Raw genomic sequence first — 112,106 nt, 5'->3', positions numbered from 1 at the left:
GCCGGCGGAGCCCCGTGGCTGCTGATGGAGCACTCGACCGGCGCCGTGAACTGGCAGCCGCACAACGTCGCGAAGGCACCGGGCCAGATGCTGCAGGACACCGTCGCGCACATCGCCCGGGGCGCGGGCGGCGTCTGCTTCTTCCAGTGGCGCGCGTCGGTGCAGGGCTCCGAGAAGTTCCACTCCGCACTGCTGCCGCACGCCGGCACCGATTCGCGCACCTGGCGCGACGTCGTCGCCCTCGGGGCGCTCGTCGAGCGGCTCGGCGAACTGCGCGGATCCCGGGTCGTCGCCGAGGTCGCGCTCGTCTTCAGCTGGGAGAACCAGTGGGCCGCCGACCTGGAGGCCCACCCCACCACTGCGCTCCGGTACCTGCAGCAGGTGCACGCGTTCCACGCCGCGCTCCGAGACCTCGGGGTCACGGTCGACGTCGTCGCGCCGGGCGCCCCGCTCGACGGCTACGCCGCGGTCGTCGTCCCCGAGCTCTACCTGGTGCGCGACGAGCACGCCGCCGTGATCGCCGACCACGTCGCCGCCGGTGGCCACGCGGTCGTCACCTTCTTCAGCGGGATCGTCGACGAACGCGACCGGGTCCGCACCGGCGGCTACCCCGGCGCCTTCCGCGACCTGCTCGGCATCCGGGTCGACGAGTTCCTGCCGCTCGCCGCGGACCAGGCGATCGCGCTGTCCGACGGCACCACCGGCACCGTGTGGTCGGAGCCCGTCGCGCTGCGCGGCGCCACGAGCGTCGTCGAGTACGCCGAGGGCCCGCTCGCCGGCTCCGCCGCGGTCACCCGCAACGACCACGGCGCCGGATCCGCCTGGTACACGTCCACCGTGCTCGAGGCCGACGCGCTGCGCGACCTGCTCCGCCGCGTGCTCGCCGAGGCCGGCGTCTCCCCGGATCCCGCGACCGCACCGGGTGTCGAGGTCGTCCGGCGCCGCGACGACCAGCACGAGTGGGTCTTCCTGCTCAACCACTCCGACCAGCCCGCCTCGCACACCGTCACGGGCCACGAGCTCGTCACCGACCGACCCGTCGACGGCGTCACCGTCCTCGACGCCGGCAGCACCCAGATCATCCGCACCGACAGGAACCGATCATGACCACCACCACCCAGCGGCCCCGCGCCGTCCGTCGTCGGGGCGGGGGCTCCCGCTACCGCCTGGCGATCGCGATCTTCGTGGTCCCGTTCGCCCTGCTGTTCACCGCGTTCTACCTCGTCCCGATCCTGTACGCCGTGTGGCAGTCGCTGCAGAAGATCGAGCGCCAGGGCACGTTCGGCGCCCCGACACAGGTGTTCGGCGGGCTGAGCCAGTACGCGCTCGTGTTCCAGAACAGCGCGTTCTGGGACTCGGTGCTCCGCGTGCTGCTGTTCGGTGTCGTGCAGGTCCCCGTGATGCTCGGGCTCGCGCTCCTGTTCGCGCTGCTGCTCGACTCCCCGCTGCTGCGTGGCAAGCGGTTCTTCCGCCTGGCCTTCTTCGCGCCGTACGCGGTCCCCGGTGTCATCGCCGCGATCATGTGGGGCTACCTCTACGCCCCGGACCTGTCGCCGTTCTCCGCCGTGACCTCGAAGGTCGACTTCCTGGGGTCCGGCACCGTGCTCTGGGCCGTCGCGAACGTCGTGACCTGGGTCTTCGTCGGCTACAACATGCTCATCATCTACTCGTCGTTGTTGGCGATCCCGGCCGAGATCTACGAGGCCGCCAAGCTCGACGGGGCCTCGCAGCTCCGGATCGCGCTGTCGATCAAGATCCCCCTGGTCGTGCCGGCGATCGTGCTGACCGCGGTGTTCTCGGTGATCGGGACGCTGCAGCTGCTGACCGAGCCGACCGTCTTCCGGCAGTTCACCTCGACGATCTCGTCGACGTTCACGCCCAACATGCTCGTCTACTCGACCTCGTCGGTGCCGAACTTCAACCTGGCGGCCGCGTTCTCGGTCGTCCTCGCCCTCGCCACGTTCATCCTGTCGATCGGGTTCCTCCGACTGACCCAGCGGAAGGCCGCCCAGTGACCGTCCACGCACCCACCCCGGGCGACACCGTGCGCGACGCGGGCCGACCGCTCGAGCCGAACCGGGCCTCCCGTCCGCACCAGCACGGTGCACGCGGGCCGCGGGAGAGCGTCATCTCGCGCAGCGCCGCGATGATCGTGATGGGTGTCTTCACCCTGTACTTCCTGCTGCCGATCTTCTGGCTGCTGGTCTCGTCGACCAAGACGGCCGCGAACTTCAACACCACGTTCTCGCTGTGGTTCAGCGCGACCTCGGTGCAGGACTTCTTCGCGAACCTCGCCGAGCTGTTCACCCGGCAGGACGGCATCTACCTGCGCTGGCTGCTCAACAGCATCGCCTACGCCGGTGTCGCCGGGCTGCTCGGCACCGTGCTGTCGGCGATGTGCGGGTACGCCCTGGCCAAGTACCGGTTCCGTGGGCGTGAGGCGCTGTTCAACACGTTCCTCGGCGGCGTCCTCGTGCCGGCCACGGCGCTCGCCCTGCCGCTGTTCCTCATCTTCAGCCAGGTCGACCTGACCGACACGTTCTGGTCGGTGTTCCTGCCGAGCATCGTCAGCCCGTTCGGCGTCTACCTGTCGCGGTTGTTCGCGGCGTCGAGCGTGCCCGACGAGATCATCGAGGCCGCGCGCATCGACGGCTCCGGCGAGGTCCGCACGTTCTTCACCGTCGCCGTCCGGCTCATGTCGCCGGCCCTCGTGACGATCTTCCTGTTCCAGTTCGTCGCCGTCTGGAACAACTTCTTCCTGCCGCTCGTGATGCTCCGCGACTCGTCGCTGTTCCCCGTCACGCTCGGCCTCTACACGTGGAACTCGAGCGTGAACCAGTACCCCGACCTGCGCACCCTCGTGCTCATCGGGTCGTTCGTCTCGATCATCCCGCTGCTCATCGCGTTCCTGAGCCTGCAGCGCTTCTGGCGCTCCGGCCTCGGGTCCGGCGGTCTGAAGTAGCCACCCGACCAGCACTCCCTCCGCACACCAGCCCTCCCCACACCACATCCCGAACGGAAACAGCATGAAGACAACGAAGTTCCTCAGCGTCGCCGCCCTGGCGGTCGCCGCGACCGTCGCCCTCGCCGGTTGCAGCGCCGGCGGCAGCGGCAGCGGCGGCGGTTCCTCCGACACTGCAGCCGCGAGCTGCAAGCCCTCGAGCGGCAAGGTCACGCTCGACTTCACGACCTGGGTGCCGAACATGGACAAGGTCGTCGCCATCTGGAACAAGGCGAACCCGGACATCCAGGTGAAGACCTCGATCGTCGCGAACGGCAACAGCGGGACGTACCAGAACTTCTTCAACCAGCTCAAGGCGAAGCAGGCGCCCGACATCGGCCAGGTCGAGTACGACACCCTGCCGGCCTTCCGGGTGCAGGGCGGCCTCGAGGACATCGGTGCGTGCTCCGGCATCTCGGCGGCGAAGAAGGACTTCTCCGACGGCCTCTGGAACCAGGTCACCTTCGGCGAGTCGAAGTCCGTCTACGCCGTGCCGCAGGACTCCGGTCCGATGGCGCTGTACTACCGCAAGGACCTGTTCGAGAAGGCCGGGCTCGACGCCCCGAAGACGTGGGAGGAGTACGCCGAGGACGCCGTCAAGATCAAGGCGCTCGGCGGCAACATCACGAACTTCGCCAAGGGTGACGTCAACCAGTTCGCCGGGCTCGTGTCACAGGCCGGCGGCCAGTGGTTCGCGAACTCGGGTGACTCGTGGAAGGTCGACCTGACCGACGCGAAGTCGAAGAAGGTCGCCGACTACTGGCAGGACCTGATCGACAAGAAGCTCGTCAACACCCTGCCGAGCTTCACCGACCAGTGGAACGCCGCGTACGACAGCGGCCAGGACTGGACCTGGGTCTCCGCCGTCTGGGGTGCGAACACCATCTCGAGCGGTGCGCCGTCGACCTCCGGCAAGTGGGCCGTCGCGCCGATGCCGCAGTGGAGCGAGGGCGAGTCGAAGTCGGCCGCCTGGGGCGGTTCGTCGAACGTCGTCTTCGCCGGCAGCGAGCACCCCGCCGAGGCGTCGAAGTTCCTGGTCTGGCTGAACACCTCGACCGAGGCGCTGTCCGCACTGAACAAGGAGGCCAACCTCTACCCGGCGTCCTCCACCGGCGCCGAGCTCCCCGCGCTGACCGAGGGACTCCCGTTCTACGGCAACCAGAAGATCTACGAGGAGTTCGCGACCGCAGCGAAGGACATCCAGCCCTTCACCTGGGGTCCGACGATGACGCAGACCTACTCGGACGTCTCCGACGGTTTCGGCTCGGCGGCGTCCGGTGACGGCACGCTGCTCGAGGCACTCGAGTCCGGGCAGTCCAAGACGGTGGCGGCGCTCAAGGCGCAGTCGATCCCGGTCAAGGGCTGACAGCGCTGACGCGCTGACGGCGGACGGGAGGCACGGTGCCAGCTGGCACCGTGCCTCCTGTCCGTTGCTCGGTCACGCTGGCAAGCGCGGCATGTGATGTGTTGCCGTTTGCGATAATCGCAAGTACGCTAGCGACATGGCCGGATCCCTGGAACAACGTGTCGAAGCCGTCATCACATCGGTCGACCTCGGGCGAGCGGACTTCGCAGCCTCCATCGGCATCGACGCGAGCAAACTCTCGAAGTCGCTCTCGGGTCGGCGACGGTTCTCCTCCCTTGAACTGGCCAGGATCGCCGACGTGGGCCGTCGCAGCGTCGATTGGCTGATCACTGGGCGTGAGCCGTTCCGACCGGTGTTCGCCCAGCGCGCCCGGCTCGCTGGTGTCGATGACGAAGCGGGGGCGAGGACGGTCGAACTCCTCGCCACTGGCGTTCGTGGCCTCGCAGCGGTCGACCGCCCGTTGGCCCTGCCTGAGCTCCCGCAGCTCGCCCAACGGTCGAGCTGGTACACGGTCGAGGCGGCTGAGCTCGCGCGTCGCTTCGTCGCGGCGATCGGTCGACCGCTCGGCGGCCTGTCGACGCACGATCTCATCTCGGCCATCGAACGCGTCTTCGGCGTGATGGTCGTCGTCACCGACCTGCCGGAGGGGATCGACGGTCTCTCGTACGAGGACGCGCACTGCCGGGTGATCCTCCTCGCGACCACCGACCGGCCCCTCCGTCAGCGGTTCACGCTCGCGCACGAACTCGCGCACATCGCCTTCGGTGATGCTCGTCAGGGCATGCTCGAGGAACGAATGGGGACGGCGCGCTCGAACGTCGAGCGGCGCGCGAACAGCTTCGCCGCGGCCTTCCTCGCCCCCGCGGACGAACTCAGCGCGGCGATCGGCGGGCGCTCGACGGCAGCGGCGTTCCCGGAGCTGGTCGGGCACTTCCAGCTCTCGCCCGAGTCGATGGCATGGCGGCTCTTCAACGAGAAGCACATCGGCGAGACCGACCGAGCAGGTCTGATCGGCCTGCGCGCTCGCTCGATCTACATGCAGCTCGGGAAAGCGGCCGAGTACGTCGACCTGTCGCACGCTGCGGGGGAGCCACGTCCGAGTTGGCTGCTCGTCAACGCTGCCCTCGATGCCTACCGCGACGGCGACACGACGGTGAAGCCCGTCGCGACGCTCCTTGGGTGGGCACCGCAGGATGCCGAGGAGTTCTTCGCGCTGGACGATGGATCGACACCGGTCCCAGAAGCCGGCATGACCGAGAACTGATCGTGGCGCTCCACTGGTTTCCGGACAACTCGCTGATCTGCAACTTCGCTGCCGTCGACGAACTCGACCTCTTGCGTGCCAGCCTCCACGGTGCAGGGAGGGTTGTGGAAGCCGTTGCGTTCGAGATCGAGCGTTCCACAGCCCATGTTCCGAACCTCGCCCGGCTGGACCTCCACGACTGGTTCGGTCCGGCGATCGAGTTCCGCGATGTAGTCGATCAGCTGCAGATCGAAGCGGTGCGCACGGCTCGCTTCGGCGGTGGCGACGAGAAGCCCCTCGAACACCTCGGTGAGAGTCAGACGCTCCACCTGCTCCGGACCCGCGCGGAGTTCGCGGGAAGCGTCTGGATGAGTGAGGACGGCGGGTCGCTCAGAGTGGCCGGGCGCATGGGCATCGTCACTCGAGACACGCGTGCTGTCCTTGAGGAACTCGTCGCGTTCGGTGAGGTGACGGCGCAGCGGGCTTACACGATCGCCGTCGCGATCGAGCAGGCCGATCGGCCGATCCTCAGGATGCCGACGTCCTCCCGCGACCTGTCGTAGTCGGACCGGAGGCACGGCGCGAGGTGGCTCCGTGCCTACCGTGTGGTCGGTCAATCTCAGAACCCAGCAGTCAGATCTTCTGAGGTAGCGGCACAACTCAGAAGATCTGGCCGAGTTGTTCTGAGGTCGGGAGGGTTCGACGGGCGTCGCGGCTGACGCGGGCTCGGTGTCAGGCGTCGAGGGCGCGTCGGGCGGCCGTCACGACCTCGGCATCGGTGACGAAGTGCGCCGAACCGTCGTCGGCGCCGCCCATCGGGACCCCGGCGTGGGCGCTGTCCGGCGCGGCACGCTTGGCCGACAGATGCACGGCGGCGGCACCGGTCGCGACGAGCGCCGGGATGTCGGCCGGGGTGACACCGGCTCCGGCCATGACCTGCACGGGCCCGGCGGCGTCGACCATCCGGGCGATCGTGGCAGCGCCGGCTCCGGCGGTGGGAGCGCCGCCGGAGGTCAGCACGCGGGTGAACCCGAGGGCGGCGAGCGTGGCTGCTGCGGCGACGGGGTCCACCGCGTGGTCGATCGCCCGGTGCAGGGTGATCTCGGCGGTCGTGCTGACCGAGCGGGCGGCGTCGACGAAGCGGCGCAGGGCGTCCTCGTCGAGGGTCCGGTCCGGGCGCAGCGCACCGACGACGACACCGGCGGCACCGGAGCGCAGGACCGTCCGGACCTCGCGCACCATGAGCTCGACCTCGTCGGGGGTGTGCACGAACCCGCCGGGGCGGCACCGGACCAGCGCGTGCGCCGGGATCCCGGTCTCGTGGGTCGTCTCGACCAGGGCCTGGGACGGGGTCAGCCCGCCGAGCTCGAGCCCGACGCAGAGCTCGACCCGGTCGGCCCCGCCGTCCCGTGCGACGACCGCACCCTGCGGCGAGGTGACCGCGATCTCGAGTGCAACGGGCGAAGGGGTCATGCAGAGGCTCCGAGTGGCTGGTCCGAGGCCGGGATGATCCTGGCGGTCAGGTCCGGGGCCTCGGGGAACACTCGATCGTAGGGGAACATCGGCCGCTCGATCCTGTGGTGCCCGAGGCGGAGCAGGTCCTGGTCGACACCACCCGGGGTGAGCGCGAGCATCCAGTCGGCGGCCATGTCGAACAGCTCCGGCTCGAGGTACCCGATCTTCACCACGACGACGTCGGCCTGCCGCGGTGCCAGGTCGAGGTCGGTGAAGTCGTGCTCGTGGTGGTACGGCTTGCGCAGCTTCGTCAGGATCGCGAAGACGCTGCCGACCTGCAGCACGACCTCGGTCTCGGCGTCGCGGTCGCCGTGCTTGATCGCGTGGACCCGCCCGGTCATGGTGATCGGTCCGGCGTGCACGGCATCGACCGACGCACCGGCGGTCACCGTGACGGTCGCACCCACACCGGCCTCGACCGCGGTCGCCACGGCGGCGGCGCCGGGGACGCTCGCGTAGATCAGGGTGGGGCCGTCGGCGCTCGCGAAGGCCGGGTTCGCGAGCACCTGCGTCAGACCCCAGGTCATGTCGCCGGAGCCGCCCGCGGTGGGGTTGTCGCCGGAGTCGGACACGAAGTAGGGGTGTGCGGCGCCGGGTGCGAGCGCGGCGGCGAGGCACTCGTCGAACGTGCCGGTGGGGGCGACGAAGACGAAGTCCTCGCGGACGTCCCAAAAGGCACGGGCGAGTCGCTCGGCACCGGCGGCCACGGCGGCCTCGTCCCACCCGGTGACGACGGTGACGGCCTGGTCGCGGGGCTGGTCCGCCCAGGCGTAGCCGACCCAGATCGCGGCGTCGAGCACGCCGTCGGTCTGCTCGACGAGCGGCACCTGCGCGTACAGCGAGGCGGCGGGTTCGAGGCGGGTCGAGGTCTGCTCGCCGGGCAGCAGAACGGGGATCGGGATCCAGGCCTTCACGGGGCGCTGCGCTCCGGCAGGACGCGTGGTGAGCACGTCGACCAGGTTCCGGACGGCACGTTCCTTGGTCTCCATGGCGTCCTCGTGCGGGGCCATCCGGTAGCAGGTGACGAGGTCGACCTGGTGGGCGAGCTCGCCCGTGACGTTGCCGTGCAGGTCCATCGACGCCGACACGATGACGTCCGGGCCGATCACCGCACGGATCCGGCCGAGCAGGTCCGCCTCGGCGTCGTCGAGGCCCTCGACGACCATCGCGCCGTGGATGTCGTACCAGAGGCCGTCCACGTGCTCGGCGTCGACGATCGCGCGCAGTCGCGTGACGATCTCGGCCGCGAGCTCCTCGTACGACGCCCGGTCCACGATGCCGCCGGGCAGCGCGTGCCCGATGAGCGCCCCGCGGAAGTCCGCCGCGTCCGACATCGCGGACAGGAACGGGTACCGCGCCACGACCTCGTCGCCACGGTCCGGGTGGAACGCCGGTGCGTGGGTGCGGGTGGGGGTGAAGGTCGACGTCTCGATGGCCAGCCCGGCGATGGCGACGACCGGACGACGGGCACCGGCGGGGACGGCGGGGGTGGCGGACACGGTCTCAGACACGGACGCTCCTGTTCCTGGTGGTGGACTGCGGGATGGGGGTGGACAGCTCCTCGAGCGACGCGGCGAGGCCCCGCTGCAGCGCGAACTGGCCGGCACCGACGAGCCCGGCATCGGCACCGAGCGACACCGGCTCGATGGCCAGGTGCTGCGTCATGAGCGGGTGGCAGCTCTCGTAGAGCTGACTGCGCACGGCCGCGATGAACGGGTCGAGGGTGGAGAGGATGCCGCCCAGGTAGACGGCGTCCGGGTTGAAGAAGTTCACGTTGGCCGCGAGCACCTCGCCGAGGTACCGACCGGCCAGGCGCACGGCACGGGTGGCCTCGGGATGGGCGTCCGAGGCGAGTCGGACGACGTCGGCGGTCGAGGAGACGTCGACCCCGGCGCCCGACAGGATCCGCACCAGGGCAGCTCCGGACGCGACGGTCTCGAGGCACCCGGTGTTCCCGCACGAGCACGGGGTGTCGCCGGCGGCGTCGATCCGCACGTGGGTGATGTCCCCGGCCGAGCCCGTGGACCCGCGGTACAGGCGGCCGTCGATGACGATGCCCGCGCCGATCGCCGATCCGGCCTTGATCGTGATGGTCTGCCGGCGTCCTGGAGGCTGCACGCTCTGCTCGCCGGCGGCCATGCAGTTCGCGTCGTTGTCGACGATCGCCGGCAGGCCGAAGCGGTCGGACAGCCAGGCGGCCACCGGGAACCCGTTCCAGCCCGGCATCCGGCTCGGCAGGTCGACGACACCGGCCTCGACGTCGACGGGTCCGGGCAGGCTGAGCCCGACTCCGCGCAGACCGGCACGGCCACGGTCGTCGGCGAGCCGCTCGAGCAGGCCGGCCAGTCGCTGCAGGCCGGCGGTCGGACCGTCGGAGAGCGCGAACGGGACGTTCGCGACCGACTCGAGCGCGCCTCCCGGCAGCACGATCCCGACCCGCGCGTGCCCGCCGCCGACGTCGGCGGCGACCGCGTACTCGTCGACGCCGCCGATGCGGAGCACCTTGCGAGGACGGCCGCCGGTCGAGACGTCGGTGCCCTCTTCCGCGAGCAGCCCGTGCGACAGCAGCTGGGTGACCACGTGCGACACCGTCGACGGAGCGGCGCCGAGCAGTGTGGCGATCTCGGTGCGACTCGCGGCCTGACCCGACGCGACGAGTTCGAGGACGCGAGCAGAGAGGTCCGTCACGACTTTCTCCAATCCGGGGGAAACGACGGCCGAACCGACCGAACACCCGGAGCCTAACCGGCGGAACGGCCCGTTCACCCTTTCGTCCAAACGGCAGAAACGCAGTTTTTACACGAAGATGTTTGTTTTTCCAACGGCTTTGGCCATTGACTGTGTCCGTGCCGCTCGGCACGCGTGCTCCACCTCCCCAGAACTCCCACGCACCAGGAGACACACATGACCAAGCCCCGCCGCTGGGCGCTCCTCACCGGAGCAGCGATCGCCGTGAGCGCCCTGCTCGCCGGATGTTCCGGGGGCGGTTCCGCCACCTCGAACGCGAACCCGGACGAGATCAACTACGCCCTCCCCGCGAACTTCACGCCCAACTGGATCCTGCCGATCGGCACCGCCGCGCACCTCAACACGAACAACGGCTCCATCGCGCAGTCGCTGTACGAGCCGCTCGTCGCGTACGACGGCTCCACCGGCAAGATCGCGTGGAACAAGGACGGGTCCGTCGCCACGGACGCGGAGTTCGCCGACGACGGCAAGAGCGTCGAGATCACCCTCGGTGACCGGCACTGGTCCGACGGCGAGGCGATCACCAGCCGCGACGTCGAGTTCTGGTTCAACCTGATCAAGGCGAACAAGGACCAGTGGGGCTCGTACTCGAAGGGCAAGGCGCCGGACAACTGGACCTCGTTCAAGACCGTCGACGACACCCACTTCACGATCACGTTCGACAAGGCGTACAACTCCGACTGGATGCTCGCCAACCAGCTGAGCCACATCATCCCGCTGCCGCAGCACGCCTGGGACAAGACGAGCGCGAGCGCCAAGGTCACCGACGCCGACGAGACCACCGCCGGCGCGAAGCAGGTCTGGAAGTACCTGAACACCGCGGCCGGCAAGATCTCCGACTACGCCACCGACAACCTGTGGAAGACCATCTCCGGTCCGTACGGCGTGAAGGCGTTCACCACCGCCGGCAAGGTCACCCTCACCGCGAACACGAAGTACGACGGTGGCGAGAAGCCCTCGATCGCGACGGTCAACCTGCTGCCGTTCACGACGGCCGACGCCGAGGTGAACGCGGTCCGCTCCGGCGAGGTCGACTACGGCTACATCAACGCCACGGACATGGACCAGGAGTCCTCGTTCACGGCGAAGGGCTACGAGGTCGAGCCGTGGACCGGCTGGGCCATCACCTACATGCCGTACAACTTCAACAACCCGGACATGGGCGCGGTCTTCAAGCAGCTGTACGCCCGCCAGGCCGTGCAGATGTCGATCGACCAGAAGTCCCTGTCGAAGGTCGTCTTCAACGGCACCGCCACCTCGACCTACGGCCCGATCCCGCAGGCGCAGGAGTCCGACTACGTCTCCGACGTGCAGAAGGACAACCCGTACCCGTTCAGCACGTCGAAGGCCAAGGACCTGCTGACCAGCCACGGCTGGGAGGAGCAGGGCGGCACGATGGTCTGCACCGACCCCGGCACGTCCGACAGCCAGTGCGGTGAGGGCGTGAAGAACGGCACGAAGTTCACCATGGGTGTCCTGTCGCAGTCCGGCTCGACCGTGACCGACAACATGATGAGCGCGATCCAGTCCTCGCTCGCGAAGACCGGCATCGGCTTCACCATCAAGACCGCGCCGGTGTCGAGCGTGCTCTCGCAGACCCCGACCTGCACGAGCGACGAGGCCAGCTGCGACTGGGACCTGTCGTTCTTCGGCACCGCGGGCAGCTGGTACTTCCCGGCCTACCCGACCGGTGAGTCGCTCTTCTCGACCGGTGGTTCGGCGAACTTCGGCAGCTACTCGAACAAGCAGGTCGACGACCTCATCGATGCGACCACCACCTCGACCGACGCCACCGCCGTGCAGGACTACAGCGCCGCGGTCGCGAAGGACCTGCCGGTGATCTGGCTGCCGAGCCCCGACTACCAGATCTCGGTCGTCAAGAAGGGCCTGTCCGGGTTCGACCAGGACTCGCTCGCCAACTTCCACCCGGCCCAGTGGAAGTGGAACAAGTAGGACCGTGACCACGGACGGAAGGCGCGGTGTGCGCCCGACGCACACCGCGCCTCCCGTCCGCTCCGACGCAACAACCCAGACGACGGAAGCCGCATGACCACAGCTCTCTACCTCACCAGGCGCGTCCTGCAGGCGCTCGCGGTGATCCTCATCGTCACGATCGTGGTGTTCTGCCTGCTGCACGCGCTGCCCGGCGGACCCGCCCGCGGTGTCCTCGGCGTCTCCGCGACGCCCGCGCAGATCACCGCGTTCAACCAGGCGCAGGGACTCGACCAGGCGCTGCCGGTGCAGTACCTGCGGTTCCTCGGCCGCCTGCTCACCGGTGACCTCGGCACCTCGTACACGCTCAACGAACCGGTGTCGCAGCTCATCGCCGAACGCCTGCCGAAGACCCTCGTCCTCACCGGCATCTCCGCCGTCCTCGGCCTCGTCGTCGCGATCCCGGTCGGCATGCTCCAGGCCGCCCGCCGCAACGGCGCGGTCGACTACGCCGCCACCGCGCTGGCCTTCGTCTTCTACTCGACGCCGGCCTTCTTCCTCGGCCTCATCCTGATCATCGTGTTCAGCCAGCAGCTGCCGTGGCTGCCGTCGCAGGCGCCGAGCGGCACCACGCTCGCCGAGGTGTTCCAGGACCCCGCCGGGCTCGTCCTGCCCGTCGTCACCGGAGCGCTCGCGATGATCGCCGTGTTCAGCCGGTACATGCGGGCCTCGACCCTCGAGAACCTGCAGGAGGACTACGTCCGCACCGCCCGCGCCGGTGGTGCCTCGACGATGACGATCCTGCGCCGGCACGTGTTCCGGAACTCGCTGACGCCCGTCGTCGCGATGCTCGGCTACTACCTGCCCGTGCTGTTCGGCGGCGCCCTGGTCACGGAGCAGCTGTTCAACTACCCCGGCATGGGGCTCCTGTTCTGGAACGCGGCGCAGTCGTCGGACTACCCGACGCTGCTCGGCTGCGTCCTCGTCATCTCCATCGCGACCGTCATCGGCACCTTGCTCGCCGACGTCGCGCAGTCCCTCATCGACCCGCGAGTGAAGGCGAGCCGCGCATGACCGCCGCGTCAATCATCGACACTGCGTCCACCCATGACGTGAAGGCGAGCCGCGCATGAGCGCCGTACAACTGGCACCCGAAGCACCGGGCGCTCCCGTCACCGTCGCGGCCACCGGGTTCCGGCTCGCCGCCCGCCGGTTCCGCGGCAACACGCTCGCCGTGATCGGCCTGGCCGTGATCGTCGTCATCGTCCTGTTCTGCTTCGTCGGGCCGTTCCTGTACCCGACCGACCAGACCCACACCCTGCTCGAGCAGGCGAACCAGGGTCCGAGCGCGGCGCACTGGCTCGGCACCGATGCCGTCGGCCACGACGTGCTCGGCCGGCTGATGTACGGCGGCAAGGTCTCGCTCATGGTCGGCATCGCCGCCGGGGTCCTGGCCACGGTCGTCGGCACCCTGTGGGGTTCGGTCGCCGGCTACGTCGGCGGCTGGGTCGACGCGCTGATGATGCGCGTCGTCGACGCGGGCATCGCGATCCCGGCGCTGTTCATCCTGCTCGTCATCTCGGCCATCACGACCCCCGGTGTCGCCGGGCTCATCCTGATCCTCGGGCTGGTGTCGTGGCTGGTGCCGTCCCGCCTGATCCGCGCGGAGACCCTGACGCTGAAGAACCGCGACTACGTGCTCACCCTGCGCGCGATCGGCGGCTCGCACGCCCGCGCCATCGGCAAGCACCTGCTGCCGAACTCGGTGTCCACCATCGTCGTCGCCGCGACCTTCCAGGTCGCCGACGCGATCCTGCTCGTCGCCTACGTCTCGTACCTCGGGCTCGGCGTGCAGCCGCCCGCGACGGACTGGGGCGGCATGCTCTCGGCGGGACTCACCGCCGCGTACTCCGGACGCTGGTGGCTCATCGTGCCCCCGGGTCTGGCCGTGATCCTGATCGTCTGCGCGTTCAACGCCGTGGGCGACGGACTCCGGGACGCCTTCGACGTGAGGGGCCGCTGATGACCACCGAACCGATCCTGCGGACGACCGACCTCGGCGTCTCGTTCAGCACCGAGTCCGGCACCGTGTCAGCCGTGCGGGGCGTGTCCCTGACGGTCGCGCCCGGCGAGACGCTCGCCCTGGTCGGCGAGTCCGGCTCCGGCAAGTCCACGGTGGCGCTCGCCGCGATGGGGCTGCTCTCCGGCAACGCGACGGCGACGGGCAGCGCGCTCGTCGCCGGTCACGAGGTCGTCGGTGCTCCCGAACCGTCGCTCCGTGCCCTGCGGGGCTCGACGGTGTCGATGGTCTTCCAGGAGCCGGCGACGGCCCTCGACCCGCTCACCCGGGTCGGCGCGCAGATCGCCGAGGTGATCCGGAACCACCGAACGGTCACCGCCGCGCAGGCCGCGGCCGAGGCCGTCGACCTGCTCCGCCGCGTCGGCATCCCCGACCCCGAGTCGCGCACGCGGTCGTTCCCGTTCCAGCTGTCGGGTGGGCAACGCCAGCGCGTGGTGATCGCGATGGCGATCGCGAACTCGCCGAAGCTGCTCATCGCGGACGAGCCGACGACCGCCCTCGACGTGACCGTGCAGGCCGAGATCCTCGAACTGCTCCGCAAGCTCGCCGTCGACACCGGCACGGGCGTGCTGCTCGTGACGCACAACATGGGCGTCGTCGCGGACTTCGCAGACCGCGTCGCGGTCATGCTGCAGGGCGAGATCGTCGAGACCGGCAGCGTCGAGGACGTCCTGCTCCGTCCGGAGCACGAGTACACGAAGCGGCTGCTCGCCGCGGTGCCGCGGCTCGACGTGGCGGGCGACCGTCCTGCCGCCCCGGTCGACGCGGGGTCCGCTGACGCGGCGGCCGGGAGGCCCGGTGTGGCCCCGGTGGTCGACCTGCGGGACGTCACGGTGACGTTCGGGCGCGGGGCGCGCGCCGTCCACGCGTTGCAGGGGATCGACATCGCCGTGCACGCGGGCGAGACGGTCGGCCTGGTCGGCGAGTCCGGCTCCGGCAAGTCCACCGCGGCCCGGGTGGCGCTCGGGCTCATCACGCCGACGTCCGGCACGGTGTCGCTGTTCGGGCAGGACCTGCGCAGCGCCCGAGGTCGTGACCGCCGTGCACTCCGCGCCGGCATCGGCGTCGTGCTGCAGGACCCGGTGGCCTCGCTCGACGCCCGGATGTCCGTCGCGGAGTGCATCGCCGAACCGCTCGCCGTGCACCGCCGTGGGATGTCGTCGGCGGACCGTCGTCGGCGGATCGACGAGGTGCTCGACGCCGTCCGGTTGCCGCGGTCGCTCGCCTCGCGTGCACCCCGCGAGCTCTCGGGTGGCCAGCGCCAGCGGGTCTCGCTCGCCCGCGCCCTGGTGCTCGAGCCGCGGTTGCTCGTCGCCGACGAACCGACCTCGGCGCTCGACGTCAGCGTGCAGGAGACCGTGCTCGAGGTCCTCGGTGAACTGCAGGACGACCTGGGGTTCGCGTGCCTGTTCGTCTCGCACGACCTGGCCGTCGTGCAACACTTCGCCGAACGCGTCGTGGTGATGCGCCAGGGCGTCGTCGAGGAGCAGGGCACCACCGGCACGACCCTGCTCCACCCCACCACCGACTACACCAGGCGCCTGCTCGCCGCCGTACCCGTGCCGGACCCCGTCCTGCAACGGCAGCGCCGGACGGAGCGTCTCGCCTCGCTCGCGGCGGTGACCGCGTGACCCGGGTGATCGCCGGCGTCGACGTCGGCGGCACGAACACCAAGGTCGTCCTGACGACCCCCGACCTCGAGGTCATCGACCGCGTCGACCTGCCGACGCCCGCCCACGCGGGTGGGGCGGCGATCGTGACGGCCGCCGTCGGGGCGGTGACGGGCCTGCTCGTCCGGCACCGGGCCTCCTTGACGGGTGTCGGGGTGGGCGCGGCCGGCGTGGTCGACGCGGCCACGGGCACCGTCCTGGTGACGGGCAACTCGTTCACCGGCTGGGCCGGTTACGGCGTGACCCGCGCGGTCAACGACGCCCTCGGCGTGCCGGCGACGCTCGACAACGACGTGAACGCGTTCCTGCTCGGCGAGATCGCCACGGGTGCCGTCGCGGGGGAGTCCGACGTGCTCGGGATGACCCTCGGCACCGGGGTCGGCGGTGCGTTCGTGCTCGGCGGACGGCTGTTCGCGGGGCCGCGCGGCGCCGCCGGTGAGATCGGCCACGTGCCGGGCTTCGGTGACGCGCTGTGCACCTGCGGACAGATCGGACACCTCGAGACGATCGCGGGCGCGCGTGGCATCGCCGACCGGTACGCCGAGCGATCCGGCCGGCGGCTGTCGGCGCGCGACGTCGCGGTCGCAGCACGCGCCGGTGACACGGACGCCGCTGCCGTCTTCCAGGCCGCGGGGTGGGGCCTGGCGCGCGCCGCCCTGCTCACCGCGGGGATCCTCGACGTCACGACGATCGTGATCGGCGGCGGCATCGCGCGGTCGTGGGACCTGCTCGAACCGGCCATCACCGCGGCGATCGCGGCCGAGCCCCCGGTGAGCGGCGCGACGATCCGGCTGGCGCAGTCGACCCTCGGGTCGGACGCCGTGGCGCTCGGTGCCGCGTCGCAGGTGCGCGCGCTCGTGCTCGAGGCCGAGCCGGCGTAGCGACGGACCCGCGGCCGGCTCCGGTCAGCGCACCCAGACGACGATGCCGCGCAGGTCGTGCAGCACGGCCGCCAGACCCGCACGCAGTGCGCGGTCGGCGCGCTCCTCGGTGAAGGTGGACGGGTCGTAGTGGCTCGACGGTCCGAGCCCCTCGCCGCGGAAGCCGCCGCCGGTCCAGTCCGCGGCCGTCACGTTCGAGGTCGGCTCGGCGATCTCGGCACCCACGACCAGGAACTGCTGGTGCAGCGCCGTCGGCGACACCGCGGCGAGCGGATCGACCATGTGGTTGCCGACGCTGATCACCAGGTCGGACCGCTCGTCGATCGCCCGGGTGACCGCCGCGATCCGGTCGTCGGCGTCCGTCGCCGACACCCTCGTGACGGTGACGTCCTCGTCCGCCGCCCACGACGCGACGGCGTCGAGCAGGGTCCGGGTCGGGGCGTCGTCGGCGTCACCGGCGTCCGACAGCAGCACGACGTCGTAGTCGTCGGGGGCGTGGACCCCGGACCACGAACCCGGCTCCGGGTGGATGGTGGCCTCGGGTGCCGGCGGCTGCGTCGGGTCGGAGAAGCCCGCGCCGAGGGCACCGGCCGTGGCGTGCGCCGTCGCCGACGTGCCGGTGCCGGCGTCGGTTCCGGATCCTGCGTCGGTCCCGCCGGGTGTCGCCGAGCACCCGGCCAGCAGGGCGACGCCGGTGCTGACGAGGGCGACGGTGGTCAGCAGGACGGTCGTCCGGGCAGCGAGGCGAGTCACTGCATCATCGAAACACGTCGGTGTGCCGCACCGGGCCGGCTCCGGCGGCTGTCCGGCACCTGTCCCACTGCTGGTCACCACCTGTTCACCTGCCGGTCGTCCGAGGGCCGGATCGTCTGCGCGTGCCTTCCGGAACCCCCGTCGCGCTGCTGCGCGCCCGCCCTGCCCGTCCGTCCCGCCCGTCCGCGCTGATCGCACGGGTCGTCGCCGCGCTCCTGCTGGTCGGGATGGTCGTCGTCGGCGTGCTGGCCGGGGCGTCGCCGGCATCGGCGCACGGCTTCAGCTCGGTCGTCTACGCGAAGGTGACGTCGACGGAACCGACCGTCGTGCACGCGGAGCTCGGGCTCGAGTACGACCTGATGCTCGTGTCGGTCGCCACGAGCGAGCACGACGACGCGTTCCACACGCAGGGGCAGGCGGCCTGGGACGACGGCGACTTCCCCGGCATGGTGTCGGCGGCCGAGGCGCACACCGACGCGCTCGGGAAGTACGTGTTCGACCGGTTCTCGGTGACCGGCGCGGGTGGGCAGGCCTGCACGGGCGTGCTCGGCGACAGCGTCACGGTCGACCTGCAGGACGAGGTGCCGTACGCCCACGTGACGGCGGACTTCACCTGCCCGCCGCAGTCGGAGACGCAGACCGGACACGTCGTGACGTCGACACTGTTCCCGGACAGTGAGACCTTCGTGCGCGACACCAAGACGATCGTCACCTACGACGTCGACGCGAAGCAGGGGTCGGCGACGCTCGACGCCTCGCAGCCGTCGTTCTCGACCGAGCAGTCGGCCGGGCAGCGCTTCTGGGAGTTCTTCCGCCTCGGTGCCGAGCACCTGCTGACCGGGATCGACCACATCCTGTTCCTCGTCGCGCTCATCGCCGGGTCACGGCGCCTGCGCGAGGTGGTCTACACCGCGTCGGCGTTCACCATCGCGCACTCGATCACGTTCATCCTCGCCGCGCTCGGGGTGGTCAGCCCGCCCGCGATCGTCGTCGAGCCGCTCATCGCCCTGTCCATCGCCGCCGTGGCCGGTTGGTACCTGTGGCGGCTCTGGCGGCGCCGGTCGCGCGCCGACGAACTCGTGGTCGGTGAACACGGGCACTTCTCGCTCGACCGGGCGGGCTGGACACGCCTGGCCGTCGTGTTCGCGTTCGGGCTCATCCACGGGCTCGGGTTCGCCGGGGCGCTGGGCATCCACGAGGCGTTCTCGTGGCAGCTGCTCGTGTCGCTCCTCATCTTCAACGTCGGGATCGAGGCGGTGCAGCTCGCGATCATCGTCATCGTCTTCCCGCCGCTGTCCCTCCTGCGTCGGAAGGCCCACCGGGTCTCGCTCTGGGTCACCGGAGTCGTGACCGCCGGGGTGTTCGTGATGGGGATGATCTGGTTCGTCGAGCGCCTGGCAGCGGGATGACGGTGGTCCGTTCCTGAACAGCGACGACTTGTCACTCAGCGTTTACCAAGACGTTTCGCAGTGCATGCAGAGTCTTCCGTGCTGCACCATCCCACGTCTGAGAAACGGACCACCATGAGTCTCCTGTCCGGCGCCACGTCACGGCGCAGAACCACCACCCTCCGCGTGTGCGGAGCCGTCCTCGGGGCCGCGCTCATCGCCGGCGCCTCGATGGTCGGCACGAACGTCGCCTCCGCCGCGACGAACACCCCCACCACCAACATCTCCACCGGCGGCCCGCTCCACATCCTGCTGGGCGTCGGTGCCACCGAGAGCCAGCGCATCGCCTCGTGGTACTTCCCGACGAACGTCGCGCAGTCGCTCGAGATCCAGAAGACCGCGTCGATGACCGATGGGGTCTTCACCGACGCCAAGTCGACGATCGCCGCGTCGAAGGCCGCCAACACCGCAGTCGACACGAGCACGACGGACTCGAACACGAAGAGCATCGACGGCATCGCCGCCGAGTCGGGCTACATCAATGCCCACGCCACGATCTCGGACCTCGAGCCGAACACCTCGTACACGTACCACGTCGGTGCGGCGGACGGGTCGGCCTGGTCGGCGTCGTACACGTTCACCACGAAGAGCTTCTCCGGCGACTTCGACTTCCTGTTCTTCGGTGACCCGCAGATCGGTTCGTCGGGCTACGTCGACGACGACGGCGCCGGCTGGGCGGACACGCTGCGGTACGCCACGACGACCGAGCCGGACGCCGAGCTCCTGGTCTCCGGTGGCGACCAGATCGAGCACGCCAACAACGAGTACGAGTGGGGTGCGTTCGCCGACAGCAGCGACGTCCTCAAGCGCTACCCGTGGGCCTCGACCATCGGCAACCACGACGTCGGCGGCAAGGCGTACGAGCAGCACAACCAGGTGCCGAACTCGCTCAAGGTGCCGGACTTCTACCCGGGCGGCAACACCACCGCGAACTCGGGTGGCGACTACTGGTACATGTACAAGGGCGTCCTGTTCATCGACATCAACTCGAACGCCTACGCGGCCGGATCAGACGCTGCCCACGTGAACTACGTGCGCGACGTCATCAACCGCTACGGCGACGACGCGAAGTGGACCACGCTGGTCTACCACCACTCGATCTACTCGCCGGCCGACCACGCGAACGACAAGGACAACCAGCAGCGCCGGTTCGACTTCACGCGTGCGTTCTCCGACATGGGCGTCGACCTCGTCCTGCAGGGCCACGACCACTCCTACTCGCGCAGCTACGCGATCAAGAACGGCAAGAAGGCCAACGTCAACGAGCAGCCCGCTGCTCCCGAGGTCTTCTCCGGCCCCGGCGGCGTCATCTACATGACGGCGAACTCGGCCTCCGGCTCGAAGTACTACGACCTGACCGCTCCGGACGCCACCCAGAGCGGCTACGGCGCAGACCCGCTCGACCCGACCGGCAAGCGCCACTGGGCCAACTCGGTCGAGAACCAGGAGCACGTCCGCTCCTTCGTCAAGGTCTCGGTCACCGACGAGAAGCTCTCCGTGCAGGACATCCGCGCCGGCGACTGCACCACGCTCAACTCGGCGGTCCAGCACGGCAACGTCGACAGCTGCGGCGTGACGCTCCAGCCGACCGCCACCGCCGACCCGGCCGCGATCGGATCGACCGTCGACCAGTTCGACCTGCACGCCACGCTGCCCGCGACGACCACGACGCTCGCCGTCTCCGCCGCGTCGCAGACCTTCAACGCGGCGAAGCCGGCCACGGTCACCGCGACCATCGCCGGTGGCATCGGCAAGCAGCAGGGCACGCTGACGGTCTCGGACGGCAAGAAGGTCCTCGGCACCGTCCCCGTCAAGAACAGCACCGCGACCATGACGCTCCCGAGCGCCCTGGCCATCGGCACGCACTCGCTCACCGCCAAATTCGTCAACGCGGACTCGACCTTCTCGGGCACCGACTCGGCGACCGCGAAGGCCGCCACCGTCACCGTCACGAAGGCCCCGTCCCGGACGGCGCTCAAGTACAGCGGCGGCAAGGCGACCGTGCAGGTCAAGGCCACGGGCTTCACCGTGAACGGCACCGCGCGGATCTACCAGGGCACGAAGCGCCTGGCGACCGTCACCGTCAAGAACGGCAAGGTCACCTCGGCGCTCGCGCTGAAGAAGGGCACGCACAAGCTGCACGCCGTCTTCGCCGGCACCGACACCCTGACGACGAGCACCAGCCCGGTGCAGTCGATCGTCATCAAGTAAGACCAGCGCACCAGCGCACCAGCGCACCAGCGCACCAGCGCACCAGCGCACCAGCGCACCAGCGCACCAGCGAGGGCCCCGCGACTCCGGTCGCGGGGCCCTCGTGCGTCGTTCAGGACTGCGCGATCGTGAACGCCCAGCCCGCGATCGGTGCTGCGACGAGGGCGACGCCGACGGCGATCAGCCACACGCGGTGCTCGCGGGCGTATGCACCGCAGGCAGCGAGGACGACGATCGCCACGGGCGTGCCGAGCACGGCGACCACCGCTGCCCGCGCACCCCGATCCGTGCCGTCGTGTCAGCGATCGTTTCCAGACTTCGTGTAATCGATCAATCACAACGGACGCTTGTCAGCGATCGGTGACAGCAGAATTCTGTGACCGGACGATCAAAGCGGAGGTGCTTATGCGAGTCGACACTGCCCTTGCACTGGGCGATCTCGTCCACGAGCGCCGCACGCATCTCGGTTGGTCCCAGGCTGAGCTCGCCGAGCGGATGGGTGTCAGCCGCCGATGGGTCAACGAATTCGCGGGCGGGAAGGCACCGCACAGCTCCGTCTTGCCTTCGAGCGCTGACCGTCCTGGGCCTGGTTCTCGAGGCGCACGAGCGCGACCGATGAGCGAGCTGCGCACGTTCCTCGACGACGAGCCGGTCGGCGCCTTCGCGATGAACGCCGGTGGGAACACCACCTTCACCTACGACGAGGCGTACCGGAACCTGCCCGACGCGACCCCGGTGTCGTTGTCGATGCGAACCGGCCGCGCCAGATGGAAGGCAAAGGCGGCCGGACCGTTCCTCGCGGGGCGGCTTCCCGACAGCCCGGAGCGGCACGAGGAACGCCGGACGGTGGTCGCTCGCCGCTCGATCTCGTTCTGGAGCACTCGCTGACGCCCGGCGTCGGCGTCAGTTCACAGCCAGCACGTGGTCATCCTCCAGGACGATTCGCCGCGATCCGCTGCGTCCCTACTGTTGGCTCCGGAGCGTGCGGTGGCGCACGCCCGCAGCCTCCGGGGGAGAACCACCGTGAACCGTTCGCCGAGACGTCGTTCCGCCGTCGCACTGCACGTCGCCTGTTCGGCGCTGATCGCCGGAGCGCTCGCCGTCGGCGGTGCCGTCGTCGCCCTGCCGGCGAGTGCCGCTCCGGGCAACCCGGGCGCCACCGGCACGACCCCGGCCGGCGCGACCCCGGGTACGGCTCCCGTGGCGGCGGGCGACGACTGGACGGTCACGCCGACCGACGGCGGGTACACCGTGACGCTCGACCTCGACGAGCCGCTGCCCCTCCGTGCCGCGGCACCGGTGCTCGTGGTCGACGGCGAGGACATCGGTGTCGCCCAGACGAGCCTCGACCAGCGGCAGCTCACGGTCACGACGACCGACCCCGCCGTGGCCGATGCCGACTCCGTCGAGCAGGGGTGGACCGGCGACGCGGAGCGGCAGTCGACCGGCCAGGCGCCCACCGCACCGCAGGCCGCTCCCGGTGCCGCACCCGCGCCGCTCACCGACGACCCCTCGGCTCCCGGGCAGTACGCGGTGGTCCGGGCCGACTACGACCTGGGCAACGAGGCTGTGACCCTCGCCGGCTTCGGTGGCCGCAAGGGCGAGATGCGCGCGGCGGTCTTCCTGCCGAAGGACGCCCCCGGCAAGCGTCCGGTGGCGGTGTTGCTGCACGGCCGCCACGAGGCCTGCTTCGGCGGGGCCCCGAACCGCCGAGCCTGGCCGTGCGGCCCGGGGCAGACCGACATCCCGAGCTACCTCGGCTACAACGCCGCCGCGACGGCGCTCGCCAGCCACGGCACGGTCGTCGTCTCGATCTCCGCGAACGCGATCAACGCGCTCGACGGCGCCCTGGCGGACGACGGCGGGGCAACGGCCCGCGGACAGCTCGTCCTCGACCACCTCAGCCTGCTGCAACGTGCGGACGCGGGGCAGGAACCCCGGCTGTCGCCACTGCTCACCGGCAAGCTCGACCTGACCGACGTCGGGCTCATGGGTCACTCTCGTGGCGGCGACGGTGTCGTCCGTGCGGCGCTGCTCAACACGCAGCGCACGAGCCCGTTCGGGATCAGGGCCGTCCTGCCGCTCGCACCCACGGACTTCGGGCGGATGACCCTCCCCGACACGAACCTGGCGGTCGTGCTGCCCTACTGCGACGGCGACGTCTCCGACCTGCAGGGTCAGCACTTCTTCGACGACTCCCGCACGGCCTTCGGCGACGACGTCCTGCGCTCGTCGGTCCTGGTGATGGGCGCCGACCACAACTTCTTCAACACCACGTGGACCCCGGGGAAGTACCCGAAGGCGTCGTCCGACGACTGGTGGGACGAGTCGGACGCCGTGTGCGGTTCGAAGGCGAAGAAGACCACGCGGCTGTCGTCCGACGCGCAGTACGCGGTCGGCACCAGCCTGATCAGCGGCTTCTTCCGCCTGACGCTCGGTGGCGAGCAGCAGTTCCTGCCGATGTTCGACGGCAGCAACCGCCAGCCCGCCGCGCTCGGCAAGGCCGACCTCCGGGTCAGCGCATCCTTCCCCGGCTCGAGCCGTCGTGACCTCGCCGTGTTCGACCACAAGGACCCTGCGATCACCACGACGGGGTCGATCACCTCGGCGACGTGCGCGAGCACGGACTCACTCACGACGAAGCAGGGGCTGCCGGCCTGCGTGTCGATCTCGTCGAACGTGCCCGACTACACGCCCGCGTGGCTGGCAGCCTCGGTCCCGTCGACGCCGTCCTTGCACCTCACGCCGATCGGCGCGAAGTCCGGTGGGCAGCTCCACATCCCGGTGGCCGCCGCAGCCGCGGACTTCTCCGGCTTCCGAGCCCTGTCGCTCCGCGTCTCGCCCGATGACACCACGGCGACGAACGCCGACCTCTCGGTGAGCATCCGTGATGCGGCCGGTGCGGTCGCCACCCGGAAGCTGTCCGACGTCAGCCGCGCCGGTCAGCTGCTCCCGGGCACGCGGAACTCGCCGCGGAAGACCCTGCTGCAGCAGGCGCAGATCCCGCTCGCGTCCTTCACCGGAGTCGACCTGACCACGGTGCGCGAGGTGACCGTCGACGTCCCGAAGCAGAACGGCGGCGTCCTGCTGAGCGACGTGGCGCTGCTCCCCGCCGCGACGCTGGGCACGCCCGCCGTCACGGACCGGCCCACAGCACGGATCGCCGACCGGTTCGTCGACGAGGGCAGTCGCCGCGCCTGGGTCTCCGCCGCCGTCGTCCTCTCCCGACCGGCGGAGGCGGCCACCACGGTGTTCTTCGACCTCGACCAGAGCTACGACAGCCGCATCCGACCGACCGTGCAGCCGGTGACCTTCCAGCCGGGCGAGGTCTGCAAGGCCGTCCGGGTCGCCGTGACCGGTGATCGGCAGCCGTCCGAGACCCGCACGTCCGCCTACCCGATGACGCTCAGCAACACCCAGGGCGGGTCGGTGATCGGCGACTCGATCGGGGCGCTGACGATCCGCGAGGACGACGGCGTGCGCACGGGGAACGATCGTCCCGCGGCGTCGGCCCCCGCCGTCGGGACTCCCGGCGATGCCTGCACCGAGGCCCAGGCGACGACCGCCGCCGCCACCGCCACGCTCGGCAGCGCCAGTCGCCCCGGGACAATCGCCGTCTCCGCGAGTGGGTTCCGCGCCGGTGAGTCGGTCGCGGTGAGCATCGACCGCACCAGCCTCGGACGTGCGACCGCCGACGCGAACGGCAAGCTCCGCTTCAAGACCACGCAGGCCGGTTCGTTCGCTGCGGGGTCGCACGTCGTGCACGCCCTCGGCTACGGCTCCGGTCAGCGCGGGCGGGGGACGTTCACGACCCGGTAGGCCGTCGCCCGTCGCCGGACCCTTACCGGACTCCCAGCCCGCGGCGGGGTGCGCTCCATGCCCGACCGCGACGGTGGACCCATGTCAGGCACGTCGACCGTCACCCCCGTCCGTTCCACCCGGCTGTCCGCGCGACTGCGATCGGTCGGCCGTAGGCGGACGGACCGGGCGCGGTGGGAGCGACCAGCGTTCCTCGGGCTGCTCGTGGCGACCGGGGTGCTGTACCTCGTCGGTCTCGGCGTGAACGGGTGGGCGAACTCGTTCTACTCGGCCGCGATCCAGGCCGGCAGCCAGAGCTGGGAGGCGTTCTTCTACGGTTCCTCCGACGCCGCGAACGCGATCACGGTCGACAAGCCGCCGGCGTTCCTCTGGGTGATCGGGATGTCGGTCCGCCTGTTCGGGCTGAACTCGTGGTCGATCCTCGTCCCCCAGGCGCTGATGGGCGTGGCCTCGGTGGCGATCCTGTACCGGATCGTCCGTAGCCGGTTCACGGCAGGCGCCGCGCTGGTCGCCGGAGCCGCCCTCGCCGTGACCCCGGTGGCGACACTGATGTTCCGCTACAACAACCCGGACGCGCTCCTGACGCTCCTGGTGGTCGGGGCGATCGCGCTGACCCTGCGAGGTGTCGAGTCCGGACGGATGCGCTGGGTGGTCTGGGCCGGCGTGCTCGTCGGACTCGGGTTCCTGACGAAGCAGCTGCAGGCGTTCCTCGTGCTGCCGCCGCTGGTCGGGGTGTACCTGTACGCGTCGCCGCGGCCGGTGCTGCGACGCGTCGGCCACCTGCTGGCGGCAGCCGTCGCCGTCGTCGTGTCGGCGGGGTGGTGGGTCGCCATCGTCGAGCTCGTACCCGCGTCGTCCCGGCCGTACATCGGCGGCTCGCAGACGAACAGCTTCCTCGAGCTCACCTTCGGGTACAACGGTCTCGGCCGGGTCACCGGCGACGAGGACGGCAGCGTGGTGCCGGGCGGGGGTACCACGGGGGCCGGGTCGTGGGGTTCGACCGGCCTGACCCGGCTGTTCGGCTCGGAGTTCGCGACGCAGATCACCTGGCTGCTGCCGACCGCCCTGGTGCTCCTCGTCGTCGCGGTGGTCGCGGTCGGCGTCCGGAAGCACACCGACCCGAGGCTCGCCACGGTCCTGGTCCTCGGGGCATCGCTGCTGACGACCGGCCTGGTGTTCAGCTTCATGGGTGGGATCTTCCACCCGTACTACACGGTCGCGCTCGCACCGTACATCGCCGGACTGGTGGGCATCGGGGCCGGGGTGCTCTGGCAGCGTCGTGCGGTCCTCGCCTGGCGGATCACGGCCGCCGTCACGGTCGCGGTGACGGGAGCATGGTCGTTCCGGCTGCTCGACGACACGGCCTCGTGGCAGCCCTGGATCCGGTGGGTGGTGCTGGCGTCCGCGGCTGTCGGTACCGTCCTCGTGCTCCTGCCGCCCCGCCGACGGAGCATCGGCGCAGCGACCGTGGCGGCGGTGCTCGTCACGGCGCTGCTCGGACCCACGGCGTCCTCGGTGCAGACGGCGTCCGTCGCGCACAGCGGCGCGATCCCCTCGGCCGGCCCGGCCGTCGCCCGCGGCACGGTTGGCGGCGGAGCCGCCCCCGGTGGCACCGCCCCCGGCGGTGGCACCGCCCCCGGCGGCGGAACCGCACCCGGTAGCACACCGCCCGGCGCGAGCACGGGTGGCGCGACCCGGGCCGCCCCGACCGGAGGCGCCGCGAACCTGCTCGGCGGCTCGACGGAGGTCTCGAGCGAGCTCGTCGCCGTCCTGTCCGCCGATGCCGGTGACGCCACATGGGTCGCCGCGACCGTCGGCTCCAACAGCGCCGCGAGCTACCAGCTGGCGACGGGCGACCCGGTGATGGCGATCGGCGGCTACAACGGCACGGACCCCGCCCCGACGCTCGCACAGTTCCGGTCCGAGGTAGCAGCCGGGGCGATCCACTGGTTCATCGCCGGCTCATCCTCCGGGTCCGGCTCGACCACCACCTCGGACAGCACGACTGCCGACCAGATCACGGCGTGGGTCGCGGCGAACTTCACGTCGACGACCGTGGACGGTGTGACCCTCTACGACCTCACGGCCGCCGCGTGACCGACCCGCTCCGCTCCGGAGCGGGTCGGGAGGCTCGGCGTCCGCCGAAGTGCGGACTGGCGCGGCCCCCGAACGAGGGTCAGGATGCTGACCAGTTGCACAACGCAACGGGTCAGGTGCTTCCCCCGACAGAGGAGTCGTCATGAAGAAGTCCATCGCAGCCGCGTTCGCCGCCGCGGCCGTCATCACCGCGGGCGTGTTCGCCGCGTCACCCGCCTCGGCACTGCCGGCCAGCACGAAGGTCGTCGGCGGCGAGAAGGCCCCCACCACCTCGTGGGCGGTCCAGCTCGAAGCGTCGGGCGGCTCCATCCCGTCGGGCTACGTCAGCAACTGCACCGGCGAGCAGATCAACGCCTCGTGGATCCTCACCGCCCGTCACTGCATCGACGGCATCGGTGCGATGAACGTCTACCACTCGAACTCCACGACCAACCGGGGCACCGCCGTCGCCGTCGACCGAGTCAGCGCCTCGCCCGCGGGTGACATCGCGCTCGTGCACCTGCGGACCGCCTACTCGCTGTCCACCTACGCGCCCCTCGACCTCACCGCGACCGCCAAGTCGAGCGGCACCGGCACCATCCAGGGTTACGGCCTGCGCGCGAACGCGACCCAGTCCGACGGCCTCTACCAGGCCACCGTCTCGCTCACCGGTGCGAGCACCGACGCCTACAGCGGTCGTGCGCAGCACCTCACCGGCGTGACCGGTGCTTCGAACCACGGCGACTCCGGCGGCCCGCTGCTCGTGAACGGCAAGGTCGTCGCCGTCTGCTCCACCGGTGACAGCGCCGACCCCGGCGCCGACACCAAGGCTGGCTCGAACTACGCCCTGCTGTCGCAGGCCTCGTCCTGGATCCGGACCACGGCCGGCGTCTGAACCACGTGGCGGACGGGAGGCCCGTGGCGACGCCGCCACGGGCCTCCCGTCCGTCATCAGCCGTGTCCCAGGACCGCAGCGGCTGAACGCGCGTCCACGCGCGACGACGACAGTGGATCGCATGAGCCAGTACGACAAGCGCGACCCGAACACCCTCTACCCGGCACCGCCGTACCCGAAGCAGGAGCAGTCGCTGCCGGGTGCCGCGTGGAAGATGGACCCGAAGCCCGACCACGGCGAGGAGAGCTACGTCGGCCGGGAGCGGCTGACCGGCTACCGCGGCATCATCACCGGCGCGGACTCCGGCATCGGTCGCGCCGCCGCCATCGCCATGTCGCGTGAGGGCGCCGACCTGGTGCTGTCCTACCTGCCGGACGAGCAGGAGGACGCCGAACAGGTCCGCGACCTACTCGAGTCCGAGGGGCGTCGCGCCGTCCTGTTCCCCGGGGACATCTCCGACGAGCAGTACTGCAAGGACCTGGTGCAGAAGGGCGTCGACGAGTTCGGCGGTCTCGACACCCTGGTCATGGTCGCCGGCCGGATGGACAGCAACGAGGACATCCTGACCCTCGACACGTCGATGTTCGACTCGACGTTCAAGACCAACATCTACTCGCTGTTCTGGCTGACCAAGGCAGCGGTGCCGCACCTCGAGCCGGGCTCCACCATCGTGACGACCGGTTCGATCCAGGCGTCGACGCCCTCGGCCGACAAGATCGACTACGCCGTGTCGAAGGGTGCGATCAAGCTCTTCACCGAGGCCGTCGCCCAGCAGCTCGCGCCGAAGGGCATCCGTGTGAACTCCGTCGCCCCCGGACCGGTGTGGACGCCGCTGCAGCCGGGCTCCGACGACGCCGAGACGGTGTCGCACTTCGGCGAGACCTCGCCGTTCGGCCGGCCCGGACAGCCCGCCGAGCTCGGTGCCGCGTACGTGCACCTGGTGAGCCCGGAGTCGAGCTACCAGTCCGGGTCCACGATCACGATCGCCGGCGGAACGCCCGCGTTCTGATCGGCGTGGAGACAGACGAGGAGACCACGTGTCAGGAGTGACGCACACCGTGCTGGTCGAGTGGGACGGAGCGGACCGGTCGTCCGAGGCTGACGCCCTGTCGCGAGAGCAGCTGCCCCGTATCGACGGTGTCGAGTCGGTGCAGTCGGGGACGAGCGTGAGCACCGAGGGGCTGGAGGGCGGGTTCCACTGGATGCTTGTGGTCCGATTCCGCGATCGGGCGGCGCTCGCCCGGTACCTGCCGCATCCGGAGCACCGGCCGGTGGCCGAGTTCATCGGTGGTGCGAGTGCCCGGGTCGTGGTGTTCGACGTCGAGGACGCCGCGTAGCCGGACGCGCTCACTCCACCAAGGACTGCGTCCCCAGCACGATCGCCAGCGCCAACCGCTCGGCGTCCACCGACCCCGGCACCGCCGTGTACGCCAGGATCCGCAGGTCCTCCGGCCCGACGACCAGGGTGTCGCAGTCGAGCGTGATGAGCCCGACGTCGGGGTGGTCGATCACCTTGCGGCGGGCCGTCTCGCCCAGGGTCGTCGCACCCGAGTCCCAGAGCTCGACGAACCGCGGGCTCGCCGCCCGCAGGTCCCGCACGAGCTGCTGCAACTGCCGATCGAGCGGGTAGCGGGCCGCGGTCATCCGGAGTCCGGCGACCAGGTTCTCCTCGAACGCCGCCTGTTCCGCGGGCGTGTGCACGGCGCGGCTGCCGGAGCCGACCAGGTGTCGCCAGGCCGTGTTGCGTTCGTTCCCGCGCATCCCGCCGATCGGCCCCATCAGGGCTTCGTGCGGAGCGTTGGTCACGAGCAGGTTCCCGGCGGCGTCGAGCACCGCGACCGGGGTGTCCGCCAGCCGGTCGAGCAGCCGCTGCACGCTCGGCGGGATCCGCGACGGCACGACGTCCGCGCCCGGGGCCGCGTGCCCGGCGAGCCGGTAGAGCAGCTCGCGCTCGGCGTCCGACACCCGGAGGGCACGGGTCAGTGCCTCGACCACCTGGGCGGACGGCGACGTCGCGCGACCCTGCTCCAGGCGGGTCAGGTAGTCGGCGGAGATCCCCGCGAGGCCCGCGAGTTCCTCACGCCGCAGTCCCGCCGCGCGACGTCGCGGCCCGACGACCATGCCGGCAGCTGCGGGGGTGACGTGGTCGCGGAGCCGTCGCAGGGTGTGCCCGAAGTCCGTGTCCGCCATGTCACCAGTCTGCGCGCACGTCGCGGCCGCGTCCTGGCCCCAGCAGTCCTACGACAACCGGGCGACTCCCTGCCGACCTCGTCGAGCGTGACGCTGGACCCATGACAACGACACTCATCACCGGCGCCACCCGTGGCCTCGGCAAGGAAACCGCCCGCCAACTCGTCGCAGCCGGCCACGCCGTCTGGATCGGCGCTCGCGACGCCCACCAGGGAGCGGCCGTCGCCGCCGAGATCGGCGCACGCTCCGTCCAGCTCGACGTCCGCGACGATGACTCGGTCGCCGCGGCCTTCGCGCACATCGACGCGAACGGCGGCCTGGACGTCCTGGTCAACAACGCCGGCATCGCGATGTGGGGTCTGAACGGTCCGGACGCGCTCGCCGTCTTCGACACGAACGCCGTCGGGATCGTCCGCACGACCGAGGCCGCGTTGCCGATCCTGCGCAGATCGGCCAGCCCCCTCGTCGTCAACGTCGGGAGCGCACTCGGCTCGTTCACGGCGGTCCACGACCCGGACAGTGCGGCGTCGACCGTGCAGGCCGCGGTCTACGGCGCGAGCAAGTCGGCCGTCTCGATGCTCACGGTGCAGTACGCCCGCATCGCACCCGAGGTGCGCTTCGTCGTCCTCGAGCCCGGCTACACGGCGACCGAGCTCGGTGGGGTGCCGAACCCGCACGGTCGCCCCGTCGAGGTGAGCGCGGCGACCGTCGCTGCCGCCGCGAGCGTGGGCCCGGAGGGCCCGACCGGCGTGTTCCTGGAGGACGGCCAGCCGCTCGGGTGGTGACGTCGTGACGGACTGGAGGCACGGTGCCAGCTGGCACCGTGCCTCCAGTCCGCCGTGCGGTCGCGTCTACAGCAGCTGACGCGCGTTGGTCGACGCGAGGTCCAGCAGCTCGTCGCCGCGACCGGACAGCACCGTGCGGATGGCGTAGAGCGTGAAGCCCTTCGCCTGCTCGAGCGTGACCGCCGGGGGCATCGACAGCTCCTGCCGGTTTGCGCGGACGGACACGAGCGCGGGGCCGTCGTGCGCGAGTGCGGCGGCCATCGCTTCCTCGAAGTCGTCGGACACGTCGACCTTGAAGCCCTTGATGCCGATCGCCTCGGCGACCGCGGCGAAGTCCGGGTTCTGCAGCTCGGTGCCGTAGTTCACGAACCCGGCGGCCTTCATCTCGAGCTCGACGAAGTTCAGCGACGAGTTGTCGAACACGACGATCTTCACGGGAAGCTTGTTCTGCACGATCGTGATGAGCTCGCCGAGCAGCATCGTCAGCCCGCCGTCACCCGCGAGCGCGATCACCTGGCGGTCCGGGAACGCCGTCTGTGCACCGATCGCCTGCGGGACAGCGTTCGCCATCGTGCCGTGCACGAACGAGCCGATCAGGCGACGCTTGCCGTTCATCGTGAGGTAGCGCGATGCCCACACGACGGGGGAGCCGACGTCCGGGATGAACACCGCGTCGTCGGCGGCGATCCGGTCGAGCACCCGCGCGACGTACTGCGGGTGCAGGGGCTTCTTCCGGCCCGCGGGGACGGCCAGGTCGTCGAGCTTCTCGCGGGTCTTCCGGTAGCGCTTCAGCGATTCCTCGAGGTGCTTCGTCGGGTGCGAACCGGTCAGCAGCGGGATGAGGGCGAGCGCGGTGTCCTTGATGGTGCCGACCAGGCCGATGTCGACGGGGTGTCGTCGGCCGAGCTGCGACCCGCGGATGTCGACCTGCACGTGCTTCGCCTTGGCGGGGAAGAACTGCTGGTACGGGAAGTCGGTGCCGAGCATGAGCACGACGTCGGCGTCCTCCATCGCGCGGTACCCGGACGCGAAGCCGAGCAGGCCCGTCATGCCGACGTCGTAGGGGTTGTCCCACTCGATGTGCTCCTTGCCGCGCAGGGCGTGCACGATCGGGGCCTGCAGGCGCTCGGCCAGCGCGATGACCTCGTCGTGCGCCCCGGCGACACCGGCACCGGCCAGGATCGTGACCTTGTCGGCGCCGTTCAGCAGCTCGGCGGTGCGGAGCAGCTCGGCCTCGCTCGGCACGATGCGCGGCGTCGTGCGCTCGATGCGGGTGGTGCGGTCGTCCTTCGCCTCGGCGAGCAGGACGTCGCCGGGGATCACGAGCACCGCGACCCCGCGCTTCTCGACGGCCTCGCGCATCGCGATCTCGAGCAGGCGGGGCATCTGCGTCGGGTCGGCGACGTACTCGACGTAGACCGAGCACTCGCGGAACAGCTCCTGCGGGTGGGTCTCCTGGAAGTAGCCGGAGCCGATCTCGGCGGTGGGGATGTGCGCGGCGATCGCGAGGACCGGGACGCGCGACCGGTTGGCGTCGAACAGGCCGTTGATCAGGTGCAGGTTGCCCGGGCCGCAGCTGCCGGCGCAGACCGCGAGCTCGCCGGTCAGTTCGGCCTCGGCGCTCGCGGCGAACGCAGCGGCCTCCTCGTGGCGGACGTGCTCCCACCGGATCGTGCCGTCCTTGCGCAGGGCGTCGGTGAAGCCGTTGAGGGAGTCCCCCGGCAGGCCGTAGACGCGGGCGACGTCGTTCTTGCGGAGGGTGGCGACGATGTTCTCGGCAACGGTTGGCATGCCTCCTGTCTACTCGCGGGCGGCTGCGCTGAGTGCTTTCAGAGGCTCGCCGGGCCCGTGGTCGGAGTCCGGGCTGGGACGATGGTCGGATGACCGACGCGCCGCTGCTCCGCCCCCGCCGACCGGAGTCCGACGGCACCGGGATCCTCGAGCCGTCGCCCTACCCGCTCGTCTCCGTCGCGATCGCGGTCATCGCCGTGGTCGTCATCACGCTCGTCGGGTTCGCCCTCGGCACCGTCGACCTCGGACTGTCGAAGGCCCTGAACGCCCTGCACACCGGCGCGATCGGGGCGTTCACCACGGCGGTCTACCACGTCATCAGTCCGGGTCCGGCGATCGGGATCACCGTCGTCGTCGTGGCCGTGATCTGGTGGCGCACCCGGAGTCTCCGTCCGGCCCTGGCCTTCGGCGGCACGATCGCCATCACGTGGGTGCCGTCCGCGGTCGTGAAGGAGATCGTCCACCGCGCCAGGCCCGACGTCGCCGTGCTGCCGCACCCGTTCCCGGTGCAGCCCGACCCCGGGTACCCGAGCGGGCACACCGTCTACATCACGGCCTTCGTGATCGCGCTGATCTGGCTGCTGCGCGAGACCCGGTGGCACCGACTCGCGCTGACGCTCGGGGTCGTCGCGATCGTGGTGGTGTTCTTCTCGGTGTCGATCGACGCGGTGCACTACCCGACCGACGCGGTGGCCTCGATCCTGTGGGCGCTTGCCGTGGCCCCGGGGGTGCGGGTGGTGTGGGTCGACTGGCTCATGCCGCGGATCCCGTTCCTGCGGGGGCGGTAGTCGACGGGCCTGCCGACCCGGAACGACGTCCTGGTTGTCGTGCGACGTCGATGATGTCGTTCCGAGTCGGCCCCGACCGGGTCAGGCCAGGCGGGTGCGACCCCGGGCGACGAGCAGCGCCAAGAGGGCGACCACGGCGGACGCGAGCATCACGATCGCCAGCGGTGCCGCCGTCACCGAGCCGCCGATGCTGACGAGCGGGGACACCAATGCCGCGAGCCCGAACTGCAGCGCCCCGAGCACGGCCGACGCGCTGCCGGCAGCGGCGGGCACTGCACCGAGTGCCAGCGCCGTGGCGTTGCCGAGCACCAGGCCGAGCGAGCCGACCGCGGTGAACAGCGGGACCGCGAGCCAGAACACCGGCGCCGCGAAGACGACGAGCAGCGCGAACGCGACCGTCGAGGCGAACACCAGCGCGATGCCGAGCGACAGCACGCCGGTGACCGAACGCGTCTCGGTGAGCTTGGCGGACACGATGCTCACACCCATCAGGGCCAGCGCGTTCAGCCCGAACGCCAGGCCGTAGCCGACGGTGCCGAGCCCGATCATGTCCTGGTACAGAAACGGCGAGGCGGAGATGTACGCCATCATCACGGCGAACGCGAAGCCGAACACGGCGATGTACCCGAGGAAGGTGCGGGAGCGCAGCGCACGGAGCGGCGAACCGGAGCCCTTCCGCTCCTCGCGCAGCACGTCGCGGTGCGCTTTCAGGTGGGTCTCACGGATGACGGCGAGCACCGCGACGAGCATGACCACGGACAGACCGAGGACGATCGACAGCAGGCCGCGCCAGCCGATCGGACCGGTGAGCAGGCCACCGAGCAGCGGAGCGACGACGGGGGCGACCCCGCCGACGATCATCATGAGCGAGAACGCGCGGGCTGCGGGCTTGCCGGTCGCCAGGTCGGAGATGACCGCACGGCTGATCACCATGCCGGCTGCACCGCCCAGGCCCTGCAGGAGTCGAGCCGCGATGAGCACGCCGATGTTCGGTGCGAACACGGCGGCGACGCTCGCGAGGACGCACAGTGCCGCGCCGGCGATGAGCGGCGGCACGCGGCCGAACCGGTCGGACAGCGGGCCGAAGACGAGCTGGCCGGCCGTGACGCCGACCAGGAACGCGGTCAGGGTGAGCTGCACGGTGGTGGCGCTCGCACCGAGCTCGGTGGTCATCTGCGGGAACGCCGGCAGGTACAGGTCGGTGGCGAAGGGGGCGACGGCGCTGAGCAGGCCGAGCACCAGCAGCAGCGGTGTCGTGATGCCCTGCTGCCTGGTCGTGGGTGTCGCGACGTGCGCGCGGATGGTTCCGGTGTCCGTGGTCATTGTTATGAAAGCATAACTCATTGCCGATCCTCGGTACAGTACGGACATGCACTCCGCCGTGTCCGACCACGTCCTCGCCGACCTCGCCGACGTCGTGCTGCGGATCTCGCGGGAGATCGACCCGCACGGTGCCGGGGCGCTCGAGATCGTGCCGCTCACCGGGACCGAGGCGCTCGTGATGCGCTGGGTCGACCGCAACCCCGGCACCTCACCGAGCGCGACGGCCGAGGCGACGGCACTCAAGCGCAGCAACCTCAGCGTCGCGCTGCGGTCCCTGGTGGAGAAGGGGATGGTCGAACGTCGGCAGGACCCGGACGATGCGCGGACCGTGCAGCTGCACTCGACCGACGTGGCACGGGAGAGCATCGGGCGCCTCCGCGCGCACTGGGCCGGCAAGCTCCGCGACGCGCTCGGCGACGACGACGCCGGGTTGCCCGGGGCGCTCGCTCTGCTCGACCGGATCGACGAGGGGCTGCGCGGGGTCTAGTCCTGCGGGGCGTCGTCCTCGATCGGCAGCAGCCGCCGAGCGCCGTGGCCTTCGTCGCCGAGCGTGTCGCCCGGGTTCACGACCGAGCACGCCCCGAGCGAGACGCAGCCGCACCCGATGCACTGCGTCATCTCCTGCTGCAGCCGCTCGAGTTCGAGCTGACGGGCCCGCAGCCGTGCGCGCCACCGCTCGTTCAGCCGGTTCCAGTCGCGCAGGGACGGCATCCGGTCGGCCGGCAGCGTGCCGAACTGCTCGGCGACCTCGCTGAGCGGGATGCCGAGGCGCTTCGCCACCTGGATGATCGCGATCCGCCGTTCGACGTGTCGCGGGTACATCCGGGTGCCGCCGTCGGTGCGCTCGGGCCGGATCAGGCCCTTGCGCTCGTAGAAGTGCAGGGCCGACGCGGCGACGCCGGTGCGTCGGACGATCTCGCCGATCGGGAGCAGGTCGGTCGGGCGGGGTGGCTGGATCTCGACCATGGTCGAGATCCTACGGTGGATCTCGACGCGACGAACGGGCGGACGGGAGGCCCGTGGCGGGCCCGCCACGGGCCTCCCGTCCGTCCGCTGGCCACGTCTACCGCTGCTGGAACGACTCCCAGAGCAGGAACGCGGTGAACATGACGAACGGCGTGCACGCCACCACGTTGAGCCAGCGGTGTTCGACGACCACCGCGACGAACTCGCGCAGGAACGCGCTCGGCACGTAGTACGGCGCCGTCCGCGAACCGACCACCTGCGCCGGCAGGTCGAGCCGGCGGGCCAGGGTGGCGGCGCGGAGCACGTGGTAGTTGTTCGTGACCACGACGACCGGACCGTCGCGCCCGGCCTCGGCCTGCACGGCGCGCGAGAACCGCAGGTTCTCGCGGGTGTTGCGGGACTCGGTCTCGGGCCGCACGTCGTCGGGGTCCGCACCGTTCGCCAGTAGGTACTCCGCCATCGCGAAGCCCTCGGCGCGCGGTTCGTCGTCGCCCTGCCCGCCGGAGGGGATCAGCAGCGGCCGACGCCCGGCGGCCCGTTGGGCACGGTACACGACGAGTGCGCGGTCGAGGCGGCTGCGGAGCAGGGGCGGCACCTCACCGCGGATCAGCCCGGAACCGAGGACGACGATCGTGTCCGGCACGGTGCCGTGACGCATCCGGCCGTAGACGACGGAGTACACGGCGAACGCGACGAGGGACACGGCGAAGTACCCGCAGACGAACACCATCAGCACGGCGACCGCGATCCGCGTGCCGTCCCAGAGCGTGAACCCCTCGCCGCTCGCGGACACGAACAGCGCGATCGCCACCGCCGGCAGCACGAACACCAGCACCCCCGCGACCAACGACAGGGTGTTGCCGAGACTGCGCCCCTCGGAGCGGAGCATCCGGAACCCGTTCGCGATGAGGGCCACACCGAGGACGGCCACCGCGAGCGGGACGAGCAGCAGCACGGTGCCGACGACCAGGCTGAACCCGGGGACCACGAGCGTCAGTGCGGTCACGGCCGTCGCGAGCGCGAAGAACGCGGCGGCCGTCAGGAACACGCCGTTCCGGAGCATCCGCGGATCGCGGCGCCGTCCCAGGGCGTACAGCAGCAGGAAGACCAGCGCGAAGCAGGCCGGCACCCCCACGGAGGTCATCGGTCGGCCGAACGGAGCGCGGTCATGCGCTCACGGTACCGGCCGCGGGGTCAGGCGACCGCGCGGCGGATCAGGTCGGCGACGGTCGCCTCGTCCGCCTCGGAGAACTCCGGCGTGATCGCCCACGACGTCGGCCAGAACGTCCCGTCGTCGAGTGCGGCAGAGTCCTGGAACCCGAGCGTCGCGTACCGGGCCTTGAACTTCGCGGCGTCCTGGAAGAAGAACGCCGCCTTGCCGTCCTGGTAGTACGCGGGCATGCCGTACCAGAGCTTCGGCGCGAGGTCGGGCGCGACGTCGAGCGCGATGCGGTGGATGCGTTCCGCGAGACCGCGGTCTGGCTGGGGCATCTCGGTGATCTTCGCCTCGACCGCGGCGGCGTCCGCTGCCGCCTTCTCCGCCTTGGTGCCCTTCGTGCCTCGGGTGCGTTTGACCTCGGCGGCGTGCTCCTGCATCGCCGCGCGTTCCTCGTCGGTGAAGGTGCCCTCGGTCTTCGTCGTCCGTGCCATGGTGGTGCCCTTCCGTGTCGGTGCGTCGATCATGCACCCGATCACGCTCGTGGCGCTCGTGGCGCTCGTCCGATCGCGCTCGTTGCGCTCGTTGCGCTCGTCCGATGGCGCTGGTGGCAGGCTCGGGCCATGACCTACATCGCCAGCGACGACCGCTACGACTCGATGACGTACCGCCGCACCGGCCGCTCCGGGTTCGACCTGCCGCTGCTCTCCCTGGGGTACTGGCACAACTTCGGTGACGACGTGCCGTTCGAGACGCAGCGCGCGATCAGCCGTCGAGCCTTCGACCTCGGCATCACGCACCACGACCTCGCGAACAACTACGGCCCGCCGTACGGAGCCGCCGAGGTGAACTTCGGGCGCCTGATGCGTGAGGACTTCCGGCCGTACCGCGACGAGATGGTCGTGTCGACCAAGGCCGGGTGGGACATGTGGCCGGGGCCGTACGGGCAGGGCGGCGGTTCGCGGAAGTACGTGCTCGCCTCGCTCGACCAGTCCCTGCAGCGGACCGGCCTGGACTACGTCGACGTCTTCTACTCGCACCGACTCGACGCCTCGACCCCGCTCGAGGAGACGATGGGCGCACTGCACACGGCGGTCCAGCAGGGCAAGGCGCTCTACGTCGGCATCTCGTCGTACGACGCGGAACGCAGCCGCCAGGCCGCCGCGATCCTGCGCGACCTCGGTACCCCGCTCCTCATCCACCAGCCGTCGTACTCGATGCTCAACCGCTGGATCGAGACCGAGGGGCTGCTCGACGCCGCCGGCGAGCTGGGCTTCGGCGTGATCGGGTTCACCGCGCTGGCGCAGGGCCTGCTCACCGGCAAGTACCTGGACGGGGTGCCGTCTGATTCCCGAGCCGCCGCCGGCAAGTCGCTCGACGCGTCGAGCATCACCCCGGAGGTCGTCGGGCACCTCCGGGCACTGAACGACGTCGCCGCGGCTCGTGGACAGTCCCTGGCGCAGCTCGCCCTGGCCTGGGCGCTCCGTGACGAGCGGGTGACCTCACTCGTGATCGGGGCGTCGAAGGTGTCGCAGCTCGAGGACAACGTCGCGGCGCTGGCGAACACCTCGTTCACCGACGAGGAGCTCCGCACCATCGACGAGCACTCGGTCGGCATCACCGACGTCGACCTGTGGGCGGGAGCGCGTGCCGGCGAGGTCTCCTGACCGCGGACCTACGAGCGGTTCGGTCCCGCGCCCACCGGGGTGCGACCGCGCAGTCGCTCGCGGCTGAGCGCCGGCAGCGCGAACCCGGTGTCCCGCTCGAGCACGTGGGTGCCCGGCGCGACGATCGCGTCGATCGCGTCGAGCAGCCCATCGTCGAGGACGATCTCGGACGCCTGCACGTAGGCATCGACGTGCGACACGGTGCGCGGCCCGATCACCACCGAGGACACGTCCGGGTGGGTCAGGGCGAAGGCGACCGCGAGCTCCGACACCGTGAAGCCGGAGTCGTCGGCCAGGCGTCCGAGCCGGTCGGCGACCTCGAGCTTCCGACGGTTCCGCGGGGCGCCGATGTCGTACGCGTCCGGGTGCTCGTCGACGTGCGGTGAGCGTGGTTGGACGGTGCCGTTGCGGTAGGTGCCCGCGAGCCAGCCGCCCGCGAGGGGTGCTCCGGCCAGGACCCCGAGACCGAAACGACGGGCGACCGGGAACACCGTGCGCTCCGCCGTGCGGGTGAGGATCGAGTAGGGCACGTGCGTCGCGGTGGCGCTCTTCGACCCGGACCGGAGCCACTGCGCCTCGACGAGCTCCTCGGCCGGGAACCCGGGGAGGCCGAAGGCTCGGATCTTGCCCTGTGCCACCAGGTCGGCGAGGGCGTCGAGCGTCTCGTCGAGCGACGTCGCCGGGTCCGGCAGCGCCGGCTGGTACAGGTCGATGACGTCGGTGCCGAGTCGCTGCAGGCTCCGCTCCACGGCACGGAACATCCACCGCCTCCCGTTGCCGCGGTGCGCCGGGTCCTGGTCGACCGGGGCGCCGAACCGCACCGACAGGAACACGTCCTCGCGCCGTCCGGCGATCGCCGCGCCCACCGCGGTCTCGGCCAGGCCCGCGCCGTCGGCGTCCGAGACGTCGACCGACGTCACGCCGCGGGTGAGCGCCTCGAGCACGAGGGTCACACCGGCCGACGGGTCGTGGGCCGCGACGCCGGCGACGGCACGCGTCCCCAGCGTCAGCGAGCTGACGGGCGCCCCCGTGCGCCCCATGCGTCGCTGTTCCATGCGCGCCACGATATGGGCCGTGCGGGCCGCAGGACGGTCCGGTGACGAAGCATTACCCCTGGCCCTGACCGGAACGGTTGGTACGATGGGCGCAGTTCTGAAACACGCAGTGTGTATCTACCGGCCGCCGGCTCCCCGGCGGACAACGGCGGCACCCGATGGGTCCGCCCCCACCGAACCGGGCCGGGCCGAGAAGGCACACCCCCATGCTCCACACCAGTCCCACCCCGTCCGCGCCCGCCCCGGAGCGCACGGACACCGCGACCGCCGGAGACGCCTCGCTCGTCTCCCTCGCCGGACGCTGGTACTTCCCGGTGGCGTTCATCGCCCGCCTGCCGTTCGCCATGATGGTCGTCGGGGTCCTCACCCTCGTCGTGGCCGCGCGTGACTCCGTCGCCCTCGGTGGCGTCAACTCCGCCTCGGTCGGCATCGGTGCCGCGGTGTTCGGACCGATGGTCGGCGCCGCCGCGGACCGGTTCGGCCAGCGTGCCGTGCTCGTCCCCGTCGGCCTCGTCAACGCGGCGCTGCTCGGCGCGTTCCCCTTCGTCGTCAGCGGCAGCGCGCCGGACCTCGCCGTGCTCGCGATGGCGTTCTGCATCGGGGCGTCCGCGCCGCAGGTCGCGCCGATGTCCCGGACCCGGCTCGTCGCCATCATCGCGCAGCGCATGCGACCGGCCCGCCGCGAGAAGACCCTCAGCGGCACGATGGCGTACGAGTCCGCCGCCGACGAGACCGTCTTCATCATCGGCCCGTTCCTCGTCGGCATCCTCGCCAGCGCGATCGCACCGTGGGTCGCCGTGGCGGGCGCCTCGGCCCTGACCTTCGTGTTCGTGACCGCCTTCGCGCTGCACCCCACCGGCAAGCTCGTGCTCGGGCAGCACGAGGAACTGACCCAGGCCCCGGCGCGCCAGCTCCTGCGTCCGCGGCTCGTCGTCGTGGTCGTCGGGATCCTCGGCATCGGCCTGTTCTTCGGCTCGACGCTGACGTCGCTGACGGCGTTCATGGAGACCCACGGCGAGGCGTCCCAGGCCGGCCTGCTCTACGGCCTGATGGGCATCGGTTCGGCCGGACTCGCCCTCGGGTCCGCAGCGTTCCCGCGGTCGTTCGGCCTCGGCTGGCGCTGGCTCGTGTTCGGTGTCGTCCTGCTCGGCGGCGCGATCGCGTTCTCGCAGGCCGACTCCGTCGTGGCGGCCGGCATCGTCCTGGCGATCATGGGCGTCGGCATCGGCCCGACCCTCGTCGCCCAGTACAGCCTCGGGTCGGACCGTTCACCGGTCGGCCGGTCCGCGACCACGATGACGATCCTCGGATCCGCCGTGATCGTCGGGCAGTCGATCGCCTCCGCCATCACCGGCGACCTGGCGGAGCAGCACGGCACGTCCGTCGCGATGGTGCTCCCCGCGGCCTCGGCAGCGGTCGTCGTGCTCGCGGCCGTCGTCAACCTGCTGCTGCGGCGCCGCACCGCCGCCTGACGATCAGGACTCGGTGTCGTCGACCAACAGGTCCTCGTGCCGGTAGTCGTCGGCACGCAGCCCGGCGCGGGCGATCATGTGCGTCGAGACGGGCACCAGGAACAGCTGGAACACCATGATGGGCAGGACGACCCAGAACGCCGTCCAGGTCCCCACCGCGACGACGATCGCGGCCAGCCCGAACGCCAGCCCGAGCACCTGCGGCTTCGCCATGGCGTGCAGGCGGACGAGCGGGTCCGGGAAGCGCACGATGCCGACGCCGGCGCCGAGGGACAGCAGCGAACCGATGAGCAGGAGGGCGAGCGCGATCCACGCCCGCACGCCGGCGCCGTCGAGGAACGCCTGGATCATCTCGGTCACGACTGCTCCTCTTCTTCGGCGGCGTGCTCGGGGGTGGTGACGCTCAGGCCTTCGTCCGACGGGTCCGACGACGGCGTGACCGCTCGGGCCACGGCGACGGTGGCGAACACGCTCGTCGCCGCGATCACCACGAGCACGGGGATCCCGGTCAGGTCGCGCCGGACCACCATCGACGCCGCGATCACCACGAGCACGGTCGTCAGGACCATGTCCGATCCGATCATCCGGTCGAGGATCGTCGGGCCGCGCACGATCCGGAACACCGCGAGCGCGAGGGTGGCGCCGAGCAGGGCCAGGACCAGGGCGATGCCGATCCCCATGACGACGACGGCGGCGCTCATCGGGTGACCTCCGGCAGCGGTTCGGACAGTTCGGAGACGTCCTGCTTCGAACCGAGGGCACGGATGACCATGGCCTCGATGCTGAGGGCCTCGCGACGGGCGGCCTCGACCTGTTCGACCCGCTCGGTGTCGAGCACGTGCAGCAGCAGGCGCCGACGGCGGAGGTCGACGTCGGCGACGTACGAGCCGGGCACCAGCGAGATCGCGAGGGTCGCCAGCGTGAAGGTCATCTCGGCGGTGGAGTGCAGCTGCACGAGCGTGATGGAGCTCCGGCGGACACCTCGCGGGCGGAACGCGACCCAGGCGACCCGGAACGACGCCGTGATGACGAGTCCGGACCACACCACGAGGAACCGGACGGCGTGCACGATCGAGAACCGGGCCGACAGCGGGACCGGCGGGAGCGGCAGCGCCTGGGTGACCAGGAGCGCCACCACGATGCCGCAGAGCAGGGTCAGTGGTGTCCACGAGCCCCAGAGCAGGGCCCACAGGACGGTCAGTCCGGCGACGAGCGGGACGTCGTACCGCCACGCCACCGCGATGCGGCGGGCGTTCGCGACGTGTCGGGTGTCGGTGTTCACCGGTCACCCCCGAGGACGGCCTGCACGTACCGGTCCGGCGACTCGAGCGACTCCGCTGCGCGGCTCGCGTACCCGTAGAGCGGGCCGGCGACCACGGTGAGGGCGACGGATCCGAGGACCGCGACCGTCGTCACACCGACGAGCATGCGCGGCAGCCGGACCTTGGTCGGCGCTTCGCCGACCGTCTCGGTCGACCCGGTGGCCGGACGGGAGGCACTGCTCGCGTGGGGTGCGTCGGTGACCGTCACCGAGCCTCCTGGGTGGAAGGCCTCACCCGTCTCCTCGGAGACGGTCAAGGGGGCGGGTTCCGGCGACCGCAGGGCTGCGTGCGGTTCGGCGGTCGTCGCGTGCGGCGCCGCGGCCTCGGCCGCGGGCTTCGGCCGCCAGAAGGCGGCGTCCCACACGCGCATCAGCGCGTACAGCGTGAGGAGCGACGTGACCACGCCGGCGGCGATCGTGACGTACGCCAGCGGGGAGCCGTCCTCGGCGGCGGCGCGGAACAGCCCGAGCTTGCCGATGAAGCCGGAGAACGGGGGGATGCCGCCCAGGTTGAACGCCGGGATCAGGTACAGCGCGGCCAGCAGCGGCGCGGCCTTCAACAACCCGCCGAGCGACCGGGTCGACGTGGTCCCACCGACGCGTTCCATCAGGCCGGACACCAGGAACAACGTGGTCTGCACGACGATGTGGTGCACCGTGTAGAACACCGCGGCCGCCGTCCCCGCGACCGTCCCGAGCCCGACACCCATCACCATGAAGCCGATGTGGCTGATGAGCGTGAAGGACAGCAGGCGCTTGACGTCGGTCTGCGACACCGCGCCGAGCACCCCGACGACCATCGTCAACACCGCCACCACGAGCAGCACGTTGTTCAACTGCGGCCCGGGGAAGATCACCGTCTCGAGGCGGATGATCGCGTAGATGCCGACCTTCGTCAGCAGGCCGGCGAAGACGGCCGTGACCGGGGCAGGGGCGGTCGGGTACGAGTCCGGCAGCCAGAACGCCAGCGGGAAGACCGCCGCCTTGATGCCGAAGCCGATGAGCAGCATCGTGTGCAGGAGCAGCTGCACGTGCTCGGGCAGATCGGCGACGCGCTCGCTGATCTGGGCGATGTTGACCGTGCCGGTCGCGCCGTACACCAGGCCGATCGCGGCGAGGAAGATCGCCGACGCGATCAGGCTCGTGACGATGTACGTGGTGCCGGCCCGGACCCGCTGCTCGCTGCCGCCCAGGGTGATGAGCACGTAGCTCGCCACGAGCAGCATCTCGAACGCCACGTACAGGTTGAACAGGTCGCCGGCGATGAACGAGTCGAGCACGCCCGCGGCCAGCACGAGGTAGGTCGGGTAGAAGATCGTGACCGGGGCTTCACCGTCGTCGGCTGCGAGCCCCTGGCCGATCGAGAACAGCAGGACGATGAGCAGCACGCTGGCGCTCACCGTGAGGAGCAGGGCGCTCAGGCGGTCGACCACCAGCGAGATGCCGTACGGGGCGTCCCACCCGCCGACCTGCACGACGATGGTGCCGTGGTGGTCGACGAGCACCATGAGGGTCGCGGCGACGGCGAGTGCGACGACGAGCACCACGACGGTGATCGCTCGCTGGAGCTTCTGGTGCCGCAGGAGGCCGAGTGCGACGGCTGCGCCGAGCAGCGGGACGAGGACGAGGAGCGGGACGAGCCAGGTCATCGGTTCACTCCGTCCTGGTGCGGTTGGTGTTCGTGCGGATCGTCGGCGTCCTCGGGGGACTTCGGGTCGAAGTCGGCTTCCGGGTCGTCGTCGGGGTCGTCGCGCGTGCGGCCGATGGCGACGTCCGCTTCGTCGACCTCGACCTCGTCGGCACGGGACAGCTGCCACGAGCGGTGGATGAGGGCGAGCAGGAACGCGCTGACGGCGAAGGTGATGACGATCGCGGTCAGGGCGAAGGCCTGGGGGAGCGGGTCGGTGATGCCCTCGGCGGACTTGCCGATCGGCGGGTTACCGGCGGCACCGGACATCACCAGCAGGAGCAGGTTCAGGGCGTTGCCGAGCAGCAGGAAGCCGAGCAGCATCCGGGTCAGGGACCGTTCGAGCAGCAGGTAGACGCCGCAGGAGAACAGCACGGCCATCGCGATCACGAGGACGAGGGTGACGGTCATGTGGCGCTCCCTTCCGGGGTGGGGGCCTCGAGGGTGTCGCGGACGGACCCCTCGGTGGTGTCGCGGGTGGGCGCCCCGGCATCCTCGAGGCGCTGCCGGTCCACCTCGGCGCCGAGGCTGCGGAGCACGTCGAGCACCAGGCCGACGACGACCAGGTACACGCCGATGTCGAAGAACGTCGCGGTGACGAACTCGACGTGGCCGAGGATCGGGACGGTCGCCTCGAAGAACTCGGAGTACAGCGCTTCGCGGCCGAAGAACAGCGGCACGATCGCGGTGATCGCTGCCGTCGCGACACCGAGTCCGAGCAGTCGACCGGCACGGACCGGGGCGGCGGCGCCGAGTTCGGCCGGGCCGCCCGCCAGGTAGCGGGCCGCCAGCGCGATGCCGGCGACGAGGCCACCGGCGAAGCCGCCGCCGGCCGCGTTGTGCCCGGCGAACAGCAGGTAGACCGACAGGACGATGAGCCCGTGGAACAGCAGTCGGACCACGACGTCGAGGAGTGCCGAGCGGCCGGTCGGGATGGCGGCGCTCGTCGGCAGCCAGGCGCGCGGCTCGCCGTCGGTGCGCTGACCGTCGGCCGTCAGCTTCTCCGGCAGGTCACGGAGCCGGGGCAGCGTGTCCTCGCGGGAGTTCACGAAGATGAGGCTCGCGACGCCCGTTGCCGCGGCGACGACGACGGTGAGCTCACCGAGGGTGTCCCAGCCGCGCAGGTCGACGAGGGCGACGTTCACGACGTTGAGGCCGTGCCCGAACGAGCTCGTGAGCGCCGGCAGGTCCGGCCAGATCGGGTCGGCGGTGCGCGCCGAGGCGGCGACGATGACAACGATCGCCAGCGTGAGGCCGGCGAGCCCCGCGAAGAGCGCACGAACGATGCGGAACCGGCTCGGGTTCGTCGTCGCGATGCGCGGGGGGAGCCGCCGGAGCACCAGGACGAACGCGATGAGGGTGACGGTCTCGACCACGAGCTGCGTGAGCGCGAGGTCGACCGCGCCGTGCAGGACGAACAGGACGGACATGCCGTAGCCGGTCACGCCCACCAGGACGGCGGCGGCGAACCGGGTCTTCGCGGTGAGGACGGCGATGGCGCCGACGGACATCACGATGACGACCGGGATCTGCCCCCACGAGTCGGAGAACCGGACGTGGAACTCCCACGGCCCGCCGAGCACGAGGTTCGCGAGCGCACCCGCCACGAACACCGACAGGATCACCGTCAGGTAGTAGGGGAGCGACCCCCGCTGCACACCGGCGGTCAGGCCCGTCGCGAACCGGTCGAGGCCGCGCATGAGGTGCCGGTAGGTGCCCGAGGCACTCGGGAACCCGGCGAGCTGGTGCTGCAGCGCCTCGACCGGACGTCGGAGGGCGAACAGTGCGAGACCGCCGACCAGGGTGACGGCCGAGATGCCGAGCGCCGGTTCGAGGCCGTGCCAGAGCGCGAGGTGGGGGACTTCCTCGCCGGGGAGCGAGGCCGCCGTCGCGGCGGGCTCGATGCCGTGCGCGACGACCGGGGTCAGCAGGCCGAGGGCGAGACCGGTCAGCGCCAGGATCGACGGCACCACACCCAGGCCGTGCAGGGCGTGCGGTTCCGTCTGGGCGACGTCGGGCTTGCGGGCGAACGCTCCCCAGAAGAAGCGGAGCGAGTACGCCACGGTGAGCACCGAGCCGAGCGTCACACCGACGAGGGCGAACCAGGCCCAACCGGCGTCGGGGCCGTGCAGCGACTCGGTGAACCCGGTCAGCACGGCTTCCTTGGCGACGAAGCCGATCGTCGGCGGGATGCCGGCCATGGACACGAGCGCGAGGGCGGCCACGACGGCCAGCCACGGCGCCTTCCGGCCCAGGCCGCTCAGGCGCCCGAGGTCGCGGGTGCCGGTGGTGTGGTCGATCGCCCCGACGACGAGGAAGAGTGTGGACTTGAACGCGGCGTGCGCCACGAGCAGGGCGACCCCGCCGAGCGCCACCGCGGGCGCGCCCCACCCGGCGGCGAGCACGAGGAACCCGAGCTGCGCGACGGTGCCGTAGGCGAGCAGGAGCTTGAGGTCGGTCTGGCGGAGCGCTCGGTAGCCACCGATGAGCATGCCGAGGACACCGAGCACGGTGATCGTCTCGCGCCAGCCGTCGAGCAGTGCGAACGCCGGAGCGAGCCGGGCCACGAGGTAGATGCCGGCCTTCACCATCGCTGCGGCGTGCAGGTACGCGCTGACCGGGGTCGGAGCTGCCATGGCCGCGGGCAACCAGAAGTGGAACGGCACGATCGCCGACTTCGTCAGCGCGCCGAGCAGGACGAGGACCACCGAGACGGTGACGATCGGTCCGGTCGGCGGGGCGGCGATGATGCCGGAGAGCGAGGTCGTGCCCGCCGTGACCGACAGCATGACCAGACCGGCGAGCATCGCCAGACCGCCGGCGGTGGTGACGACGAGGGCCTGCATCGCGGCCGCACGGCTCGCACGCTTGTCGGCGTCGTGTCCGATGAGCAGGTAGGAGAAGACCGTGGTGGCTTCCCACAGGACGAAGAGCACGATGACGTCGTCGGCGAGGACGAGCCCGAACATCGACCCGGCGAAGGCGGTCAGCACGCCCGCGAACCGGCCGATCCCCGGTTCGTCGTGCCCGAAGTACGAGGCGCAGTAGACGAGCACGAGGGCCCCGACGATCGACACCACGAGCGCGAGCACCCACGACAGGGCGTCCATCCGCAGCGTGATCTCGAGGTCGAGCTGCGGGACCCACCGGTGCCGTTCGACGACGCTGCCGTGCAGGGCCGCGTCCGTCTGCAGCACCGTCAGCACGGCGGCGGCTGCGGGCGCGAGGGCGGCCACGGTGAACACGCGGCGGCCGAGGACGGGGGTCAGGGCGGGGACGATCAGGGCGACGATCGCGAACGCGACGAGGACGAGGACCATCGGGCACCTCCTCGGGGTCGGGCTGCAGTCCGGCTCACTGGGCCCTCACAGCCTACGAAGAGTGGGATGTGGAGAACCTGTGCGACCGGACAGCCTGCTCGCGCTCGGTTCACACTGTGAACACCACTCTGCCCGTGCTCCCGGCGGGCTGTCCGGCCCACGTCGCCTCGACGTCCGCCAACCGCACGGCCGTCGCGTCCACCCGGACGGTGCCGTCCGCGATCGCACTGACGATGCCCGAGAGCTCGGCGACGAAACCGGCACGCCCGACCGACCCCTGCCCGCTGCCGACGATCGTCAGGCCCGAGGCGCGCAGTGCCGCGGACGGGATCGTCGCCTCGTGGCCCGCGGTGGAACCGATCGCGATCCAGTCGAGTCGGCGACCCGGTTCGGTGCGGGCGGTGACGACGGCGCGCATCACGTCGGCCGCGGGCTGGCCCCAGACGTAGTCGATGACCACGTCGACGTCGGCTGCCGCTGCGCCGAGGGCGTCGACGTCGGCCAACGGCAGCACGACGTCGGCGCCGAGGGCGGTGAGCGCCGCCAACCGCTCCGGGTTGCGCCCGCTCGCGACGACGTGTGCGGCACCGAGGTGCTTCGCCACCTGCACCGCCGCGGTGCCCGAGGCCCCGGTAGCGCCGAGCACGAGGACGCGGCTGCCCGGGGCGAAGTCGATCCGCCGGCGCAGGGCCACCCACGACGACAGCACCGGGTTCACGCCGGCGGCCACGGTGACCGGGTCGGCACCGTCGGGCAGGACGACGCTCGCCCGCGGGTCGACCGCGACGCGCTCGGCCATGGTGCCGCGGGTGTCGCTCGCGACGGCGACGTAGCGGAGCGTGCCGTCGGGGAACCGGGCGACGCCGTCGACGCCGGGGACCAGGGGGAGCGCGCCCTCGCTGGTGTAGTGCGAACCGTCGGCCTGCGAGCGGACCCGCGGGTGGAGACCGGCCGCGACGACGTCGACGACGACCTCGCCGGGTCCGGGAGTCGGTTCGTCGAACTCCTGCCAGGTCGGGGCGTGGCCGAACTCGGTGACGACTGCTGCGTGCATGGTGTCCTCCATTTGCTTCGTGTTACGAACAAAGTAGTTCGCATCACGAAGCTCGTCAACTAGGCTGGAGTGGTGCAGGAGATGACCGAGGACGAGCAGCTCGTCGATGCCCTGGGCGAGGCCGCGTTCCGGACGATGGGGCCGCTGACCGGGCTCGCGGCCGATGCCGGGCTGTCGCTGACGCAGCTGCGGGTCCTCGCGATCCTGCGTGACCGTCGTCTGCGGATCGGTGACCTGGCGCAGTACCTGGGGCTCGAGAAGTCGACGATGACCGGGTTGGTGGCGCGCGCGGAGAAGAAGGGACTGCTCGCACGGCAGCCGAACGCGGACGACGCCCGCGCGGTGGACGTCGTGATCACCGACGCCGGTCTCGAGGTGGCGCGCTCGCTCGAGGGCGCGATCCGCGATGCACTGCTGCCGCTCACCGCCCGGTTGCCGGAGCGGGACCGGCGGCAGCTGCGCGCACTCCTGGAGCGGATGCTGCGCTGAACCCTCAGCGGCCGTGCGCGCGTGCCGGGATCTGTGTCGCGAGCTTGCCGCCGGAGACGTCGAGCAGGGTGCCGGTGACGTAGCCCGAGGCGTCGCTCGCCATGAAGACGAGCAGGTCGGCGACGTCGTCCGCGGTCTCCCACCGGCGCAGCGACAGGGTGTCGAGCAGGCGGTCCTGGGCCTCGGCCGGCATGGTCGCGAACCCGTTCATCGCCGTCGGGACCATGCCCGGCGCGTACGCGTTGACGGTGATGCCCCACGGGCCGAGCTCCGACGCCAGCACCCGGGTGAACGAGACGACCGCGGCCTTGGACGCCGCGTAGGCAGCGCTGCCGACACTCGGGACGATCGCGGCGAACGAGGCGGCGTTGATGATCCGCCCCCGCCCCGCGGCCTGCATCACCGGCGCGACGGCCTGGCTCATCAGGAAGGTGCCGCCGAGGTTGACGTCCATGCACCGGCGCCAGGCGTCCCACTGCAGTTCGGCGACGGTGCCCTCGACGTTGATGCCGGCGTTGTTCACGAGCACGTCGATCGTGCCGTGCCGGGTGACGACCTCGTCGACGGCGGCCCGGACCGAATCCGGGTCGGCGACGTTGCACACGACGTGGTCGAGCGGGAAGTCGGGTTCGAAGGCCAGGTCGAGGGCGACGACGCGGCACCCCTCGGCGACGAAGCGATCGGCGAGCGTGCGTCCGATCCCGCGTGCTGCGCCGGTCACGACCACCACGCGGTCGGTCAGGTCGAGGTGCATCGTTGCTCCTGTCGTCGGTTGCTGCAATAGGCATACTATTGCAGCATGGCGAAGCAACGGGTGCTCTGGGTCACCGGCGGCGGCAGCGGCATGGGGGCCGCGAGTGCCGAGGCCGCTGCGCGCGACGGGTGGACGGTGGTCCTGAGCGGGCGGCGCGTGGACCGGCTCGAGCAGGTCGCGGCGACGATCACGGCCTCCGGCGGCACGGCGGCGGTCCTGCCCCTCGACGCTGCCGATCCCGCTGCCGTCGCGTCTGCGCGGGACACCGTGCTCGAGCGGTTCGGACGACTCGACGCGGTCGTGCTCGCCGCCGGGCTGAACGCGCCGCGGCGCCGGTGGGACGACCAGTCGTTGCCGGACTTCCGCGCGATCGTCGACACGAACCTCACCGCGGTGGTCGCGGTCGTCGACGCCGCACTGCCTGCGCTCCGCGAGTCCGGCGGCGTGGTCGTCGTGGTGTCGTCCTACGCCGGGTGGTCCTTCCAGCCCGGCGCCGGCGTCGCGTACTCCGCCTCGAAGACCGCGCTCGGTTCGGTCGTCCGGAGCCTCAACCAGCAGGAGGCAGACCACGGGGTCCGGGCGACGCACCTGTGCCCCGGTGACGTCGCGACCGACTTCCTCGACCAGCGGCCGTCGGTGCCCGACGCCGCCGCACGATCGGTGATGCTGCAGCCGGAGGACATCGCCCGCGCGGTGTCGTTCGTGCTCGAGGCGCCGTCGTACATGCGCGTCGACGAACTCGTGGTCAGCCCGGTGTCCCAGCGGTGACCAGCACGTTCGACCGCGTCCTCGACCAGATCGGTGCCGCCGTCGTCGCCGGCGCCATCGCCGTGGGTAGCCGCCGGAGCATCGACGACCTGGTGGCGTCGACCGGGGCCAGTCGCAGCATCGTCCGCGAGGCCGTCCGCGTCCTCGTCGCCCTCGGCCTGGTCACCGCGCGGCGCCGGGTCGGCGTGACCGTCCTCGGCGTGCTGGAGTGGGACGTCCTGGATCCGCGGGTCGTGCGGTGGCGCCTCCGGGGCCCGGACGGTGACCGCGTGGCGGTCGAGCTCCGCGAACTCCGCGCGGCGGTCGAACCCGCCGCAGCCGCCGCAGCAGCCCGGCGGGCGCCCCTCGACGAGTGCGCGGACCGACGGGAGGCGCTTCGCACCACCGCGGACGAGCTCGCGGCCGCAGCGGCCCGCGACGACCGCCTCGACTTCGTGGCCGCGGACGTGCGGCTCCACGCGCTCGTGCTCGACCTGTCCGACAACACGCTGTACCGACGCCTGCACCGCGTCGTGGGCCAGGTGTTGCGCGAACGCGGGAGCATCCGCCCGGACCGGCACGACGTCGGCCTCCACCTCGCGCTCGCCGCTGCCGTCGTCGACGGCCACCCGGACGACGCGGCCGCGGCGATGCGGGCGATCGTCGAGCGCACGTGAGCGGTGCCCCGCCGACCTGGGAAGATGGAGTCCGGTGCGCTCCTCCGGCGCCCGTGGAGGGTGAGCGTGGACGCAGCACAGGACCTGGTCGTCCAGCTCCTCGGCACCCCGTGGACGTTCGTCGTGGTCGGCCTCGTGCTCGCCGTCGGCAGTGTCGCGGTCTTCCTCCCCAGCCAGGCGCTCGTCGTCGCGGTCGGCACGCTCCTGGTGGGCGGTGACGGCGGCCTCCTGCCGGTCCTCGTCCTCGTCGTCGCGGCCTCGATCGGCATGGTCCTCGGCGACCTCGGGTTGTACCACCTGGCGCGCTCGGTCGACCTCGGCTCGAGGTCGTGGTTCGCGCGTCCGAAGGTCCGTAAGGCCCGGGACGCCATCGACGGCCGCTACCGTGCCGCTCCCGGGCGCATCGCGGTCCTCGGACGCTTCATCCCGATGGGCCGGCTGACGACGAACCTGGTCGGCGCGGACAGCGGGCTCGACGTTCGGCGGTTCCTGGTCAGCTGCGTGCTCGCCGACGTCGTGTGGGCCGCGTACTGCGTCGGCATCGCGGCGGCCACCGGGCGCTGGAGCCGCGAGCAGCCCTTCCTCGTCACGACCCTCGCGGTCGTGGCGTCGATCCTGCTCGGCCTCGCGATCTCGGCGATCGAGAAGGCCGTGCGACGACGCAGCGAGGCGGCGGCTGCGGCCTGACGAACGTAGGGTGGGGACACCGTTCGAAGGAGAACCCGTGCTGCTCGACGACCTCGTGCCGGACCCTGACGCGCTCGAGCGCATCGCCACCGGCAGCACCTGGGCCGAGGGGCCCTGCTGGATCCCGTCGTCCCGCACCCTGCGCTGGTCGGACATCCCCGGCGACCGGATCCTGCAGTGGCACGCCGACTCCGGCGATACCTCCACGTACGCCGCGGGCGTCGAGTTCACCAACGGCCGGACGATTGACCGCGACGGCAGCGTCGTCCAGTGCTCGCACGGACTCCGGCGGGTGGAGCGCGACCGCGACAGCGTCGTCACGCCGATCGTCGACGCCTGGGCCGGCGTGCGGTTCAACTCGCCGAACGACGTCGTCGTCGCCCGGGACGGCAGTGTGTGGTTCACCGACCCGGCCTACGGCATCACCCAGCCGCGCGAGGGTCACCCCGGCGTGCGCGAGTACGGCGACCACTGGACGTTCCGGTGCGGACCGTCCGGTGAGGACCTGCGCCCCGTCGCGACCGACGTCGACGAGCCGAACGGACTCGCCTTCGACCCGTCCGAGCGGGTCCTCTACATCGCGAGCTCGTCGGGGGACGAACCGGTCATCCGCGCCTACGACCGCGTCGGTGACGGCGGCGACCTGCTCAAGAACGGCCGGGTGTTCGCGCGACTCGAGCCGGGCGAGGGCGCACCGGACGGCATTCGGGTCGACGAGCACGGCAACGTGTGGTCGTCGTCGCACCGCGGCGTCGTGGTGTTCGACCCCTCCGGCGAGCGGATCGGCGAGGTGGCCGTCCCCGAGGTGACGTCGAACCTGTGCTTCGGCGGCGACGACGGCACGACGCTGTTCCTGACGGCGACGACGTCGGTCTACCGGATCGCCACGACGACGCGGGACGCTGCCGTATCCTGACTCGGCCATGCAGTGCGACTACTTCGACCGCGGGGTGTGCCGGTCGTGCACGCTCATGGGGCAGCCCTACGCCGACCAGGTCCTCGACAAGGAGCTCCGCACCCGCGAACTCCTGCACGACGCCGTCGAGGCGGCTGGTGGCCCCGGAGCCGTCACGTGGTCACCGGCGATCACCAGCCCCGAGTCCGGGTACCGGAACAAGGCGAAGATGGTGGTCGGCGGCTCGACCGAGCACCCGACCGTCGGCATCCTCGACCACCGGCAGCGCGGCGTCGACCTGCGGCACTGCGGCATCTGCACGCCCGGCATCCGACACGCGCTGCCCCTGCTCGCCGACTTCGTCCAGACCGCGGGGTTGATCCCGTACGACGTCGCTGCCCGACGCGGCGAGCTGAAGTACGTCCTGGTCACCGAGTCGCCCGACGGCGAACTGATGGTGCGGTTCGTCCTGCGGTCCGAGGGGCAGGTGGCTCGGATCCGGCAGTACCTCGATGTGCTGCGTGACGCCCTGCCGAACGTGGTGGTCGTCACGGCGAACCTGCTTCCCGAGCACAAGGCCGTGACCGAGGGCGACCGGGAGATCATCCTCACCGAGCAGGAGACGCTGCCGATGCGCCTCGGCGGGATCACGATGCACCTGCGGCCGCAGAGCTTCTTCCAGACCAACACCGCCGTCGCCACCGAGCTGTACGCGCAGGCCTCGGCGTGGATCGACGAGCTCGACCCGGCGTCGATGTGGGACCTGTACTGCGGCGTGGGCGGGTTCGCCCTGCACGCTGCGCGACCGGGACGAGCGGTGACCGGCATCGAGACGAGTGCCGAGGCGATCCGTTCGGCGAAGCAGTCCGCGCGCGAGGCCGGGCTCGAGGGGCTCCGGTTCGCCGCCGACGACGCCACCGAGCACGCACTCCGCGCCCGACCCGACGCGGTGCCCGAGCTCGTCCTGGTGAACCCGCCACGACGCGGGATCGGCGAGGCGCTGTCGACCTGGCTCGAAGAGTCCGACGTGCAGCACGTCGTCTACTCGAGCTGCAACCCGGTGACCCTGGCGAAGGACCTCGCGCGCATGCCCTCGTTCCGGCTGCGCCGCGCTCGTGTGCTCGACATGTTCCCCCAGACCGGCCATCTCGAGGCCGTCACGCTGCTGTCGCGGGCGTGATCCGGGCCTCCTGGCCGGCATTGCCAGGGAATTGCCAAGGTGACGTACCCGGGTACGGGTCGATGACCATGGCCATGGGCATCGAGGCGTACAGGTTCGAGTGCGGGGTACATAGCACCAACGGGTAGAACCGTTTGTCTCGGTTTGATAACGGTGAAGAGTTTCCTATGGTTGCCGACCGAGGTGCCGCCGGCCCGATGACCACTGCCCCCGGTGGCGCACCCCACAACTGACCGCGATCGGTCGGGGTGGGCAGTGGATTCCGCGTTCGAAGCGGCTCGTGACCCCGGTGGAGCAATCACATGAAGAAGCTTTCCCGTACCCGCACCATCGTCGGCGGCCTCGCGTTCGCCGGCATCGCCGCGACCGGTGTCGGCCTCGCGGCAACCCCCGCGAACGCTGCGTCCGGCTCGACCTGGGACGCCCTCGCGCAGTGCGAGTCCGGCGGCAACTGGGCCATCAACACCGGCAACGGCTACTACGGCGGCCTGCAGTTCAACCTCGGCACCTGGCAGGCGAACGGTGGCGTCGGCAGCCCCGCCGGCGCGAGCCGCGAGGCCCAGATCGCCGTCGCCGAGCGTGTCCTCGCCACGCAGGGCTGGGGCGCCTGGCCGGCCTGCTCGGCCCAGCTCGGACTGAGCGGCACGAGCGGTGCCGCACCGGCCGCCGCTGCTCCGGCTCCGGCAGCCCCCGCTGCTCCGGCCCCGACGCAGCAGGCCGCACCGGCTCCCGCTGCCCCGGAGCAGGCCGCACCGAGCACCCCGGCTCCGGCACCCGCGCAGGAGGCCGCCCCGGCAGCCACCACGCCGAGCAAGCCCGCCGCCGTGAAGACGAGCGGCAAGACGTACACGATCGCCTCGGGCGACACGCTCGACACCATCGCCACCAAGCTCAAGATCGACGGTGGCTGGAACAAGCTGTGGGCCGCGAACACGTCGACCATCGACGACGCGAACCTCATCTACTCGGGCCAGGAGCTGCAGCTCCCCGCCTGATCGTTCCGCCGGACGAACACGACGACGCCCCGCGACCTCGGTCGCGGGGCGTCGTCGTGCGTGACCGGTGGTGGGAGCCTGCGGGCGCTACTGCCGGTTGTCGGCCAGCCAACCGGCGACGTCGTCGGACCGCAGCGCCTGTGACAGCGAGCCGACCGCCAGGTCGTTGAGCGTGACGTAGGACTGCCCGTCCGGCGAGGTTCCGGAGCCCGCAGTCGGCACCGTGAACGTCTCGAGGTCGTCGGTCCGGACGTCGCGCAGCGACCACCCGAGGCCGATCAGGGTCGGGAAGGTCAGTCCGGCATCCACTGCGAGGTGCTCGCTCGTCGCGGTGACGAAGTCCTGGATGCGCCCGGGGTCGGTGAGCGTGCCGCGGGAGAGCAGCCCGCCGACGACCCCGCGCATGAACGCCTGCTGGTTCAGCACGCGGGTGTGGTCGGCATCGGCGAACGAGTACCGCTCGCGCACGAAGGCGAGTGCGGCGTCACCGTCGAGCCGGTTCGCGCCGGCGACGAACTCGTGCTTGCCTGCGGCGAACGCCTGCCCGGAGTCGACCGTGACACCGCCGAGGGCGTCGGTCATGTCCTTGAACCCGGTGAAGTCGATCTCGGCGACGTGGTCGATGCGGACGTCGAGCAGCTGCTCGACGGTCTGCACGGTGAGCGGGACGCCGCCCCACGCGTACGCGGCGTTGATCTTGGCGCTCCCGTGACCCGGCACGTCGACCCACGAGTCACGCATGATCGACATCAGGTACACGGCCTGCCGGTCGGCCGGGACGTGCGCGAGCATCAGGGTGTCCGAACGGCCACCGGCCTCGGATGGCTTGCCGTCCGGTCCGCGTGCAGCTCGTGAGTCGGACCCGATGAGCAGGATGTTCTCGCCGCCGGACGCAGCGGGTCGGGTCCCGCTCGGGAACGGGTTCGCGATCGTGTCGTGGCGGGCGTCGAAGCTGCGCGCCAGGCCGCCGACGAAGATGCTCGCGACGACGGCGATCACGGTGGCGATGCCGACCAGCGAGCCGACCGTCGCGAGCAGTGCGACGAGGAGCGGGCGTCGGCGCCGCGGGTGGCGTCCGCTTCGGGTGGCGGTGTCGGCGGCCAGGCGGGCCGCCCGTCGTTCGGACATGCGGGACTCCAACGGGTTCGCGTCGGCGTGCCACCGACCGACCCATCGTACCGCATCTGGTATTTCAGGTACAGCGTGTCAGTTGTTCGGTTGCCGTGACTTCCCGAGCAGTTCCGTGAGTGCCGTCCGCAGTGCCGGGTCGTCCGGCAGGACCTCGCGCTCGATGTGTCGAGCGGTCTCCCACGCTCGGCGTCCGTGATCGGTCACGGTCACGAGGCGCCGGCGTCGGTCGTCGGGGTGCGGGGTGCGCTCGACCAGGCCGTCCCGCTCCATGCGCTCGAGGGTCCGTGACATCGTCTGCGGTTGCACCCGTGCCGTGCGGGCGATCGTGTCGGCACCGGTGGGGCCCGTGCGGATCAGGATGTCGACCGCGATGAGGGCTGCGTGCGGCAGCCCGATGGCGCGGAGGCGTTCATCCCAGTCCCGCTCGACCGAGCGTGCCGCGGCCGACAACAGCCGGCCGAGGGGCCACTGCTCGGTCGTGTCGTCCATGGGCGCAGTCTACGGTCGCCAGCTGTCGCGGTCGGCGTCGCAGTCGGCGTCGCAACCGGCGTCGCAGCCGTCTAGTAATCAGCATGCTGATGACCGGTGTACGCTCACCGTCGTGTCCCGCTTCCTCCGCATCGTCCTCCCCGCGCTCGTCATCGTGGTCTGGCTCGCGATCGCCTCCGTCGGCGGTCCGTACTTCGGCAAGATCTCCGAGGTGTCGACGAACGACCAGACCTCGTTCCTGCCGGCGTCAGCCGACGCCACGAAGGTGCAGGAGCGGTCGTCGGATTTCCGGCAGGAGTCGGGCGCACCCGCGATCATCGTGCTCGAGCGCGACGGCGGCATGGCGTCGTCCGACCTGACCGCGGCGAAGGACCTCGCGACGCAGCTCGGTGACCGCGACGACGTCGAAGCCGTCAGCCCGGTGATCCCGAGCGAGGACGGCGACGCGGTGGAGATCGTCGCGACCCTCACCACGGCAGCCGACACCGGTGACGCGGTCGAGGCGATCCGCGCCGACGTCGACGACGCCCTGCCCCGCGGAGTCAGCGGGTACGTCACCGGACCGGCCGGGTTCACCGCCGACCTGACCGAGGCGTTCGCCGGCATCGACGGCCTGCTGCTCGGGGTGGCGCTCGCCGCGGTCTTCGTGATCCTGATCATCGTCTACCGGTCACCGCTGCTGCCGATCCTCGTGCTCGGCACCGCGACGTTCGCCCTGTGCGCCTCGATCCTGGTGGTGTGGTGGCTCGCGAAGGCCGGGATCGTCACCGTGAACGGCCAGGTGCAGGGGATCCTGTCGATCCTGGTGATCGGTGCGGCGACGGACTACGCCCTGCTCTACACGGCGCGCTTCCGCGAGGCGCTGCGCGACCACCGCACCGGCTGGGGTGCGACGAAGGCGGCCCTGCGGGGGAGCCTCGAACCGATCCTGGCCTCCGGCGGCACCGTCATCGTGGGCGTGCTCTGCCTGCTGCTCTCCGACCTCAACTCGAACAAGGCGCTCGGTCCGGTCGCGGCGATCGGCATCGCGTTCAGCCTGCTCGCCGCCCTGTCGCTCCTGCCCGCACTGCTGCTCGCGTTCCGTCGAGCGGCGTTCTGGCCGCTGCGTCCCGCCTACGGCAGCGCCCACCCGGTGCTCACCGGTCCGGAGGCCCGCGGCGTCTGGGCCCGGGTCGGTCGGCTCGTCGCCAAGCGCTCCCGGATCGTGTGGATCGTCTGCACGGTGGGCCTGGTCGCGATGGGCACGGGCCTGGTCGGGCTCAAGGCCGACGGGGTCCCGCAGAGCGACCTCGTCATCGGTGCCTCGCAGGCACGTGACGGGCAGGACGTCCTTGCCGACCACTTCACGGGCGGCTCCGGCAGCCCGGCGCAGGTCATCGGGTCGGAGCGTGACCTCGCCGCCCTCGTCGACGCCGTCACGGCGGTCGACGGCGTCGACGGGGTCGTCGCCGCCGCGAAGGACGCCCCGTCCGGCACCGTGCCCGTGACGAGCGACACGAGTTCCGCCGGCGGCGCCGCCGCCGCCGAGCCCACCGTCTCGCGCGGGGACGTGCTGCTCGAGGCCACGTTGTCCGACCCGGCCGACTCCGACGCGGCCGAGCAGACGGTCCGTGACCTCCGCACCGCCGTCGAACGGGTCGATCCCGACGCGGTCGTCGGTGGCGTCACCGCGACCGCCGTCGACACGAACGACACCGGGATCCGTGACCGCACGCTGATCATCCCCGTGGTGCTGGTCGTGATCCTGCTCATCCTGATGCTCCTGCTCCGCAGCATCGTCGCCCCGCTCGTGCTCATCGGCAGCGTGATCGTGTCGTTCGCCGCGGCCCTCGGCGTCGGGGCGCTCGTGTTCGACCACGTGTTCCACTTCCCCGGTGCGGACCCGAGCGTGCCGCTCTACTCGTTCGTGTTCCTCGTCGCGCTCGGGGTGGACTACAACATCTTCCTCATGACGCGGGTGCGGGAAGAGGCACTGCAGCACGGCCCGCACGAGGGGGTCCTGCGCGGACTCGGGGTCACCGGCGGGGTGATCACCTCGGCGGGCGTGGTGCTCGCGGCGACGTTCGCGGCCCTCGGCGTCATCCCGATCCTGTTCCTCGTGCAGATCGCGTTCGTCGTGGCGTTCGGCGTCCTGCTCGACACGATCGTCGTCCGTTCGCTGCTCGTGCCGGCGATCGCGTACGACCTCGGTCGGCGGGCGTGGTGGCCGTCGCGCCTCTCGCGCGCGAACCATCACATGTGACACGCTGGGTGCATGCCAGTTCCTTCGACGCAGCCCGCCGCCGAGCGCAAGCTCCTCCGTGACACCGTGCAGGACAAGATCCGCGACGCGATCATGGACGGCACGCTGGAGCCCGGCGAACGGCTCAACGACGACGATCTGATCTCGTGGCTCGGGGTCTCCCGCACCCCGATCCGCGAGGCACTGGCGGAACTCGCCCGCGCCGGCCTGATCGAGATGGCACCGAACCGCTACACCCGCGTGGCGGCCCCGACGAAGGACGAGCTCCTCGACGCCTACCGCACGCTCGGCGTCATCTACGGGGGCGTCGTGCGCCTCGCGGTGCCCAACTTCACCGAGCCGCAGCGCAAGAAGATCGTGAAGATGCTCGACGACGTCATCGCGCGGGTCGGCGCCGACGAGCAGGACCAGGTCGCCCGCAACGGCGCCGACATCTACTCGCAGTGGGCGGACGCCTGCGGCAACCCGTCGCTCGTGCAGCTCTGCCGGTCGACCACCGACGGGCTGTCCTTCAAGCTCCGGGTCCCGGAGCTCGCTGAGCTGATCCCGGCCGCGGTGATCCTGCCCGAGCTCGACAAGCTCAAGGCTGCCGTCCTGGCGAAGGACCCGATCGCGGCAGAGCTCGCGATGGAGGCCATCCACCTGCTGCCGTCGCGCGCGTAGCGCCCCGTCGCCCAGCGCGACCAGGAGACGGACAGGAGGCCCGTGGCGATCCCGCCACGGGCCTCCCGTCCGCCGTCGCGCGCGTCTCGAGCGCGAAAGCGACAGATGTCCGCGAACATTCCGCGGCAGACTGTCGCTTTCGCGGGAATCTCGGCGGGCGGCGGGCGGCGGGCGGCGGGCGGCGGGCAGCGAGCGGCGCGCCGCGACCAGCGCGTCAGTGCGCGACGGCGCTGATCATCCCGAGGCCGACGCTGATGCGGTCGGCGACCTCGATGAGGTCCTCGGCGAGGGAGTCCAGGTCACGGTCGCGCAGCTGCGTCAGGCGCCCCGAGATCGACAGCGCCGCCGCGATCCGCCCCGAGGCGTTGCGGATCGGTGCCGCGATGCAGAACCGGCCGAGCGCCAGCTCCTGGTTCTCCTCGCACCAGCCGCGCTTCGCCGAGGCGGCGAGATCGGCCGTCAGGGCGTCGTGCGTCGTGATCGTGTGGTCGGTGTACCGGGCCAGGTCGTCCCCGAGCAGCGAGCGCCGTTCGTCCGGAGACAGGTCGAGCATCAGCGCCTTGCCGAGTGCGGACGCGTGCATCGGCTGCCGCATCCCGATCATCGTGTGCGACTTCGGCGCGAGCGACCCCTCGAAGTGGCAGAGGTAGATGCACGACGCGGCGTCCTGCACGCCGACGTTGGCGGTCAGCCCGACGCGGTGCGCGAGTTCCTGCGCCGCCGAGCGGCTCTCGCGGTGCACCGGGTTGTGGTTGAGCCCCTGGCTGGCGAGCTCGAGCACGGCCCGACCGACCGAGTACGCCTGGGTCTCCGGGTCGCGTCGGACGTACTCGAGCGACTCGAGCGTCGCCAGGAGCCGCCCGGTGGTCGAGGTCCCCAGCCCGATCGCCCGCGCGATGTCGGAGGCGCGCACCGCGCCGTCGGACGCGCCGAGCGCACCGAGGACCGCTGCGGCTCGCTCGATGCTCTGGTTCGGAGGGGTGGTCGCCATCCCCTCATTCTGGCCCGTCCCGGCGGCCGTCAGGAGACCTTCACGGCGCTCGCGGTGACGAACGGGGACCCGTTCGTGGCGGTGACGACGACCCGCAGGGCGGCCGTGCGCACCGGATCGACGTCGTGGATGCGATGGCGGTGTCGGTTCGCGTCGACCGCGGCGAGCGTCCGCCAGGTCCCGTCGACGCACGCCTCGATCCGGTAGTCGCGGGCGAGTGTGGGCACGGCGTCCCAGGGGGTGCGGTGGTGGTGCAGGTTGATGAGGTCGGCGTCGACGTCGTCGTTCCAGACGATGCGCACCTGGCGGACGTCGACGGGCTCCGCCCAGTCGAGCGAGAGCACGGCTGCGCCGGCACCCGCGTCGGACGACCACATGTGCGGTCCGCCGAACGGGCGCTGGTGGCCGTCGCTGACCCGGGAGGCCCGCCACGCGTCCGTCTCGCCGGCTGCGGTGAACGCGAACGCGTGTCCGCGCAGGGCGCGCGCCTCCCAGTCCGTCACGGGCTGTCCGGACTCCTCGGGGATGTGGTCGTCGAACTGCTCGTCGTCGGCGGCCCGGGCGCGCAGGGCCATCACGCCGTAGGGGTGGCCGTCGGTCAGGACCAGTCGGACGCCGGGCTGCCGACGGACCACGACGACCGCGTTGCACGGTGCGTCCGGGTGGAAGTCCAGGTCGACCACTGCTTCGCCCGGTCCGGCGGCGACGTGTGCGGTGTGCGTGCGGACGTGGTCGATCGGGGCGTAGTTCTGGGGCTTGCCGGTGGTCCAGAGCTCGATGGTGAGGTCGGTGTCGTCGTCCGCCTCGGTGCGGAGCCGGAACTCGCCGAGCGCGGGGTCGGCGGGCAGGAGGATCGCGACGTGGCGGTCCAGGTCGAAGCGGTCGGCGGTCGCGAACGGCGTCGTGTCGATCGTGGTCAGCTCGCTGCTCGCGGTGATGCGGGCGGTGCGGGCCAGGTCGGCGGGGTCGTCGGCGCGGACCCCGATGACCGGTGCGTCCTCGCGCAGCAGGGTCTGCTGCAGCAGGGCGATCTGCTCGGTGCCGAGGGACCGTGGCGTCGTGCCGTGCCGGGCGACCAGGTGCGCGGCGGTGCCGGCTGCCTGCCCCTGGGCCGCGCAGGTGGCCATCACCCGGGTGGACCCGAACGCGACGTGCGACGCGGAGATGTCGCGGCCGGCGAACAGCAGGTTCGACACGTTCGCCGAGTACAGCGACCCGAACGGGATGTCGTAGGTGCCGTCGGTGTACCGCTGCTGGGCGCCGGCGGTCTCGGCGTAGACGCCCTCGACGGGGTGCAGGTCGATCGACCAGCCGCCGAACGCCACCGTGTCGGGGAACGAGCGCTGCTCGAGCAGGTCCTGCTGCGTCAGGGTGTGGTCGCCGACGAACCGGCGGTACTCGCGCTTGCCGGGGATCGCGCCCACCCAGTCGAGCGTCAGGGTGTCCGCGTCGAACGCCCCCGAGTTCTTGATGTGGTCCCAGATGCCGTAGACGACGCCCCAGAGCTCGTCGCGGATGCGTTCGTTCTCGGCGACGGTGTCGAGTTCGCCGCCCCACTCGATCCACCAGTAGTTGCAGCCGTTGTCGCCGGTCCGGATCGCCCGGTTCGCCAGGATCGGTGTCGTGCCGAGGTCCTTCGCGATCGACGGCGGCACGAACTTCTCGGGGCGGCCGGTGTCGTGCGTGGAGAAGAAGATCGAACTGCCGAGCAGTTCGTCGTCGGCCGTTTCCGGCGCCCACTCCTCTCCGTGCTCGTCGCGGCCCTCGCGCCCGATGCGGTACTCGGCGCCGGCGAGGGCCCCGACGAGGCCGTCGCCCGTGCAGTCGAGGAACACCGGTGCCGTGAACGTCGTCTCGATCTCGGATCCCATGGTCCAGCCCGTGACGGCGGTGATGCGCGGTGCGCCGCCGGCGTCGTCCGTCGTCTGCACGGTCCGGACGTCGGTGCTGAGGTGGAGGTGCACGTTCGGCTCGGCCCGGACCAGGTCGAGCACCACCTGGTCCCAGTAGACCGCGTTGCCCTGCGGGTTCCGGTACTGGTTCTCGAGGAAGAGCTCGCCCATGATCCCGGTCTCGCGGGCGAACCGCTGCGTGCCGTGCGCCGTCGCGCCGACCACCCACACCCGGATCTCGCTCGAGGCGTTGCCGCCGAGGACCGGCCGGTTGGTGACGAGGGCGACGCTCGAGCCGAGGCGGGCGGCGGCGACGGCCGCGCTGACACCGGCGAGACCGCCGCCGACGACCACGACGTCGTGGTGCTGTTCACGGGATTGCATGGTCGGAACGGTATCACTCGGTGGCGTGTCTTTCCCACTGTGTGGCAATGTGTGCCCGGCGAGTGCTATCGTCAACGAATTCTCGACAACGAAGTGTGAGGCCCCACCCATGAGCGACGGAACCCGGACGCAACCCAGCGTCGATGCCGCCACCGCCCCCGACGTCCAGGTGGCCCTGGGCGACGACGCACGCCGCCAGGGCATGCGGAAGGTGATCGTCGCCGCGGGCGTCGGACACTTCGTCGAGTGGTTCGACTTCGGCCTCTACGGCACGTTGGCGACCGTCATCTCGCTGTACTTCTTCAAGCAGGGCGACCCGCAGGTCGCACTGCTGTCGGCCTTCGCCGTGTTCGGTGCCGGCTTCGTGATGCGTCCGCTCGGCGGGCTGTTCTGGGGGTCGCTCGGTGACCGGGTCGGCCGGAAGACCACGCTGGCCACGGTCATCCTGATCACGAGCGGCGCGACCGCCGTGATGGGCATCCTGCCGACGTACCAGAGCGTCGGGATGCTCGCACCGATCCTGCTCGTCGTGGTGCGGCTGGTGCAGGGCTTCGCCGCCGGTGGCGAGGGGGCCGGGGCGACGACGCTCCTGGCCGAGTACGCCCCGTCGAACCGGCGCGGCTTCGTGACGAGCTTCATCGACGTCTTCGGCTTCGCGGCGTTCATCGTCGGTGGTGGCCTGGTCTTCCTGTTCACGGCGATCGCCGGGGACGGAGCGCTCGAGTCGTGGGGGTGGCGTGTCCTGTTCCTCGTCGCGGTGCCGCTCGGTCTGGTCGGGTTGTACTTGCGCACGAAGCTCGAGGACACCCCGGAGTTCCGCGCGCTCAAGGCCAAGGGGGAACTCGCGAAGAACCCGCTCCGCCGCTCGCTCCGGACCGGGTGGAAGGCCCTGCTCTTCTGCGTCGGGTTCGTCGTCCTCAAGGCCGTCGGTCACTGGATCCTGCAGACGTTCATGCCCTCGTACCTGCAGGCGGACCTCGGGTACTCGCCGCTCGTCTCGTACGGGGTCGTCGTCATCGGCTTCCTGGTGATCGCCGGCCTCGTCCCGTTCTTCGGGCTGTTGTCGGACAAGATCGGCCGGAAACCCGTGATGCTCGCCGGGTGCGCGGGGTTCCTGGTGCTGACCTACCCGACGCTCATGCTCATGGACGCCGGCAACTTCTGGGCCGCCGCAGCCGCGATGGTGCTGCTCGGGCTGTTCATGGCCGCGTTCGACGGGGCGGTGAGCGCCGCGATGGCCGAACTGTTCCCGACCGCCATCCGCTACGGGTCGATGGGCATCGCCTACAACATCAGCGTGGCGCTCTTCGGTGGCATCACCCCGTACTTCGCCACGTGGCTGATCAGCGCGACGGGCAACACGTTCGCGCCGGCCTTCTACGTGATGGCCGCCGCCGCGATCACCGGCGTGACGGTGCTCCGGGCGCGCGAGACGAACAAGCAGGGACTCGTCGCCGAGTGAGTCGAGCGCGGGCCGGTCGCAGGGGCTGTGGAGTGACCTTCCAGGCGGATTCCATGTCCCCTGCGCGCGCTCCGGTTATGGTTTCCCGGTGAGCAACGAACCCGAGCAGACGACGGAGCCCGCGCGCCGCGGTGCCGTGACGCCGCGCCACGGGCGCCAGAAGCGACGAGCGGGTGTGGTGTTCCCGGCGATCGCGGGCGTGCTCACCATGGCCGTCGTGCTGAGCGGTGGCTACGCGGCGTACGCGTACAACCAGCTGTCCGGCGGGGTCACGATCGTCAACGCGATCACCGGCAAGAAGGACACGAAGGACGACGTCGACGGCAAGGCGCAGAACATCCTGCTCGTCGGCGACGACCACCGGCCGGACAACGCCACCCCCGAGCAGATGGCGGAACTCAGCACGACGTCGGACGGCGGTGCGACGAACACCGACACGATGATCGTCCTGCACATCAACGCCGACGGCACGCAGGCGACGATGATCTCGTTCCCTCGTGACTCGTACGTCGACATCCCGGACGTGGGCAAGGGCAAGCTCAACAGCGCCTTCTACTACGGCACGCTCAACGGTGGCGGCGACACCGGTGGTGCGAAGATGCTCATCAAGACCATCGAGAACCTGAGTGGCCTGCAGATCGACCACTACGTGCGCGTCTCGCTGCTCGGCTTCTACCAGGTGGTCAAGGAGCTCGGCCCGGTCGAGGTCTGCCTGAACCAGGCGACCAACGACCCGTACTCCGGCGTCGACCTGCCGGCCGGCAAGTCCTCGCTGAACGCGAAGGAGGCGCTGTCCTTCGTGCGGCAGCGCCACGGCCTGCCGAACGGTGACCTGGACCGCAACGTCCGCCAGCAGTACTTCCTGTCGCAGGAGGCCCGGAAGGTCACCTCCGCTGGCACGCTGCTGAACCCGGTCAAGATGGGCAACATCCTCAAGGCCGTCGGCGGATCGATCCAGACCGACACCAACCTGATCGACCTCGCCTCGCAGATGCGGAACCTGCGCCCCGCGAACATCCAGTCCGCCACGATCCCGACCCTCGGCACGCCGACCATCTACGTGAACGGTTCGGCGCTGTCCATCGTCGAGGTCGACACCGTCGGGCTGCCCGCCTTCGTGCAGGGCCTGGTCGGCGAACCGGAGGCCTACGCCAAGGCCGGTCGCGCCCAGCCGGCCAACACCTCGGTCACCGTGCTGAACGGCAGCGGCGTCGAGGGTGCCGCGACCGCGGCAGGGCAGGTCCTGACGAGCCGCGGGTTCCAGGTCGCACCGGCCGGTTCCTCGGACACCACCAAGGCCACGCAGGTGCAGTACCCCGCCGGCCAGGAGTCCCAGGCGAAGGCGATCGCGGCAGCCGTGCCCGGTGCCGTCCCCGTGCGCACCAGCGCGGTCACCGGCGTCACGCTCGTGCTCGGCACCGACGGTAAGACCGCGAAGGCCGCCAGCGAGCCGAGCGCGACCGCGTCGAAGCCCGCGAGCACCGGTTCCGGGTCGAAGCCGAGCAAGCAGGCGTCCAAGGAACCCGCGCCGAAGTCCACCGACGTGCACAACTACGGCACCGAGGGCACCTGCATCAACTGAGGCCGTGGCCGGACCGGGTCGCTAGGTTCGAGGGGTGAGCAGCGCAACGCGTCCGATCGTCCTGATGACCTACAACATCAAGAACCCGGATCCGGAGCACGACTGGCCGGCCCGGCTCCCCGTGCTCCTCGACGTCATCCGCCGGCACGACCCCGACCTGGTGTGCGTGCAGGAGGCCTTCGCGCACCAGCTCGACGACCTGCGCGCCGGGCTGCCGGACCATGCCGACGTCGGACAGGGGCGTGAGGGCGGCACCGCGGGGGAGCACCCGGCGGTGTTCTACCGACGCGACCGGTTCCGACCGACGGACGAGGGGTCGTTCTGGCTGTCGGACACCCCGGACGAACCGGTCTCGAACACGTGGGGCAGCCTGTTCCCCCGCATCGCGAACCACGCCGTGTTCCTGGACACCGACGGGCCGGCGGTCACGGTGCTCACCACGCACCTGGACCACGAACTCGGCGAGCACGGCGACGAGGTGCGCGGGAAGAGCGCGGCGCTCATCGTCGAACGGCTCGCGCGGGAGACCGGTCCGGTCATCGTCGCCGGGGACTGCAACGAGCCGGCCGGCGCCGGAACCGCATCACGGGTCTTCGCCGACGCCGGGTTCGACGACACCTGGCTGCTCGCGGGCGACCCGGGGGACCGGACGGCGACGTTCAACGACTGGCAGCCGCCGGTGGACACCGGGGAGCGCATCGACTGGGTGCTGACCCGCGGGGTCGCCGGCGTCGAAAAGGTCGTCATCGACCACGACGGGCCGGAGACGTGGTTCGCGAGCGATCACTTCCCGGTGATCGCGACGATCCGCGTGTGAGTCAGCAGCTCCGCTGGGCGTGCACGGGCATCGGGGAGCCGAGCACCGTGACCGTGGTGTCGTCCGTCAGGGCCGAGACGCCGTTCGTGCCGGAGGAGTCGTGGTCGTCGGAGGAGCCCCAGCCTGCACGCAGCAGCAACTGCCACGCGCGGAAGTCGTCGGAGCCGAAGGACACCCGTTCGGAGCGCGGGGCGTCCGCGATCTCGTCGGCGATGTCGTCGCCGACCTGGACGCCGCCGGGGCCGGTCAGCTCGATCCGTGCACCGAGCCGGCTGCGGACCTGGTCGCGCAGCACACGGACCTCGACGGCGTTGCCCGCCTGCGCATCGGTGGTCAGGGCCGCGACCCGGATGGCGCCGCCCCACGTGTAGGTGGTGCCGGCCGGGAAGCACGCGCCGCCGTCGCCCTCGGCGGTCTGCGTGCGCGACGGGGTGCCGAGCAGGCGGTCGAGCAGGCTCACGGTCAACCGGGAGTCGCGCATCGACGACTCGACGACGGTCTTCCCGCCGTTGCGGAGCACCAGGGACTCGGCGTCGAGCTCGATGGAGTCGACCCGCCGGAGCTTCGCGTTGGACACGTGCACCGGAGCGGCGTCGTGCGACGTCTCCGCCGCCACGGCGGTGTCCGCACCGAGCCCGGTGGTGCCGTCGAGCGCCAGCGCACCGGCCGAGAAGGCGAGCACGGCAGCGCCGAGCGCCAGCAGGGTCCGAGGGGTCACCGTTCGACGGTACGACCCTGATCCGTCCAGAACGACAGGTGTTACCGAATCGGGTCCTGGCCGTCACCGGACCGTGACAAACGAGGAAGACGCAATTGCGGCCCTGGACCGGTGCGGCCGGCGGACGCTGGCCGCACCGCGCGCCGGGGGACAGCCTCCTGGACGGCCCGTGGTGCGCCCCTGCGTACCGTCGGCGGCATGACGGACCAGCAGAACGACCAGGCAGGGCTCGACCAATACGCCATGCAGGACCCGACGAAGATGTACGCCGACAAGAAGCCCGACGAGCAGTACCTCGAGGGCGCCGGCACCGACGCCGAGATGGCGGAGAACGTCCCCGCCGACCACGGCGAGGACACCTACCGCGGCTCCGGACGGCTGACGGGCCGCAAGGCCCTCGTCACCGGCGGCGACTCCGGCATCGGCGCAGCGGTCGCCATCGCCTACGCACGCGAGGGCGCCGACGTCGCGATCTCGTACCTGCCCGAGGAGCAAGAGGACGCCGACCGCATCGTCGCGCTCATCGAGGCAGCCGGCCGCAAGGCCGTCGCGCTGCCCGGCGACATCACCTCGCTCGCGGTCTGCGAGCAGATCGTCGCCGACACCGTCGCGCAGCTCGGCGGGATCGACATCCTGGTGAACAACGCGGGCAAGCAGCAGAACGTCTCCTCGATCGAGGACATCTCGGACGAGGAGTTCGACGAGACCTTCAAGACGAACGCCTACGCGACCTTCCGGATCACGAAGGCCGCCGTGCCGCACCTGCAGCCGGGCTCCACGATCATCAACACGACGTCGATCCAGGCCTACGCGCCGTCGCCGCACCTGGTGCACTACGCGGCCACGAAGGCCACCGTGAACAACCTGGCGAAGGGCCTGGCTGCGCAGCTCGCACCGAAGGGCATCCGCGTCAACGCCGTCGCACCGGGGCCGATCTGGACGCCGCTGCAGCCGGCCGGCGGGCAGCCGCCCGAGGCGCTGCCGTCCGCGGGCGAGCAGACCTACCTGGGCCGCTGGGGCCAGCCGGCCGAGCTCGCGCCGGCCTACGTGTTCCTGGCGAGCGGTGAGTCGTCGTACGTCGTGGGCGAGACGCTGCACGTCGACGGCGGGATGCCGACGCCGTAGGGCGCCGCTGCGGGCTGACGGGAGGCGCGGTGCCGGTGGGTACCGCGCCTCCCGTCGTCCGGGTGGTCCCGTCTGCGGGCCGTGGCGACGTCAGCAGGTGACCGCGCGCGCCATCCGCTCGAGGAGCTCCCGCGCCGACAGTGCTGCCGCGAGCTCGACCTCGACCGGGTTGATGCCGATCGCGTGCTCGAACGCGCGGCGGCGGGCCTGGTCGGCGATCGGCACCTCGGGGCGCTGGGGCAGCACGGCGATCGCCTGGGCCGCCGCCCCGAACGCGCCCGCGGGCCGCCCGAGCTGTTCCCACATCGCGCGGACGTCGTGCGCGACCTGCTCCGGGTCACCGCCGAACTCGAAGCCGGCCGAGGCCATCGTCGCGAGTCCCTGTGCGGTGGGGTCGTTCGGGGTCATGCCCGGCATCGTCACACGGATCCGTGCGAACGCGCTGGGCGTGGTGCCGGTGTCCGTGTCCCCCCATGTGCTGACACCCGTACCGGGGATTCTGTTGTCCCCCGATCTGCGTTTGGATGGACGTGCCCCGGGTCGGGGCGACCTCGGACAGGACGTCCGTGGAACGACGGAGGGCACGATGCTCGAGAACACCAGCGCCGACACGCAGGCCGCAGCGGCCGCGGCGGCCACCCTGCACCTCCGGATCACGATCGTGGGGGCCACCGTCGACCTGCTCCGTGACGTCCCCTTCCACGAAGCACGCGCCGTGCACGTGGCCGAGCGGATGGGCATCTCCGTCGAGGAGCTCGAACAGCACTTCCCGTCCTGGGATGGCCTGGTGCTCGCAGCCGTCGACCGCTGGAACGGCGGTCGGATGGACGAGGTCACCCGCGAGGTCGGCGACGGCTCGACCGTCGAGCTCCTGCGCGCGATCGTCGCGTCGAACGCCGAGGACCCCGCGCTCATGCGCCTGCTCGTCGCACTGCTGTCCGTCGCGGGCAACCCCGAGCACCCGATGGCGACGTACCTGCGGTCGCGCTACCAGCTCTTCTACGCCCAGGTGAAGCGCGGCCTCGAGCACGACATCGCCGTCGGCCGCGCCCCGCACACCATGGAACCCCGTCGCGGCGCGGAGCAGCTCATCGCGCTGTACGAGGGGCTGCAGCTCCAGGCCCTGCTCCGCTCGGATCTCGACCTGGTGCCGGCGTTCGACCGTGCGGTGGCCCGACTCGAGCGCGGCTGGATGGAGCGCTACGAGCCGCAGGCCGCCCGTCGCCACGCGACGTGGAGCGACGGCGACGACGGCAGCTGGGACATCTGAGCCCGGACCGTCAGCGCCCGTCCGGAGCGCCGGACCGGCAGCGCCCGTCCGGGGCGCCGCACCGTCAGCGTCCGTCCGGCGCCGACCGTGACCCGCGCGGCACCGACCCGTCGCCGGGGTCGTACCCGGTGTCGCGGATGACCCGGAGCGCGGTGGTGTCGTTGTGGACCGAGTGCACGACGACCCGACGAGTCCGCCGAAGCGCCCGGCGCGCACCAGGTGTCGCGAACAGGCCGCCGAGCACGAGCCCGGCGCCGATCCCGAGCGCCACGGAGACCGCGGCCACGAAGTCGAGGGCCGCACTCGACGAGCCCGACATGAAGTTCAGCAGTGCGTTCGACACGGCGACACCGGGCAGCAGCGCTCCGCAGAACGCCGGGACCGCGATCGCCGCGACCGCGGTCCGCATCCGCGCCGCTGCGTAGGTGGACAGCACACCGAGCAGGACCGCGGCCAGGAACGTCGCGCCGAGCAGCGGCAGGCCGAGCTGCCGCAGTCCCCACAGCGAGGCCCCCGCGGCCACCGAGAACACCACGGCGACGGGGATCACCCGCGCACTGGCCTGCTGCACGAAGCAGTTCGCCCCGGCCGACACCACCGTGAGCGAGAGTGACACCCACAACGGCAGCGCCTGGGTGACGATGCCCGACGGGTCGACCTCGAGGTGCAGCCACTTCGTCATCGCGATCCCCGCGGGCACCCCCACGACGATGGCGGCGATGACCAAGCCGATGTAGAACGCCCGGGCGACCGCCATCGCACGGAAGCCGGAGATCGCGTCCTGGGCCCACGTCACGAGTGAGACGTGCGGCAGGAGCAGCACCACCAGCGCCGCCACCATCGTGGCGGCACCCGCCGGGTGCAGGACGCCCACTCCGATGGCCAGGGTGCCGATCACCGACGCGACCGCTCCCTGCGCCCCGGACACGAAGAACTGCGGGTAGCCACGACCGGTCAGCCAGCGCCCGGACAGGATGATCCCGAACATCAGCACGAAGGCACCGATGCCCGCTCGCCACCCGCCACCGGCCTGCATCGCGATCGAGGTGCCCAGGATCGAGAGCCCGACGTCGGCGAGCCACGTGGGCCAGCGCGGTGGCATCCGCAGCACCGCCACGAGGGCGCTCACGCCCGAGGTCATGTCCCGCTCGTCGTGGATCAGGTCGTCCACGATCTGGTTCGCGCGCGCGAGCCGGTCGAGGTCGGAGCCGTCGGAACTCACCGTCCGGACCTTCACGAGCGGCGGGATGTCGGCCGGCGCGTACTGGAGCGTCACCGAGCTGCCGGAGAAGTCGAGGTCGAGCGGGGCCAGGTTCCACTTCGTCGACACCGCGACGACGGCGGTCTCGACGCTGCGGGTGTCGGCGCCGGAGGCGAGCATCACCTCGGCCAGGTCGAGGCAGAAGTCGACGATCTGGGCGGCGGTGTACTGGTCGCGACCCTTGGCGTCGGGTTCGACGTGCTCGTAGATCGTGCCGCGCAGTCGGGCACGGGCGTCGCGCAGGTCGTGCTGCGCCAGGCTGCGGCGTCGGGGGCGGGGTGGCCGGTGTGGGCGCCCCGGCTTGGGCTCGCCGGGGAAGTGCTGCTCGGCCATCCGACCATGGTGCCAGTCGCGATCTGGACGCGACCAGAGCGGACGGGAGGCCCGGTGCCAGCTGGCACCGGGCCTCCCGTCAGGTGGTCGGTCGCGTCTCGGACGCGACCTGACTACTGCTCGAACGTCGCGTCGAGCGTGATCTCGACGCCGGTGAGCGCCTTGCTGACCGGGCAGGTCGCCTTGGCGTCCTCGGCGGCCTTCAGGAAGGTCGCCTCGTCGATGCCGGTGACCTCGCCGTGCACGGTCAGGGCGATGCCGGTGAGCTTGAAGCCGCCGGCCGAGTCCGGGCCGAGCGAGACGTCGGCCTTGACGTCGAGGGCCTCGACCGTGCCGCCGGCCTCGCCGAGGACGGCGGAGAACTGCATGGCGTAGCAGGCCGAGTGGGCGGCGGCGATGAGCTCCTCGGGGCTGGTGCTGCCACCGGCCTCGTCAGCGGCGCGCTTCGGGAACGAGACGTCGTAGGTGCCGACCTTCGAGCTGGAGAGTTCGACCTGGCCGGAACCGTCGTTGAGGCCGCCGTTCCAGGCGGTGCGTGCGGTGCGCGTGGGCATGGCCGCTCCTTTCGTGTGGGGGATCGGACCCGAACGGGACCGTCGCAGCCGAGTCAAGCGGAGAACGCTCGTTCTCGCAACCGGCTCACGGCGAAGACGCAGGCTTCGCGGTTCTGAGCGACAGGTGTTGCCCACAACAACAGGTGTAGCGTGATGGTGTTCAAAGGAGACCCATCATGCGCGCCGTCGTGTTCGAGCAGTACCAGACCTTCCCGTCCCTGACGGAGGTCCCGAAGCCCACCCCGGGTCCGGGGGAGGTGCTCCTCAAGGTCGCAGGTGCCGGCGCGTGCCACTCGGACGTCGCGGTGTACCGCGAGTTCGCCGCCGGTGCTCCGGGGTCGCAGCAGCCCCCGTTCGTCCTCGGGCACGAGAACTCCGGCTGGGTCGAGTCCGTCGGTGACGGCGTGACCGGGTTCACCGAGGGCGACGCCTACCTGGTCTACGGGCCGGTCGGCTGCGGGCACTGCTCGTACTGCTCGAAGGGGCAGGACACCTACTGCGAGAACGCCGCGACGAACCCGTACATGGGCATCGGTCTCGGGCGCGACGGCGGCATGGCGGAGTACGTCAGCGTTCCCGCTCGCAACCTCGTGCCGCTCGGCGATGCCGATCCGATCGCTGCCGCACCGCTCAGCGACGCCGCACTCACGCCGTACCACGCGATCAAGAACGCGCTGCCGAACCTGGCAGGCGGGGGCAAGTACGCGCTGGTCGTCGGGCTGGGCGGCCTCGGGCAGATCGCCGTGCAGATCCTCACCGCGCTCACCGGCGCCACGGTGATCGCGACCGACATGAAGCAGGACGCCATGGACCGCGCTGCCGCCCGTGGCGCGATCACGGTGCCCGGCGGGCCGGACCAGGCCGCTGCGATCCGCGAGATCACCGGCGGCCGCGGGGTCGATGCCGCGTTCGACTTCGTCGGAGCGACGCCCACCATCAAGGTCGCTCAGGCGTCCATGGCCGTCGGTGGTCGGTTCACCGTCGTCGGGATCGCCGGCGGTACCACCGAGTGGAACTTCTTCGCGACGCCGTACGAGTCGACGATCACGAACACCTACTGGGGCACGATCGAGGACCTGCACGAGGTCGTCGCGATGTACCGCGCCGGGCAGATCGTCCCCGACGTGGAGCGGTACGCGCTGTCCGACGCACTCGAGGCCTACCGGAAGCTCGAGGCCGGCGAGCTGTCGGGCCGCGCGGTCGTCGTCCCGACGCTCTGACGCTCTGACGCGGGGCGCCTCGCGGCGTAGCTGGTCGAATCGGGCGTACCTGGTCGGAAGTTCTGACCAGGTACGCCCGATTCCGCTTTCCAGCGCGGGTGTCCTGGGAAGGAACCAGCGCGGGTCAGCGGCCGGCGGCGTAGCCCTGGGCACCGCGTGGGTTCGCGGCGGCGCCGAGCACGCCCGTCGCCGGGTCCCGCGTCACGCAGGACAACCGTCCGAGGCTCCAGTCGCCGGCGCGGGTCACGACGTGACCGCGTGCCTCGAGTTCCGCGATGACGTCGTCGCCGAGGCGGTCCTCGACCACGAGCCCCGCCGGCTCCCACGTGCGCGGCCAGAACGACCCCGGGAACGACGTCGTGTGCAGCGCCGGGGCGTCGATCGCCTGCTGCGGGGTGTACCCGCCGACGATCCACCGCAGCAGGAACAGCAGCTGCCACTGGTCCTGCTGGTCGCCGCCGGGTGAGCCGACCGCGGCCACGGGGACGCCGTCACGGAGCACCAGGGTCGGCGTCAGGGTCGTTCGCGGGCGCTCGCCGGGGCGGAGCGTCGACGCCGTGCCCGGTTCGAGCCAGGTCATCTGCAGCCGGGTGCCCAGGCAGAACCCGAGCTCCGGGATCGTCGGCGACGACTGCAGCCAGCCGCCGGACGGCGTCGCGCTGACGATGTTGCCCCAGCGGTCCACGACGTCGATGTGGCAGGTGTCGCCCCGGGTCTCGCCGTCCGGGGCCACGAACGGCTCGCCGCGGTCCTCGACCGGGGCAACGGGAGCGACCGGCGCGCGCTCGGCGACCGGCGCGCGCTCGGCGTCCCGCGCGACCTGCACCGTGGGTTCACCGAGACCAGCGCCGTCGCCGGCGGAGTACGCCGTCCGGGCCGGCGGCATCGTCCGCTCGACGCCCGCGATCGTGCCCGGTCGCAGCTCGGCCGAGGCCCGTTCGCCGATCAGCGCACGCCGCTCGTCCGTGTACGCGTCGGACAGCAGCACGTCGAGCGGGACGTCGCCGTCGCCGTAGAACGCCTCGCGGTCGGCCATGGCGAGCTTCTGCGCCTCGACGATGGTGTGTGCGCCGACCGACGTGGACGGGTCGAGCAGTGCGTCGTCGAACGGTTCGAGCAGTCGCAGGGTCTGCAGGAGCGCCGGACCCTGGCCCCACGGCCCGGTCTTCGCGATCGTGCAGCCGCGGAACTCCGCCGTCGCCGCCGGCTCGTACGACGCCCGGAACGCAGCCAGGTCCGACGCACGGATGACCCCGGCGTGGTCGCTACCCGACGCGTGTCGGTGGGGCTCCCGCACGAAGCGGTCGATCGCCCCGGCGACGAAGCCCTCGGCCCACTCGCTCCGTGCGGCGTCGATGCGGGCGGTCCGGCTGCCGGAGCCGTCACCGGCGTCGAGGAGCCGGTCGAGCACTGTGGCCAGCGCCTCGTTGCGCACCAGGTCCCCGGCGACCGGCGCCGTGCCTCCTGGCAGCCACTGCGTGGCGGACGTGGGCCAGTGGTCACGGAACAGGCCCTGCACGGCGGTGATCGTGCGGACCACCCCGGCTGCGACCGGGTGGCCGTCACGGGCGTAGCCGATCGCCGGGGCGAGGACGTCGGCGAGCTCCCACGTGCCGTGGTCGCGGAGCAGCAGCAGCCACGCGTCGACGGCACCCGGGACGGTGGCGGCGAGCGCGCCGGAGCCGGGGACGAGGTCGAGGCCCTCGGCGCGGTAGTGCTCGGGCGTCGCACCGGCCGGTGCCGGCCCCTGGCCGACGAGCACGACCGGTGTCGGGTCCGACGCCGTCGCGAACACCGCCGTCAGGTCGCCGCCCGGGCCGTTCAGGTGCGGTTCGACCACGTGCAGGACGAACGCGCCCGCGACGGCTGCGTCGAAGGCGTTGCCGCCGCGCTCGAGCACCGACTGCGCGGTGGCGGTCGCGATCCAGTGCGTCGCAGCCGCCATGCCGAACGTGCCCTGCAGGTCCGGGCGCGAGGTCTGCGTGGCGGGCGGGACGAAGGCGGGGTTCGGCGTCGGCATGCACCCATCCTCTCCCCGGGGTTCCCTGCTCAGCCCAGGGCCACGACGATCCCCGCTGCGACGAGCAGTGCGACGTACCCCCAGGCGTGCACGACCTCGGGCAGGTGCGGCGGGCGACGTCGGAGCAGCACGATGACCGGCATCGCGCCGACCAGCAGGGCCACGGCTGCCCGGACGTCGACGGCGCCGACGAGTCCGGCGGCGTGCGGGACGACCGCTGGCAGCAGCATGGTCACCGCGGCTGCGGGCAGCGTGATCGCCAGCGTGAGGGGGTTCGCCAGCGTGGTCGCCGCCGTCATGGTGGCACCGGACCGGCGCAGCATCGGGACCGTCACCACGCTGCCGCCGACGCCGAGGAACGCCGCGACCGCACCGATCGGGAGGCCCGTGGCGGTCGGTACGCCGGTACGGGTCGGTCCGTGGTCGCGTCCACGGCCGCGGGTCGCGACCGCGCGATCCGTCGCCGAGCTGCGCAGGAAGCCCGGGCGCAGGAGCAGGTCGGCGACCGTGACCCCGAGGTAGACGACGAAGCCCCAGCGCAGGAGCGCGTCCGGTGCCTCTCGTGCGGCGAGCACCCCGACCGTGCCGCCGACCCCGAGCAGGACGAACAGCGACGAACGGCCCCGGAGCGGCGCGAGTGCGCCGCGCCGGGCCGAGGCGGTGGCCACGGCGGCGTTCACCAGCATCACGAGGGCCGAGGTCGCCGTGGCCACCCGGACGGCGTCGCCACCGAGGGCTGCGTCGGCGACGGTGATGATCGGCACGGTGACGAACCCACCGCCGAACCCGAACAGGACGGTGGTGACCCCGACCAGGACCCCGATGACCACGAGCACGATGAACGACATGCCTCCATCCCAGCGGGGATCACCACGGCGGACGATCGGGTGTGCGGCAGGTTCCTTCGAGACCTAGCCTCGTCGTGTGCGCAACGTCCCGGTCTCCGAGTTCGACCACCAGCCGTTCGACGTCCTGCCGATCGGCACCGACTACCCGCCGGACCACCTGCTCGCCCGGCACGAGCACCGACGGGCGCAGCTGCTCTACGGAGCGAGCGGCGTCATGCTCGTCGAGACCGACGACGGCTCGTGGACCGTGCCGACCGACCGGGCCGTGCTCATCCCGCCCGGGGTGCCCCACGAGGTCCGGATGCTCGACGTCAGCACCTGGAGCCTGTACGTCGAGCCGGACGCCGTGCCCTGGTGGCCGACACGGTGCACCGTCGTCGAGGTCGGGCCCCTGCTGCGCGAGGTGCTGCGCGCCGCCAACGCGCTCGACGTGCCGTACGACGACGGCGGCCGGGACGGCACCCTCGTCCGGCTCGCCCTGCACGAGCTGCAGCGCGTCGCACCGATCCCGCTGAGCGTCTCGCTGCCGCCACGGGGTGTCCTGCGCGACCTGTGTCGGGCGTACCTGGCCGAGCCCGACGTCCACGTGACGAACGCCGACTGGGCGCGTGCGGCGGCCGTCTCGGAACGCACCCTCGACCGCCACTTCCGTGCGGCCACGGGGGTGGGGTCCGCGAGCTGGCGGGTGCGTGCGCGACTGTTGTCGAGCCTCCCGGCCCTGCGACGCGCCACCGTGACGGAGGTGGCGGGCCGACTCGGCTACGCGACCCCCGCGGCGTTCACCGCCGCCTTCTCGAAGGCGTTCGGGGCCCCGCCGTCCCGGTTCCGGTGAGGCCTTGCGCCCCCGCGGAAGGGCGCGCATACTGAACGCATCGGTTAATTAACCGGTTGGTTCACCGAGGAGGCGACGATGGAACCCGACCACACCGACGTCGTCCTGTCGGCGCTCGCCGACCCGATCCGACGGCGCATCGTCGAACGGCTCGGCAAGGGTGAGGCGACCGTCTCCGAGTTGTCGGAGCCGTTCGACGTCAGCGCCCCGGCGATCTCGCGGCACCTCGGCGTCCTCGAACGCGCCGGCCTCATCACGCGCGAGCGGCACGGCACGTGGCGCACGTGTCGTCTCCGGCCCGAGGCCGTCGACGAGCTCGGCGCCTGGCTGGGCCGGTTGCGTCCCGACTGGGACCGCCGGTTCGACCGCCTGGAGGCCCTGCTCGCCGCCCAGCGCACGCCTGCCCCGGTGGGCAGCCCGTCCACCGCCCCACCCGCCAGTTCCGCCAGTTCCGCCAGTTCCGCCAGTTCCGCCAGTTCCGCCTTCACCGTCGATCCGCAGGAGCAGTCATGACCGAACAGTTCACCGCCCACGCCACCCACCGCTTCGCCCACCCCGTCGCCGACGTCTACCGAGCGTTCGTCGACCCGGCCCTGCTCGCGCTCTGGTTCGGGCCCCTCGGCTTCCACGTCCCCGTCGCCACCGTCGAGGTCGACGCGCGAGTCGGTGGCGCCTGGAACCTCACGATGGTCAGCAACGACAACGCCGAGTGGTCGTCGCCCGTCACCTCGACCCTCGAGCAGATCGAGGAGAACCGGATCATCGTCGGCACCTCCACCGCGCACGGCATCCCGGGGGTCGAGGACGGCACCGCGCTGTCCCTGACGCTCGAGTTCGCCGAGGACGGCGACGGCACGATCGTCACCCTGACGCAGGGACCCTTCCCCGAGTTCATGCGCGACATGAACATCGCCGGCTGGACGCAGTCGTTCCACAAGCTCGAAGCACTGCTGGCGACACCGAAGGAGTTCCTCCAGCAGCCGTAGCCGCACCCCCCTGTCAAGGGGTTGTGCGCCCCGCGCAGAAAAGCGAACATCGTTCGGTGACTCGTACAGGGCGAGCGCCGAACGACCGCGCAGGGGCGTGGTCGGTTCCGAGTCAGGGGATCCATGACCACCACTCCGTCGACCGTCGCACGTGCGCGCCGACTCCCACGCTTCGCCGGCGCGCTCACGGTGCTGGCCCTGGCCGCCGGTGCCCTCGTCGCGACCGCTGAACCCGCCGCAGCGTCGGCGGTGTGGGTCGGATCGGCACCCGCCGGCACCAAGATCAACCCCGGCGACCAGGTGACGTCGCCGAACGGCCAGTTCAAACTCATCATGCAGGGCGACGGCAACCTGGTCGAGTACGGCATCGGGAACCGCGTGCTGTGGGCCTCGAACACCGCCGGTTCCCCCGGTGCGATCGCGGTCGTCGGCAAGAACCGTGCCCTCGACATCACCAAGAACGGCAAGCGTCTGGCCCGCTGGGCCTCGGCCGGCACCGTGAACTCGACGGCGCTGAAGATCCGCGCCGACGGCACCATGGCGCTGCTCGCCGGCAAGTCCGTCGTCGTGAACTGGACCACCTACCAGGACCGGGTCGCCTCGGGGAACACGCTCCTCGGCGGCACCGTGCTGCGCTCCGACACCACGAACACACGCATCCTCAACATGCGCACCGACGGCAACCTGGTGCAGAAGGTCAGCGGCCGCGTCGTCTGGCAGTCGCGGACCGGCGGGCACCCCGGCGCCTGGGCCGAACTGCAGTCCAAGGGCAACTTCGTCATCTGGACCCGTGACGCATCGCGCAAGAAGGTCGCGCTCTGGACCTCGCGCACCGGCACGGCCGGCTCCGGCAACCTGCTCGTGCAGGTCGACGGCAACGTCGTGCTCTACGGGGCCAAGGACACCCGCGTCTGGTCGAGCCGACCCGTCACCGGACTGGCATGGCCCGTCAACGGGACGAAGATCACCGGCAAGTACGGCGACGACCGTGGCGCCGGACACGTCCCGCGCTACCACCAGGGCACCGACGCGCCCGTGCCCGTCGGCACCCCGGTGTACGGCTCCGGCACCGGCGAGGTGACCAAGACCGTGGCGAACGACGCCTCGTACGGCAACTACATCGTCGTGACCTACGGCATGACCGCGGTGCTCACCGCCCACCTCAGCAAGATCGAGGTGAAGAAGGGCCAGATCGTGAAGCTCGGTTCCGAGATCGCGAAGTCCGGCAACACCGGGCAGTCGACCGGCCCGCACGTGCACGTCGAGACGCGGCGTAACGGCACGCTCGTCGACCCGTTGAAGAACATGCACTTCCGCTGATCCGGGAGCGCTGGCGGCGTACCGCTTCGTGAGCAGAAATGGTCGGGCCGCCTTCGGGCACCCGACCATTGCTGCTCACGAAGTGCGGGCGCCCCGCACCCGGCGAACGCTCACTCCATCGAGTGGAACATCACATGACAGACTGTCCCGATGGGTGTGGAAGAGGTCGGCCGCAAACCGCGGGCTGCTGTGTACATCGACGGCTTCAATCTCTACCGCCGCGCCCTGGAACACCGGCCGGATTGCCGGTGGCTGGACGTCCGCAAGCTGAGCGAGACGCTCCTCCCGGATTTCGAGGTCGTCCTCGTGCGGTACTTCACTGCGCGCGTGCGTTTCGTCGAAGGGGAAGATCCGGCGGCGCCCTCCAGGCAGAGCGCTTACCTGCGCGCCCTCGCGACACTCCCCGCGGTCACCACGCACTTCGGCACGTTCCGTTCCGATCGGCGATGGATGGCGAAGAGTCCGCTCGAACTGGACGACGACGGTTCCCCGCGCACTGTGCGGGTCCGGAAGATCGAGGAGAAGGGGTCGGACGTGAGTCTGGCTGCGCACTTGGTCTGCGATGCGATGGACGGGTTGGTCGACGCGGCCTTCGTCCTGTCGAACGACTCCGACTTCGTCGACGCACTGCGAATCGTCCGCGAAAGGGGTGGCGTCGAGATCGGGCTCATGTGCCCGAGCCCTTCCCCTGCGCGGAGTCTCCTCGCACTGGAGCCCGACCATGTACGTCACGTTCGGGCGGCCGTCATGCGCGACTCGCAGCTGCCCGACAGGATCGCGGACGTTCACGGTGTCATCACGCGACCGAAGAGTTGGCGTGCCAGAAGTACAGAAGCCCCGCCAGAGGCGGGGCTTCGCGCCCGGTAGTCGAGACATCCGGGGGTGTACGGCCAATGTACTGCGTATCACCACGGGGTGCAACCGGGCTGCGCAGGACCTGCTCCCCGCCACGAAACGAGGACCCATGACCACGACGTTCACATCGCACGCGCATCGAGAGGGGAGGTGGTGGGTCGTCCAGAACGATCAGGTGCCAGGAGCGATCTCGCAGGTCAGTCGAATCGAGCTGGCCGCCGGAGCGCAGCGGGAAGCGATCGCCTTCGTTGCCGAGGCCGTCGTCGACGATGTCGCGGTGGTGATCCGGATGGAGCGACCTTCGTGAGCAGGAATGGTCGGGTCGCCTTCGGGCACCCGACCATTGCTGCTCACGAAGTGCGGGCGGGGCGGCGCGGATACCCTTGACCGGATGACATCGCGCGGCGGGACCGGGGCTGGGAACGGGGCCGACGCGGAGGCCGTGCTCGTCGCCTTCGCGCGCACCAGCGGGGACGTGGCGGCAGCGCGCCGAGTCGCACGGCGGTTCGAGGGCCTCGACGACGGCGAGCGCTCGGCGCTGCTCTGGAGCGAGGACGACGGCGCGAAGCTCATCGCCGTGCTGCTGCTGGTGCAAGCGATGCGCGAGCGCCCCGATCCGGAGCTGACCGACGAGTACCTGTCGGCAGCGAAGGCCGAGCGCTTCGACGACCCGGCGCTGGTCGACCTGGCGGCCGAGGAGCTCGTCGGTGCGCCGCTCGTGGGCGGCTCGACTGGCCCACTGTTCGCGCTCGTGAAGTCGGACGTGGCGATGGTGCGCCGGATCGCGGTCGTGGCGACGCTGGCGTTCGCGAAGCAGGGTGACGCCGAGGTACCACTCGGGATCGCTGGACGCCTGGTGCGGGAGCGGAGCGACACCGTGCAGTCGGCGCTGGGGTGGGTCCTGCGCGAGGCGGGCAAGCGCGCGTCGGAGCCGGCGCTCGTGGCGTTCCTCGAGAAGAGCGGACGGTTCCTGGCGCCTGCGGCGCGCCACACGGCGACCGAGCACCTGCCGCCGGCGGATCGCGACCGCCTGCGGGGTTGAGGACGAACGACGCTGGCAACCAACTGTGCAGTCGGCTCTACCGACCATGTGGTCGGTTAAAGTCTCCGGGTGACCGAGACCACGCCGAGCACCAGCACCGCCCCGATCCACCGCGCCTCCGTCCGTGAATGGGCGTCCCTCGGTGTCCTCACCCTGGCCGTGGTGCTGCTGGCGATCGACGGCACCGTGCTGGCCCTCGCCGTCCCGTCGCTGACCGCCGACCTCGACCCGACCGCGACGCAGGTGCTCTGGATCGGCGACGTGTACTCGTTCGCGCTCGCGGGGCTGCTCGTCACGATGGGCAACGTCGCCGACCGGATCGGCCGGAAGCGCCTGCTGCTCATCGGCGCGGTCGCGTTCGGCCTGGCCTCGGCCGCCGCAGCGTTCGCGCAGACGCCCGAGCTCCTCATCGCCGCGCGGGCACTGCTCGGCATCGCCGGAGCGACCCTGATGCCGTCGACCCTGTCGCTGGTGCGCACGATCTTCCGCGACGCCCGGCAGCGCACCACCGCGATCGCCGTGTGGTCGGCGGGTGCGACGGGTGGTGCCGCCGCCGGTCCGCTCGTCGGCGGTGCGCTGCTCGAGCACTTCTGGTGGGGCTCGGTCTTCCTCATCAACATCCCCGTCATCGTCGTGATCGTCATCGCCGGAGCGATCCTGCTGCCCGAGTCGAAGGGCGGCTCGCGCACCCCGATCGACCTGCTCTCCGCCGTCCTCTCGGTGCTGGCGATCGTGCCGCTCGTGTACGCCGTGAAGCACGTCGCCGGGCACGGGTTCGACTGGACGGTGCCCCTGACGGCACTCCTCGGCATCGGCGCCGGCTGGTGGTTCGTCCGCCGCCAGAAGCGCCTCACGACGCCGCTCATCGACCTGCAGCTGTTCCGGATCCCGGCGTTCTCGGGCGCCGTCGTCGCGAACTCGCTGTCGGTCTTCGCGCTGAGCGGCCTGCTGTTCTTCTTCTCGCAGTACCTGCAGCTGGTCCGCGGGTTCACGCCGCTGCTCGCCGGAGCGGCCGAGCTGCCGGCGACCCTGGCCTCGATCGCGGTGATCGCGATCATCGGGCTGCTGTCCCGGCGGGTCGGACCCGGCCGGTCGATCGGTCTCGGCCTGGCGGTCGCCGCCGTGGGCATGGCCGGCCTCGCGTTCGCCGAGGGGCTGCCGACGTACTGGGGGATCGCGATCGCCCTCGCCGTGGTCGGCCTGGGCGTCGGGGTCTCGATGACCCTGGCCACCGACGCAGTCGTCGCCGCGGCACCGCGGGAGCGTGCTGGTGCGGCCTCGGCCATCTCCGAGACCGGCTACGAACTGGGTGTCGCGCTCGGCATCGCGGTGCTCGGTTCGTTGCAGACCGCGTTCTACCGGTCGAACCTCGACGTCACGAGCGGCGCGGTCAGCGGCGGTGTCGGCGACCGGATCCGTGAGTCCTTGGCGTCGGCGTCCCAGGTCCTGCAGGACGGCGACCCGATCCTCGAGCACGCTCGGCACGCCTTCACCGGTGGCATGCAGCTCGCCTCGATCTGCGCGGCCGTGGCGCTCGCCGTCGCCGCCGCGGTCGCACTCCGGGTGATCCCGAACCGGCAGGATGGACCGCATGAGCACTGACGGCACTCGCGATCGTGAACGCACCCGTCAGGCGGTCCTCGAGGCCGCCGAGCGGCTGCTCGCCGAGCGCGGCACCCGGGTGAGCGTCGCCGAGATCGCGGCGGACGCCGGCGTCTCCAAGAGCGGCCTGCTCCACCACTTCCCGTCGAAGGACGAGCTGCTCCTCGCCGTCGCCGCGCACGGTCTCGCGACGTTCAAGGACGAGGTGCTGCGGCACGTCGACCTGGCCGAGAACCGCCCCGGCAAGGTCCTCCGCGCCTACGTGCGGACCCTGTGCGGCGGCAGCCAACGCGCCATGGAGGTCTTCTCGCCGACGGCGCACTGGACCGGCCTGATGGCGGTGCCGGGGGTCGAGGCGGTCGTCGCCGCGGACGCCGACGACTGGCGCGCGGTGTTCGCGCGCGACGGCCTGCCCGAGGACCGCACGCTGGTCGTCCGGCACGCGGCCGAGGGGCTCGCAGCAGCTGTCGCCATGCCGCCGTACCTGGACGCACGCGAGCTGGCGGTCACCCGTGACGCGCTGCTCGCCCTGGCAGAACCCGCCTGACGACCCGGCCAGGAGGCCCGGTGCGCGGCCGCCCCGCTGGTCACCAGTGCAGGCGGCCGGCCCGACCCCCGTGGTCCGGTCGGCGGCGTCGGCCTACCCTGGGGCCATGCACACCGAAGTGCCCCGGATCGACGCCGCACTCGTGGAACGGCTCGTCGCAGCGCAGTTCCCCGAGTGGCGCGACCTGCCCGTGCGCGAGGTCGACCACCAGGGCTGGGACAACCGCACGTACCGACTCGGCGACGCGCTGTCCGTCCGGCTGCCGAGTGCCGCCGGCTACGTGCCCGGGGTCGAGAAGGAGCAGGACGTCCTGCCGTACCTGGCACGCCGGCTGGACGTCGCGGTCCCCGAGCCGGTCGGGCTGGGCGAACCGGGCGAGGGGTACCCGTTCCCGTGGTCGGTCCGGCGGTGGCTCGACGGGACGGTGGCCGCGCGTGCGGTCGACCTCGACCACGAGCGCTTCGCCGCAGAGGTGGGTGCGGTGCTCCGGCAGCTCCGGAGTCTCCCCGCCACCGGGGGCCCGACCGCCGGCGTGCACTCGTTCCACCGTGGCGAGCACCCCTCGGTGTACGGCGCCGAGGTCGTCGCGGCGCTCGACACCCTGGGCGCGCAGGTCGACCGTGCCGCGTGCGAACGCATCTGGGACGACGCGGTCGCCACCGCGTGGGACCGTCCGGGGGTCTGGTTCCACGGGGACGTCGCGCCGGGCAACCTGCTCGTCGACGGCGGGGGACGGCTCAGCGCACTGATCGACTTCGGCACGTGCGGGGTCGGCGACCCGGCCTGCGACCTCGTGCTCGCGTGGACGTTCCTCGAGCCGGCGGCGCGCCCGGTGTTCCACGAAGCCGTGGGGCTCGACGCCGACGCGTGGGCCCGGGCGCGCGGCTGGGCGCTGTGGAAGGCGCTCATCATGCTCGCGGGCAGTGCCGGCCCGGGCGACCGTGCGGAGCACGAGCGCGTGCTCGCCACGGTGCTCGCGGATCCCGTCGTCTGACCGGGCGGCGGAGCCCCGAACCCAGGCGGGGCTGTGAACGCACCACGGGGCGGGCGCGTACCGAGGAGGGAGAAGCGAGCCGCGCCTCCCGGCCGGCCCGAAGCGACCACGAGAGGAACGCGACGTGCGCGCACTGACCTGGCAGGGCACCGAGAAGGTGTCCGTCGAGACCGTCCCCGACCCGACCATCCAGGAACCGACCGACGCGATCGTGCGGATCACGTCCACGGCGATCTGCGGCTCCGACCTGCACCTGTACCGGGTCCTCGGCCCGTACATCGACAAGGGCGACGTCCTCGGCCACGAGCCCATGGGCATCGTGGAAGAGGTCGGCAGCGCTGTCACGAACCTCAAGGTCGGCGACCGCGTCGTCGTCCCCTTCAACATCTCGTGCGGCCACTGCTGGATGTGCAAGAACGGCCTGCAGTCGCAGTGCGAGACCACCCAGGTCACCGAGTACGGCTCAGGAGCGGCGCTCTTCGGCTACACGAAGATGTACGGCCAGGTCCCCGGCGGCCAGGCCGAGTACCTCCGGGTCCCGCACGCGGACTACGGGCCCATCGTGATCCCGGACGACGGCACGCCCGACGACCGCTGGCTGTTCCTCAGCGACATCCTGCCCACCGCGTGGCAGGCCGTGCAGTACGCGAACGTGCCGGAGGGTGGCACGCTCGCGGTGCTCGGACTCGGCCCCGTCGGCCAGTTCGCCGCCCGCATCGGCAAGCACCTGGGCTACCGGGTGCTCGCCGTCGACCCCGAACAGGTCCGCCGCGACCTGGGGGCGAAGCACGGCGCCGAGGTGTTCGACCTGACCAAGGACACCGTGCCGGAGCTCGTCGACCTGACCGACGGCCGCGGCCCCGACGGGGTCGTCGACGCCGTCGGCATGGAGGCGCACGGCAACCCCGTCGCCGGCTTCGCGCAGCGTGCGGCCGGGTTGCTGCCCGACGCACTGGCGCAGAAGGCGATCGAGGTCGCCGGCATCGACCGGCTCGCAGCCGTGCACGCCGCGATCGACCTGGTCCGCCGCGGTGGCACCGTCTCCCTGAGCGGCGTCTACGGCGGCATGGCCGACCCGATGCCGATGATGACGCTCTTCGACAAGCAGATCACCATCCGCGAGGGCCAGTGCAACGTGAAGCACTGGATCGACGACATCATGCCGCTCGTGCAGGACCCGTCGGACCCGCTCGGGACGCTCGACCTGACCACGCACCGGGTGTCGCTCGAGGACGCCCCGCACATGTACGAGGTGTTCCAGAAGAAGCAGGACGGCTGCGTGAAGGTCGTGCTCGACCCCGCCCTGGCCGCCGCCTGATGCGGATCGTCGTCGTCGGCGGGACCGGCAACGTCGGGACGGCGGTGCTCCGTCGCCTCGCGCAGGCGCGGGTCGCCGCGCGGGCGGACGGGGCTTCGCCCGGTGCCTCCGACGGCGACGGGCGCGGCGGCAGCGTCGAGATCGTCGGGGTCGCGCGGCGGCTGCCGGACGTGCACGCGGAGCCGTACGGTTCCGCGGTCTGGCACGCCGTGGACATCGGCGCGTCCGTCGCGGTCGGCCAGCTCACCGCGGTCTTCACCGGCGCCGACGCCGTGATCCACCTGGCGTGGGCGCTGCAGCCGACGCACGACATCCCGCTGCAGTACCGGACGAACGTCACCGGCACCGCGAACGTGCTGTCGGCCGTGGCGCGAGCAGGGGTGCCGCAGGTCGTCGTCGCGTCGTCGGTCGGGACCTACCGGGGCGTCGACGCCGCAGGCAAGCGGACCCCGGTCGACGAGAGCTGGCCGACCGACGGCATCCCCACCGCGACGTACTCGATCCACAAGGCCGCGAACGAAGCGGCGATGGACGCGTTCGAGGCAGACCATCCGTCCGTGGTCGTCACGCGGCTGCGCCCGGGGCTGATCTTCCAGCGGGACGCCGCCGCCGAGATCCGCGGGCTGTTCCTCGGACGCCTCGTGCCGATGTCGATCGTGCGGTGGATCCGGTGGCTCGTGCTGCCCCTGCCGTACCCGTTCGTGTTCCAGGCGGTGCACGCCGACGACGTCGCCGACGCCTACTGGCGGACCGTCGATCAGCGGGCCGGCGGAGCGTTCAACATCGCTGCGTCGCCCGTGCTCAACCCGCCGCGGTTGGCCAGGGCCTTCGGCATGCTCGGTGCCGTCCGGATCCCGCTCGGACTGCTGCGCGGGATCGTGACGCTGACGTGGCGGCTGCGGTTGCAGCCGACGGATGCCGGCTGGATCGACATCGCGGTCGGCGTGCCGATCATGCGGACCGACCGTGCCCGGTCGGTGCTCGGATGGGAGGCCCGGCACACCTCCGAAGACGCGTTGCGTGCGCTCGTGGCCGGGTTCGCGGACGGTGCGCACGTGGCCGCGTCGGATCCGCTGCGGGGGTAGCTGGGCTGGGCGGGGGCTGGGCTGGGCGGGGGCTGCCGGCGCGTACCGGGTGCTTTCGGGCGTACCTGGTCGGAAGTTTCGGCCAGGTACGCCCGATTCCGCTTTCCATCGCGGGTGTTCTGGGAAGGAACGGGCGCTCGGGTCGCGCTACGATTCGCTCGTCGTTGTGAGAAGGGGGAGCGCGATGGTGCTCAGTTGGTCGGCGTTCAGCGAACTCGAGGGACCGGGCGGCTCGGGGATGCCCGACCTGTTCGGCGGTTGGTTCGGCATCGCGTTCGGAGTCGTCGCAGCCCTGACGATCCTCACCACCCTGACGATCGTCGTCCTGACGCTCTACCGCGGCAAGCGGATGGCCGATCGCGGTCAGAACCCGCTCACCATGCAGGAGGACATCGCGTACCAGGCGATGCAGAGCCGGACGCTCGCGCCCGAGAAGCCGCTCGAACAGCGGCTCGCCGAACTCGACGACCTGCACGCTCGCGGTGTGATCTCCGACGAGGAGCACCGGGCGGCGCGAGCCGAGGCCCTGCGCGGATGATCGCCTCCGAGGAGCTGCACAACCCGCTCATCCCGCCGCTGTACGACATCGTGTGGAGCGTGGCGATGGGGCTCATCGTGGTCGCCGTCGTCGTCACCGTGTGGATCGCGGTCGTCCGGAGCCGTCGCTCGAACGGTGCGCCCCGGACGCTCCGCGAGCAGCGGTTGGCGGAACTCGACGACCTGCACGCTCGCGGTGTGATCTCCGACGACGAGCACCGGGCGGCGCGAGCCGAGGCCCTGCGCGGTTAGCCTGGGGCGGTGCTGCTGCCGACGGACCTGCTGGGGGAGTGGGTGCTCCGCCGGACCCTGGACGACCGGCGTGCCGGCGTGCAGGGCATCGTCACCGGCACCACGACGCTGACCGCGGTCGGCACGGACGAGGTGCGCTGGGACGAAGCGGGCGTGATGACCTTCGGCGGCCGGACCACCCCGGTGTCGCGCACGCTGACCGTCCGGCGCGACGATGACCACGCGTGGACCGTGCACTTCGCCGACGGCCGGGTGTTCCACGACTGGGTGTGGGGCGCGAGCGTCGCCCACGCCTGTGCACCGGACGACTACACCGGGGCACTGGACGGCGACGAGCAGCGGTGGACCGTGCGCTGGGAAGCCCGGGGCCCGGCGAAGGACTACCGGCTCGACAGCGTGCTGGAGCGTCACCGGCACGCGCCAGACTGAGTCCATGGCACGTTCCTCCGGCACCGAAGCCCCGCGCATCACCCTGACCGAGCCCGTCGACCTGCAGGACTGGGTCCCCGGACCCGGCGACGTCCTGACCGGCGACCGCATCGAGGGGAAGCGCATCGGCGTGCTCGACCTGGCCGGTGAGCGGCTGCCCGATCTCGAGATCGAGGAGTGCGTCATCGACACGCTCCGGGGCGACGGCGCCGACTTCCGTGGTCTGCGGGTGCACGACTCGATCATCGACACGCTCGACGCCCCCGTGCTGCGGGCGTCGAGCAGTTCGTGGCGCGAGGTCCGGGTGTCCGGCGGTCGCATCGGCTCGGGTGAGCTGTACGACTCCGGGTTGAACGGCGTCGAGTTCGTCGGGATGAAGTTCGGGTTCGTGAACTTGCGCGGGTCGACGCTCACCGACGTGGTGTTCCGCGACTGCGTCATCGACGAGCTCGACATCGCGGACGCCAAGCTGCTGCGGGTGTCGTTCGAGGGCAGCAGCATCCGCGACGCCGAGGGCTCCAACACCCGGATCGACCACGTGGACCTGCGGGGTGCTGACCTCGACCGGGTCGAGCGCCTCGAGGGGTTCCGCGGTGCGACGATCGGCGCCGACCAGCTGTACACGCTCGCCCCGCTGCTGGCGGCGCAGGCGGGCTACCGCGTCGACTGACGGCTGCCCCGAGTCTCGGGCCGTCTGCCCCGAGTCTCGGGGTGGACGACACTCCTCGCTGCTCCGAGCGCGAGGACTGTCGCTCAGGCCGAGACTCGCCCGGAGCCCGCCGCGGCGGCCAGCGCTGCCGCGAGGTCGGCCTGCACCAGGTCGCCGTGGGCCGCAGCCCCGGCCTGGACCCCGGCGGCAGCGGACGCGATGACCGTCGCCATCGGGGCCGCCACGTTGCCGGCCGCGTACACACCGCGCACCGAGGTCTGCCCGGCCGGGTCGACCGTCAGCGCGCTCGCGTACCGGAAGTCACCCATGAACTGGTCGGTGGCGACCAGGCCGAGCCCGGTCAGGAAGTCCACGCGCGCCTCAGCGGTGCTCGCCGCGGCCAGGGCGTCGAGTTCGACGACCTCGCCGGAGCCGAGCGTGACCCCGGTCAGCGTGCCCTCCGACGAGCGGACCTGCGTGACCGTGTCATCCACGACCTCGATCCCGCGGGCCTGCAAACCGGCCAGGGCGGTGTCGTCGACGAGTGCCGGATCGGTGACGAACGCCGTCACGTGCTCGCTCAACGCCCGGAACATCAGCGCGTGGTGCACGCCGTTCGGTGTCGTCACGAGCACGCCGATGCGCTGGTCGCGGATCTCCCACCCGTGGCAGAACGGGCAGTGCACGACCCCGCGCCCCCACTGTTCGGCCAGGCCGGGTACCTGCGGCAGGACGTCCACGGCGCCGGAGGCGACGACGAGCCTGCGGGCGGTGACGACCGTGCCGGAGTCCAGCGTGACCGAGAAGCCGACCGGGTCGGTGCCGTCGCCCGTCGTCGCGGACGCGGCCACGATCCTCCCGGCCGTCACCTCGACTCCGTAGGCGGCGACCTCGTCGCGACCGATCGCGGACAGCTCGGCGGGGGCGATGCCCTCGCGCCCGAGGTAGTTGTGGGCGCCGGCCGACGGCGCGTTGCGGGGCTCGCCCGCGTCGACGACGAGGACGGAGCGGCGGGAGCGCCCGAGGACGAGGGCGGCGGAGAGGCCGGCGGCTGCTCCGCCGATGACGATGACGTCGTAGTGATCACGCATGCAAGGAGCATGCGGCCGATCGGTCGCGGACAGCAAGGAACCTTGCTGATGTGGCAAACTGGGCAGCATGTGCCACGGCCTGCAGGAACCAGTCGCCCCCCGCACGACCGCCCAGGTCGTCGACGGCGTGGGGCCGCGGTTGCGCGCGCTCCGTGCCCACCGGGACGTCACGCTCGCCGCCCTGTCGGAGGAGACCGGGGTGTCGGTGAGTACGCTCTCGCGGCTCGAGTCGGGGCAGCGCAAGCCGACGCTCGAGCTGCTGCTCCCACTGGCGCGGGCGTACCAGGTGCCGCTCGACGACCTGGTCGGAGCACCGCAGACCGGCGACCCCCGGGTGCACATGAAGCCCGAGGTGCACGGCGGCCGGGTCGTCGTGCCGTTGACGAAGCGCACCGGCGGCGTGCGGTCGTTCAAGCAGCTGTTCCCACCGAACACACCGGGCGGCGAACCGTCGCTCAAGACGCACGAGGGCTACGAGTGGCTCTACGTCCTGTCCGGCCGCCTGCGCCTGGTACTCGGCGAACACGACCTCGACCTGGGGCCGGGTGAGGTCGCCGAGTTCGACACCCACACCCCGCACTGGATGGGCAACGTCACCGACTCGGTGACCGAGGTGCTGTGCCTGTACGGGCCGCAGGGGGAGCGAGCGCACGTGCGGTCGCGACCGACACGCTGACCCGCTGACCCGCTCGGTCTACGACGTGAAGACGTGGTCCATGACGTCGTCGAGGAGCCCCGAGGTCTCGATGTTCGACTGCTGGATGTGGATGCCGATGTCACCCCGCGTGAAGTAGGTGTCCCCGTCGGTCACGGGGTACTGCTCGTTCTTCGACACCTTCTGGCACTGGTAGCCCTCCGCCTCGTTGCCGCAGTCGTAGCCGTCGTCCGGCAGCTTCTGCAGCGCTGCGCTCGCGGTTGCCGAGTCCACGACGTCGACCGCGATCGACAGGTAGGAGATGTCGGCCTGCGGTTCCCGCCACACGCAGTACAGACGCTTGCCGTCGGCCTGGAGGACGGGGGTGAAGGCACTCTTCGGGATCGCGATCGGGTCGCCGACGACCGAGGGGTCGTTCAGCGGAGTGGAGGCGAACGCGTCGTCCCACTTGCCGGGGGTGATGAGATCGGTGCAGCTCGCCGGCACCGCGCCGCCGTCGTAGTCGACCCCGGGGACCTGCGTGATCGTCGATGTCGGCTCCGGAGTGCTGCTCGGGCTGGCGCTCGGTGTGCCGGTGCTCGCTGTGCCGGTGCTCTCCGCCGTCGTCGCGGACGGCGTGCCCGGCCCCGCTGGAGCGCTCTGGGCGCAGCCCGACAGGGCGAGTCCGATCGCCAGTGCCGCCGTCAGCGTCGCCGTGATCCCGGATGTCGTCGTGCGCGCCGATCGCCGCATCGTTCCCCCTCGTTCGTCGTGCGGACGTGCCCGCACCATCGAACGTAGGCGGCCGTGCGGACGGCGTCCGCAAGCGTCACCGTTCCGTGACCCCGTCAGCGCGTGCGCCACCCGCGGCGTACCCGCAACCCCGCGCGCACCCGCCGCGCCCACCGACGCACCGGGTTCGCCCGCCGGCCGTTCACGCGGAACGTGTGGAAGGCGCGTCGCGTCCGCAACAGTGCGGACGGGAGGCCCGACAACGGTCGCGCGGACACCTGCACCGTGAGCACGGGGTCGGCCACCACCCGCCAGGCCGGGTCGAGCTGCATGCTCAGGTCGACGTCGTCGTGCACCTCGGGGTCCTCGCGGTGCGCTCGGCTGCGGACCGCGTCCCAGGTCCACCGCCGCATCGCCATCGCGGAACCGAACAGCGGTGGGCGGCCGAGCGCGGCCCACATGAGCGCGAAGTACGGCCGCATGTAGACGGCGTCCCACAGCCGGCCGATCAGCGGTCCGCCGTCGTGTGGACACCCGGGTCCGGTCACTGCGACGACCGTCGGGTCGGCCAACAGCCGCACCGCGTCGGCGATCCACTCCGGCGGCGGCACGGAGTCGGCGTCGAGTCGGACGAGGACGTCGCCGGAGGCCCGGTCGTAGCCGCGCGCCGATGCCCGGGCGATGCCACGGATCCGTTCGGTCAGCACGACCGCCCCTGCTGCCTGGGCGACCTCGGCACTGTCGTCCCGGCTGCCGTTGTCGACCACGACGACCTCGTCCGCGAGCAGCGTCTGGCCTGCGAGGGCGTCGAGGCAGCGCCGCAGGTGCGCAGCGTCGTCCCGCACGGGGATGACGACGGAGACGCGGACCATCCTCCGATCCAACCGGAGGTCCGCTGTGCGGCCACGCGGTAGCGTTCCGGGCATGGACCGGACCGACGAACTCGCCGTGGAGCTCCGGCACGCGATCGGCCGCGTCGTGCGCGCCGCGAAGCGCGAGTCGGACTCGTTGCCGACCGCCCACGCGACGACCCTCGGGGTCCTCGAGCGAGAGGGCCCGATGCCGATCGCGGAGCTGGCCCGTCGCCGTGCGGTGAAGCACCAGGGGCAGTCGCGCACGGTCGGGGAGCTCGCCGACCTTGGGTACGTCGAGCGGACGGCATCGGACACCGACCGCCGCGTCTCGGTCATCCGCATCTCCGACACCGGCAGCGAGGTCCTCCGCCACGACATGACGGCGCGGGCCGACTGGTTGGCGACGGCGATCCGCGAGGAACTCGACGACGAGGAACGTGCGGCCCTCGAACGCCTGCCCGGCATCTTCGAACGGTTGGCCCGGCGCGCCGACTGAGTGCTCCCTCACCCGGATCGGCCACCAGAAGTACAACACAGTTGTAGTGTTGTCGCATGGAGCTGACGAAGTACAACCACGCCACCGTCGTCCTCGAGCAGGACGGCACCACCCTCGTCATCGACCCGGGTACCTTCACGCCCGAGGCTGCTGATCTTGCCGGCGCTGCCGCCGCGGTCCTCATCACCCACGAGCACGCCGACCACTTCGACGTCGACGCCGTCCGTGCCGGGCTCGACGCGAACCCGTCGCTCGTGGTCCGCGGGCCGGCGGCGATCGTCGAGCAGCTGGGTGACCACGACGGCCGCGTCGCTGCGGTCCGTGCCGGTGACGCGTTCGAGGTCGGGCCGTTCTCCGTGCAGGTCTTCGGCGAGGAGCACGCCGTCATCCACCGCGACATCCCGACGATCGCGAACGTCGGGTACCTGATCAACGGTGCCGTCTTCCACCCGGGTGACGCATACCTCGAGCCGGGTGTCCCCGTGCAGACGCTGCTCCTGCCGACCAGCGGTCCGTGGACGAGCACCGCCGCTGCGGTCGACTACGTCCGATCGGTGGCGCCGGAGCGTGCCGTGCAGATCCACGAGGCGATGCTGAGCGACCTCGGCCAGCAGTCCACCGCGCGGTTCCTCGGCTCCGATGGTCTCGGACCGGTGCCGGTCCTGATCCTGCCTGCGGGGGGATCGATCACCGTCTGACGGACGCGACCGTGCTCCTGGGAGGCGATCCGCGCCTCCCGGGCAGCATGGAGGGATGTCCGACGCTCCCTCGACCGCAGTCCTCTTCGACATCGACGGCACGCTCGTCGACTCGAACTACGCCCACATCGACGCCTGGTGGCGAGCTGCCCGCGCAGCGGGCGAGTCCGTCGACGCTTGGCGGATCCACCGCGCGATCGGCATGGACTCCGCGAAGCTGCTCGAGACGCTGCTGCCGGACGCGTCCGACGAGACGCGCGACACCATCAAGCAGTTCCACACCGCCTACTTCGCCGAGCACATGCCGCAGCTTCGGCTGCTGCCGGGCGCCCGTGACCTGCTCCGTGCGGTCGCTGAGGCCGGGCACGCCGTCGTCCTGGCGACGAGTGCTCCGGAGCACGAACTGACGCGGCTGCGCGAACTGCTCGACGCCGAGGAGTGGCTCACCGCGGTGACGAGCTCCGAGGACGTCGAACAGGCGAAGCCGGACCCCGGGATCATCCAGGTGGCGCTCGACCGGGCCGGTGTGCGTGCGGACGCTGCCGTGATGGTCGGTGACGCGATGTGGGACGTCGAATCGGCCGGACGCGTCGGCGTGACCTGCGTCGCGGTGATGACCGGCGGCATCGGCGGCGACGAACTCCGCGGAGCCGGCGCCGCCGAGGTCCACGACGACGCTGCTGCCGTGCTCGCCGCGCTGCGGTCCGGGGACGGCGCGATCGCCGCGCTGGGTGGGCGCGCGTGAGCGTGCACCGCCGCCGGCATCCGTGACAGGATCGTCGACCGTGATCACGATCGAACGCGTGTCCTGGGACGACCCCCGATCCGTGGTGCTCCGCGCCCGCATGGACGACGAGATGCACGAACGCTACGGTTCGTCGAACGGCGACGAGGACCCGGCGATCACGGCTGAGCGGAGCCGCGCGCTGTCCGTCGATCCGTCGACCGTCGTCGCCTCGGTCCTGGCGCTCGACGAGTCCGGTGACGCCGTCGGGCACATCGCGATCCGCCGTCTCGGCGACGAGGTCGAGCTGAAGCGGCTGATCGTGCTGACGTCGGCTCGCGGCAAGGGCGCCGCCACCGCACTGCTCGACGAGTGCGAGCGCATCGGCCGCGAGCTCGGCGCACCCCGGCTCATCCTGCAGACCGGTGACAAGCAGCCCGACGCGGTCGCCCTGTACGAGAAGACCGGGTGGAGCCCGATCCCGGTCTACGCGCCGTACGCGGCGACGATGCCGTGGTCGTTCTGCTTCGAGAAGGCGCTCTGAGGCTTCCCGCCCGTATTGCACTCTCAGGGAGATAGTGCAATTCTTGCTCGGTGAGCACCACCGAACGCACCCGCGCACTGCGCCGACGCATGATCGTCGAAGCGCGTCGGGCGACCGTCGAGCACGGGTTGAGCGGTTTCACGATCGAGCAGCTCTGCGAGACCGTCGGGGTGTCACGGCGCACGTTCTTCAACCACTTCGCGTCGAAGGACGACGCCGTGCTCGGCATCGAGCTGCACGCCGATGTCGAGGCGATCGACCGGTACGCCGAGGGCGGGATCGTCCCCGGCGGACTCGACCCGCTCGACTCGATCGTCGCGCTGGCGATCGACCAGTTCCACCGCGTCGGCATCGATCGTGCGGACGAGGTCCTGGTGCGCCGGGTCTTCGAGCGGGAACCGGCGCTCGTCGCGCGGTTCCTGTCGGCCACCGATGTGCAGCTCGCCCGCATCACCGCGGCGCTGCGACAGCGGTTCGGCTGGCCGGATCCGTCCGACCGCCGTGCGCGCCTGGTCACCGAAGCGGCCGCGGCGCTGGCGAAGGTCACCGCCGAGACCTACTTCGACGACGCCTTCGACGAGGCCACCGGCCCGCCGTTCGACGAGCTGCTCACCCAGAACCTCCGCCTGATGAGGGCGGCCATCACCACCGGACAGGACTCCACACCATGAGCGCAACCGCGCCGGGCACCACCAAGCGTGCCCGCCCCGGCACCGACGGACCGCTGCTGCTGACACAGCGCCGGATCTGGATCATCTTCTCCGCGCTCATCGCAGGGATGCTGCTCTCCAGCCTCGACCAGACCATCGTCTCGACGGCGATGCCCACCATCGTCGGCGAGCTCGGCGGCGTCGCGCACCAGGCGTGGCTGACGACCGGGTACCTGCTCGCCTCGACCATCGTGATGCCCGTCTACGGCAAGTTCGGTGACGTCCTCGGCCGCCGCAACCTGTTCCTCATCGCGATCGCCCTGTTCACCATCGCCTCGGCCGGGTGCGCCTTCGCCGGCGACTTCACGCAGCTCGTGGTGTTCCGAGCCATGCAGGGGCTCGGCGGCGGCGGTCTGATGATCCTGTCGCAGGCGATCATCGCCGACATCGTGCCCGCCTCGCAGCGCGGCAAGTACCTCGGCCCGCTCGGTGCGATCTTCGGCCTGTCCGCGATCGGCGGCCCGCTGCTCGGTGGCTTCTTCGTCGACCACCTCACCTGGAACTGGGCGTTCTACATCAACATCCCGGTCGGCATCGCGGCGTTCTTCGTGGCGTGGTTCGCGCTGACCCTGCCGAACAAGAAGGCGACGAAGCGCATCGACGTGCTCGGCGTGCTCTTCATGTCCGCCGCGACCACGTGCCTGGTGTTCTTCTCGGAGTTCGGCGGGAGCAAGGACCACGGCTGGGACGCCCCCGAGACCTGGGCGTGGTTCGCCGGGCTCGTCGTCTCCGCCGCGCTCCTCGTGCTCGTCGAGTCGCGTGCGCAGGACCCGGTCCTGCCGCTGTCGTTCTTCAAGAACCGCACCTTCCTGCTCGCGACCGGCATCGGCCTGGTGCTCGGCATCGGCATGTTCGCGGCGATCGGCTTCGTCCCGACGTTCCTGCAGATGGCATCAGGCACCTCGGCCGCGGTGTCGGGTCTGCTGATGCTGCCGATGATGGTCGGCCTGATCGGCACCTCGATCGCGTCCGGAAACCTGATCACCAAGACCGGCCGCTACCGGATGTTCCCGATCATCGGCACGGTCCTGGTCGCCATCGCGATGCTCGCGATGACCCAGCTCGCCGCGGCCACCCCGATCTGGCTGATCTGCGCGTACCTGTTCGTCTTCGGCGCCGGGCTCGGACTGATCATGCAGGTGGTCGTCCTGGTCGCGCAGAACGCCGTGCCGGCCGAGCAGGTGGGCACCGCGACCTCGACGAACAACTACTTCCGCGAGGTCGGCGCCTCCCTCGGGACCGCCGTGTTCGGTGCCCTGTTCACGGCCCGGCTCACGACGTCGCTCACCGACGTGTTCACCGGTGCCGGCGGCTCGGCGACCGATGCGGCGTCGTCGGCGGGCAGCATCGACCCCGCGACCGTGGCGAAGCTGCCCGCTGCAGTGCAGGACGGCATCGTGAACGCGTACGCCGACTCGCTGGCGCCCGTGTTCTGGTATCTGCTGCCCTTCATCGCGGTGGCGTTCCTGCTCGCCCTGTTCCTGCCGCAGATCACGCTCTCCGACACGGCCGGCATGGTCGCCCGTGGTGAGGCCGTCGGTGGCGACGAGGCCGACGAGCTCGAGCGTGCGCAGCGCGCGGGCCGGGCGGAGTCCGTTTCGGCGGAACCCGGGTCGTCCGGTGGTGAGACGCCGGACCGCGCGCAGCAGTAGTCCGGTCCCGGCAAAGCGACAGATCTCCGTGGAACATCCGTGGAGATCTGTCGCTTTCGCGGGATGGACGGTGGCGCGTCGGCGCGGTCTGACGCTTTCGCGGGGTGGTCGCGACCGCGTGCTGACGGGAGGCGCGGTGCCAGCTGGTGCCGCGCCTCCCGTCCGTCGTCCGGTCGCGTCCACTGCCGCTGCCCGCACTCGACGCGACCCTGCTCGCGAAAGCGACTGTGTGCCGCCGACCATCGGCGCCACACTGTCGCTTTCGCGGGGGTGCGGGGGCTGCCTCAGCGAGGAATGTCGCTTCCGCGGGAAGGAGCGGCGCTACGCGCCGGTGCTCGCGCGCCGGACCAGGCGGGTGGGGAGCGCTACCGGCTCGGCCGCGGTGCCGTCGAGCGTCGCGAGCAGCCGTTCTGCGGCCGCGCGCCCGAGGTCGGCACCGGGCAGGGCAACGCTCGTCAGGGCGGGGGCCGTGACCGACGACGACGGCAGGTCGTCGAAGCCGGCGACCGCGAGCTCCCCGGGAACCGCGATGCCCAGTGACCCGGCGACGCGCAGGACGCCGTAGGCCAGGGTGTCCGCCGCGGCGACGACCGCGGTGACGTCGTCGTCCTGCCAGGCCTCGATGACGTGCTCGGTGGCCGAGGCTGCAGCGTCCACGGTGAGGTCGGCGCGGGCGGTGACCTCGGACACGGTGATGCCGGCGGCGGCGCACTCCTGCTCGAAGAGTTCGCGCCGGACCCCGAACGTCGTCGCGCGGGAGGTCCCGTCGAGGTACCCGACGCGGCGGTGCCCCTGTTCGTGCAGGTGTGCGACGAGGTCGTGGACGCCGGGGGAGAGGTCGTAGTTGACGGCCTCGGTGCCACCAGGGGCGTCGAGGAGCACCACGGGCACGCTCGCCGACATCGCCTCGCCCGCGGCCGGGGCGTCGACGAGGATGCCCGCCGGCCGGAGGCGTTCGAAGCGGCGGACGTCGGCTGCCAGGGGCTGCGCGCCGCGCTCGGTGACCGACAGCACGAGCTGGAACCGGTCACCGATGGTGTCGCGCACGCCGCGGATGACCTCGGCGAAGAAGGGGTTCGACAGGTCAGGGGCGATGAGGACGACCAGGTCGCCGCTGCCCCGCGCCAGGGAGCTCGCGGCGTGGTCGACGACGTAGCCGAGCTCGTCGACGGCATCGCGCACCCGCGTGGCGATGGGGACGGACACCCGGCCGCGGTCCTTGCCGTTGACGACCAGGGAGACCGTGGCGATGCTCGTTCCGGCGCGCTCGGCCACCATGGCAGCGGTCACACGGCGGCCCGGGGCGACGGATGAAGGCACGGGTCGATGCTACCGAGGACGCCTCGACGACTTGACGTCAAACGCTTGACGTGTTTCGATGTCAAACGCTTGACGCGCTGCGCGACGACGCTCTGTCGGACCGCGGACCCCCACCGCGTCGAGCACAGACCCCTCGATTCCCCGAAGAAGTGGAGCGCCCAGCGTGCCCAGTGTGACCCAGACCGCTGCGACCCAGCCCGCGAAGATCATCCTCGACTGCGACCCCGGCCACGACGACGCCGTCGCGATCCTGCTCGCCCACGGCAACCCAGACATCGAGCTCCTGGCCGTCACCACCGTCGTCGGCAACCAGACGCTGCCGAAGGTCACCCGCAACGCCCTCGCCGTCGCGCGCATCGCCGGCATCACCGGGGTGCCGTTCGCCGCGGGCGCCGATCGTCCGCTCCTGCGCCAGATCGAGGTCGCCCCGGACATCCACGGCGAGAGCGGCCTCGACGGGCCGATGCTGCCCGAGCCCTCGTTCGAGCTCGACCAGCGGCACGCCGTCGACCTGATCATCGAGACGGTCATGGCGCACGAGCCCGGCACCGTCACGCTGGTGCCGACCGGCGGCCTGACGAACATCGCCCTCGCGGCCCGCAAGGAACCCCGCATCGTCGAGCGCGTCAAGCAGGTCGTGCTCATGGGCGGCGGCGTGCACGTCGGCAACTGGAGCCCCGTCGCCGAGTTCAACATCGTCATCGACCCCGAGGCCGCGTCGATCGTCTTCGACGCCGGCTGGGACGTCGTCATGGTCGGACTCGACCTGACGCACCAGGCTCTCGCCACCCCGGAGGTCGCCGCACGCATCGCCGCCGTCGGCACCGCCCCCGCCGCGTTCGTCGGCGAGCTGCTCGATTTCTTCGGCCAGACCTACAAGGACGCGCAGGGCTTCGACTCCCCGCCGGTGCACGACCCCTGCGCCGTCGCCTACGTCATCGACCCGACCATCGTCCGCGCCGTGAAGGTCCCGATCCACATCGAGACCCAGGGCACCCTGACGCTGGGCATGACCGTCGCCGACTTCCGTGCGCCCGCGCCGGAGGACTGCCGGACGAGCGCGGCCATGGAGCTCGACCACGAACGGTTCTGGGACCTGGTCGTCGACGCCCTCGAGTGCATCGGCGAGACCCCTGACACCGGCTGGACCCCGCGTGCCGCCACGACCACCACCACGACCTCGGAGATCTGAGCACCATGACCACCACATCGACGAAGAAGTCGATCGGCGCCCTCACGGCGGCGCTCCTCGCAGCGTGCATCGCGTTCCAGCTCAACGCGAGCATGCTCAGCCCTGCGCTGGTCACCATGGCGCGCGAGCTCAAGACCGACGACGCCACGATCGGGCTCTCGCAGACCCTGTACTTCACGCTCGCGGCACTGTTCTCGCTGTTCCTGCCGCGCCTGTCCGACATCGTCGGCCGCAAGCGCGTCCTGATCGGCATGCTCGCCGTGATGCTCGTCGGCAGCATCGTCGCCGCACTCGCCGTGAACGTGCCGATGCTGTTCGCCGGCCGGATCATCCAGGGTGTCTCCGGTCCGGTCGTCCCGATCTGCCTGCTCGTCCTGCGCAACGAGATCGCCGACCCGAAGCGCTACGGCGCCGCGCTCGGTCTGCTCACCGCCGTGAACGGCGGCATCGCCGGGGTCGATGCCCTGGCCGGTGGCTGGATCGCCACGAACTTCGGGTTCCGCGGGATCTTCTGGGTCATCGCCGTCGTCACCGTCATCGCGCTGGCGCTCGTCGCCGTGTGGGGTGTGGAGTCGAAGCCGTCCGCCGGTACCCGGATGGACTGGATCGGTGTCGTGCCCCTCGTCGTCTCGGTCGGGGCCCTGCTCACCGCGTTCAACGAGGCCGGCAAGCTCGGTGCCGCCAACCCGGCACTGGTGATCGGCGGTGTCGTCGTCGCGCTCGCCGCCTTCGCGGTGTTCTGGGCGGTCGAGTCCCGCGTGAAGGAGCCGCTCGTCGAGACCCGGTTCCTGAAGCGCCGTGCCACGTGGGCGCTCCTCGCGACGACGTTCCTGACCATGACGGGCGTCTTCGCGGTCGTGAACGGCCTGGTCACGTCGCTCGCGCAGAACGGCGACGCCGGCTTCGGCATGGAACCCGACCTCGCCTCGCTGGTGTTCCTCACCCCGTACGCGCTGGTCGGCTGGATCGTCGGTCCGTTCGCCGGACGCCTCGCGCCGACCATCGGCTACCGCGCCGTGCTCCGCTTCGGCCTGATCGGCAGCATCGTCTCGACGGTCCTGATGGCACTGGTGGGCGTGCACTCGCTGCCGGTCCTGGTCACCGCGACCGTCCTGATCGGCATCACGTACGCGGGCATCGCGAACATCATCCTGAACGGCCTGGGCATCGTGCTCTCGCCGGAGTCGAACCCCGGATTCCTGCCCGGTCTGAACGCCGGTGCATTCAACCTCGGTGCCGGGGTCAGCTTCGCCGTCCTGCCGGCGCTCCAGATCGCGCTTGGGGTCGGCGGGTCCGCGGGCACCGCCGGGTACTCCGGTGGCATGCTGCTCGGTGCCGTGATCACGACCGCCGCGCTCGCGATCTCGTTCCTCATCCCCCGCCCGGAGAGCGCCGAGACCACGTCCGTCGCGCCGCAGAAGGAGACCGTCCGTTGACCCAGACCATCGTGATCGTCGGATCGCTCAACGCGGACCTGGTGGTCCGGACCGAGCGGTTCCCGAAGCCCGGTGAGACCCTGCACGGGTCCGACCTGGCGATCCTGCCGGGTGGCAAGTCCGCCAACCAGGCGGTGGCTGCCGGGAGGCTCGGGGGCACGGTCCGCATGATCGGCGCGGTCGGCGACGACGGGAACGGTGCGCTGCTCCGCGACTCCGTCGCGGCTGCGGGTGCGGACACGACGCACGTCGCCGTCCGGGAGGGCGTGGCCACCGGCACCGCCGTCATCACGGTCGACGCCGCGGGGGAGAACACCATCGTGATCTCCGCCGGCGCCAACGGCACGCTGACGCCGGACGACGTGTCCGCCGACGCCTTCGACGACGCCGGCGTGCTCGGCCTCTGCCTCGAGGTCTCGATCGACGTCGTCCTCGCCGCAGCCCGGGCAGCGCACGCCGCCGGGGTCACGGTGCTGACGAACCTGTCGCCGTTCGGGGACGTCCCCGCCGAGCTGCTCGAGCTCACCGACGTCCTGCTCGTCAACGAGCACGAGGCCGAGTCGCTCGGCGAGCACGGTGTCGCGCGCTCGATCGTCACCCGCGGCGGCTCGGGCTGCCTCGTGCACGACGGTGAGGCGGACCCGGTGTCGATCGACGCCGTCCGGGTCGAGCCGGTGGACACGACGGGCTGCGGCGACGCCTTCATGGGTTCGGTGGCCCTGCGGCTGGCGGTGGGAGACTCCCTCGTCGACGCCGCACGGTTCGCGGTGGGGGTCGGGGCGTACGCCGCGACCAAGGCGGGCGCGCAGGCCTCGTACCCGACCACGGCGGAACTCGAGGCGTTCCTGCGGGCGTAGGGCGGGCCTCCAGGCAGCTAGCGTTGTGGCATGCGCGTGGGAGTCCTCGACATCGGGTCCAACACCGGCCACCTGCTCGTGGTGGACGCCCACGGCGGCGCCGCGCCGCTGCCGGCGTCCTCGTTCAAGCAGCCGCTCCGACTGGCCGAGCACCTCGACGACGCCGGCGCGGTGACGCCCGAGGGCGTCGACGCGCTGACGCGGTTCGTCGCGGACGCCGTCCGCGTCGCCGAGGAACGCGGCTGCGAGGACATGCTCGCGTTCGCGACCTCGGCCGTGCGCGACGCGGTGAACTCCGACGAGGTGCTCGCCCACGTCGAGGCCTCGACCGGGGTCGAACTGGCCGTGCTGTCCGGTGGGGACGAGGCGCGACTGACGTTCCTGGCGGTCCGGCGGTGGTTCGGGTGGTCCGCCGGACGGCTCGCGGTGTTCGACATCGGCGGCGGCTCGCTCGAGATCGCCGGGGGCGCCGACGAGGCTCCGGACGTCGCGTGGTCGATGCCGATCGGTGCTGCACGGCTCGCCCGCTCGTACTTCGCCGCGGGCACCCCGACGGAGGACGACGTCCGCCGCATCCGGCACGAGATCCGCGTGGAGATCGCCCGCGACGCCGGCAAGTTGCTCCGCGCCGGTCGGCCGGACCGTGCCGTGGCGACCTCGAAGACCTTCCGGTCGATCGCGCGGATCTGCGGGGCGGCGCCCTCGGGTGCCGGTCCGCTCGTGCCGCGGGTGCTCGACGGCGACGTGCTCCGCTCGAAGCTGCCGGCGCTCCTGACCATGTCGGTCGCCGAACTCGCGACGCTGCCCGGGGTCTCGGCGAGCCGGGCACACCAGGTGGTGCCGGGAGCGCTGGTGGCCGAGGCCTGCCTCGACATCTTCGACCTGCCGGCGCTGGAGATCTGCCCGTGGGCGCTCCGCGAGGGCGTGATCCTCGAGCGGCTCGACCAGCTGTCGGTGCTGGGCAACTCCCAGTAGTGACCGTTATGGTCAGTACATGACCAAAACGGACACACCCCGTGCGCTCGTCCCCGGCGCACTCTGGGCGGTCGCAGGAGTCGGATGGCTCGTCGGCGAAGCCGTCTCGGCGTCGGCGTTCCCCGGCTACAGCTACGCGACGAACTACATCTCCGACCTCGGGGTCCCCGACGTCGGCGCGTTCGAGGGGCGGTCCATCGACTCACCGCTGCACGTGCTCATGAACACGACGTTCATCGGGCAGGGCGTCCTGTTCGGGATCGCAGCGGTGCTCGCCGTCGTGGTGTTCCGTGCCGCGTCCCGCCGTGCGCGGGTGGCGACCGCGGTCCTCGCCGTGGTCCACCTGGTCGGGATGGTCCTGGTCGGCTCGTTCCACGGCAGCCAGACGAGCACCGACGGCGGCACCATCGTGTTCCACGTGCTCGGCGCGGCGGCAGCGATCACGACCGGCAACCTCGTGGCGATCACCGCCGGCATCGGGTCCCGGGCGCTGCGGGCACCGGCGGCCTACCGGATCGCGAGCGTCGTGCTCGGGATCCTCGGCCTCGTCTCCCTCGTGATGCTCGTCGTGGACTCGTCGTCGACGGTGATCGACGTGCTCCCCGACGGCGTGTGGGAGCGTGCGTCCGTGTACACGATCGTCGCGTGGGAGCTCATGACCGGGATCACCCTGCTGGTCGCGGGGACCCGGCGGCGGGCGGCACGAGCCGCGGCGGTCCGCGCATGACCCGCCCCGCGCGCCGTGCTCGGCCCTCTGCCGAGGAGATCAACGGGGACGTCCTGGACATCACCGCCGGACTCATCGCCCGCCGCGGCATCAAGGACACCGCCGTGCAGGCCGTCGCCGACCAGGCCGGCTACTCGAAGGCGGGCATCCTCGCCCGGTTCACGAGCAAGGAGCTGCTCGTCGAGGCCGCGCTCGCGCAGTGCGCCGTGCAGACCGAGGCGATCCGGGCAGCTGCCGCCGCCGCCCCCGCGGGGGAGTCCCGCGACGCCGCGGCGCTCGCGGGGATCGCCGACCTCGCACTCGCCCGGCCGGGGTGGGCGGAACTCGCCCTCGCGGCGTTCACCCTGCGGCGCGGGGACGACGTCGGCGTCCGGCTCGAACCGGTCGCCGCGACGCTCCTCGACGTGTTCGGCATCGACATGGCCGACGCCACGGCCACCCCGCTCGATCGGCGGGCGCGGGTCTCCGGCGCGTTCGGTGCGGTCGTGATGCTCGCGCTGACGTACGAGACCGAGGCCTCAGCCGCCGAGGCCCGGCCGCACATGCTGCAGATCGGATGGGACGCCCTCGGCCACGGTGAGCCCGTGCCGCTCGGGGTCGTTGGTTAAGCCCGCTCGGACCTCGGCGGAGCGAGCAGCCACGGACGGATCAGCTTCGTCACGAAGGGCAGCACCCAGAACGTCATGATCGGTGTGAGCACGAGCGTCGTGATGAGCACCCGCGGCAGCGCTGCGAGTCCCGCGAACGACGGCACGAGCAGCCCGACGACGATCGTGAACGCCAGGTTCACCGGGAAGAAGCCGAGCCAGATGCTCACCGCCTGCTTCCACCGCGGGGGAGCGCTCGATGCCGGGGCGTCCTGCGGGACGTCGAACCAGCCCTCGATGCCGGTGCGCTTCTCGACGCGGGACTCCACGACCAGGTCGCGACCGAGGTCGAGCCAGCGCAGCCGGTCGTCGGAGTTCTCCCACGTGGCCAGCGAGTCGTGGTCGGCGAAGCGGTAGAGCATGTGCCACTCGCGGGACTGCGCCCGGGACCGCACCCACCCGGAGCCGAGGAACCCCGGGTAGCGGTTGGCGAGGTTCACGCCGGACTGCACCCAGTGGGTGACCTCGGGGATGCGGTCGGGTTCGACCAGGCGGGTGATGGACACGGTGACGGGCGGGCCGGCGGTCTCGGGTGACGACTGCAGGCTCCCTGGCTCTTGTGGAGTCATCCGACCAGTGTCGCGGACGCGTGTTACCGGCTCGTGTCGTCGAGGAGGTCAGTCCTCGGCTGACAGGCCGTGGAGCTGCATCGCCGCGATCACTGCAGGATCGTGCGTTCGGAGCGGTTCCGCTGTGACGTCGTGGAGCAACCGGCTCCGGTCCCCGTCGTCCGATCGTTCGAACACCGTCCAGAGCTCGAGGTCGGACCCGTGCCGGGAAAGGAACCGCACTCCGTCGAACACCGGGTTCATCGCCTCGTCGGTGAGTGAGTAGATCGCCAGGCCAACTCGTTGCGTCAGCGCCCGGTGCTTCGCCTGCTGGACGGCGGAGACGTCGAAGTCCGCGAGCCCCAGCCGCTGCGCGGACTCGAGGAACTCCGGACGGAGCTGTGCCACGGTCGCAGCTGCGCCGACGTCGCAGAACACTCCGGAAAGCGCCGCGCGGGCGAGGAGCCGCTCTCGGAACCACGTCGACGGTACGACACCGGCTTGGCCCGTCGGGTAGAGCTCATCCCCGTCTGCCCACTTCCAATCGGACCAACCCCACGGCGTCGGCTTCCGACCGACGCGCCACACCGGTCCGTCGGGGCGGCAGGCGACGAGGTCGCCCTCGAGCTTCATCAGCCGTTCGCCACGAACGCTCGGGCCGCGTCCAAGACCCTCGGGCCGACTTCGTCCAGGTCGCCCTCGCGCAGGGTCCGCGCCGGGGAAGCGTCGTCGAGTCGCGGATTGAGTCCCTGGAACCAGGCTTGGGCAACGCGTTCTCCGTCGACCCCGGCGATGAACTCGGCCACGCGGAACGTGAGCTTCAGCCGCTGCTCGACGACGCTTGATGGCCGTCGGCCCCCGGCTTCGGACCATTGCTGCACCGCTCGGGTCTCGTTCACACCCGCGATGTACGCGACCAGCTTGGAGCCGAGAACCGAGCGGAGGTCACCCACGATCTCCGGGAGGTCAGCGCGGATCGAGCGTTCGAATGCCTGGAGCTCTGTGGTGCGCATGCTTGCAACTTACCACTCACACCCCAGATCACACCCCGGATCACATCACACTGCGCAGCAGTGAAGACGCCTAGCTCGCCTGCTTCTTCTCGGCGGGCGCCTTCTTGGCCGCGGGCTTCTTCGCCGGGGTCTTCTTCGCCGGGGTCTTCTTCGCGGGGGCCTTCTCGGTGGCCTTCGCGGGCGCAGTCTTCTTGGCGGCCGGTGCCTTCTTCGTCGAGCCGGACGTGCTCGAGTCGGAACCCGACGACGAACGCGAGCTGGACGACGAACGCGACCCCGAGCCTCCTGTCCGCTTCTTGTCCACGGACGCACGCAGTGCGGCCATCAGGTCGAGGACGTCACCGCCCTCGCCCTCGTCGTCCTCGTCGTCCTTCGCGCCGAACGTCTTCTCGGTGTCGATGTCGTCACCGGCGTCGAGCTTGGCGTCGATGAGCTGCTGCAGTTCCTCTTGGTAGGAGTCGGTGTAGCGGTCGGGATCGAAGTCCGTCGACATGCTCTCGACGAGCGACGAGGACATCTTCAGTTCGTTCGCGCTGACCTTCACCGACGAGTCCAGCGCCGTGAAGTCGGCGGCTCGGACCTCGTCGCCCCACAGCAGCCCCTGCAGCAGGATCACGTCGTCGTGGACGCGCAGCACGCCGAGCCGGGTCTTCTGGCGCAGCGTGAACTGCACGATCGCGAGCCGGTCGGTCTTCGCCAGGGTCTCGCGCAGCAGCACGTAGGCCTTCGGCGAGCGCGAGTCGGGCTCCAGGTAGTACGTCTTCTCGAACATCATCGGGTCGACCTGATCGACGGGGACGAACTCGAGCACCTCGACCTCGTGCGACTGCTCCTCGGGGAGCTGCTTGAAGTCGTCCGCGGTCAGCACCACGGTCTTGTCACCGTCGTCGTAGGCACGCTGGATGTCGGCGTACTCGACCTCGTGGCCGAACTCGCAGACGCGCTTGTAGCGGATGCGGCCCTTGTCCTCGTCGTGGACCTGGTGCAGGGACACGTCGTGGGTCTCGGTGGCCGCGTACACCTTGATGGGCACGTTGACGAGCCCGAACGCGATGGAGCCCTTCCAGATCGACCTCATGCGCACATGATGCCCGTGTCCGCACGGGAGCGCCCGCAGCCGACGGGTTCTCCACAGGTCCGGGTTCGCTGGACCGTCGACCGGTCGACGCGAGCACGATGGGCGCATGAGCCAGCTCGACAAGCAGGACCCGCGCTCGCAGTTCGCCAGGCCGCCGTTTCCCGCGCAGACGCAGCAGGGGTCCGGGCTGGCCAGTGCGATGGACCCGCCGCCCGACCACGGCGAGGTCTCCTACCTCGGCACGGGGCGCATGCGGGGGTACCGCGTGCTCGTCACGGGTGCCGACTCCGGCATCGGCCGAGCCGCGGCGATCGCGATGGCGAAGGAAGGGGCTGACGTCGCACTGAACTCCCTGCCCGAGGAGATCGACGACCTGACCGAGGTCCGTGACGTCATCGCCGACCTCGGTCGCAACACCGTGATGCTGCCCGGTGACCTGACGGACGAGGGCTTCTGCGACGAACTCGTCCGGACGGCGGTACGCGACCTCGGCGGGCTGGACGCCCTCGTCCTGGTCGCCGGACACCAGCTGGTGCACGAGGACGTCACCGAGCAGTCGACCGAGGACTTCGACCGCACGATGAAGGTCAACCTGTACTCGCTGTTCTGGCTGGTCCGGGCAGCCGTGCCGCACATGGCGCCGGGCAGCGCGATCGTGACGACGAGTTCGGTGTCCGCGTACCAACCGCAGGACCGCATGATCGACTACGCGGCGACGAAGGCCGCGATCACCACCTACACCAACGGCCTCGCGCGGCAGCTCGCGGCGAAGGGCATCCGGGCGAACACCGTGGTGCCCGGGCCCGTGTGGACGCCGCTGCAGCCGATCAGCTACCCGGGCGACGAGATCGCACGGTACGGCCAGGACACCCCCTTCGGCCGGCCGGCGCAGCCCGTCGAGCTCGGCAGCGCCTACGTGTACCTGGCGGGGCCGGAGTCGTCGTACACCTCGGGCACGACCCTGACGGTGGCGGGAGCGACCGGGGTGGCGCTGTGAGTCCGGCGGCCCGCAAGACCGTCGTCCTGGTCGGCGATCGGCGACTGGCGCTGACGAACACGGACAAGGTGCTCTACCCCGAGACCGGCACGACCAAGGGGCGGGTGATCGAGTACTACGAGCGTGTGGCGCCGTGGATGATCCCGCACGTCAAGGACCGTCCAGTGACCCGGAAGCGGTGGGCGAACGGCGTCGACGGCAAGGTCTTCTTCGAGAAGAACCTGCCGGACTCCGCGCCCGACTGGGTCCGCCACCACACCATCCACCACTCCGAGCACGACAACGAGTACCCGATCGTCGACGACCTGCCGACCCTCGTGTGGATGGCGCAGCAGGCCGCGCTGGAGCTGCACGTGCCGCAGTGGCGGTTCGGCCCGCGCGGTGGGCAGCAGAACCCGGACCGGCTCGTGCTCGACCTGGACCCCGGCGAGGGCGTCGGCCTGCCCGAGTGCGTCGAGGTGGCGGTCGCGGCACGCGAGATCCTGCACGGCATGGGGCTCGACCCGTACCCGGTGACCTCCGGTTCGAAGGGGATCCACCTCTACGCCGCCCTCGACGGCCGGTCGACCACGGCGAACGTCTCCGACGTCGCGCACGAACTCGCGAAGGCGCTCGAGCACGACCTGCCCGACCTGGTGCTGTCGTCGATGAGCCGGGCCGAGCGGACGGGCAAGGTGTTCGTCGACTGGTCGCAGAACAACGGCAACAAGACGACGATCGCGCCGTACTCGCTGCGCGGCCGCGAGCGGCCGACGGTCGCAGCACCCCGCACCTGGAAGGAACTCGAGGAACGCGGGCTCGCGCAGCTCACGTTGGACGAGGTCCTCGAACGCCTGCAGGCGCACGGGGACCACCTGCACCCGGTCGCCTCCGCCTCGCTTGCCGTCGGGCGCGACGACCACGGTCACTGGGACAGCGACCGGACCGAGCGTGCGAACGAGGCCGAGCAGCCGGCTCGCGACCGGCTCACCGCCTACCGCGCGAAGCGCGACGCCTCGAAGACGCCGGAGCCGGTGCCCGAAGGAGCCCCCACGGTCCGGAAGGACGGCACCCCGACGTTCGTGATCCAAGAGCACCACGCCACCCGCGACCACTACGACTTCCGGCTGGAGCACGACGGTGTGCTGGTGAGCTGGGCATTTCCCAAGGGCGAACCGACCGACCCGGGCAAGAACCACCTGGCCGTGCAGACCGAGGATCACCCGCTCGAGTACGGCGCGTTCGAGGGCACGATCCCGAAGGACGAGTACGGCGGCGGCACGGTCACGCTCTGGGACGACGGCACCTACGAGCTCGAGAAGTGGCGCGAGAGCGAAGAGGTCATCGTCACCCTGCACGGTCGGACCGGCGGCGCTCGCCGACTGGCGCTCCTGCACACCCGCGGCCGGGGCGGAGCGGGCGACGAGAAGAACTGGCTCATCCACCGCACGAAGGAGCAACCCGACAAGCTGGCGGACGCCGGCGGCGCGACGGACGCGGGGCGGGCCTCCCGTCCCTCTGCCGCGCACCGAGACGGACAGCGGCGCATCAGCGGAGCCAGCCCCGCGGACACCGCTCCGGGGGACCGACGGACCATGCAGGCCACCCTGGCGAAGGACGCACCCCGGCTGGACCCGGCCGACTGGGCGTTCGAGATGAAGTGGGACGGCGTCCGCGCGCTCGCCACCGTCCGGGACGGCTCGGTCACACTGCGGAGCCGGAACGACAACGACCTGACGGAGCAGTACCCGGAACTGCAGGAACTCGGCGACCGTGCCGGGGTCGACGGCGTCTTCGACGGCGAGATCGTCGCGTTCGACGACCGGGGGCGCCCGAGCTTCCAGCTCCTGCAGAACCGGATGGGCCTGACGAAGGCGCGCGAGGTGCGGGCGGCGCAGCAGACGACTCCCGTGCGGTTCCTGCTCTTCGACGTGCTCGAGGCCGACGGGCACGAACTCACCCGCCTGGCGTACGACGCCCGGCGGCAAGCGCTCGAGACGGTCGTCGAGCCCGGCGGGGCGATCGACGTGCCGCCGGCCTCGCAGGGTGACCTCGACGGCGTGATGGCGTCGTCGCAGGAGCAGGGCCTCGAAGGGGTCGTCGCGAAGAAGCGCAGCTCGAAGTACGCCGAGGGCAGGCGGTCCGAGGCCTGGCTGAAGCTGAAGCACCACGCCACGCAGGAAGTCGTGGTCGGTGGGTGGAAGCCTGGCAGTGGTCGTCGAGCGGGCGGGATCGGCTCGTTGTTGCTCGGCGTGCCCGGTCCGGACGGTCTCGAGTACGTCGGCAAGGTCGGCACCGGGTTCCGTGACCGCGACCTCGACGAGATCGCCGCAGCGCTGCGACCGCTCGACCGGAAGACCTCGCCGTTCGTCGACGTGCCCCGGATCGACGCACGGGACGCGCACTGGGTGACGCCGAAGCGGGTGGGCGAGGTCGAGTTCGCCGAGTGGACCGGTGACGGACGCCTGCGGCAGCCGTCCTGGCGGGGCTGGCGGCCGGACAAGGACCCCGAGGACGTGGTGCGCGAGCACTGACCTGCTCGCCGGACCGGCCGCCCTGTGCCAGCTCGCGAACGCGCTGATGCGTGCGCATGGGGTCCGCCCGTGGCGAAATTCCGTCCCCCGTCCGGCGCCCGGGCGGGGGACGTTTCCACCCGTCCGGCCGCCGGTCCGCCGCCGACTGTTACGTTCGCCGGGACGAAAGGGCCTGGGGATGAGCTCGAGCAAGTACCTGCCGCCGTACACGGCCGAGGAACGCGTCGCGATCAACGGGGATCGTGCCGCACGGATCCCGGTCGATCCGGGGGCCGTGGTGACCGACACCGAAGCGACCTACGCGGACTTCCTCGCCGACGAGACCGACGAGTAGCCGCCGGGGCGGGGGAGAAGACGGCCCGTGCACCGGATCAGGGAGCGCACGGGCCGCCGTCGAAGCACCGTGACCGACCCTTCAGGGATGGCCGGCCACGGCGCGCTCGCACCAGGCGCGCGGAGGCGTACCTGGTAGGCACGTACTAAGGACGTGACGAACACCCGATTCGTCACACGAGAATCCGAGATCCGCGAAGAGGAGCTGCTCCTGTCCAGCGACGAAGCCCTCGCGGCGTTGTCCGACGCCTCGCTCGTCGAGCGCAGCGCCGACGGCGACACGGCCGCGTTCGGGGTGCTGATCCGTCGGTACGGACCGCACATGCGGGCCTACGCGGCTCGGATCCTCGGGTACGGCGACGGCGAGGCCGACGACGCCGTCCAGGAAGCCGCACTGCAGGCCTGGCAGCGCATCGACCGGGTCGAGGACCCGGATCGGGTGCGCAACTGGCTCTTCCGGATCGCGGCCAACAAGGCCCTCGACCGGCTCCGCGGGCGGCACCCGCACGCCGACCTCGAAGCGATGGTCGACGCCCCGGACGAACGACCCGTCGACGAGGTGGTCGCCACCCGGATGCAGGTGCGGGAACTCGCGCGTATCGTGCAGGCACTCCCGGATGCACAGCGCGCCGTCTGGGTGATGCGCGAGGTGGGTGGGGCGCCCTACGCCGAGATCGCCGAGGCGACCGGGTTGCCCGCGCCGACCGTCCGCGGGCTGCTCGCACGTGCGCGGCGACACGTGCTCGAACAGATGGAGGGGTGGCGATGACCGACGACGTCGACGACCGTCACGGTGCCTTCACGCTGGACGAACTCTCCGACTACCTCGACGCCGACCGGACGCCTGTCCGGGCGGACATCGAGGGTGATCCCGAAGCCGTCGCCGCACTCGAGCGGCTGCAGGCCCTGCGGGTGGCATCACGGGACCTGCTCGACACCGAGGCATCGGCGGACGGCGACGAGCGCTGGATCAGCTCGGTGCTCGCGTCCATCCGGACGACCGCCCACGCCGGACGGGACATCCCCGTCCCCGACGACGATCCGGCCGCGCACCTGGTCGTGACCGAGGGGGCTCTGCGCGGACTCGTCCGCACCCTCGGTGACGACGTGCCCGGTGTCGTCGTCCGGCGGACCCGGTTCAGCGGGGACGTCGGGGTCCCCGGCGGGGCCGTGGACGTCGACGTCACCATCGTGGCCACGCTCGAGGCATCGGTGTCGGACCGTGCCGAGGCGCTCCGGGCGCACATCACGTCGGTGCTCGGCGCGCACGCACCGTTCCGGATCCGCAGTGTCGTCGTTCGCGTCGCCGACGTCGTGGTCGGGGGCACACCGTGACCGCGGACGTCCGGGTGCTCTCCCGCGAACTCACCTCCGTCGTCCTCGCGGTGCCGGGCGTCCGGTCGGTCCTGCCGCCCGGACCCGGGCTCGCCACGCTCGTCCGCGACGTCCGCTCCGTGCTCGAGATCCCGCGGGACGGTGGGGCCGTGCTCGTGCAGGACCGCCCGGACGGGGCGCGGATCCGCGTGGTCGTCACGACCGACCGGGCCGTGCCGACGATCACGGTCATCCGGGCCGTGCGTGACGCCGTCGTGACCGCAGCGCGCCACGCCCTCGGGGCATCGCCCTCCGACGTCACCGTCCGCGTCGTCGAGATCGACTGAGCGTCAGGCGGCCGGTGCCGGTCCGTCCGACGGCTCGGCGTCGTCCGCGACGGGGAGGTCCTCGTCGACGAGCTCGTCCTCGCCGGGCTCGGACACCTCGGCCGCAGCGGCCTTGGCCTCGTCGATGGACTCCTGCGAGCGGCGGAGGAGGTCGTCGTCGTGTGCAGTCTGGTCGCTCATGCTCCAGGAGGCTACGCGGGCGTGCCTGTGTCGGCGTCCCGGCGTCCGGCCGGGCGGTGCGATCCCCAGTGTGTCCTGCCCCGCGGATCGGTCCTCGGGTGGGGCGGTTCGAAGTCGACCGCTGAGGTCGGAGCCGGTGACGAGGGCATCGCCGGCGCGGCCGGTGCGCCGTACGCGTCCGCCGCATCGAGTACGGCGCGCGTCGCCGCAGCGGCCGTCCGCAGGGCGTCGCCGATCGGCATCGCCCGGTGGCCGGGGGTCCGGACCTCGACGCCCCACGGCTCGTCGAAGCCGAGCTCCCGGACGGTGCGCACGAGCCCCGGCAGGTCCCACGCGCCCGCTCCGGGCAGGTACCGTGCCTCGCGGGCTTCTTCGGACAGGGTCATGCCGGCCGGGGTGTGCAGGAG

General features: G+C 71.3%; 114 protein-coding genes (2 of these 114 only partly in view). 74 read left to right on the top strand and 40 right to left on the bottom strand.

Annotated elements, in window-relative coordinates; genetic code table 11:
* From EDF31_RS01110 to EDF31_RS01085, 6 genes are all read left to right on the top strand, one after another.
* Positions 1-1,107: the 3' portion of a beta-galactosidase gene (locus EDF31_RS01110; RefSeq protein WP_131844877.1), read on the top strand. The gene continues 927 nt to the left of window position 1, outside the view; the window shows 1,107 of its 2,034 coding nt (coding positions 928-2,034); its start codon lies beyond the left edge, outside the window; its stop codon occupies positions 1,105-1,107.
* A complete protein-coding gene (locus tag EDF31_RS01105) occupies positions 1,104-2,015 on the top strand; it encodes a sugar ABC transporter permease (RefSeq protein WP_123294575.1) in 912 nt (303 codons plus the stop codon). The genes EDF31_RS01110 and EDF31_RS01105 overlap by 4 nt, the downstream gene beginning before the upstream one ends.
* Positions 2,012-2,962 carry a carbohydrate ABC transporter permease gene (locus tag EDF31_RS01100; protein WP_243648935.1) on the top strand — a complete coding sequence of 317 codons (951 nt, stop codon included), beginning with the start codon at positions 2,012-2,014 and terminating at the stop codon, positions 2,960-2,962. Before EDF31_RS01105 ends, EDF31_RS01100 begins: the two co-directional genes overlap by 4 nt.
* 64 nt (positions 2,963-3,026) lie before the next feature.
* A complete protein-coding gene (locus EDF31_RS01095) occupies positions 3,027-4,367 on the top strand; it encodes an extracellular solute-binding protein (protein WP_131844876.1) in 1,341 nt (446 codons plus the stop codon).
* Between the two features lie 136 nt (positions 4,368-4,503).
* A complete protein-coding gene (locus tag EDF31_RS01090) occupies positions 4,504-5,631 on the top strand; it encodes an XRE family transcriptional regulator (RefSeq protein WP_131844875.1) in 1,128 nt (375 codons plus the stop codon).
* Positions 5,632-5,633: 2 nt separating this feature from the next.
* Positions 5,634-6,173: a hypothetical protein gene (locus EDF31_RS01085; protein WP_123937252.1), complete on the top strand. Its 540-nt coding sequence runs from the start codon at positions 5,634-5,636 to the stop codon at positions 6,171-6,173.
* Between the two features lie 169 nt (positions 6,174-6,342).
* On the opposite strand, the gene EDF31_RS01080 is transcribed toward EDF31_RS01085, so the two are convergent.
* Genes EDF31_RS01080 through EDF31_RS01070 form a run of 3 tightly spaced genes read right to left on the bottom strand, consistent with a single transcriptional unit; the run spans position 6,343 to position 9,813 of the window.
* On the bottom strand, positions 6,343-7,083 hold the full coding sequence (locus tag EDF31_RS01080) for a copper homeostasis protein CutC (protein WP_131844874.1): 741 nt from the start codon (positions 7,081-7,083) through the stop codon (positions 6,343-6,345).
* A complete protein-coding gene (locus EDF31_RS01075) occupies positions 7,080-8,636 on the bottom strand; it encodes a M81 family metallopeptidase (RefSeq protein WP_243649792.1) in 1,557 nt (518 codons plus the stop codon). The genes EDF31_RS01080 and EDF31_RS01075 overlap by 4 nt, the downstream gene beginning before the upstream one ends.
* Positions 8,629-9,813: an ROK family protein gene (locus tag EDF31_RS01070; RefSeq protein ID WP_111085915.1), complete on the bottom strand. Its 1,185-nt coding sequence runs from the start codon at positions 9,811-9,813 to the stop codon at positions 8,629-8,631. Before EDF31_RS01070 ends, EDF31_RS01075 begins: the two co-directional genes overlap by 8 nt.
* A gap of 216 nt (positions 9,814-10,029) precedes the next feature.
* Between EDF31_RS01070 and EDF31_RS01065 the strand changes: the two genes are divergently transcribed.
* From EDF31_RS01065 to EDF31_RS01045, 5 genes are all read left to right on the top strand, one after another.
* The gene (locus EDF31_RS01065; RefSeq protein ID WP_131844872.1) at positions 10,030-11,826 is read left to right on the top strand and encodes a peptide ABC transporter substrate-binding protein; all 1,797 of its coding nucleotides are present in this window, start codon (positions 10,030-10,032) and stop codon (positions 11,824-11,826) included.
* Between the two features lie 93 nt (positions 11,827-11,919).
* Positions 11,920-12,879, top strand: a complete 960-nt coding sequence (locus EDF31_RS01060; RefSeq protein ID WP_131844871.1) for an ABC transporter permease — start codon at positions 11,920-11,922, stop codon at positions 12,877-12,879.
* A gap of 55 nt (positions 12,880-12,934) precedes the next feature.
* Positions 12,935-13,828: an ABC transporter permease gene (locus tag EDF31_RS01055; protein ID WP_111085912.1), complete on the top strand. Its 894-nt coding sequence runs from the start codon at positions 12,935-12,937 to the stop codon at positions 13,826-13,828.
* Entirely contained in the window at positions 13,828-15,516 is a 1,689-nt protein-coding gene (locus tag EDF31_RS01050) for an ABC transporter ATP-binding protein (RefSeq protein WP_131844870.1), read from the top strand. Before EDF31_RS01055 ends, EDF31_RS01050 begins: the two co-directional genes overlap by 1 nt.
* The gene (locus tag EDF31_RS01045) at positions 15,513-16,436 is read left to right on the top strand and encodes an ROK family protein (RefSeq protein ID WP_207895507.1); all 924 of its coding nucleotides are present in this window, start codon (positions 15,513-15,515) and stop codon (positions 16,434-16,436) included. Before EDF31_RS01050 ends, EDF31_RS01045 begins: the two co-directional genes overlap by 4 nt.
* A gap of 24 nt (positions 16,437-16,460) precedes the next feature.
* Here EDF31_RS01045 and EDF31_RS01040 read toward each other — a convergent pair whose 3' ends face one another.
* Positions 16,461-17,189, bottom strand: coding sequence for a hypothetical protein (locus tag EDF31_RS01040; RefSeq protein WP_131844869.1), 729 nt, complete (start codon positions 17,187-17,189; stop codon positions 16,461-16,463).
* Positions 17,190-17,311: 122 nt separating this feature from the next.
* On the opposite strand from EDF31_RS01040, the gene EDF31_RS01035 reads away from it, so the two are divergent.
* Together EDF31_RS01035 and EDF31_RS01030 are read left to right on the top strand one after the other, a co-directional pair.
* On the top strand, positions 17,312-18,598 hold the full coding sequence (locus EDF31_RS01035) for a HupE/UreJ family protein (protein WP_131844868.1): 1,287 nt from the start codon (positions 17,312-17,314) through the stop codon (positions 18,596-18,598).
* A 114-nt stretch (positions 18,599-18,712) separates the two neighbouring features.
* A complete protein-coding gene (locus EDF31_RS01030; RefSeq protein WP_207896106.1) occupies positions 18,713-20,848 on the top strand; it encodes an Ig-like domain repeat protein in 2,136 nt (711 codons plus the stop codon).
* A 112-nt stretch (positions 20,849-20,960) separates the two neighbouring features.
* On the opposite strand, the gene EDF31_RS19810 is transcribed toward EDF31_RS01030, so the two are convergent.
* On the bottom strand, positions 20,961-21,104 hold the full coding sequence (locus EDF31_RS19810; RefSeq protein ID WP_165901285.1) for a hypothetical protein: 144 nt from the start codon (positions 21,102-21,104) through the stop codon (positions 20,961-20,963).
* 359 nt (positions 21,105-21,463) lie between these two features.
* Between EDF31_RS19810 and EDF31_RS20225 the strand changes: the two genes are divergently transcribed.
* From EDF31_RS20225 to EDF31_RS01000, 6 genes are all read left to right on the top strand, one after another.
* Positions 21,464-21,736 (top strand): HipA N-terminal domain-containing protein, encoded by a 273-nt coding sequence (locus tag EDF31_RS20225; RefSeq protein ID WP_243649790.1) that lies wholly within the window; start codon positions 21,464-21,466, stop codon positions 21,734-21,736.
* Between the two features lie 135 nt (positions 21,737-21,871).
* On the top strand, positions 21,872-24,667 hold the full coding sequence (locus EDF31_RS01020) for a hypothetical protein (RefSeq protein ID WP_131844866.1): 2,796 nt from the start codon (positions 21,872-21,874) through the stop codon (positions 24,665-24,667).
* 81 nt (positions 24,668-24,748) lie between these two features.
* Positions 24,749-26,764 carry a glycosyltransferase family 39 protein gene (locus tag EDF31_RS01015; RefSeq protein WP_243649788.1) on the top strand — a complete coding sequence of 672 codons (2,016 nt, stop codon included), beginning with the start codon at positions 24,749-24,751 and terminating at the stop codon, positions 26,762-26,764.
* A 142-nt stretch (positions 26,765-26,906) separates the two neighbouring features.
* On the top strand, positions 26,907-27,638 hold the full coding sequence (locus tag EDF31_RS01010; RefSeq protein ID WP_123671152.1) for a S1 family peptidase: 732 nt from the start codon (positions 26,907-26,909) through the stop codon (positions 27,636-27,638).
* A 121-nt stretch (positions 27,639-27,759) separates the two neighbouring features.
* Positions 27,760-28,647, top strand: a complete 888-nt coding sequence (locus EDF31_RS01005; protein WP_131844864.1) for an SDR family oxidoreductase — start codon at positions 27,760-27,762, stop codon at positions 28,645-28,647.
* A gap of 28 nt (positions 28,648-28,675) precedes the next feature.
* Complete coding sequence (locus tag EDF31_RS01000) at positions 28,676-28,975, top strand: Dabb family protein (RefSeq protein ID WP_131844863.1); 300 nt, start codon at positions 28,676-28,678, stop codon at positions 28,973-28,975.
* A gap of 10 nt (positions 28,976-28,985) precedes the next feature.
* Here EDF31_RS01000 and EDF31_RS00995 read toward each other — a convergent pair whose 3' ends face one another.
* The gene (locus EDF31_RS00995) at positions 28,986-29,828 is read right to left on the bottom strand and encodes a helix-turn-helix transcriptional regulator (protein WP_131844862.1); all 843 of its coding nucleotides are present in this window, start codon (positions 29,826-29,828) and stop codon (positions 28,986-28,988) included.
* A 101-nt stretch (positions 29,829-29,929) separates the two neighbouring features.
* Here EDF31_RS00995 and EDF31_RS00990 point away from each other — a divergent pair, with 101 nt between their 5' ends.
* Positions 29,930-30,613, top strand: coding sequence for an SDR family NAD(P)-dependent oxidoreductase (locus EDF31_RS00990; protein ID WP_131844861.1), 684 nt, complete (start codon positions 29,930-29,932; stop codon positions 30,611-30,613).
* 66 nt (positions 30,614-30,679) lie between these two features.
* Here the strand turns inward: EDF31_RS00990 and poxB are convergent, their stop codons facing one another.
* Positions 30,680-32,404 carry a ubiquinone-dependent pyruvate dehydrogenase gene (gene poxB, locus EDF31_RS00985; RefSeq protein WP_131844860.1) on the bottom strand — a complete coding sequence of 575 codons (1,725 nt, stop codon included), beginning with the start codon at positions 32,402-32,404 and terminating at the stop codon, positions 30,680-30,682.
* Between the two features lie 89 nt (positions 32,405-32,493).
* Here poxB and EDF31_RS00980 point away from each other — a divergent pair, with 89 nt between their 5' ends.
* Positions 32,494-33,192: a phosphatase PAP2 family protein gene (locus EDF31_RS00980; RefSeq protein ID WP_131844859.1), complete on the top strand. Its 699-nt coding sequence runs from the start codon at positions 32,494-32,496 to the stop codon at positions 33,190-33,192.
* Positions 33,193-33,273: 81 nt separating this feature from the next.
* On the opposite strand, the gene EDF31_RS00975 is transcribed toward EDF31_RS00980, so the two are convergent.
* Positions 33,274-34,515, bottom strand: a complete 1,242-nt coding sequence (locus tag EDF31_RS00975; protein ID WP_131844858.1) for a multidrug effflux MFS transporter — start codon at positions 34,513-34,515, stop codon at positions 33,274-33,276.
* A gap of 46 nt (positions 34,516-34,561) precedes the next feature.
* Between EDF31_RS00975 and EDF31_RS00970 the strand changes: the two genes are divergently transcribed.
* Positions 34,562-35,002, top strand: a complete 441-nt coding sequence (locus tag EDF31_RS00970; protein WP_243649787.1) for a MarR family transcriptional regulator — start codon at positions 34,562-34,564, stop codon at positions 35,000-35,002.
* On the opposite strand, the gene soxR is transcribed toward EDF31_RS00970, so the two are convergent.
* The 3 genes from soxR to EDF31_RS00955 form a co-directional block, all read right to left on the bottom strand.
* Positions 34,999-35,481, bottom strand: coding sequence for a redox-sensitive transcriptional activator SoxR (gene soxR, locus EDF31_RS00965; protein ID WP_111085894.1), 483 nt, complete (start codon positions 35,479-35,481; stop codon positions 34,999-35,001). The genes EDF31_RS00970 and soxR overlap by 4 nt on opposite strands.
* Before the next feature lie 97 nt (positions 35,482-35,578).
* A complete protein-coding gene (locus tag EDF31_RS00960; protein WP_131844857.1) occupies positions 35,579-36,625 on the bottom strand; it encodes a YdcF family protein in 1,047 nt (348 codons plus the stop codon).
* A 50-nt stretch (positions 36,626-36,675) separates the two neighbouring features.
* A complete protein-coding gene (locus tag EDF31_RS00955; RefSeq protein ID WP_131844856.1) occupies positions 36,676-37,131 on the bottom strand; it encodes a DUF1801 domain-containing protein in 456 nt (151 codons plus the stop codon).
* 129 nt (positions 37,132-37,260) lie between these two features.
* On the opposite strand from EDF31_RS00955, the gene mgrA reads away from it, so the two are divergent.
* Entirely contained in the window at positions 37,261-38,304 is a 1,044-nt protein-coding gene (gene mgrA, locus EDF31_RS00950) for an L-glyceraldehyde 3-phosphate reductase (protein ID WP_131844855.1), read from the top strand.
* Positions 38,305-38,312: 8 nt separating this feature from the next.
* On the opposite strand, the gene EDF31_RS00945 is transcribed toward mgrA, so the two are convergent.
* A complete protein-coding gene (locus EDF31_RS00945) occupies positions 38,313-39,359 on the bottom strand; it encodes an aldo/keto reductase (protein WP_123294602.1) in 1,047 nt (348 codons plus the stop codon).
* A gap of 206 nt (positions 39,360-39,565) precedes the next feature.
* Here EDF31_RS00945 and EDF31_RS00940 point away from each other — a divergent pair, with 206 nt between their 5' ends.
* Positions 39,566-40,831, top strand: coding sequence for an MFS transporter (locus EDF31_RS00940; RefSeq protein WP_131844854.1), 1,266 nt, complete (start codon positions 39,566-39,568; stop codon positions 40,829-40,831).
* 3 nt (positions 40,832-40,834) lie between these two features.
* On the opposite strand, the gene EDF31_RS00935 is transcribed toward EDF31_RS00940, so the two are convergent.
* The 7 genes from EDF31_RS00935 to EDF31_RS00905 form a co-directional block, all read right to left on the bottom strand.
* Complete coding sequence (locus tag EDF31_RS00935; protein ID WP_243648940.1) at positions 40,835-41,182, bottom strand: monovalent cation/H(+) antiporter subunit G; 348 nt, start codon at positions 41,180-41,182, stop codon at positions 40,835-40,837.
* A 5-nt stretch (positions 41,183-41,187) separates the two neighbouring features.
* On the bottom strand, positions 41,188-41,532 hold the full coding sequence (locus EDF31_RS00930; RefSeq protein ID WP_131844853.1) for a sodium:proton antiporter: 345 nt from the start codon (positions 41,530-41,532) through the stop codon (positions 41,188-41,190).
* Complete coding sequence (locus EDF31_RS00925; protein ID WP_131844852.1) at positions 41,529-42,113, bottom strand: Na+/H+ antiporter subunit E; 585 nt, start codon at positions 42,111-42,113, stop codon at positions 41,529-41,531. The genes EDF31_RS00930 and EDF31_RS00925 overlap by 4 nt, the downstream gene beginning before the upstream one ends.
* Complete coding sequence (locus tag EDF31_RS00920) at positions 42,110-43,801, bottom strand: Na+/H+ antiporter subunit D (protein ID WP_131844851.1); 1,692 nt, start codon at positions 43,799-43,801, stop codon at positions 42,110-42,112. The genes EDF31_RS00925 and EDF31_RS00920 overlap by 4 nt, the downstream gene beginning before the upstream one ends.
* On the bottom strand, positions 43,798-44,250 hold the full coding sequence (locus EDF31_RS00915; RefSeq protein WP_243648937.1) for a Na(+)/H(+) antiporter subunit C: 453 nt from the start codon (positions 44,248-44,250) through the stop codon (positions 43,798-43,800). Before EDF31_RS00915 ends, EDF31_RS00920 begins: the two co-directional genes overlap by 4 nt.
* Positions 44,247-47,159 (bottom strand): Na+/H+ antiporter subunit A, encoded by a 2,913-nt coding sequence (locus EDF31_RS00910; RefSeq protein ID WP_131844850.1) that lies wholly within the window; start codon positions 47,157-47,159, stop codon positions 44,247-44,249. Before EDF31_RS00910 ends, EDF31_RS00915 begins: the two co-directional genes overlap by 4 nt.
* A 109-nt stretch (positions 47,160-47,268) precedes the next feature.
* The gene (locus EDF31_RS00905) at positions 47,269-48,213 is read right to left on the bottom strand and encodes a zinc-binding alcohol dehydrogenase family protein (protein WP_131844849.1); all 945 of its coding nucleotides are present in this window, start codon (positions 48,211-48,213) and stop codon (positions 47,269-47,271) included.
* 81 nt (positions 48,214-48,294) lie between these two features.
* Here EDF31_RS00905 and EDF31_RS00900 point away from each other — a divergent pair, with 81 nt between their 5' ends.
* The gene (locus tag EDF31_RS00900) at positions 48,295-48,702 is read left to right on the top strand and encodes a MarR family transcriptional regulator (RefSeq protein ID WP_111085883.1); all 408 of its coding nucleotides are present in this window, start codon (positions 48,295-48,297) and stop codon (positions 48,700-48,702) included.
* 4 nt (positions 48,703-48,706) lie between these two features.
* On the opposite strand, the gene EDF31_RS00895 is transcribed toward EDF31_RS00900, so the two are convergent.
* Complete coding sequence (locus EDF31_RS00895; RefSeq protein WP_131844848.1) at positions 48,707-49,456, bottom strand: SDR family NAD(P)-dependent oxidoreductase; 750 nt, start codon at positions 49,454-49,456, stop codon at positions 48,707-48,709.
* 45 nt (positions 49,457-49,501) lie between these two features.
* Between EDF31_RS00895 and EDF31_RS00890 the strand changes: the two genes are divergently transcribed.
* The 6 genes from EDF31_RS00890 to EDF31_RS20450 all read left to right on the top strand — a co-directional run bounded on the left by EDF31_RS00890 (position 49,502) and on the right by EDF31_RS20450 (position 54,637).
* Positions 49,502-50,224, top strand: coding sequence for an SDR family NAD(P)-dependent oxidoreductase (locus EDF31_RS00890; RefSeq protein WP_131844847.1), 723 nt, complete (start codon positions 49,502-49,504; stop codon positions 50,222-50,224).
* The gene (locus EDF31_RS00885) at positions 50,221-50,880 is read left to right on the top strand and encodes an FCD domain-containing protein (RefSeq protein WP_131844846.1); all 660 of its coding nucleotides are present in this window, start codon (positions 50,221-50,223) and stop codon (positions 50,878-50,880) included. Before EDF31_RS00890 ends, EDF31_RS00885 begins: the two co-directional genes overlap by 4 nt.
* Before the next feature lie 66 nt (positions 50,881-50,946).
* Positions 50,947-51,567 (top strand): VTT domain-containing protein, encoded by a 621-nt coding sequence (locus tag EDF31_RS00880; RefSeq protein WP_165901283.1) that lies wholly within the window; start codon positions 50,947-50,949, stop codon positions 51,565-51,567.
* Positions 51,568-51,604: 37 nt separating this feature from the next.
* Positions 51,605-52,483, top strand: a complete 879-nt coding sequence (locus EDF31_RS00875; protein ID WP_243649785.1) for an SMP-30/gluconolactonase/LRE family protein — start codon at positions 51,605-51,607, stop codon at positions 52,481-52,483.
* 7 nt (positions 52,484-52,490) lie between these two features.
* Positions 52,491-53,642 (top strand): 23S rRNA (uracil(747)-C(5))-methyltransferase RlmC, encoded by a 1,152-nt coding sequence (gene rlmC / locus EDF31_RS00870; RefSeq protein ID WP_131844843.1) that lies wholly within the window; start codon positions 52,491-52,493, stop codon positions 53,640-53,642.
* 302 nt (positions 53,643-53,944) lie between these two features.
* Positions 53,945-54,637 carry a transglycosylase family protein gene (locus EDF31_RS20450; protein ID WP_131844842.1) on the top strand — a complete coding sequence of 231 codons (693 nt, stop codon included), beginning with the start codon at positions 53,945-53,947 and terminating at the stop codon, positions 54,635-54,637.
* A gap of 87 nt (positions 54,638-54,724) precedes the next feature.
* Here EDF31_RS20450 and EDF31_RS00860 read toward each other — a convergent pair whose 3' ends face one another.
* Both EDF31_RS00860 and EDF31_RS00855 read right to left on the bottom strand, forming a co-directional pair.
* Complete coding sequence (locus tag EDF31_RS00860; protein ID WP_131844841.1) at positions 54,725-55,765, bottom strand: LCP family protein; 1,041 nt, start codon at positions 55,763-55,765, stop codon at positions 54,725-54,727.
* A 78-nt stretch (positions 55,766-55,843) separates the two neighbouring features.
* Entirely contained in the window at positions 55,844-56,257 is a 414-nt protein-coding gene (locus EDF31_RS00855) for a MarR family transcriptional regulator (protein ID WP_131844840.1), read from the bottom strand.
* 112 nt (positions 56,258-56,369) lie between these two features.
* Here EDF31_RS00855 and EDF31_RS00850 point away from each other — a divergent pair, with 112 nt between their 5' ends.
* Together EDF31_RS00850 and EDF31_RS00845 are read left to right on the top strand one after the other, a co-directional pair.
* Positions 56,370-58,499: an efflux RND transporter permease subunit gene (locus EDF31_RS00850; protein ID WP_131844839.1), complete on the top strand. Its 2,130-nt coding sequence runs from the start codon at positions 56,370-56,372 to the stop codon at positions 58,497-58,499.
* A gap of 12 nt (positions 58,500-58,511) precedes the next feature.
* Positions 58,512-59,162 carry a GntR family transcriptional regulator gene (locus EDF31_RS00845; RefSeq protein ID WP_131844838.1) on the top strand — a complete coding sequence of 217 codons (651 nt, stop codon included), beginning with the start codon at positions 58,512-58,514 and terminating at the stop codon, positions 59,160-59,162.
* A 214-nt stretch (positions 59,163-59,376) separates the two neighbouring features.
* Here EDF31_RS00845 and EDF31_RS00840 read toward each other — a convergent pair whose 3' ends face one another.
* Together EDF31_RS00840 and EDF31_RS00835 are read right to left on the bottom strand one after the other, a co-directional pair.
* Positions 59,377-60,153 (bottom strand): IclR family transcriptional regulator, encoded by a 777-nt coding sequence (locus EDF31_RS00840; protein WP_123294849.1) that lies wholly within the window; start codon positions 60,151-60,153, stop codon positions 59,377-59,379.
* Positions 60,154-60,182: 29 nt separating this feature from the next.
* On the bottom strand, positions 60,183-62,429 hold the full coding sequence (locus EDF31_RS00835; protein WP_131844837.1) for an FAD-dependent oxidoreductase: 2,247 nt from the start codon (positions 62,427-62,429) through the stop codon (positions 60,183-60,185).
* Between the two features lie 109 nt (positions 62,430-62,538).
* Here EDF31_RS00835 and EDF31_RS00830 point away from each other — a divergent pair, with 109 nt between their 5' ends.
* From EDF31_RS00830 to EDF31_RS00820, 3 genes are all read left to right on the top strand, one after another.
* Positions 62,539-63,891: an MFS transporter gene (locus tag EDF31_RS00830; protein WP_123294851.1), complete on the top strand. Its 1,353-nt coding sequence runs from the start codon at positions 62,539-62,541 to the stop codon at positions 63,889-63,891.
* 88 nt (positions 63,892-63,979) lie between these two features.
* Positions 63,980-65,473, top strand: a complete 1,494-nt coding sequence (locus tag EDF31_RS00825; RefSeq protein WP_123294852.1) for an LCP family protein — start codon at positions 63,980-63,982, stop codon at positions 65,471-65,473.
* 34 nt (positions 65,474-65,507) lie between these two features.
* Complete coding sequence (locus tag EDF31_RS00820) at positions 65,508-66,290, top strand: endonuclease/exonuclease/phosphatase family protein (protein ID WP_131844836.1); 783 nt, start codon at positions 65,508-65,510, stop codon at positions 66,288-66,290.
* 1 nt (position 66,291) lies between these two features.
* On the opposite strand, the gene EDF31_RS00815 is transcribed toward EDF31_RS00820, so the two are convergent.
* Positions 66,292-67,008 (bottom strand): hypothetical protein, encoded by a 717-nt coding sequence (locus tag EDF31_RS00815; protein WP_131844835.1) that lies wholly within the window; start codon positions 67,006-67,008, stop codon positions 66,292-66,294.
* Between the two features lie 198 nt (positions 67,009-67,206).
* On the opposite strand from EDF31_RS00815, the gene EDF31_RS00810 reads away from it, so the two are divergent.
* A complete protein-coding gene (locus EDF31_RS00810) occupies positions 67,207-68,133 on the top strand; it encodes an SDR family oxidoreductase (RefSeq protein WP_123294855.1) in 927 nt (308 codons plus the stop codon).
* Between the two features lie 90 nt (positions 68,134-68,223).
* Here the strand turns inward: EDF31_RS00810 and EDF31_RS00805 are convergent, their stop codons facing one another.
* Positions 68,224-68,541: a hypothetical protein gene (locus EDF31_RS00805; RefSeq protein ID WP_123937293.1), complete on the bottom strand. Its 318-nt coding sequence runs from the start codon at positions 68,539-68,541 to the stop codon at positions 68,224-68,226.
* Between the two features lie 178 nt (positions 68,542-68,719).
* On the opposite strand from EDF31_RS00805, the gene EDF31_RS00800 reads away from it, so the two are divergent.
* Positions 68,720-69,403, top strand: a complete 684-nt coding sequence (locus EDF31_RS00800; RefSeq protein ID WP_131844834.1) for a TetR/AcrR family transcriptional regulator — start codon at positions 68,720-68,722, stop codon at positions 69,401-69,403.
* 64 nt (positions 69,404-69,467) lie between these two features.
* Here EDF31_RS00800 and EDF31_RS00795 read toward each other — a convergent pair whose 3' ends face one another.
* Together EDF31_RS00795 and EDF31_RS00790 are read right to left on the bottom strand one after the other, a co-directional pair.
* Positions 69,468-70,997, bottom strand: a complete 1,530-nt coding sequence (locus tag EDF31_RS00795) for a threonine/serine exporter family protein (protein WP_131844833.1) — start codon at positions 70,995-70,997, stop codon at positions 69,468-69,470.
* Between the two features lie 113 nt (positions 70,998-71,110).
* Positions 71,111-71,551 carry an OsmC family protein gene (locus tag EDF31_RS00790; protein WP_123339114.1) on the bottom strand — a complete coding sequence of 147 codons (441 nt, stop codon included), beginning with the start codon at positions 71,549-71,551 and terminating at the stop codon, positions 71,111-71,113.
* Positions 71,552-71,727: 176 nt separating this feature from the next.
* Between EDF31_RS00790 and EDF31_RS00785 the strand changes: the two genes are divergently transcribed.
* Positions 71,728-72,771, top strand: coding sequence for an NAD(P)-dependent alcohol dehydrogenase (locus tag EDF31_RS00785; protein WP_131844832.1), 1,044 nt, complete (start codon positions 71,728-71,730; stop codon positions 72,769-72,771).
* A 124-nt stretch (positions 72,772-72,895) separates the two neighbouring features.
* On the opposite strand, the gene EDF31_RS00780 is transcribed toward EDF31_RS00785, so the two are convergent.
* Together EDF31_RS00780 and EDF31_RS00775 are read right to left on the bottom strand one after the other, a co-directional pair.
* Positions 72,896-74,716 (bottom strand): gamma-glutamyltransferase, encoded by a 1,821-nt coding sequence (locus tag EDF31_RS00780; protein WP_207896121.1) that lies wholly within the window; start codon positions 74,714-74,716, stop codon positions 72,896-72,898.
* 104 nt (positions 74,717-74,820) lie between these two features.
* The gene (locus EDF31_RS00775; protein ID WP_131844830.1) at positions 74,821-75,639 is read right to left on the bottom strand and encodes a sulfite exporter TauE/SafE family protein; all 819 of its coding nucleotides are present in this window, start codon (positions 75,637-75,639) and stop codon (positions 74,821-74,823) included.
* 76 nt (positions 75,640-75,715) lie between these two features.
* On the opposite strand from EDF31_RS00775, the gene EDF31_RS00770 reads away from it, so the two are divergent.
* The 16 genes from EDF31_RS00770 to EDF31_RS00700 all read left to right on the top strand — a co-directional run bounded on the left by EDF31_RS00770 (position 75,716) and on the right by EDF31_RS00700 (position 88,108).
* The gene (locus tag EDF31_RS00770) at positions 75,716-76,471 is read left to right on the top strand and encodes a helix-turn-helix transcriptional regulator (RefSeq protein WP_131844829.1); all 756 of its coding nucleotides are present in this window, start codon (positions 75,716-75,718) and stop codon (positions 76,469-76,471) included.
* Positions 76,472-76,549: 78 nt separating this feature from the next.
* Positions 76,550-76,984: a metalloregulator ArsR/SmtB family transcription factor gene (locus EDF31_RS00765; protein WP_131844828.1), complete on the top strand. Its 435-nt coding sequence runs from the start codon at positions 76,550-76,552 to the stop codon at positions 76,982-76,984.
* Entirely contained in the window at positions 76,981-77,457 is a 477-nt protein-coding gene (locus EDF31_RS00760; protein ID WP_131844827.1) for an SRPBCC domain-containing protein, read from the top strand. The genes EDF31_RS00765 and EDF31_RS00760 overlap by 4 nt, the downstream gene beginning before the upstream one ends.
* 123 nt (positions 77,458-77,580) lie before the next feature.
* Positions 77,581-78,777, top strand: coding sequence for a peptidoglycan DD-metalloendopeptidase family protein (locus tag EDF31_RS20445; RefSeq protein WP_131844826.1), 1,197 nt, complete (start codon positions 77,581-77,583; stop codon positions 78,775-78,777).
* Between the two features lie 150 nt (positions 78,778-78,927).
* Entirely contained in the window at positions 78,928-79,644 is a 717-nt protein-coding gene (locus EDF31_RS00750) for an NYN domain-containing protein (RefSeq protein ID WP_131844825.1), read from the top strand.
* A gap of 97 nt (positions 79,645-79,741) precedes the next feature.
* Complete coding sequence (locus EDF31_RS00745) at positions 79,742-79,939, top strand: hypothetical protein (protein WP_131844824.1); 198 nt, start codon at positions 79,742-79,744, stop codon at positions 79,937-79,939.
* Between the two features lie 84 nt (positions 79,940-80,023).
* A complete protein-coding gene (locus EDF31_RS00740) occupies positions 80,024-80,674 on the top strand; it encodes a DNA alkylation repair protein (RefSeq protein WP_165901282.1) in 651 nt (216 codons plus the stop codon).
* A 69-nt stretch (positions 80,675-80,743) separates the two neighbouring features.
* Positions 80,744-82,276, top strand: a complete 1,533-nt coding sequence (locus EDF31_RS00735; RefSeq protein ID WP_243648991.1) for an MFS transporter — start codon at positions 80,744-80,746, stop codon at positions 82,274-82,276.
* Positions 82,266-82,823 (top strand): TetR/AcrR family transcriptional regulator, encoded by a 558-nt coding sequence (locus EDF31_RS00730; protein WP_159570721.1) that lies wholly within the window; start codon positions 82,266-82,268, stop codon positions 82,821-82,823. Before EDF31_RS00735 ends, EDF31_RS00730 begins: the two co-directional genes overlap by 11 nt.
* A gap of 106 nt (positions 82,824-82,929) precedes the next feature.
* On the top strand, positions 82,930-83,817 hold the full coding sequence (locus EDF31_RS00725) for an aminoglycoside phosphotransferase family protein (RefSeq protein WP_131844821.1): 888 nt from the start codon (positions 82,930-82,932) through the stop codon (positions 83,815-83,817).
* 124 nt (positions 83,818-83,941) lie between these two features.
* Positions 83,942-85,135, top strand: coding sequence for a zinc-dependent alcohol dehydrogenase (locus tag EDF31_RS00720; RefSeq protein WP_111085852.1), 1,194 nt, complete (start codon positions 83,942-83,944; stop codon positions 85,133-85,135).
* The gene (locus tag EDF31_RS00715; protein ID WP_131844820.1) at positions 85,135-86,220 is read left to right on the top strand and encodes an NAD-dependent epimerase/dehydratase family protein; all 1,086 of its coding nucleotides are present in this window, start codon (positions 85,135-85,137) and stop codon (positions 86,218-86,220) included. The genes EDF31_RS00720 and EDF31_RS00715 overlap by 1 nt, the downstream gene beginning before the upstream one ends.
* 184 nt (positions 86,221-86,404) lie before the next feature.
* Positions 86,405-86,758, top strand: coding sequence for an SHOCT domain-containing protein (locus EDF31_RS00710; protein ID WP_131844819.1), 354 nt, complete (start codon positions 86,405-86,407; stop codon positions 86,756-86,758).
* Complete coding sequence (ccmI, locus tag EDF31_RS00705) at positions 86,755-87,009, top strand: c-type cytochrome biogenesis protein CcmI (RefSeq protein ID WP_131844818.1); 255 nt, start codon at positions 86,755-86,757, stop codon at positions 87,007-87,009. Before EDF31_RS00710 ends, ccmI begins: the two co-directional genes overlap by 4 nt.
* A 9-nt stretch (positions 87,010-87,018) precedes the next feature.
* A complete protein-coding gene (locus EDF31_RS19805; RefSeq protein ID WP_165901281.1) occupies positions 87,019-87,438 on the top strand; it encodes a DUF6314 family protein in 420 nt (139 codons plus the stop codon).
* A gap of 4 nt (positions 87,439-87,442) precedes the next feature.
* Complete coding sequence (locus tag EDF31_RS00700) at positions 87,443-88,108, top strand: pentapeptide repeat-containing protein (protein ID WP_123937311.1); 666 nt, start codon at positions 87,443-87,445, stop codon at positions 88,106-88,108.
* Positions 88,109-88,191: 83 nt separating this feature from the next.
* Here EDF31_RS00700 and EDF31_RS00695 read toward each other — a convergent pair whose 3' ends face one another.
* Positions 88,192-89,178 (bottom strand): NAD(P)/FAD-dependent oxidoreductase, encoded by a 987-nt coding sequence (locus EDF31_RS00695; RefSeq protein ID WP_131844816.1) that lies wholly within the window; start codon positions 89,176-89,178, stop codon positions 88,192-88,194.
* A gap of 67 nt (positions 89,179-89,245) precedes the next feature.
* Between EDF31_RS00695 and EDF31_RS00690 the strand changes: the two genes are divergently transcribed.
* Positions 89,246-89,854, top strand: a complete 609-nt coding sequence (locus EDF31_RS00690; RefSeq protein WP_131844815.1) for an XRE family transcriptional regulator — start codon at positions 89,246-89,248, stop codon at positions 89,852-89,854.
* Positions 89,855-89,872: 18 nt separating this feature from the next.
* Here the strand turns inward: EDF31_RS00690 and EDF31_RS00685 are convergent, their stop codons facing one another.
* Together EDF31_RS00685 and EDF31_RS00680 are read right to left on the bottom strand one after the other, a co-directional pair.
* Positions 89,873-90,565 (bottom strand): hypothetical protein, encoded by a 693-nt coding sequence (locus EDF31_RS00685; RefSeq protein ID WP_131844814.1) that lies wholly within the window; start codon positions 90,563-90,565, stop codon positions 89,873-89,875.
* Positions 90,566-90,660: 95 nt separating this feature from the next.
* Positions 90,661-91,416, bottom strand: coding sequence for a glycosyltransferase family 2 protein (locus EDF31_RS00680; protein ID WP_131844813.1), 756 nt, complete (start codon positions 91,414-91,416; stop codon positions 90,661-90,663).
* A 52-nt stretch (positions 91,417-91,468) separates the two neighbouring features.
* On the opposite strand from EDF31_RS00680, the gene EDF31_RS00675 reads away from it, so the two are divergent.
* From EDF31_RS00675 to EDF31_RS00650, 6 genes are read left to right on the top strand one after another with little or no spacing between them, the layout of a single operon-like run.
* Positions 91,469-91,894, top strand: coding sequence for a MarR family transcriptional regulator (locus EDF31_RS00675; protein WP_131844812.1), 426 nt, complete (start codon positions 91,469-91,471; stop codon positions 91,892-91,894).
* A 56-nt stretch (positions 91,895-91,950) separates the two neighbouring features.
* Positions 91,951-92,592, top strand: a complete 642-nt coding sequence (locus tag EDF31_RS00670) for an MBL fold metallo-hydrolase (protein ID WP_123937316.1) — start codon at positions 91,951-91,953, stop codon at positions 92,590-92,592.
* A gap of 55 nt (positions 92,593-92,647) precedes the next feature.
* Positions 92,648-93,337, top strand: a complete 690-nt coding sequence (locus EDF31_RS00665) for an HAD family hydrolase (protein ID WP_123937317.1) — start codon at positions 92,648-92,650, stop codon at positions 93,335-93,337.
* Between the two features lie 40 nt (positions 93,338-93,377).
* Entirely contained in the window at positions 93,378-93,860 is a 483-nt protein-coding gene (locus tag EDF31_RS00660; protein ID WP_243649783.1) for a GNAT family N-acetyltransferase, read from the top strand.
* Positions 93,861-93,910: 50 nt separating this feature from the next.
* Complete coding sequence (locus EDF31_RS00655; RefSeq protein ID WP_243649782.1) at positions 93,911-94,531, top strand: TetR/AcrR family transcriptional regulator; 621 nt, start codon at positions 93,911-93,913, stop codon at positions 94,529-94,531.
* On the top strand, positions 94,528-96,222 hold the full coding sequence (locus tag EDF31_RS00650) for an MDR family MFS transporter (RefSeq protein ID WP_131844811.1): 1,695 nt from the start codon (positions 94,528-94,530) through the stop codon (positions 96,220-96,222). Before EDF31_RS00655 ends, EDF31_RS00650 begins: the two co-directional genes overlap by 4 nt.
* Positions 96,223-96,543: 321 nt before the next feature.
* Here the strand turns inward: EDF31_RS00650 and EDF31_RS00645 are convergent, their stop codons facing one another.
* A complete protein-coding gene (locus tag EDF31_RS00645) occupies positions 96,544-97,542 on the bottom strand; it encodes a LacI family DNA-binding transcriptional regulator (RefSeq protein ID WP_243649781.1) in 999 nt (332 codons plus the stop codon).
* Between the two features lie 172 nt (positions 97,543-97,714).
* On the opposite strand from EDF31_RS00645, the gene EDF31_RS00640 reads away from it, so the two are divergent.
* The 6 genes from EDF31_RS00640 to EDF31_RS00615 are packed head-to-tail and all read left to right on the top strand — an operon-like array spanning position 97,715 to position 103,337.
* Positions 97,715-98,734, top strand: coding sequence for a nucleoside hydrolase (locus tag EDF31_RS00640; RefSeq protein WP_131844810.1), 1,020 nt, complete (start codon positions 97,715-97,717; stop codon positions 98,732-98,734).
* Positions 98,735-98,739: 5 nt separating this feature from the next.
* Positions 98,740-100,170, top strand: coding sequence for an MFS transporter (locus tag EDF31_RS00635; protein ID WP_131844809.1), 1,431 nt, complete (start codon positions 98,740-98,742; stop codon positions 100,168-100,170).
* A complete protein-coding gene (locus EDF31_RS00630) occupies positions 100,167-101,027 on the top strand; it encodes a ribokinase (protein ID WP_131844808.1) in 861 nt (286 codons plus the stop codon). Before EDF31_RS00635 ends, EDF31_RS00630 begins: the two co-directional genes overlap by 4 nt.
* A 30-nt stretch (positions 101,028-101,057) precedes the next feature.
* On the top strand, positions 101,058-102,002 hold the full coding sequence (locus EDF31_RS00625; RefSeq protein ID WP_131844807.1) for a Ppx/GppA phosphatase family protein: 945 nt from the start codon (positions 101,058-101,060) through the stop codon (positions 102,000-102,002).
* A 19-nt stretch (positions 102,003-102,021) separates the two neighbouring features.
* Complete coding sequence (locus EDF31_RS00620; RefSeq protein WP_131844806.1) at positions 102,022-102,729, top strand: DUF998 domain-containing protein; 708 nt, start codon at positions 102,022-102,024, stop codon at positions 102,727-102,729.
* Positions 102,726-103,337 carry a helix-turn-helix domain-containing protein gene (locus tag EDF31_RS00615; protein ID WP_131844805.1) on the top strand — a complete coding sequence of 204 codons (612 nt, stop codon included), beginning with the start codon at positions 102,726-102,728 and terminating at the stop codon, positions 103,335-103,337. Before EDF31_RS00620 ends, EDF31_RS00615 begins: the two co-directional genes overlap by 4 nt.
* On the opposite strand, the gene EDF31_RS00610 is transcribed toward EDF31_RS00615, so the two are convergent.
* The 4 genes from EDF31_RS00610 to EDF31_RS00595 form a co-directional block, all read right to left on the bottom strand.
* A complete protein-coding gene (locus tag EDF31_RS00610; RefSeq protein ID WP_123294891.1) occupies positions 103,334-103,945 on the bottom strand; it encodes an antibiotic biosynthesis monooxygenase in 612 nt (203 codons plus the stop codon). The genes EDF31_RS00615 and EDF31_RS00610 overlap by 4 nt on opposite strands.
* 48 nt (positions 103,946-103,993) lie before the next feature.
* Complete coding sequence (locus EDF31_RS00605; protein ID WP_131844804.1) at positions 103,994-104,557, bottom strand: hypothetical protein; 564 nt, start codon at positions 104,555-104,557, stop codon at positions 103,994-103,996.
* The gene (locus EDF31_RS00600) at positions 104,557-104,937 is read right to left on the bottom strand and encodes a hypothetical protein (RefSeq protein WP_123937326.1); all 381 of its coding nucleotides are present in this window, start codon (positions 104,935-104,937) and stop codon (positions 104,557-104,559) included. Before EDF31_RS00600 ends, EDF31_RS00605 begins: the two co-directional genes overlap by 1 nt.
* 70 nt (positions 104,938-105,007) lie before the next feature.
* The gene (locus EDF31_RS00595; RefSeq protein WP_131844803.1) at positions 105,008-106,015 is read right to left on the bottom strand and encodes a Ku protein; all 1,008 of its coding nucleotides are present in this window, start codon (positions 106,013-106,015) and stop codon (positions 105,008-105,010) included.
* 106 nt (positions 106,016-106,121) lie between these two features.
* Here EDF31_RS00595 and EDF31_RS00590 point away from each other — a divergent pair, with 106 nt between their 5' ends.
* From EDF31_RS00590 to EDF31_RS00570, 6 genes are all read left to right on the top strand, one after another.
* Entirely contained in the window at positions 106,122-107,012 is an 891-nt protein-coding gene (locus tag EDF31_RS00590; protein ID WP_131844802.1) for an SDR family oxidoreductase, read from the top strand.
* On the top strand, positions 107,009-109,525 hold the full coding sequence (locus EDF31_RS00585) for an ATP-dependent DNA ligase (protein WP_131844801.1): 2,517 nt from the start codon (positions 107,009-107,011) through the stop codon (positions 109,523-109,525). The genes EDF31_RS00590 and EDF31_RS00585 overlap by 4 nt, the downstream gene beginning before the upstream one ends.
* Before the next feature lie 178 nt (positions 109,526-109,703).
* Positions 109,704-109,859, top strand: a complete 156-nt coding sequence (locus EDF31_RS19800; protein WP_159570798.1) for a hypothetical protein — start codon at positions 109,704-109,706, stop codon at positions 109,857-109,859.
* 153 nt (positions 109,860-110,012) lie between these two features.
* Complete coding sequence (locus EDF31_RS00580) at positions 110,013-110,627, top strand: RNA polymerase sigma factor (protein WP_243649780.1); 615 nt, start codon at positions 110,013-110,015, stop codon at positions 110,625-110,627.
* Positions 110,624-111,193, top strand: coding sequence for a hypothetical protein (locus EDF31_RS00575; RefSeq protein ID WP_123937329.1), 570 nt, complete (start codon positions 110,624-110,626; stop codon positions 111,191-111,193). The genes EDF31_RS00580 and EDF31_RS00575 overlap by 4 nt, the downstream gene beginning before the upstream one ends.
* A complete protein-coding gene (locus EDF31_RS00570; RefSeq protein ID WP_131844800.1) occupies positions 111,190-111,519 on the top strand; it encodes a hypothetical protein in 330 nt (109 codons plus the stop codon). The genes EDF31_RS00575 and EDF31_RS00570 overlap by 4 nt, the downstream gene beginning before the upstream one ends.
* A gap of 3 nt (positions 111,520-111,522) precedes the next feature.
* Here EDF31_RS00570 and EDF31_RS19795 read toward each other — a convergent pair whose 3' ends face one another.
* Positions 111,523-111,699 (bottom strand): hypothetical protein, encoded by a 177-nt coding sequence (locus EDF31_RS19795; RefSeq protein WP_165901280.1) that lies wholly within the window; start codon positions 111,697-111,699, stop codon positions 111,523-111,525.
* Positions 111,700-111,710: 11 nt separating this feature from the next.
* A protein-coding gene (locus EDF31_RS00565; protein ID WP_165901279.1) for a TIM barrel protein crosses the window boundary here: on the bottom strand, positions 111,711-112,106 show its end. It continues 597 nt past the right edge of the window; the window shows 396 of its 993 coding nt (coding positions 598-993); its start codon lies off the right edge, out of view; its stop codon occupies positions 111,711-111,713.

It is taken from the genome of Curtobacterium sp. PhB142 (genome assembly GCF_004341255.1).
Classification (GTDB): domain Bacteria; phylum Actinomycetota; class Actinomycetes; order Actinomycetales; family Microbacteriaceae; genus Curtobacterium.
This window is presented reverse-complemented; position numbering and strand designations above follow the sequence as displayed.

What these genes read in the sequence shown, in the direction of transcription:
- EDF31_RS00650 (WP_131844811.1), top strand. Translation starts at nt 94,528, where the DNA reads ATGAGCGCAACCGCGCCGGGCACCACCAAGCGTGCCCGCCCCGGCACC.
- EDF31_RS01005 (WP_131844864.1), top strand. Translation starts at nt 27,760, where the DNA reads ATGAGCCAGTACGACAAGCGCGACCCGAACACCCTCTACCCGGCACCG.
- EDF31_RS00745 (WP_131844824.1), top strand. Translation starts at nt 79,742, where the DNA reads ATGACCACGACGTTCACATCGCACGCGCATCGAGAGGGGAGGTGGTGG.
- EDF31_RS19800 (WP_159570798.1), top strand. Translation starts at nt 109,704, where the DNA reads ATGAGCTCGAGCAAGTACCTGCCGCCGTACACGGCCGAGGAACGCGTC.
- EDF31_RS00590 (WP_131844802.1), top strand. Translation starts at nt 106,122, where the DNA reads ATGAGCCAGCTCGACAAGCAGGACCCGCGCTCGCAGTTCGCCAGGCCG.
- EDF31_RS00575 (WP_123937329.1), top strand. Translation starts at nt 110,624, where the DNA reads ATGACCGACGACGTCGACGACCGTCACGGTGCCTTCACGCTGGACGAA.
- EDF31_RS00595 (WP_131844803.1), bottom strand. Translation starts at nt 106,015, where the DNA reads ATGAGGTCGATCTGGAAGGGCTCCATCGCGTTCGGGCTCGTCAACGTG.
- EDF31_RS00960 (WP_131844857.1), bottom strand. Translation starts at nt 36,625, where the DNA reads ATGACCTCCGTGGGGGTGCCGGCCTGCTTCGCGCTGGTCTTCCTGCTG.
- EDF31_RS00855 (WP_131844840.1), bottom strand. Translation starts at nt 56,257, where the DNA reads ATGGACGACACGACCGAGCAGTGGCCCCTCGGCCGGCTGTTGTCGGCC.
- rlmC (WP_131844843.1), top strand. Translation starts at nt 52,491, where the DNA reads ATGCAGTGCGACTACTTCGACCGCGGGGTGTGCCGGTCGTGCACGCTC.
- EDF31_RS01065 (WP_131844872.1), top strand. Translation starts at nt 10,030, where the DNA reads ATGACCAAGCCCCGCCGCTGGGCGCTCCTCACCGGAGCAGCGATCGCC.
- EDF31_RS01010 (WP_123671152.1), top strand. Translation starts at nt 26,907, where the DNA reads ATGAAGAAGTCCATCGCAGCCGCGTTCGCCGCCGCGGCCGTCATCACC.
- EDF31_RS00690 (WP_131844815.1), top strand. Translation starts at nt 89,246, where the DNA reads ATGTGCCACGGCCTGCAGGAACCAGTCGCCCCCCGCACGACCGCCCAG.
- EDF31_RS00800 (WP_131844834.1), top strand. Translation starts at nt 68,720, where the DNA reads ATGCTCGAGAACACCAGCGCCGACACGCAGGCCGCAGCGGCCGCGGCG.
- EDF31_RS00790 (WP_123339114.1), bottom strand. Translation starts at nt 71,551, where the DNA reads ATGCCCACGCGCACCGCACGCACCGCCTGGAACGGCGGCCTCAACGAC.
- EDF31_RS00625 (WP_131844807.1), top strand. Translation starts at nt 101,058, where the DNA reads ATGCGCGTGGGAGTCCTCGACATCGGGTCCAACACCGGCCACCTGCTC.
- EDF31_RS01095 (WP_131844876.1), top strand. Translation starts at nt 3,027, where the DNA reads ATGAAGACAACGAAGTTCCTCAGCGTCGCCGCCCTGGCGGTCGCCGCG.
- EDF31_RS20445 (WP_131844826.1), top strand. Translation starts at nt 77,581, where the DNA reads ATGACCACCACTCCGTCGACCGTCGCACGTGCGCGCCGACTCCCACGC.
- EDF31_RS00680 (WP_131844813.1), bottom strand. Translation starts at nt 91,416, where the DNA reads ATGGTCCGCGTCTCCGTCGTCATCCCCGTGCGGGACGACGCTGCGCAC.
- EDF31_RS00730 (WP_159570721.1), top strand. Translation starts at nt 82,266, where the DNA reads ATGAGCACTGACGGCACTCGCGATCGTGAACGCACCCGTCAGGCGGTC.
- EDF31_RS00695 (WP_131844816.1), bottom strand. Translation starts at nt 89,178, where the DNA reads ATGCGTGATCACTACGACGTCATCGTCATCGGCGGAGCAGCCGCCGGC.
- EDF31_RS00910 (WP_131844850.1), bottom strand. Translation starts at nt 47,159, where the DNA reads ATGGTCCTCGTCCTCGTCGCGTTCGCGATCGTCGCCCTGATCGTCCCC.
- EDF31_RS00600 (WP_123937326.1), bottom strand. Translation starts at nt 104,937, where the DNA reads ATGCGCACCACAGAGCTCCAGGCATTCGAACGCTCGATCCGCGCTGAC.
- EDF31_RS00685 (WP_131844814.1), bottom strand. Translation starts at nt 90,565, where the DNA reads ATGCGGCGATCGGCGCGCACGACGACATCCGGGATCACGGCGACGCTG.
- EDF31_RS01050 (WP_131844870.1), top strand. Translation starts at nt 13,828, where the DNA reads ATGACCACCGAACCGATCCTGCGGACGACCGACCTCGGCGTCTCGTTC.
- mgrA (WP_131844855.1), top strand. Translation starts at nt 37,261, where the DNA reads ATGACCTACATCGCCAGCGACGACCGCTACGACTCGATGACGTACCGC.
- EDF31_RS01080 (WP_131844874.1), bottom strand. Translation starts at nt 7,083, where the DNA reads ATGACCCCTTCGCCCGTTGCACTCGAGATCGCGGTCACCTCGCCGCAG.
- EDF31_RS00775 (WP_131844830.1), bottom strand. Translation starts at nt 75,639, where the DNA reads ATGTCGTTCATCGTGCTCGTGGTCATCGGGGTCCTGGTCGGGGTCACC.
- EDF31_RS01030 (WP_207896106.1), top strand. Translation starts at nt 18,713, where the DNA reads ATGAGTCTCCTGTCCGGCGCCACGTCACGGCGCAGAACCACCACCCTC.
- EDF31_RS00845 (WP_131844838.1), top strand. Translation starts at nt 58,512, where the DNA reads ATGCCAGTTCCTTCGACGCAGCCCGCCGCCGAGCGCAAGCTCCTCCGT.
- EDF31_RS00805 (WP_123937293.1), bottom strand. Translation starts at nt 68,541, where the DNA reads ATGACCCCGAACGACCCCACCGCACAGGGACTCGCGACGATGGCCTCG.
- EDF31_RS00635 (WP_131844809.1), top strand. Translation starts at nt 98,740, where the DNA reads ATGACCACCACATCGACGAAGAAGTCGATCGGCGCCCTCACGGCGGCG.
- EDF31_RS00980 (WP_131844859.1), top strand. Translation starts at nt 32,494, where the DNA reads ATGACCGACGCGCCGCTGCTCCGCCCCCGCCGACCGGAGTCCGACGGC.
- EDF31_RS19795 (WP_165901280.1), bottom strand. Translation starts at nt 111,699, where the DNA reads ATGAGCGACCAGACTGCACACGACGACGACCTCCTCCGCCGCTCGCAG.
- EDF31_RS01015 (WP_243649788.1), top strand. Translation starts at nt 24,749, where the DNA reads ATGTCAGGCACGTCGACCGTCACCCCCGTCCGTTCCACCCGGCTGTCC.
- EDF31_RS00610 (WP_123294891.1), bottom strand. Translation starts at nt 103,945, where the DNA reads ATGACTCCACAAGAGCCAGGGAGCCTGCAGTCGTCACCCGAGACCGCC.
- EDF31_RS00995 (WP_131844862.1), bottom strand. Translation starts at nt 29,828, where the DNA reads ATGGCGGACACGGACTTCGGGCACACCCTGCGACGGCTCCGCGACCAC.
- EDF31_RS00725 (WP_131844821.1), top strand. Translation starts at nt 82,930, where the DNA reads ATGCACACCGAAGTGCCCCGGATCGACGCCGCACTCGTGGAACGGCTC.
- EDF31_RS00710 (WP_131844819.1), top strand. Translation starts at nt 86,405, where the DNA reads ATGGTGCTCAGTTGGTCGGCGTTCAGCGAACTCGAGGGACCGGGCGGC.
- EDF31_RS00900 (WP_111085883.1), top strand. Translation starts at nt 48,295, where the DNA reads ATGACCGAGGACGAGCAGCTCGTCGATGCCCTGGGCGAGGCCGCGTTC.
- EDF31_RS00835 (WP_131844837.1), bottom strand. Translation starts at nt 62,429, where the DNA reads ATGCAATCCCGTGAACAGCACCACGACGTCGTGGTCGTCGGCGGCGGT.
- EDF31_RS00990 (WP_131844861.1), top strand. Translation starts at nt 29,930, where the DNA reads ATGACAACGACACTCATCACCGGCGCCACCCGTGGCCTCGGCAAGGAA.
- EDF31_RS00895 (WP_131844848.1), bottom strand. Translation starts at nt 49,456, where the DNA reads ATGCACCTCGACCTGACCGACCGCGTGGTGGTCGTGACCGGCGCAGCA.
- EDF31_RS00915 (WP_243648937.1), bottom strand. Translation starts at nt 44,250, where the DNA reads ATGACCGTCACCCTCGTCCTCGTGATCGCGATGGCCGTGCTGTTCTCC.
- EDF31_RS00760 (WP_131844827.1), top strand. Translation starts at nt 76,981, where the DNA reads ATGACCGAACAGTTCACCGCCCACGCCACCCACCGCTTCGCCCACCCC.
- EDF31_RS00930 (WP_131844853.1), bottom strand. Translation starts at nt 41,532, where the DNA reads ATGAGCGCCGCCGTCGTCGTCATGGGGATCGGCATCGCCCTGGTCCTG.
- EDF31_RS20225 (WP_243649790.1), top strand. Translation starts at nt 21,464, where the DNA reads ATGAGCGAGCTGCGCACGTTCCTCGACGACGAGCCGGTCGGCGCCTTC.
- EDF31_RS01060 (WP_131844871.1), top strand. Translation starts at nt 11,920, where the DNA reads ATGACCACAGCTCTCTACCTCACCAGGCGCGTCCTGCAGGCGCTCGCG.
- EDF31_RS00750 (WP_131844825.1), top strand. Translation starts at nt 78,928, where the DNA reads ATGGGTGTGGAAGAGGTCGGCCGCAAACCGCGGGCTGCTGTGTACATC.
- EDF31_RS00920 (WP_131844851.1), bottom strand. Translation starts at nt 43,801, where the DNA reads ATGACCTGGCTCGTCCCGCTCCTCGTCCTCGTCCCGCTGCTCGGCGCA.
- EDF31_RS00675 (WP_131844812.1), top strand. Translation starts at nt 91,469, where the DNA reads ATGGACCGGACCGACGAACTCGCCGTGGAGCTCCGGCACGCGATCGGC.
- EDF31_RS01105 (WP_123294575.1), top strand. Translation starts at nt 1,104, where the DNA reads ATGACCACCACCACCCAGCGGCCCCGCGCCGTCCGTCGTCGGGGCGGG.
- EDF31_RS00905 (WP_131844849.1), bottom strand. Translation starts at nt 48,213, where the DNA reads ATGCACGCAGCAGTCGTCACCGAGTTCGGCCACGCCCCGACCTGGCAG.
- EDF31_RS00620 (WP_131844806.1), top strand. Translation starts at nt 102,022, where the DNA reads ATGACCAAAACGGACACACCCCGTGCGCTCGTCCCCGGCGCACTCTGG.
- EDF31_RS00840 (WP_123294849.1), bottom strand. Translation starts at nt 60,153, where the DNA reads ATGGCGACCACCCCTCCGAACCAGAGCATCGAGCGAGCCGCAGCGGTC.
- EDF31_RS00975 (WP_131844858.1), bottom strand. Translation starts at nt 34,515, where the DNA reads ATGACCACGGACACCGGAACCATCCGCGCGCACGTCGCGACACCCACG.
- EDF31_RS00830 (WP_123294851.1), top strand. Translation starts at nt 62,539, where the DNA reads ATGAGCGACGGAACCCGGACGCAACCCAGCGTCGATGCCGCCACCGCC.
- EDF31_RS00955 (WP_131844856.1), bottom strand. Translation starts at nt 37,131, where the DNA reads ATGGCACGGACGACGAAGACCGAGGGCACCTTCACCGACGAGGAACGC.
- ccmI (WP_131844818.1), top strand. Translation starts at nt 86,755, where the DNA reads ATGATCGCCTCCGAGGAGCTGCACAACCCGCTCATCCCGCCGCTGTAC.
- EDF31_RS00715 (WP_131844820.1), top strand. Translation starts at nt 85,135, where the DNA reads ATGCGGATCGTCGTCGTCGGCGGGACCGGCAACGTCGGGACGGCGGTG.
- EDF31_RS00970 (WP_243649787.1), top strand. Translation starts at nt 34,562, where the DNA reads ATGCACTCCGCCGTGTCCGACCACGTCCTCGCCGACCTCGCCGACGTC.
- EDF31_RS00810 (WP_123294855.1), top strand. Translation starts at nt 67,207, where the DNA reads ATGACGGACCAGCAGAACGACCAGGCAGGGCTCGACCAATACGCCATG.
- EDF31_RS00605 (WP_131844804.1), bottom strand. Translation starts at nt 104,557, where the DNA reads ATGAAGCTCGAGGGCGACCTCGTCGCCTGCCGCCCCGACGGACCGGTG.
- EDF31_RS00795 (WP_131844833.1), bottom strand. Translation starts at nt 70,997, where the DNA reads ATGGCCGAGCAGCACTTCCCCGGCGAGCCCAAGCCGGGGCGCCCACAC.
- EDF31_RS00940 (WP_131844854.1), top strand. Translation starts at nt 39,566, where the DNA reads ATGCTCCACACCAGTCCCACCCCGTCCGCGCCCGCCCCGGAGCGCACG.
- EDF31_RS00785 (WP_131844832.1), top strand. Translation starts at nt 71,728, where the DNA reads ATGCGCGCCGTCGTGTTCGAGCAGTACCAGACCTTCCCGTCCCTGACG.
- EDF31_RS01090 (WP_131844875.1), top strand. Translation starts at nt 4,504, where the DNA reads ATGGCCGGATCCCTGGAACAACGTGTCGAAGCCGTCATCACATCGGTC.
- EDF31_RS00700 (WP_123937311.1), top strand. Translation starts at nt 87,443, where the DNA reads ATGGCACGTTCCTCCGGCACCGAAGCCCCGCGCATCACCCTGACCGAG.
- EDF31_RS00890 (WP_131844847.1), top strand. Translation starts at nt 49,502, where the DNA reads ATGGCGAAGCAACGGGTGCTCTGGGTCACCGGCGGCGGCAGCGGCATG.
- EDF31_RS00935 (WP_243648940.1), bottom strand. Translation starts at nt 41,182, where the DNA reads ATGATCCAGGCGTTCCTCGACGGCGCCGGCGTGCGGGCGTGGATCGCG.
- EDF31_RS00780 (WP_207896121.1), bottom strand. Translation starts at nt 74,716, where the DNA reads ATGGCGGCTGCGACGCACTGGATCGCGACCGCCACCGCGCAGTCGGTG.
- EDF31_RS01055 (WP_111085912.1), top strand. Translation starts at nt 12,935, where the DNA reads ATGAGCGCCGTACAACTGGCACCCGAAGCACCGGGCGCTCCCGTCACC.
- EDF31_RS00740 (WP_165901282.1), top strand. Translation starts at nt 80,024, where the DNA reads ATGACATCGCGCGGCGGGACCGGGGCTGGGAACGGGGCCGACGCGGAG.
- EDF31_RS00665 (WP_123937317.1), top strand. Translation starts at nt 92,648, where the DNA reads ATGTCCGACGCTCCCTCGACCGCAGTCCTCTTCGACATCGACGGCACG.
- poxB (WP_131844860.1), bottom strand. Translation starts at nt 32,404, where the DNA reads ATGCCAACCGTTGCCGAGAACATCGTCGCCACCCTCCGCAAGAACGAC.
- EDF31_RS00615 (WP_131844805.1), top strand. Translation starts at nt 102,726, where the DNA reads ATGACCCGCCCCGCGCGCCGTGCTCGGCCCTCTGCCGAGGAGATCAAC.
- EDF31_RS00670 (WP_123937316.1), top strand. Translation starts at nt 91,951, where the DNA reads ATGGAGCTGACGAAGTACAACCACGCCACCGTCGTCCTCGAGCAGGAC.
- soxR (WP_111085894.1), bottom strand. Translation starts at nt 35,481, where the DNA reads ATGGTCGAGATCCAGCCACCCCGCCCGACCGACCTGCTCCCGATCGGC.
- EDF31_RS20450 (WP_131844842.1), top strand. Translation starts at nt 53,945, where the DNA reads ATGAAGAAGCTTTCCCGTACCCGCACCATCGTCGGCGGCCTCGCGTTC.
- EDF31_RS00860 (WP_131844841.1), bottom strand. Translation starts at nt 55,765, where the DNA reads ATGTCCGAACGACGGGCGGCCCGCCTGGCCGCCGACACCGCCACCCGA.
- EDF31_RS00945 (WP_123294602.1), bottom strand. Translation starts at nt 39,359, where the DNA reads ATGGAACAGCGACGCATGGGGCGCACGGGGGCGCCCGTCAGCTCGCTG.
- EDF31_RS00765 (WP_131844828.1), top strand. Translation starts at nt 76,550, where the DNA reads ATGGAACCCGACCACACCGACGTCGTCCTGTCGGCGCTCGCCGACCCG.